Genomic DNA, 113,837 nt, shown 5'->3' with positions numbered 1-113,837 from the left:
ATCCCTGCAGGCGCCAGACATTTTTTGCACGTCTGGGAGAGTACTTCCAGCAACGGTTGGGCCAGAGATTTTATGGCGCAGACTATGCGCTGGCGGCGAAATTTCAACGCGACGGCCACGCGCGGCTGGTCGACTGCAACACCCGGCTCTGGAGGCGCTCCATGAACGAAGAAGCGATACGTGCAGCCTTGAACGCACACTGGCGAGCGTCGGCGGACGGCGATCTCGACGCCGAACACGCTATCTACGCCGACGATGCGCTCTGCGACTATCCCCAATCGGGCGAGCGAATTCATGGACGAACCAATTTGCAGGCGCTGCGCGGCCATCATCCCGGCAAGCCATCGGGATTCGCAATCAGGCGCATTCAAGGCGAGGGCAATCTGTGGATCACCGAGTACACGATCAACTATCGGGGGCGCATCGCTTACACGGTCAGCGTGATGGAGTTCCGCGAAGGCAAGGTCGTCCACGAGACGCAGTATTTTGCTGATCCGTTCGAGGCACCGGATTGGCGGAGTCAATGGGTTGAGCGGAGCGCGTGAAAAAACGCGCCGCGGCCGTGTAAGACCAAGGTCCGATTGATGACAAACGCGCGCATGCGACTATGCCCCGAGGGGGCTGAAGCCCGAACTTGACGAGGTTCGCTATGCGGCAGGCCAAGATCGTTATCGTCGGCGCGGGGCTGGTCGGGGGATCGGCAGCGCTGTTCGTGGCGTTGGCCATTCCGAGCGCGAAAGTCGTCATCATCGATGTCGCGCGGGTGCGCGCTGAGGGACAGGTTCTCGATCTCGCCCACGCCGCGGCATTCTGGGGGCACAGCCGTTTTCGCGCAGGGGACTACGAAGACGCGCGTGACGCCGACATCGTCGTGATCACGGCCGGCGCCGGCGTCAAACCCGGCGAGACTCGCCTGCACCTTGCCAGAACCAATGCGGACATCGCGACCGAAATCGTCGGGCGGATCGCGCCGCTCGCGCCCGACGCCATCTATCTGATCGCGACCAACCCATGCGACGTGCTGACCGGCGCCGTTTACGACCAACTGCGTTGCGAGCGCGAGCGCGTCATCAGCACGGGAACCTCGCTCGATACCGGGCGGCTGCGCTCCCTGCTGTCCGAGCGGCTCGGCGTGGTGGCCTCCGCGATTCACGCCTATGTGCTCGGCGAGCACGGCGAATCGGCCGTGATCCAGTGGTCCGCCGCAACGGTCTGCGGCATGCCCCTCGAAACCTTCCTGACGCGGAACGGTAAGGAGCTGGGCCCCGCCAGCAGGGATCTGATCCTGCGCTCCGTCCACGAGGCGGCGAAGCTCATCAAGGAAGGCAAAGGCGCCACCCATTACGGCATCGCCAGCGCGATAGGAAGGATCTGCGAGGCCATCGTGCACGACACCGATCTGATTCTCACGGTTGGCATCGTCCAGCCCGAAGTGGAAGGCGTACCGGACGTGTGCGTGTCGCTGCCAATGGTCGTCAATGGCGCGGGCGCGCGGTTGATCGCCTATCCGGAACTCGACCCTATCGAGCGCGAGACCTTGCTAGGTAGCGCGCGCATCGTCAAGGACGCGACGGAAAGCGTGCTCCACGAGCGGTGACGCCTTCCCGCGCACTCCGAAAATACCCAACCACGCCGGCACGAGGTCATTCATGGCTCCTACACCTGCCAAGGTTTCACGGCCCACCAGTTCGCCTCCCGCCACGCCGAAGCCGTCGGTCGGACTGCCGGCCGGCGTCTGGAAATATCTGGTACCGATCGCGGTCGGCGTCGTGCTGTGGTTTCTGCCCGCGCCCGCCGGGCTCGAGCCGAAGGCGTGGCATATGTTCGCCGTGTTCGTCGCGACCATTGCCGGCATCATGACCGCCCCGCTCCCGATGTCGGTGGTTGCCATCATCGGCTCGACCATTGGCGTGCTCGTCGGCGTTCTGTCGTTTGCCGACGTCACCAAATCCACCGGCACCGACCTCGTATGGCTCGTCATGCTCGCGTTTTTCATTTCACGCGGCGTGATCAAGACCGGCCTTGGCCGCCGGATCGCGCTTCTGTTCATGCGATTGCTGGGAAAGCGAACGACCGGGCTCGGCTACGGGCTCGTGTTGACCGAACTCGTGATCTCCCCCGCGATGCCGAGCATCACCGCGCGCGCGGGCGGCGTGATGTTGCCGATCACGCGAGCCATTTCCGAAGTGCTGGGCAGTCACGCCGATCCGGAATCACGCGCGAAGGTGGGACGCTACCTGATTCTCTGCGCCTTCCACGCGAACATCATCACGGCGGGCATGTTCATCACGGCAATGGCGGGCAATCCGCTGGCGGTCAGGCTGGCCGCGGACCAGGGCGTGTCGATCAGCTGGCTCGACTGGGCGGTGGCGGCGTCGATCCCCGGTCTGCTCTGCCTCGCAGTCATTCCGATCGCCATGCTGTGGATCGCCCCGCCGCAGGTCAGACGCACCCCCGATGCCACCGACCTCGCGCAACGAGAGCTCACAACGATGGGGCCCGTCTCGGTCAAAGAAATCATCATGGCGTGCATCTTCGTCGGCTTGCTGGTGCTGTGGGTGTTCGGCGACGATCTCGGCGTCGGCGCGACGCTCGCGGCGGCGATCGGCGTTTCGTTGCTGTTCATCAGCGGCGTGCTGACCTGGCAGGACGCGCTGAACGAGAAGTCCGCCTGGGACACGATGATCTGGATCGGCCTGCTCATCATGCTGGCCTCCAAGCTCAACGAATATGGCATGGTGAGCTGGTTCGGCAAGGAATTCGGCGCGCATCTCGCGGGCTTTCCGATGCTGGCGGTCTATATGATGGTGGCGGCGATCTACGTTTACATTCACTACTTTTTCGCCAGCGCCACCGCGCATATCAGCGCGCTGTTTCCGCTCTCCATGGCACTGATGGTCGCCGCCGGCGTCCCGCCCTTCGTCGCCGCAGTCTCGCTCGGGATTCTGAGCAATGTGAATGGCTGCCTGACGCAATATGGCATCGGCTCCGGTCCCGTCATGTTCGGCGCGGGCTACGTGACCCAGGGCGAATGGTGGAAGGCGGGATTTTTGATGAGCCTGTTTTACATGGTGGCCTGGCTGGTCGTTGGGCCGCTTTGGTGGAAGGTGCTGGGGCACGTATGAGACAACGCGACTTTCGCCGCGCGGCTCGTACGGCCCGCGCACACGTGACCCTGCTCCGCTTCCCGCTTCGTCAATCGCGAGCGGTCATGAACCGCGCAACTTCCCCGGTGGTCATCGATCGCCGCCGATCACCGCGACGCCGTCCGCAGCCCTGACGCCCGCGCCGGCCCTTCAACGCAACGCTTCAGTTGCCCGTGCCGCCAGTCTCGAAGGTTCCCCGATCATAAGCTTCGCAATAAGCCTTCCAGTCAGCCGCGACCTGCGCCTCACACTGCGTCGCAAGATCGATCAACGGCAGTTGCCAATCGCGCCGACTGCCAAACGCGATCAAATCGTCTGCGATCGCCGACTTCTGCCGCCCTCCGCTGCGCAGATGCGCCCACGCGCTCAACTCGGCCATGCTGTTGATCACTGCCTCGAGTCGCGGCAGCTTGCCGTCCCAGCCGGCAAGCACGACGCGATCTTCCGATGGCTGCAAACTCCGCAGCACATAGGAGCGCTGGTTGAATTCCACCGCGTGCAAAAAGGCCTGCGAGACCGCCTGATTGCGCCGCTGCACTTCGACGACACGCTGCGCCTCGGTCTGCCACTTCGGCTGCGTCGCCGTCACGTGCGCACTCACTGATGACGGCAGCGCCTCTTTCAAATCGATCAGGTAGTTGCCATCGGGCGAGCCCTTGCCCTCGACCAGAATCACATAGCGATCGACACCGAGGCTGCCCGTCCCCGCAATGCGGCGCGCGACATCGAGCGTGCGGTAGAACTCGGGATTCGGCTCCGTCACCGCGAACTGCTGCATGAACTGCGCGACCGCGGCACGCCGTTCATCGCTGACGGGCAGCGCTTTCTTGCCGTCGACCTTCAGCATGCGCGTTTTGCCCTTGAGCACCGTGCGCCGGTCCAGATGCACGGCACGCGTGCGGCTTGCGAGCGCGACGAACAGATCGCGCACCATGCCGGTCGCGGTCTCCGCTTCGATCCAGCGCGACTTGCCGTACGCGAGCGCGGCGCCGTAGGCATCGAGCGCGGTGTGGCACAGCGCGAGCGCTTCAGCGCGGCTCAGCTTCAGGTTGGCCGCGCCGACCAGCACGCTCGTCAACAGACGCACGAGCTCGTAGGGAACCGGCGCGAGACAGGCTTCGTCGAAGTCGTTGTTGTCGAAGTAGACGAGGCGATTGTCGCCCTTGTAGCTGCCGAAATTTTCGAGGTGCATGTCGCCGCAGATCCACACGTGCGGCGCGTCGTCGAGTACGTTCGCGCGCGGCAGACGCGCATAGAACAAATGGCAGGTGCCGCGCAGAAACACGAACGGCGAGCCGCGCATGGCTTTGTATTTCATCGCGAGTCGTTCGGGGTCCCGCCCGGCGTTGAAGTTGGCGATGATCTTTGCGATATCGGACATAGCGGGTTCCGTTGAATGGGCAAGCTCGACGTGAGCTCCATGCCTGCTGCTGTGACCTCGGAGCGTGCCGCGAATTCAATGCGCGTTCAACCCGGATGCAGTGACGTGACCAGCGCCTGCAGATTGAACGGGCGCACATGGATCATGCCGCCACGCGGGCTGTCGATGTCGGCGATCAGCGCAAACGCCAGCGCCAGCACGCTCGACGAACGGCTCGACCTGGCATTCGGGCTGTCGTTGCTTGTCGCGGCAGTGGCGATCGGTGGGCTGCTTGCCTACGGGTATCGCCAGTGGGCGCGCTCGACCGGCGTTCAACGCGACCGCGCTCCTGTTGCTGACGAACGCCCATGGTGGTTCGAATACATGTCCAATGTCATCAATGCGTCGCATCCGCTCTGGACGTGGCTCAAAGCAACCTGCGGCGTCGATTGTGCTTACGATCTGCTGGACTGGGCTTTTTCCAGCGACCTCCGTCGCCATACTCGCCTTCGTGATGAGCGGGACGCGCTACGCGATAGCCAGCCATCGGCGCTCGCTCGCCTAGTCAGGTCGCCGCCGCGGTGAGCAAGGTGATTGCATCGCCCGGCCCCACTCACCCCTCCCCACCGAACCTGCGCCGATACGCCGCCGGACTCGTCAACGCGATCCGGCGAAAATGCCGCCGCAACGACTCCTCCGACCCGAATCCCGCCAGCTCGGCGACGCGCGCCATCGGCAGCGGCGTCGCGGCTTCGAGCAACTCACGCGCAAGCGCGACGCGCTCCCTGACGAGCCATTCATAAGGCGCCATGCCGGTCGCGTCGCGGAACTGCCGTTGCAGCGTGCGCGGGCTCATCGCCGCGCGCCCGGCGAGCGAGCGCAGCGTATGCGGCTCGGCCGCATGGCTGCGCATCCAGTCCATCAGCTTCGCGATACGTCCGCTTTCGTCGGGCGGCATCGGGCGCGGCACGAACTGCGCCTGGCCGCCCTCGCGATGCGGCGGCACCACGAGCCGTTGCGCGACGCGATTCGCGACCGCGCCGCCATGATCGCGCCGCACCAGATGCAGCAGCATGTCGAGCCCGGCCGCCGATCCCGCCGACGTGATCACCTGCCCTTCATCGACATACAGCGCGTCGGGCTGCACACGCAGTTGCGGATAGCGCTGCTGCAACTTGTCCGCGTAGCGCCAATGGGTCGTCACGGTCTTGCCGTCGAGCACGCCGGCCGCCGCGAGCACGAACACGCCCGAGCAGATCGAGCAGAGCCGCGCGCCGCGCTCGTAAGCCGCGCGAAGCTTGCACAGCAGCGCGGCCGGCGGCACCTCGTCGGCATCGCGCCAACCCGGAATCACGATCGTGTCGGCGCTCGCAAGCAGCTTCAGCGTGTAGGGCGCGGCCAGCGTGATGCCGCCCGCCGCGCGGATCGGACCGGGCTCGCTCGCGCAGACCGCGAAGCGATACCACGGCACGCCGAGCTCGGGACGCTCGAGCGCGAACAGTTCGGTCACGCAGCCGAATTCGAAGGTGCAGAGCCGGTCGTAGGCCAGCGCGACGACGAGATGATTGTGCATGGCGCAATGTTACCGAAGATTGACGATCACGCCACTTACCGGGCGACCCGCCGCTCGTCACAATCGACCGGGCCTGAAAAGCGCGCGCCCCACCACCCGATCAACTCACCCCTGCTGCCATGACTCACGACAACCTCACCACCGTCCCGAACGCCGTCACCGCGATCCCCGCCGCCGACAGCGCCGCCGCGCTCGCGCACTTCCAGGCATCGCTGGGCTTCGAAACCGATTGCGCCGACGTCCACGCCGCGCTCGCGAGCGGCGCGCCCGGCTTCGTGCTGCTCGACGTGCGCAGTCCCGCGCTGTTCGCGCAGGGCCACGTGCCGGGCGCGCTGAATCTGCCGCACGGCAAGATCGTCGCGTCGAAGCTCGCGGCTTATGCGCCGGACACGCTGTTCGTCACCTACTGCGCGGGCCCGCACTGCAACGGCGCGGCGCGCGGCGCACTGCGGCTCGCCCAGCTGGGGCGGCCCGTCAAGCTGATGGCGGGCGGCGTCACCGGCTGGCTGGACGAAGGCTTTCCGCTGAGCCGCGAGGACGCCGATCCGCCGTCCGATCCACGCTCGGATGCATAGCGTGACTCGCAATCCGATACGCGTTCCAGCGCGGCATCCGCCGCCGTCCGCGCGGCCGTTTTGCCCCCTGTTCGCAAATCGCAAATAAGTTGAACAAAAGTTGGAAAAGTGCCGATAAGATGTCCAGCCGGACTCCTCCCGGCGGACCCAATATGCAGAGTTCATATAATTTCTGGCTCGTCGCGATTTCGTTCGCGGTCGCGACCCTCGCGTCGTACACCGCGCTCGATCTGACGGGCCGCATCTTCCTGCTAGGCTCGACGCGCCGGCGGCATGTATGGCGGCTCGGCGGCGCGTTCGCGCTCGGTGTGGGCATCTGGTCGATGCACTTCGTCGCGATGCTCGCGTTCTCGCTGCCTATCCCGCTCGGGTATGACCTGGCGACGACCGCCTGCTCGCTGGCCCTCGCGATCGGCGCTTCGTATCTGGCGCTCTCGCTGACGACCCAGCAGCGCCTGACGCCGGTCCGGCTGCTGATGGGCGGCGTGGCGATGGGGATCGCTATCGCCGGCATGCATTACACCGGGATGGCGGCGCTGCGCATGGCGCCCGCGATCCACTACCAGCCGGCATGGTTCGCGGCCTCGATCGCGATCGCGATCGGTGCGTCGAGCGCCGCGCTGTGGATGGCGCGCGCGCTCAGCAACGAACACGAGCGCCATATCGCGCGCAAACGCCTCGCCGCGGCGCTGGTGATGGGCGTCGCGATCAGCGGCATGCACTACACCGGCATGGCCGCCGCCGACATCGCGCCGGGCGCGATCTGCGGCGCGGCCAACGACATGAATGCGCAATGGCTCGCCACCTCGGTGGTCCTGCTCACGTTCGCGGTGCTGATCGTCACGCTGATGCTGTCGCGCTTCGACGTGCGCACCACCTTCCTGCTCGGCGCGGTGTCGCGGCTGAACGGCCAGATCGTGCGGCTCGCGACGCTCGACGCGCTGACGGGGCTGCCGAACCGCGCGACGCTGACCGAGCGGATCGAACGCGCGATCAGCGGCGCGCGGCGCCAGCGTACGTTGTTCGCGGTGCTGTTCATGGATCTCGACGGCTTCAAGACGATCAACGATTCGCTCGGTCACTCGGCCGGCGACGCGGTGCTGTCCGCATTCGCGCAACGCCTGCAGCAATGCGTGCGTTCGAGCGACACCGTCGCGCGGCTCGGCGGCGACGAGTTCGTCGTGCTCACGGAACACCTTACGTGCGGCGACGACGCGGCCGCGCTCGCCGACGGCGTGCTTCACCGGATGCGCCAGGGCACGTGGAGCGACGAACAACCGCTGCAGGTGATGCCGAGCATCGGCATTGCGCTCTATCCGCGCGATGGCGACAGCGTCGAGACGCTGCTCCAGCACGCGGACGCCGCGATGTACGAAGCGAAACGCGCCGGCCGCGGCACCTACCGCTTCTTCGAGCGCAGCATGAACGAGGCCGCCACGCGCACGCTGCGGATCCAGCAAGTGCTGCACGACGCCTTCGCGAATGATCGTTTCTCGCTGCTGTTCCAGCCGAAGTTTCAGCGCGGCGGCGACGCGCTCGCGGGCGCCGAGGCGCTGATCCGCCTGCACGATCCGGAAATGGGCGCGCTGACGCCGGCCGAATTCATCCCGGTCGCCGAGCGCTCCGGGCAGATCGTGCAGATCGGCTACTGGGTCGTGCGTGAAACCTGCCGGCGCATTCGCGGCTGGATCGAACAGGGCCTGCCGGCGATGAAGGTGGCGATCAACCTGTCGCCGCGTCAGCTGTTGCAACCGGACCTCGTCGAGACGATCCTCGACATCGTCAGGAGCGAGGGCGTCGCGTGCGAGCAGATCATGTTCGAGATCACCGAGACCGTAGCGATGCAGGATGCCGCGCGCACCGTCGAAGTAATCCGCGCGTTTCAGGCGAGCGGCTTCGACATCTCGATCGACGACTTCGGCACCGGCTATTCGAGCCTCGCGTATCTGCAGCGCTTCCAGGTGAAGCAGCTGAAGATCGATCGCTTCTTCATCAACGGTCTCGACGCGAACGGCGCCGCGGGCAGCGCAATCGTGTCGGCGATCATCGCGCTCGCGCACTCGCTCGAAATGGACGTGGTCGCCGAGGGCGTCGAAACCCAATCGCAGCTCGACAAGCTGTGCTCGATGATGTGCGACGAAGTGCAGGGCTACCTGCTCGGCAAGCCGATCAACGCCGACGACTTCGGCGCAATGCTCCGCGGCAGAACGATGGCCGCAAGCGGAGTCTCTATCTGAGCAGCGTCTCCCCCAACGCCGCTAGCCGTTCGGTCAACGCCTCGCTCGCACGCGTCATCGGCAAACGCAATTCGTTGCGCACCCATCCCCTCGCCGCGAGCAGCGCCTTCACCGGCGCGGGATTCGGTTCCGCGAACGCGAGCTGGATCTGCGGCACGAGCGCGTGAAAAATGCGTCGTCCTTCGTCGAACTTCCCCTGCGTCAACGCGCGATAAAGCGCGACGAAACGCTCGGGCCGCCAATGCGCCGACGCCGCGATCGCCCCACTTCTACCCACGCACACCGTCGAGAAGAGCTCGAGGTCATTGCCCGCGAGCACTTGCAGACGGCCGTCGCGAATCAACGCGAGCGTCGTGTCGAGCGAACCGGCGCAATCCTTGATCGCCTGAATTCGCGGATGCACGGCGAGCGTCAGCAGCGTGTCGAGATCGAGCCGCACGCCGGTGCGTTGCGGAATATCGTAGAGCACGACTGGATGCGCGCTCGCGTCCGCGAGCGCGCTGAAATGCGCGACGATGCCGTCCTGCGAGGGCCGACGAACCAGCTCGCGGAGGAAAACGCTTGACTTCTACGCGCCGGAAACTAATATACGCACCGCGTACATCAACGCGCTTTGCTGCCTTACTCCCGCCGACCCACTTTTGCGACAGGTGCCCTCATGAGCGTTCCGCAACAAGCCTTCCTACGCGATGCGATGCGTCGCCTGAACATGACGCGCGATACGTTCGCTAACCGCATCGGCGTGTCACGCCGGGCGCTGGATACGTGGCTGCTGCCGGACGACTCGCAGGAATCGCGGGCGATGCCGGAAATCGTCGAGCGTTTCGTGTCGGAGATCGTCGCGAACACGGAGCCGGGCGAAGGATATACGCAAAGCGTAGACTCGCAATCGCTCGCAAGCCAGATTCTGTTCGAGGGCAAGCCGCAGCTGCTGTCGGTCGATCAGTTTTCGCGCGACTCGGTCGAGGCACTCTTTCGCGTCGCCGACATCATGCAGCCGATCGCCCGGCGCCGCAAAATCTCGCGCGTGCTCGAAGGCGCGGTGCTCGGCAATCTGTTCTTCGAGGCGAGCACGCGTACTCGTGTGAGCTTCGGCGCGGCGTTCTGCCGGCTCGGTGGCTCGGTGTGCGACACGACCGGCTTCACGTTTTCGTCGATGGCGAAGGGAGAATCGATCTACGACACGAGCCGGGTGATGAGCGGCTATGTCGACGCGCTGGTGATCCGCCACCCGGAGCAAGGCTCGGTGGCCGAATTCGCGCGCGCGACCAACGTGCCGGTGATCAACGGCGGCGACGGTCCCGGCGAGCATCCGAGCCAGGCGCTGCTCGATCTCTACACGATCCAGCGTGAGTTCTCGCGGCTCGGCAAGATCGTCGACGGCGCGCACATCGCGCTGGTCGGCGACCTCAAGTACGGACGTACCGTGCATTCGCTCGTGAAGCTGCTGGCGCTGTATCGCGGCATCAAGTTCACGCTGATTTCGCCGCCGATGCTCGAATTGCCGGGCTATATCATCGAGCAGATTTCGCGCAACGCTCACGTGATCGAACAGACGCACGACCTGCACACTGGCTTGCGCGGCGCCGACGTCGTATACGCGACGCGCATCCAGAAGGAGCGCTTCACCGACGAATCGTTCGAAGGCTACACGCCCGACTTCCAGATCAACCAGGCGCTCGTCGATAGCGTGTGCGGCGCCGAAACGCTGATCATGCACCCGCTGCCGCGCGACAGCCGGCCCGGCGCGAACGATTTGAGCACCGACCTCAATCACGATTCGCGGCTCGCGATTTTCCGGCAGACCGACAACGGCATTCCGGTGCGGATGGCGATTTTCGCGGTGCTGCTCGGCGTCGACAAACAGGTCCAGCATTCGATGCGCGATGCCGCGTGGCGCCCGCCGGTCTACCTGGGACCGGACGACGCGGTGTTTCACGGAATCGATTGACGCGGATAGCCGTCCGCCGTCAGGCCGCGGCCGCGGCCCGCGCGTCACGCATTTCGCGCGCCGCCTGCCTGAACGTGCCGGCAAAGAACAGCACCTGATATTTGACCGCGTTCGACCAGTACTTCCACGTATGGCCGCCGGGCCGCTCGGCGTAATCGTGCGGCACGCCGAGTTCGACGAGCCGCTCGTGCAGCAGCCGGTTCGACTGCACGAGCGAGTCGTTCACGCCGCAATCGATCGTCAGCGCGATATGGTCACGGCCGAAATCCTCCGCACTCGCGACGATCGCTTTGCTGTTCCAGAAGTCCGCATCTTGCATCGGGTCGCCGAACACCCGCTCGATGCCGGGCTCGTCCTCGCTGCCGCGCGGGTCCACCGCACCGCTGATGCTGCCCGCCGCGCCGAAAGCGTCGGGCCGGTCGAGCGCGATGCGTAGCGCGCCGAAGCCGCCCATGCTCAAGCCCGTGATAGCGCGCGCCTGCTTCGTCGCGATCGTGCGGAAATGGCTGTCGATATAGGCCACCACTTCCGTACCCACGTAGGTTTCGTAGCGACTGCGCGGATCGACGGGGCTATCGATGTACCAGCTGTCGCGGCCGCCGTCGGGCATCACGAGGATCACGTGATAGCGGTCGGCGAGCTTGCCGATATGCGAATTCGCGGTCCAGTCCGTGTAATCGCCGCCCGAGCCATGTAGCACGTAGACGACCGGAAAGCGCGCGGCCTGGTTGCCACGCGCGTATCGATCGGGCAGCACGATGGTTGCGTCGAACGTACGATGCATCGCCGCGCTCGGAATCGTGACGACGCGCGACTGGAACGCCCACGCCGGCGATGCGATCAGCATCAGAATGAGCCAGAACGTATGGACTGGATTCATGGTGAGTCGCCCCTTGCGCTTGCTTCTTGCTGCTTACGTTCGTCAGGCATCCGAAGAAGAGCGCCCCGGCATGCCTCGGCCTATGTCCGCGAACGACTGTAGCAATGGCGACTTACAACCAAATTTCAGCGAAACATACGAACCAGTCAGGCTTCGGTCGCTTCATCGGCTTCAGTTGCCGTCTCTGCGCCCGCATCTTCAACGTGCGCGGCAAACCCCACCCGCCCCGGCGCCAGATCGTCCCGCAATGTGAGCGCCGGAATCTCATACGCGCCACCGTTCTGCGGCAGGAACGCGATCGGCGCGGCCGTCCACAGCGTGTCGAGCCGTCGCCCAAGCGCCTCGCTGACCTCGGCATACTTCGCCTCGTCGACGCGGCTCGTGCGATAGACGACGAACGGCGGCAATACCTCGAAGCCGGGGTAATACAGCACACCGTGCTGGATCGGGAACAGCACGTCGTCGATCGGACCGTTGATGCCGCGTGCGCTGTAGTGCGACTCCCAGCCGCCCGTCGTGACGATCAGCATCGCGCGCTTGCCCGCGAAACGGCCCTCGCCATAACGCTCGCCCCAGCGCGCATCGGAATGCTCGCCGACGCCATACGCGAGACCGTACGCATAGACACGCTCCACCCAGCCCTTCATGATCGCCGGCATCGAGAACCACCACAGCGGAAACTGCAGGATCACCGCATCGGCCCACTTCAGCTTGTCCTGCTCACGCGCGATGTCCTCGCTCTGCAAGCCGTTCTCGAACGCATGCTTCGATTCGAGCGACGCGAAGAAGCGCTCGCCGCTGTGACGCTCGCTGGTGTCGTGTGCGTCTAGCGACGCTTTCCAGTTCATCGCGTACAGATCGGACACCTGCACCGTATGGCCGGCGCGTTCGAGATGGCGGACAGTGAAGTCCTTCAGCGAACCGTTCAACGATTTCGGTTCGGGATGCGCATAGATGATGAGAACGTTCATGATGGGACCTTCGTGGCTGAAAACAGTCACGATAGGCATCGCCAAGGTATATTGGAAATGAATTCCCAATATGTCAGGTATTGCCGTGGTTAATCTCAGAAGACTCGACCTGAACCTGCTGGTCACGCTCGACGTGCTGCTCGAAGAGCACAACGTGACCCGCGCCGCCGAACGGCTGAACTTCTCTCAGCCGTCGGTCAGCGTGCATCTGGCGAAACTGCGCGATGTATTCGGCGATCCGCTGCTGTTGCCGGGACCGCGCGGCATGCGGCCCACCGCGAAAGCGCAGGCACTGCGCGAGCCATTGCGCGAAGCGCTCGACGCACTGCAGCGCGCGGTCGCGCCAACCAGTCCATTCGATCCGGCCGCGGCGACGCAAACCTGGCGCATCGCCGCAACGGACTACGCGGAGTCCACGATCATCCTGCCGATGCTCGCGGGCTTGCGCGCGGTGGCGCCCGGCACGCGTCTCGCGATCGTCGAGGCGGTGCCGCCGCGGCTCGCTCGCCAGGCCGAACAGGGCGATATCGATATCGGCTTTCATACGAGCGAAGGCGCGCCCGAAGGCTTGCGCCGTCGCGTGCTGTTTGCCGAGCGCTACGTGCTGGTCGGCCGCGCGGGTCATCCGAAGCTGAAGCGCCGGCCCACCCTCGCGCAGTTCTGCAAGCTCGAACACGTGATCGTGTCGCCCGATGGCGGCGGCTTTTTCGGCGTCACCGACGAGACGCTCGCGAAGGTGGGACTCGCGCGCAAGGTCGTGCTGTCGGTGCCGCACTTTCTGTTCATGCAGTCGGTGCTCGCGAGCACGGATCTCGTGGGGATGCTGCCCGCGCGTCTCGTGCGCGGCACGGACGCGCTGCGGATGGTCGAGCCGCCCGTCGAGGTGCCGGGCTACGAGATGGCGATGCTATGGCACGAGCGGGTGCATCGCGATCCCGCGCATCAATGGTTGCGGGAGTTCATCGCGGCATCGGTGTAATCAGCCCTTTTCAGCGCCGATCGCACCTAGTTGATCGAGCACCTCGTCGCTGAGCTTCAACTGCGCCGACTGCAGGTTTTCACGCAGATGAGTCACCGAAGACGTGCCCGGAATCAGCAGAATGTTAGGTGCCCGATGCAATAGCCAGGCAAGCGCGAGCTGCATCGGCGTCGCCTCGAGCTTGCGCGCAAGCTCCGACAGCTCGGACGATTGAATCGGCGTGAAGCCACCCAGCGGGAAAAACGGCACGTAGGCGATGCCCTGTTCCGCGAGCGCATCGATCAACGCATCGTCGTCGCGATGCACGAGGTTGTAGTGATTCTGCACGCACACGACCTTCGTGATGCGCTGAGCCTCGGCAATCTGCGCGGCCGTCACGTTGCTCAGGCCGACATGACGCACGAGCCCGCGCTGCTGCAGCTCGGCAAGCGCCGTGACCTGCTTTTCGATCGAGCCCTCGCTCGGCTCGTGCACGTTGCCCATCACGCGCAGGTTGACCACGTCGAGCGCGTCGAGCCCGAGGTTGCGCAGATTGTCATGCACCGCGCGCTCGAGGTCGGCGGGCTCCTGCGCCGGCAGCCAGGCGCCGGCGCCATCGCGCACCGCGCCCACCTTCGTCACGATCGTCAGATCGCGTGGATACGGGTGGAGCGCCTCGCGGATCAACTGATTGGTCACGTGCGGCCCGTAAAAATCGCTGGTATCGATGTGGTCGACGCCCGACGCGACCGCCTCACGCAGCACCTCGAGCGCCGCGTCGCGGTCTTTCGGCGGCCCGAACACGCCGGGGCCGGCCAGCTGCATCGCGCCATAGCCCATGCGCCGCACCGGGCGGCCGGCTAGTGCGAAAGTGTCGATGAAGCTGAAGTTCGGCATGACGATCTCCTTGTGAAGTGATGAGCGGCAGTATCGCCGGAATTGCGCTGTTGAATAAAGCGGTCTAACGTGCACGGGTTGTTCAAAATTCTGCACAATCAATCGTCATGGAACTGAATGATCTGGCCGCCTTCGTTTCCGTCGCCCGCGCCGGCGGCTTTCGCGACGCGGCGCGCGTGAGCGGCGTGTCGGCGTCGAGTCTGAGCGTCGCGGTGCGGCGCCTCGAAACGAAACTCGGGCTGCGGCTCCTGAACCGCACCACGCGCAGCGTCGCGCCGACTGAAGCCGGGCTGCGTCTGATCGAGAAGCTGACGCCGCTGTTCGGCGAAATGGAAGCGGCGCTCGACGTGCTGAACGGCTTTCGCGACAAGCCGACCGGTACATTGAAGCTCAACGTGCCGTCGAGCGTTGCGCGCATCGTGCTGCCCGACGTGCTTGCGCGCTTTCTGAAGCAGTACCCGGATATTCGCGTCGAAGTGGTGGTCGAGGATGGTTTCGTCGACGTGCTGTCGATCGGTTGCGATGCGGGCATTCGCTACGATGAACGCCTCGAGCAGGACATGATCGCGGTGCCGATCGGCGCGCGCGTGCAGCGCTTCGCGACCGCCGCGTCGCCCGCGTATCTCGACGCGCACGGCCGTCCGCAACATCCCGGCGAATTGCTCGCGCATGCCTGCCTGCGCGGGCAATTCGCCAGCGGCGCGATGCCGACCTGGTACTTCGAGCGCGACGGCGAGCTGCTGCAATTGAATCCGACAGGGCCGCTGCTGGTGCGGCCCGGCGCCGCGATCGACCTCGCGGTCAGCGGCGCGGTCGCGAGCCTCGGGATCATTCACCTGTTCGAAGACATGCTGCGCCCGCATCTGGACAGCGGCGCGCTCGAAGCGATTCTCGAACCGTGGTGGCAGCGCTTTTCAGGGCCTTTTCTTTACTATCCGGGCCATCGTCATGTGCCCGCGCCGCTGCGCGCGTTCGTCGATTTCCTGAAGGCCGACTCAGCAGACGTTCCGGACGATGACGTGGCACGGCGTTGACGTCATCACACGACGGTGAACGCGGCGACGCGTGCCATATCAGCATCGTGGCGCGCAGAGCTGCGCGATCGTGGTCAGAAAGAGATCCGCGCCGATCGGCTTCAGCAGACATGCGCTGCAGTAATGCGCATCGCTGTCCGAAGGCGGCACCGCGGTATGGACCAGAATCGGTACGTTGACGGATAGCGGCATCGATTTCAAACGGCGGCATAACTCCGCGCCGTCCATGACCGGCATCATCCAGTCCGTAACAATCAGGTCGGGAACGTGAGCGACGACACAAGCGAGTGCTTCGGCGCCGTTGCTCGCGCAACTCACCTCATACCCTTCGCTCTCCAGAATCAACCGCCATGCGGCTAGAATTTCCGGTTCGTCGTCGACCAGCAAGATCGAATACATCATGTTTTGCGGACGAAATTTGCCTTCTTGTCTGATCAGAGTCTCGCAAGAGATGTTCCACGAACGGCAATTACGCGGATAATGACGCGGGTTCCCGGCGCGCATCGGGTCGCCTAGCCGATCGGCAGCGAAACAGGTTTGCGGTGCCCGCGCAAATCGAGGCGTTCGAACCGTTCGCGCGTTGTATGTTGTAGAAACTCCATTCCGGTATCCATCATGACCGACAGACGCGTGAGCCCGCTGCGCAACTTCGCCAACTTCATCCGTGCGGAACGGGGCGGCCTGACGCGGCAATGGATGCATGCGGTCTCCGCCGACGCCGATCTCGTCGAAGCGGACAAGCTCACTTATCGGCAACTGGCCGACCATCTGCCGGATATTCTCGACGAGCTGTACCGGGTGCTCGATGCAGAAGATCTCGAGCGCGTCGAAACGTCGATCGAGCGCGACGCGAAGAAGCACGGCAAGGTCCGTTGGCAGCAGGGCTACCGGATCGAAGAGCTGGTGCGCGAACTGGACCTCTTTCAGCAGGTGGTCTTCGAAGCGCTCGAAGAGTTCGTCGAACGCGACCGGACGTGCACGCGCCGTCACGAGAGCCGCGCGCGCCGCCTGATCGCCGAAGCATTCAGCGTGGTCAGGTATGAGTCGATCAAGGAAGTGGTCGCCGAGCGCGATCGCAAGATCGACGAATACACGGGACGGCTCGAACGCGCGAATCACGAATTGACGCTCGAGCAACGGCTGGTCGGCGATCTATATGAATCGCGGATGCAGATCACGCGCAGCGTCGTGCACGATCTGCGCAATTTCCTCAACGCGTTTTCGGTCGCGCTGCAACTGATCGAGCGAGCGCCGTCGAAAGCCGATACCGCATTGACGCTCGCGAACCGTCAGGCTGCCGACATGAAGCAACTGGTCGATCAGATGGTCGAGTACTCGGTCGTGCTCGGAGACTCCGCCCCGCTCGTGCTCGAAGACGTCGATTTGCGCGGACTCTTCGACGAACTCGTCGCGTCGACGCGACCGTCGATCGAGGCGAAAGGGCTTGCGTTGCGCAGCGCGTTCGACGCGGCGCTGCCGGTCGTCACGTCGAATCGGCTGAAGCTCAAGCAGATCGCGGTCAATCTGTTGACCAACGCGATCAAGTACACGAAGTCGGGGCAAGTCGAAATCCGGTTCGCGATGCATGGCGCCGAACACTGGGCGATTCGCGTCTCCGACACCGGCGTCGGCATTGCGCCCGCCGACGCGGCGCGCGTATTCGATGAGTTCGAGCGCGCGGCCTGCGACGAGATTCCGGGCACGGGGCTCGGGCTCGCGATCGTCAGGGAGCTATGCCGCGTGCTCGATGGGCAGATCGAGTTTGCGTCGCGCGAGGGCGTGGGGACCACGTTCGAGATCCGGTTTCCGCTGCGCGTTCAATGACCCGACCCATCGCATGATCCATCTGCACACTGCCCGCTTCCCCGAGCAGATCGAGGCTGTACGGACCATCTTCCGCGAGCCCGCGGAGAGTTTCGGCGTCGATCTCGGCTTCCAGCAATTCGACGCTGAACTCGCCGGCCGGCCAGGCAAATTCGCGGCGCCGCGCGGCCGCGTGCTGCTCGCGAGCAACGGCGCGAGCGCCGATCCTGGCGGTATCGTCGGCTGCGTCGCGATGCGTCCGATCATGCGCACGATGTCGTTCCAGCGGCCGCTTCGCACTAAAACGCGACGGATGTCACGTTCAAGAGACTCGCGCAACCGCTCGTGCCGGTGAGCTGTTCCATACGGTCGAGAGTCGGCTTGCTACCGAATGGTCGCGGTGGAGTTCATGAAGTTGTCCTGATAACTGATACGCCTTTTTCAGAAACAGGGACTCGTCGAACCTTGGCCGCAACGTGATGCGTGGACGAGCGCTTCAACCAAGGCCGAATGTTTTCCTCAAGCTTGAATCGACGGGACCAGCAGGCATAAAGCGGCGTAACTTGCTGAGCAACGACGCCTGTCCGGCAGGCGTGCGACGCATCCGCCAGGCGCCAAGCGCCGCTTCGACAATCGTGTTTGCCACGCCCTCGGGCTCGGGGGCACCTTTGACACTGTTCACGACTGCGCTCATTGCAAGGGCACGCTCGCGGTCATAGTCGGCGATTTTCGAACCCGCCTGGGGCGCATTGATGTCGAGATTGGTCCTGGTAAAAGTCGGTTCGACCAGCGTTGCGCGTATGCCGAACTGGCGCACCTCATGATCCAGGGTTTCGGTCAGCCCTTCCACAGCGTGCTTGGACGCCGAATAGAGTCCCATGTAGGGCGCCGGGAGAAACCCGAGCACCGAACTGACATTGACGATCCTTCCACCGCGTTGTACCCGCATGTGGGGGAGTACAGCCTGTGTCGCGCGCAGAATGCTGAATACATTGGTATCGAACAGAGACGAGGCCTCGGCAGTCGACGTTTCCTCGACCGCGCCAATCATGCTCGTTCCTGCATTGTTGACGAGCACGTCGATTCGCCTGGCGCGATCGATGACGGACTGGATTCCAGCCTGGACCGAAGCATCGTTGCGAACATCCATCTCGACAAGCTCGACTCCCGAGATAGGCGCCGCTTTTGCCATGCTGCGCACGGTGCCAAATACGCGGCACCCCCGCCGGGCAAACTTCTCGGCAGCGGCGCGTCCGATACCCGATGAGACGCCGGTAACAACCACAACAGTGGAATTCGACATGAACAGCTCCCTTCAGGTGAATTGATGGTGTTTTTTTAACTGCCCGCGTCGAGCGCGTCCTGCAGCGTTTGCTCGGAAGGCTGCACCTGCTCATGCCGATCTTTGCGCAAGCCGGCGATACGCTCGGGTCGAATCTTGAACCAGATCGAATACATCGCCGGCAGGAAGACCAGGGTCAGAATCGTCCCGGCGAACGTACCGCCGATCAGCGTGTACGCGAGGGTTCCCCAGAACACCGAATGGGTCAGCGGGATGAAAGCGAGGATCGCCGCCATGGCCGTCAGGATCACCGGTCTGGCACGCTGCACGGTGGCTTCGACGACCGCATGGAACGGATTCAGCCCCGCCTGCTCGTTCTGGTGAATCTGTCCGATCAGGATCAGCGTGTTGCGCATCAGGATGCCCGATAGCGCGATGAGACCGACCAGCGCATTGATGCCGAACGGCTGCCGGAACAGAATCAACGTCGGCACCACCCCGATCAAGCCCAGCGGGCTGGTCAGGAACACCATCACCATTGCGGAGATCGAGCGCACCTGGAAGATGATGATGATGAGCGTAACCGCCAGCATGATCGGGAAGAGCGGCAACATGGCTTTCGTCGCTTTAGCCGATTCCTCGATTGAGCCCGCCTCTTCGATACGGTAGCCGGTCGGAAGCCTGGCGATGATGGGTTGAAGCTGCCTGGTGATCGCCGTCGATACGTCCGGCGGCTGAAGGTTGTCGGCAATGTCGCCCCGTACCGTGATCGTCGGCACGCGGTCCCGCCAGCGCATGATTGATTCCTCCATGCGCACGTCGACCTTGCCCACCTGCGACAGCGGAATGCGTTGCCCGTTCGCGCCAGCCAGCGTGAAGTCGCCGAGCCGCGCCGGGTCGAGACGAACATCGCCGGCCGAACGCGCGATGACCTGCACGGTTCGAATATCCTCACGCACGGCGGTGACGGGCACGCCGGTTAGCAGGAATTGCAGTTGTTGCGCCACGGCGCTGGATGTCAGCCCCACCGCCTGCAGACGGTCCTGCTGCAACGTGAAGTGCAGCGTGGGCGTGCGCGCACCCCAGTCAGCGTTGACCGTACGCATCATCGGACTGGCCTCCATCCCCTGCTCAACTTCTCCCGCAATACCGCGCAGCTTGTCCGGGTCCGGGCCAGAGATACGGTAGGCGACCGGGAACGGCGAATATGGACCGAATACGAGTTGCGTAACCCGCACGCGCGCCTCGGGGGCGAGACCGTTGGAGACTGCCTGACGCAGTCGCTGCTTCAATGCGTCGCGCTCATCCTGGCTGTCCGTGCGCACCACGATCTTGGCAAACGACGGATCGGGCAGTTCCGGCCCCATCGCCAGGTAAAAGCGTGGCGCGCCTTGCCCGACGTACGCGGTGACGATCCTGGCTTCCTTCTGCTTCGCGAGCCACGCTTCGACCTTCGTCGTGGCGGCGCTGGTTTGCGAGATCGACGTGCCATAGGGCATCTGCACCTCGACCAGCACTTCGGGACGGTCGGAGATCGGGAAAAACTGTTTTTTGACCACGCCCATGCCGAGGATGGCCAGCACGAAGAGGCCCACGACCGAACCGGCGACCAGCCATTTGCGCGCGATGACGCGCGTGAGCAGCTGACGGAAGCGGTTGTAGCGCGGCGTGTCGTAGATCGCGTCGTGACCGCCTTCGACCTTTTTGAAGTCGGGCAGCATCTTCACACCCAGGTAGGGCGTGAAGACCACGGCGACGACCCACGATGCGATCAGTGCGATGCCGACGATCCAGAACATGTTGCTGGTGTATTCGCCGGCCGTGGAGCGCGCGAAGCCATTGGGCATGAAGCCGACGGCGGTCACCAGCGTGCCCGCCAGCATCGGCGCGGCCGTATGGCTCCACGCGTAGGCGGAGGCGGCGATGCGGCTGTAGCCTTCCTCCATCTTTACCACCATCATTTCGATCGCGATGATCGCGTCGTCCACGAGCAGGCCGAGCGCGAGGATCAGCGATCCGAGCGTGATGCGATCGAAGTTCTTGCCGGTCGCGGCCATCACGACGAACACCACCGCGAGTGTCAGCGGTACGGCCGCGGCAACGACGAGGCCCACCCGCCAGCCCATGCTGACGAAACTCACCAGCATGACCACCAGCAGCGCGACGAAAAACTTGAGCATGAACTCGTCGACCGCCGAATGAATGTTGACGGCTTGATCGGTGACTTTGGTGAGGCTCATGCCCAGCGGCAGCCCGGCGTTGACCGCACTGACCTCGCTGTCCAGCGCCTTGCCGAGGTCGAGCCCGTTCCAGCCGTCGCGCATGACGATGCCCAGCAGCAGTGCAGGTTCGCCGTTGTTGCGGATCATGAACGTCGCCGGATCTTCATAGCCACGCGTAACGGTGGCAATGTCCGACAGCTTCAGCGTGCGGCCCTGCGCTACGACCGGCGTGTCGCGGATCTTCTGCAGGTTGTCAAAGGCACCGTCCAGGCGAATGAACAGCTCCGGACCTTTGGTCTCCACGGAGCCGGCCGGCGTCAGGGCGTTCTGACCGTTGAGCGCCGCGAACACGTCCTGGGGGCTCACGCCCAGCGTTGCCAGCCGGTCATGTGAGAGCTCGATATAGATTCTCTCCGACTGCTCGCCGATGATGTCGACCTTCTTCACGCCCGGCACGTGGAGCAACCGTTGGCGCAGCGTCTCCGCATCGCGCACTAGCAGGCGCTGCGGTTCGCCCCTGGCCTTCAGGGCGAAGAGGGCAAACGTGACGTCCGCATATTCGTCATTGACCATCGGCCCGATCACGCCAGCCGGAAGGTTATTTGCCTCGTCGCTGATTTTTTTCCGGGCCTGGTAGAACTGCTCCTGCACTTCCGACGGCGGCGTGCTGTCGAGCAAGGTCAAGGTCGTGAAGGCCAGCCCAGGCCGTGTGTAGGTCTCGGTCCGGTCGTACCAGCGCAGCTCCTGCATGCGCTTTTCGATCTTCTCGGCGACCTGATCGTGCATTTCCTGCGCCGTGGCTCCCGGCCAGGCGGTGATGATGGTCATCACCTTGACCGTGAACGCGGGGTCTTCCGCCCGGCCCAGCTTGAAGAACGAAACGAGCCCGGCCAGTGAAATCAGGCAGATCAGGAACAGGGTGATGGAGCGCTCGCGCACGGCGAGCGCCGACAGGTTGAAACGGCCTTCCCTCACGGACGGGCTCCCTCGGCCGTCATGGCGACCGCTTGACTTGTCATCCGGACCTGCTCGCCTTCGCGCAGCAGCTGCGCGCCGAGCGCGACGATCCGGTCGCCTTGCCTGATCTCACCGGCGACGCGAGCACTATCGTCGTCCAGATGTTCGACAGTAACCGGCCGCCAGGCAACCTTTGCCGGCTCGCCGTTGATGACCCACACCCCCGGTCCCTTGCCCGCGTCAAACAGCGCGCCGATCGGCACCTGCAAACCGCCTTGCACCGCGGAATGCGCATCCGGAATCTGGACCGTCACCGTGGCGCCCAGTGGGGCGTCGGCCAGCTCTCCCTGCAGCACATACCGCGCTTCAAAGGTCCGGGTACGAGGATCCGCCGTATCCGAAAGCTGGCGCAGCGTCGCCGGAACGCTAACACCGCCGTTGCCGAACAGCGTGGCCTGGGCGACCGAACCGATCGCGGGGCGCAGGGTTTCGGGTAGCTGGATGACAGCCTCGCGGCGCCCGGCGTGGGCCAGGCGTACCACGGGCTGGCCGGCGCTGACGACCTGGCCCGGCTCGGCCAGCGTTTCCATCACGACGCCGTCGCCGTCTGCCATCAGCTCGGCATAGCCGGTCGCGTTGCGTGCAACGTCGGCGTCAGCCTCGGCCGCGCTGAGCTGCGCTTTGGCGGCATCGGCCGCCGCCTTGATCTGGTCGTAGGCCGATGCCGATATCGCGCCGGTGCCGCGCAGGTCGCGGTAGCGCTCTTCGTCCTGCGCGGTCTGCTGCGCCCGTGCTCGCGCGGCGGTGACCGCGTCCTGCCGGGCCTGCGCGGCAAGCCTCAGATCGATGGGGTCGAGGCGCATCAGCAGCTGGCCGCGTTTGACGGTTTGCCCGGCATCCACCAGCCGCTCGAGCACCTTGCCGGAGACGCGAAATCCCAGCTCGCTCTGCACGCGCGCGGCGACGGTTCCGGTAAACGAACGGGAGGCGGGGATCGCCGCCTGAGCGATGGCGGTGCGCACCAGGGGCGCTTCGGTGCGCGGATCGGACGGTGCTTTTGCGCCGCAGGCGGCTAGCGCAAGTGCCAGTGCACAGACGACTGTAGAGGTAGCAAGGCGACGCCGGAGCATGAAAGACCCATTGACGGAGTGATCGGGGCTTTCATTATGGTTCTAGTGACCAACTTAGTCAATGGTCACAATCGAAATTTCCGTCAAGGCGACAGACTGCGGAGCACGAGACTGGACAGTTGTGCAGGCGCGACCTTGGTGTAATCGAAGCTGTACTGCAGGAGCATTGGGTTGAGGTAGGGGCGCAACACCAGATAGATCGCCATCGCAGTCTCATCGAGGGGGGTTTTGCGCTCGAAGTCCCCGCTTTGCCGACCCTCCTGGAGGACGTCCCGAAGCAACTTCTGGACGCGCTCTTCATACGCAAGCACCGCCTGCCAGTTCTCCGTGGCCGCCGATGCGGCAATCTCGTAGAGCTTGCGGTCCTGGAAAAACAGACGGAGGCTCGCTTCCGTGAAGACGTTGAACATCCGCCGCAGCTTCTCCGGTGGCAGATCGGTCTGTGCGACGGCCAACCTGACCTCGGTTTCGATCTCGTGCAGGCAGTTCGCGCAAATCATCTCGCCAATGGCCTGCTTGGACTCGAAGAACTTGTAGATGTAGGCCTTGGAAAACCCGATCGCCTTGGCGAGGTCGGACACCGTCGTTTTCTCGTAGCCATACCGGCTGAAGTGCTCGGTGGCGGCGACAACGATCTGATCCCGTACCTCGTGGTCAGCGGGGCCGCGCGCCGGGATGGGCGAAGTGGTGGCTTTTTTCATGGGTATAGCATACAGGAATGGACAACCAGTGACTATTTGGTATTATAGTCACCACCGGAATCTTGCGAAGACGCTCATGCTACCCAAACACATCCTTGCCGCGGTTATTGTCGCCAGTCTCTCGGCTGGCTGCGCTGTAGGCCCCGATTATGTCCGGCCCAACGTGGCCATGCCCGAGCAGTTCCAGGGCCAGGTCGCGGTGGATCACCGGCACGCGGCGGCCAGGGCCGACCTTGTCACGTGGTGGACGGGTTTCGATGATCCGCAACTGACACGATTCGTCACGCTCGCGCTGGAACAGAACCTGGACCTCGCGCAGGCCGCCGCTCGCGTCTCGCAGGCGCGCGCGGGACTTGGCGCGGCGAATGCCGCGCTGCTGCCGTCCGGCACTGTCAGCGGGCAGGCGGCGCGAGTCTACCAGTCGGTTGAAACCCCCTTGGGGCGAGTCCTGAATTCGACGCCCGGTTTCGATCGCTACGGCAATGATTACGAGGCCAATTTCAACGCGAGCTGGGAACTGGACGTGTTCGGAGGCCTGCGCCGCGGGCGGGAAGCGGCACTTGCCGAATACCAGGCTTCGGAAGCCGGTGCGGTGGCCACGCGCCTGGCAGTGGCGGCGCAGACTGCCGATATTTACATCACGATTCGTGGGATTGCAGGCCCGTCTGAAGGTTGCACGGCGGCAGGTGCAGACGCAGCAGGATCTGCTCTCGACCATCAACCTCCTGTATAGCAAAGGATTGGCGGCCGACCTTCAGGTGAGCCAGGCTGAAGGTGCGCTGGCTCAGGTTCGGGCATCCGTGCCAGTGCTCGAGACGGGTCTCGACGCGGCCATGAACGCGCTGGATGTGATGCTGGGCTCACAGCCCGGCACGCATCGGGCCGAGCTGGTCGAAGCTGGCGACATCCCGGCCGCCCCGCAGATCGCGGCCACGGGAACACCGGGAGAGCTGCTCAGGCGCCGGCCCGACCTGATCGTGGCCGAGCGTCGCCTCGCCGCATCGAACGCGCGCATCGGCGTGGCCATCGCCGAGTATTACCCGAAACTCTCTCTGAGCGGACTGATCGGCAGCGCAACATCAATGGCCGCTGGCAATCTGTTCACCGGCGGCGCCAGTCAGGCTGCCGGGGTGCTGGGCCTGCGCTGGCGTCTGTTCGATTTCGGCCGCATCAATGCGCAGATCGGGCAGGCCAAGGGGCAGGAGGCGGAACAGTTGGCTGCCTATCGGCTCGCTGCACTACGTGCAACTGAGGATGTAGAAAATGCCTTTTCAGCACTCGTCAAGCGCGAGGAGCAGGCTGCCGTTCTCGCCCAGGGAGTGAACTCGCTCGGCCGGGCGCGAGCCGCCTCGTTTGCGGCCTATCAAAAAGGTGTCGTCAGCCTGATTGAAGTCCTGCAAGCCGACGACAACCTGCTGCGCGCCTCGGATGAGCGGGTGCAGGCGCAAACGGAATCCGCACGCGCAGCGGTTGCTGCCTTCAAGGCGCTCGGTGGCGGATGGCAACCTCGCGAATCCGAAGCGGTCGCCATCAAATAGCAAGCCTACGCACCCAACGATTTGCCAGGAGCGTGGATTTTGGCCATCGTTCTTTGCCATATGAGCGCTTTGCCGCATGCCACACAAACGAATGACGCGAGAAGAAAGTCGCGAGCGAACCCGGCGCCGCTTGCTCGACGCAGCAGCGTCGAGCATCGCCGAAAAAGGGTTTGCTGCGACTAGCGTGGAGGATATCGCAGCCCAGGCCGGCTATACCCGCGGCGCGTTTTACTCGAACTTCAGCAGCAAGAGCGATCTATTCGTCGAACTGCTCCGTCTCGATCACCAGAACATGCAAGAAAACTTGCAGAAGCTGCGAGACGCCGCACCGTCCAGCGAAAACCTGCAAGTGCAGCTCACCTTGTTGTACGCGCAGTGCTATCGCGACGACAACAACTACATCATCTGGGCTGAGGCACGTTTGCATGCCATGCGTGACGCGAAATTCCGACAACATGTGAATGCCTTATGCCTGCAAAAGCGCGACATGATCGCGTACTTCACTGAGCAGTTATGCAAGCGCCTCAACATACAGTTGCCGGGCCCTTTCGCCGACCACGCGCTCGCCGTTATCGCATTGGTCGACGGCATCCTCTACTTCAACATGACGATGCCCAATGATCTGTCGATCGCTTCGGCCGAAGCGATTTTGAGCAACGTTTTGACAAAGATGTTCTGCAATGCACCAGTCCTGACTGAAACATAGTTTGATCTTGCGCCTCCTCCACAAATACCCGGTCAAGCGATTCAATCCATCAGTTGGTATCAGCCGAGTCTCCTGGTTGTCGCGCGCGCGGAGGCGGCCAGAGAGTCAACGGAGAATGGCTGATAGAGTGTCCGTTCGGATTTCTTACCGGCCGTTGACCTGCGGAAGCGTCAAATGACCGGAGAGGGTCGAGCAGCGACGCTCAGTACGCACGCCGTGAGCGCTGGGTGTACGAAACCTGTAATCTGCAGGACGCCCCCCCTGCCGAAGGAAACACGATCATTAATCGCGACCGCGGAAACGAGCGCATCAAAGGAACAGAACAGCGAAAAGCAGATGCCCAGGAACACGGCTCCCGTCCGTGCAGTCGCTTGGTGTTACACGCTATCGGCTTGGCTGATCGCCCTTATCAAAGTTCATGAGAGTCCGGGCCACGCGAGCGCGGGAAAAAGCGCAGCACTCGCGACGTAGAAAGTGCGGAGCCCGTTACCGGTGATCTGGACACTACTCACAGCCAGTTGGAGCGGTACGGGCGGATGACGAAGATTGCGGCTTTTCACCAGTCGGCGCGGCGGACTGGCCGCCACTGCCACCGCTGCACGATGTTGAAATTAGCTGGACGGGGCCTAACGGCTTCGTGCTCACCGGCATCGAGTTCATCGGCGATGTCGCCTATGCCCAGTCGTGGTGGTGCCGCTTGCCCGCATGACCTGCCTTTAAATGGCCCCGTCGAAACGGGTCGTTCAACCCGTTTTATTGGATAGAGGTCGACACAAATTCATTGCGTCACTCTCGCAATCCTTTCTACTGACTTCCTCGAAGTAATTTATTGATCGCAGCACATTTTGGAATTTTTGATGTTTCCATATCTCCAGGACAAGCCAGCCACTTATAGAATTCCATTTCCTGCGACGCGATCTTCAACCGGCATTCCGCAACCTGAAAACCAGTATCAGGAGCATAGCGATCACTCCATTCATTAAAGGAATAAGCAATTAAAGTACAGTCCGATGATATTTTTTCATTCCATACTTCAAAATTCTTGTCTAGAGCAATTTGTTTATCTCCCGTCGTGATCTTCCTGATGCCTTGATACAGATTCTCTGCGCCAGCGAGAATTTTTTCTGTGTCGGCGTTAGTGCAGGCAAGAAAATCGTTTCGAGTTTTTGCCTTTTCTTCACATGACGTATCCGCAAACACGGAAATAGATGCCAATACGATTAATACGGCCACGATGGCTTTAATGGCTGTGGTCATAATTTCCGTCCTTGAAAAGACTACCTTCTGAGCGACGTCGCTTGATCAGTCCGCGCGGATGCACACCACCGGCCATCGTGTACTCTAAAAATTTGGCCGGCACGCGGTCATAATGACCCGAGTTAACAAGATTCAGCAAGCCAGCATTACCACTTGGAAGATTATATACAAAGCAAACGAGTGCGTCGTACTCGAACTGATATAATGGCACGTGAATTTTTTTATTTACAATGCGCTCCGGGTATTCAAGATCAAGCAGCAATAATTCTCGCGCCTGCGCAATTGTTATGCCATTACGAAACGGCGCTTCAGACGCCGCACCAGATATTGGCCCCATATGAACCAGATGCCCATATCCAACAGTTGCATTACCTCCTTTACCAGCCCCGTCATTGTCATATATATGCGGCATGAAAGCTTCCCAGCCTGCAATGAAAGTTATCCCTTGTTGCGATATCTTCCAGGGTTTGCCTGGTCGTCTGGATTGGACCACCATATTCGAATCCGGATTTGTATTCGTTACCGCTGTTCCAAGTGCGTCAGGCATTACGCCCCCTCTCTGTGACCAAGATAAATATGTATGGATTGAGCGCCGTTTGTTTTGTAGCGTTTAGTGCGCCCCAGACCATCCGTTACGCCGTGGACGAGCGAACCGGACGGCAGGCGAACCGTGTAATACGTGTCGGGCATAACGCGGCCGTCACCATCTTTGAGTGTGTATTGTTCGTCGTGAGTGCGATCCTTCGACGTTAGCGCTGGCGCTGCCTTCCGCCCGCGACAGTCGCACGCCCATGCGTAACCCAGGGCTTCGGCCATGTCGTAACCGTTTGAATACGACTTCAGCCTATCGAACGGAAACCATTCGCCGGTTTCGGCGTTCAGCGCCATGGCGGACGACATTGGCGGAAAGTTTGAGTAGATTGAATAGGTGATACGGCAAAGCTGGCACTCTTCCTTGCCGCCGGTTTCATCCTGTTTCTGCTGTCCCATTTGACCTCTGCTGATTTTCCAGAAAAACACGCAGAGAATTAACCATCTAACACACGACACGGTCAACGACTTTAATTTGAGATAAAACCATTTTGACAAATATTTGCGATTCTGATGATTCCGGGTATCTCATTCAGTGCATTTTTCCGATATCACGGCCCAACAAAAATGGCGGCATTGAGCCCTAATGCCGTTCAGTTAAGCGACTGAACGGCATTTTTGTTTCCTGCGCAAAGTAGTTGTAAACGGGGCGTGGCGATGTTAACTTGCATCGCCATGCTGGTTGATGATCTGCGCCTTCTTGTCAAATCACAGCCGCCCTTCGAATGGGGACGGCTGGGCCAGCATCTGCCGTACGAATGGATCGAGTCTGCAGTGCAGGCCAGTGGCAGTGCCAGCGTGCGTCGGCGTCGACTTCCCGCGCAACAGGTCGTATGACTGGTGATCGCGATCGCGCTGTACCGACACCAGTCAATCAGCGAGGTCGTCGATGAACTGGACCTTGCGTTACCTGTGGCCGATGCGTCGTTTGTCAGCAGGCGTGCCATCACCCAGGCGCGGTAGCGCGTCGGCGTGACGCCACTGGCGTGGCTGTTTCACGAATCAGCTAGAAACCGGGTTGCGCAGGATCAGGACCGATACCTCTTCAAGGGATTCTCGCTGTTCGCGATGGATGGCACCACGCTGCGCCCCGCCGACAGTGCCGCCAACCGCAGACATTTCGGCGCCTCTGCCGCCGCTCATGGCCGCAGTGGTAGCTACCCCCAACTGCGCGCGGTTACGCTCACCGCGCTTGCCACGCATCTGGTGCCGGGCTATCGCCGCATGCGTCTCGACACACTGCCGACGACGATGCAAGCGGCGCTCGGCCTCTACGCATCGCTGGGATTCGAGCCCATCGACGCCTACGTGTTCAATCCGATCCCCGGCGCGATTTTTCTGGAATGCGATCTGACGCGGCCGCGTTCAATGTCATGGCGGTGCAGGCCTGACGCGGCCTGCAGGTATGCACTCGCTCATTGCCCCGTTCTGCTGGCTCAAGCCACGCACGACCACCTCGGACGATTTGCCGTCACGCCGCGCGAGTTCGGCCAGATCGAGCAACGCGGCGTAGCGCGCGGAACAGTCGCTCGCCGCCCCGGCGGCGGGGTTCGCGCGAAGGTCGTCGTTGGCGTCGCTGGCGTCGATGACTGCGTTGATCGCCAGCAACGTCGCCACGACGATCGTCGCGAGCGCGACCGCTTTGCGGAGCGCGCCCCGCGCAGCCCTTTGCGCTCGCGAGTGACGCTCCGCCTCAGCAGATGGTGGACACGAGCCCGCCATTTCGCACATCGCGTCGCACCGCGCGGCGCGACGTGAGCGCCACGATTCTACGCAGGTTCTGATTCTCATCGCCGCGCTCATCGTCAGGCCCAATGCGCCGGCACCCACACGCGCCCGACCCAATGGCCCGGCACCCAGACCGCAGCCCGCGGCGCGACATACACGGGACGCGGCGCGACGTAGACGGCCTGCGGCGGGGGCAGCGCCACGACCATCATCGGCGGCGGAACATAGGCCGGCGGAGGCGTCACCACGACGGGCTTCGGTGGCACGTACACGACCGGCGGCGGCACGACGACCGGCGGGGGCGGCGCCACGACCACCACCGGCTTCGGCGCAACGACCACGGTCGTACCGGTCGCCGTCGTGGTCCCGCCCGCGACCACCACGCCGCCTGTTACCACCGTACCGCTCGACCTCACCGTGTGGCCTTGCGTGCCGGTCACGCTCGTCGAAGTCGTCACGACGCCGGGCGCGACCCGCGTCGCGGTGCCTGAGTGATAGACGTTGTTGTTGTCCGGACCCGTCACCGTGCCCGAGCGCGCGCAGGTCGAACCCGCGCAATTCGTCGACGCAGAATGATTGACCGTATTGCCGTTCGATCCGGTGATCGAGCCTGACGACGAATACTGGCCCGGCGCGGTGCGCGTCACGTCGCCGGACGTTGTCGCCGTTTTGCCGTCGGGACCGGTCAGCGTGCCGCTATGCGAGCAGGAGCCGCCCGCGCAGCTGGTGTCGCCCGAGTGCTGCACCGAGTTGCCGTAGCGGCCCGTCGCGGTACCCGAGTTCGAGAACTGGCCGGGCGCCGTGCGCGTGACTGTGCCAGTGTTGCTCGCGAAGCCGCCATAGGGGCCGGCCACGCTGCCCGCATGCGAGCAGCTACCACCGCCGCCGCACGAGCCGTAGTGCGCACCGTTATAGACGCCGCGCGACGTGTACGCGGTGCCGTGACCCGACCACGCGAACGCCGATGCGCTGCCGAGCGCGAGCACGGCGGCGGCCGCGCCGAGCACGACCTTGCGCAGCGCGCCTCGCGCCATGCTGGCGCAGACCCTCTCGGAACCTGCGAATGAACGATTTTTCACGGTATGTCCTTGCTGGATTCGGGCCACTTGCGTCACTGCCGCGTGGCGACGAACGGACTATAGAAGGACACACCGCGGAAATCATCACGGAACATATGTCGCGCTGTTTCGCCGCGACGCGGGCCCGCCAGGCACGGCTTTGCAAGCATTCGGCGGGAGCCCGCGACATATTTCGACATGGTTTGCGAAACAGATGCGGCCGCCGGAATGGACTGCGGCCCCAGCCGCTCACTGCCCGACCGGCGTCACCTGCACCGCGGCGGCCGACACGAACGCCGCATGCACGGTGTCGCCGACCTTCACGTCGCTCAGATCGACATCGGGCGCCGCTTCGAAGGTCTGGGTCTGAGACGCGCCGCGCAGCGTCACGAGGCGCTGCTTGCGATCGATCTTCAGCACGGTCGCGAGCACCTCGGTCTGCCGCGCCGTCTCGTACCCGCCCGACGCCGGCGCATAGCTCCGCCGGTCGACCCGCTCGCGAATCCCCTTGCCCGCGCTGCTTGCCTTCTCGACCTTGGTGAGCAACGCATTCTTGTACAGCACGTCGACGCGATCGCCGATCTTCATCTGATCGAAACCGGCGACCTGCTGGCTGACGAGCACGATCGCGACGTCGCCATGCGGACCCTTCAATGTCAGCGAACGGTTGCCCGCATCGATGGCGACGATCTCCGCCGTCATATGCACCGGCTGCGCCGCGCTGAGCATCGCTTGCGCGGTGCTCGCCATGTCGTCCTGCGCTCGCGCCGGCGGGGCCGCGGCCACCACCGCGATGACCAATACTGCAGCTATCGTCGCTGTTTTCATCCGCGTTCTCCTCCTGCAAGGTATCAATACGGCTTGACGGTCGGTCATGCGCGTCGAGCGCAATCGCTTCGTGCTACGCAGCATTCGTGCCCGGCGTCATGAACTCTGCGCCTACAGGACAACCACGGCCAACAGTATGACGCGAACGATTTGCCGACGTATGCATCGGCATGGCCGCCGACAGCCATCAGAAACGCCATCTCAGTACCGTGCTATCCTATATACCTATAGGGGGTATATGTATGGCACATCTGAGCATACACAAAGACGGCTTATTGAAGCGCGTTCGTCGCATCGCGGGCCAGGTTCAGGCTATCGAGCGTTCACTGGAGTCCGACGCCGATTGCGAAAAAGTCCTGCACCTGGTGGCCGCGACCCGCGGCGCAATGAACGGCCTGCTCGACGAGATCGTCGAGGCGCACGCGCGCGAGCATGTCGCGCATCCGGACCTGACGGCCAGCCAGCGCAAGAAGGGAGTTGATGCATTGATCGGCGCAATCCGCCGCTATTCGAAGTAAGTTTGTATGACTGACCATCTGATCCACAAACACGAGCACTCGTTTCTCGGCAGCTCGCACGACGAAAACGCGCGCCGGACCCACTTCGTCGTCGCGCTCACCGTTGTCATGATGATCGGCGAAATCGCGGCCGGTTACGTGACCGGCTCGATGGCGCTGCTCGCCGATGGCTTCCACATGGCGACGCATGCCGGCGCGCTCGGGATTGCCGCGCTCGCGTATGCGTTCGCGAGACGCAACTCGGCAAACCGCGCGTTCAGTTTCGGAACGGGAAAAGTGGGCGAGCTTGCCGGCTTCGCTTCGGCGCTGATTCTCGCGCTGGTGTCGCTTGGCATCGGCATCGAATCGGCGGTCCGGCTCGTTCATCCCACCGGTGTCGCGTTCGGACAGGCCGCGGTGGTTGCGGCGATCGGGCTGGTCGTGAACATCGTCAGCGCGCTGCTGTTGTCGGGCGGCCATGCGCACAATGGGCATCACGATCATCACCATCATCACGACCATGCGCATGGGTCCGACAACAACCTGCGCTCCGCCTACGTGCACGTGCTCGCCGATGCGCTGACCTCGGTGCTGGCGATCGTGGCCATGCTGGCCGGCCGCTATCTCGGGTGGGTCTGGCTGGACCCGCTGATGGGCATCGTCGGATCGATCGTCATCGCGCGCTGGGCATGGACGCTGATGCGCGACACGGCCGGCGTGCTGCTCGACAGAACCGACGAGCACGTGGCCGGCGAAATCCGCGAAATCCTGGATTCGCACGGCGACGCCGAGATCGCCGACCTGCACGTCTGGCAGATCGGCCCGGAGGCGCGAGCCGCGATCGTCAGTGTGCGCACGCATGGTGGCGTTACGGCCGCGACGATCCGCGCGCGGCTCGCGCCGGTGCATGAGGTCATGCATCTGACCGTCGAAGCGGCGTCATAACGCCTGCGCCCGGCGCAACAAGGCGCGATCAAAACAAAGGGCCGGCGTGTCTCGACGCCGGCCCTTCTGCTTTTCACTATTCAGCTTGCGCGGAGACCCGCATAGCGCGGGGACCGAAGCTCGCGCTAAACCAACTCACGCATCACACGCGCTCGATCGCGATCGCGATGCCTTGGCCGACGCCGATACACATCGTGCACAGCGCGAAGCGGCCCTGCGTGCGTTGCAGCTGATACGTCGCGGTCGTCACCAGACGCGCGCCGCTCATGCCGAGCGGGTGGCCGAGCGCAATCGCGCCGCCGTTCGGGTTCACGCGGGGATCGTCGTCGGCAACGCCGAGGGCGCGCAGCACCGCGATACCTTGCGAGGCGAACGCTTCGTTCAGTTCGATCACGTCGAACTGGTCGATCTTCATGCCCAGACGCGCGAGCAGCTTCTGCGTGGCGGGTGCTGGGCCGATGCCCATCACGCGCGGATCGACGCCGGCGGTGGCCACACCGAGCACGCGGGCGCGCGGCGTGATGCCGAAGCGCTTCGCGGTCTCTTCATTGGCAAGCAGCAACGCCGCCGCGCCGTCGTTCACGCCCGATGCGTTACCGGCCGTAACCGTGCCGTCCGGACGCACGACGCCCTTCAGCTTCGCGAGCGTTTCGAGGCTCGTTTCGCGCGGATGCTCGTCCTGCATGACCGTGATGGGATCGCCCTTCTTCTGCGCGATCGTCACGCCGACGATCTCCTGCGCGAGCGTGCCGTCGCGTTGCGCGCGCGCCGCCTTCTGCTGGCTGCGCAGCGCGAATGCGTCCTGGTCGGCGCGGCTGATGTTGTAGTCGGTCGCGACGTTTTCGCCGGTTTCCGGCATCGAGTCGACGCCGTACAGCTTCTTCATCAGCGGATTCACGAAACGCCAGCCGATCGTCGTGTCGTAGACCTCGTTCTGACGCGAGAACGCGCTGGTCGCCTTGGGCATCACGAACGGCGCGCGGCTCATACTTTCGACGCCACCGGCAATCATCAGCGCGGCCTCGCCCGACTTGATCGCGCGCGCGGCGATGCCGACCGCATCCATGCCCGAGCCGCACAGACGGTTGACCGTCGAGCCCGGCACGTCCTTCGGCAGACCCGCGAGCAGCAGCGACATGCGCGCGACGTTGCGGTTGTCGTCACCGGCCTGGTTGGCGCAGCCGTAGATGACGTCGTCGATCGCGGTCCAGTCGACGTTCTTGTTGCGCTCCATCAGCGCCTTGAGCGGCACCGCGCCCAGATCGTCGGCGCGCACCGACGACAGCGAACCCGCATAACGGCCAATGGGGGTGCGAATCGCGTCGCACAGGAATGCTTCGGTCATGGGATGTCTCCAGTTGAGATGCTGCGTGCGCTGCGCCTCGGCCGGCCTTGCACCGATGACGCCGGTTCGATGCGCCGAGGCATCGGCCCGGGGGCCAACGGCCGCGGGCGGGAGGCTGCAAAACGGCGGCGTCGCGGCGGCCGTCACGTCGGAGCAGCTTAGCGCAAGATCGTGAACGATGGGCTTGGGATTGACGACCGATACGGCTGCCGCCCCTTCTTCGCCCTGCCTCATGTTCTATATACGAACACAAGGTCATATATCGAACAAAACAGCCTCGATAATAGGCGGGGGCGCGAAAGCATGTCAAGCACGGCCGCAGCCGTGCCAGGCGACACCAGGGAATACGCGGAGGGGGTGATCTTCAGCGAACTTCGATTCCTTCATCGGCGATGTAGCCGCGAATCACGTCCGCGAAACTGCGCTCGGTCGCGAGCCCGAGCCGTTCGGCGCGCGACGTATCCCACGCGCCCGGCCAGCTCCCGACGATCTTCTCGATGCGCTCGTCGGGCTGCCGCACAATGCGGTTCGCGACCGCCTCGCCCGCGACCTCGCGCAGTGCCGCGATCATCTCGTCGACGCTGACCGACAAGCCCGGCAGGTTCAGCACGCGTTGCTTGCCAAGCGCGGCGCCATCGAGTTCGAGGCCGGCGATAAGACTCTCGATCGCCTTGCGCGGCGACAGCAACCACAGCCGCGTCGAACCGGCGACCGGACACACGGCCTCCTCGCCATTGAGCGGCTCGCGCACGATGCCGCTCGCGAACGACGACGCCGCCGCATTCGGCCGCCCCGGCCGCACGCTGATGGTCGGCAGCCGCAGCACGCGGCCGTCGACGAAACCGCGCCGCGAATATTCGTTGAGCAGCAGCTCCGCGATAGCCTTCTGCGCGCCGTACGACGACTGCGGATTGAGCGCGGTGTCGTCCTGCACGACTGCAGGCAGATCGCCACCGTAGACCGCGACCGAACTGGTGAACACGACGCGCGGTTGGTGCCCGCGCTGCTGGCAGATTTCGAGCAGCAGCCGCGACGCATCGAGATTGATGCGCATGCCGAGATCGAAGTCCGCCTCGGCCTGGCCGCTGACGATCGCAGCGAGATGAAAGATCACCGAGGTTTGATCATCGATCACGCGTTCGAGCACACTGCGCTCCGCGATATCGCCGACTTCGATGCGCACGCGCGCATCGCCGAAATCGTGTGCGCGCACGACGTCGAGCAACACGAGCCCGGTAATCGCTTGCGGTGCGCCGTGCGCATCTTTCAGTGCGCCGCGCGCGAGCAGCTCGCGCGCGAGACGCTGGCCGAGAAAACCGGCACCGCCTGTGATCAGTACTCTCATGGTTACGTGTGCGTCAGTGGTTGTCGGAAAGAGTCAACGCCCCGCATCGAGATAAGGCTTCAGCCAGCCAAGCCCCGCCGAGGTCCCCGCGCGCGGCCGGTATTCGCAGCCGATGTAGCCGTCGTAGCCGAGCGCATCGATCAGATTGAACAGGTACGGGTAGTTCAGCTCACCGATGTCGGGCTCGTGCCGCTCGGGCACACCCGCAACCTGGATGTGACCGATGCCGGCCATATCGCGTTTGAGCTTCATCGCGAGATCGCCCTCGACGATCTGGCAGTGATAGCAATCGAACTGCACCTTCAGATTCGGCGCGCCGACTTCGGCGCAGATCGCTTGCGCGTCGTCCTGTCGATTGAGGAAATAGCCGGGCATGTCGCGCGTATTGATCGGCTCGATGACGATCGTGATCTGTTCGGCTTGCGTGGTCCGCGCGGCATAGGCGAGGTTGTTCAGGTACACGTCGCGTTGTGTTTTGCGCTGCGTTTCGCCCGCTTGATCGCCGGCGATCAACCCCGCCATCACATGCAGCTTGCGATTGCCGAGCACGCGCGCGTACTCGAGTGCCGTGTCGATGCCGCGGCGGAACTCGTCCTCACGGCCCGGCAACGACGCAAGGCCGCGCTCGCCGCCACTCCAGTCGCCGGGTGGCGCATTGAACAGCGCCTGCGTGAGGCCATGCGCGTCGAGCCGCGCCTTCAGCTCGCCCGTGCGGAACTCGTAGGGAAACAGGAATTCGACCGCGTTGAAGCCGTCGCGCGCGGCGGCGGCGAAGCGATCGAGGAACGCGTGCTCGTTGTACATCATCGACAGATTGGCGGCGAAGCGAGGCATGGCGGCAGCTCCTTCAAGACAGTGCGATACGGTGCGCGGCGTTCATCGGTCAAGCGCGCTGCTACCAGCGCGCGCCGAACGCGGCACGGAGTTCTTCGATCGCGGCGGCGTCGAGTGGCGCGGGCCGCGGATTCGTCATCAGCCACAGGCGCGCGGTCTCCTCGAGTTCTTCAAGCGCATACGACGCGTGCGCGACCGAGCGCTCCCACACTACCGGCCCCAGACGTTCGAGCAACACCGCGCGCACTCGGTCGGCCAGCGCAGCGATCTGCGCGGCCACTCGGGGATCACCCGGGCGTTGGTAGCGAATCAGCGGTACATGGCCCACTTTCATCACGTAGTACGGTGTGATCGGCGGCAGCACGTCCGCTTCGCTCCATACGCCCGCGAGCGTCAATGCGACCAGATGCGTCGAATGGGTATGGACGATGCCGCGCGCCTCGCCGTTGCGCGCATAGATACCGCGATGCAGCGCCAGCGTTTTCGACGGCTTGCCGCCCGACACCGCGCGGCCGTTTGCGTCGACCTTCGCGATGTCGGCGGGATCGAGGCGGCCGAGGCACGCGTCGGTCGGGGTGATCAGCCAGCCGTCGTCGAGCCGCGCGCTGATGTTGCCGGCGCTGCCGACCGTATAGCCGCGTTGATACAGGCTCGCGCCGACCGCGCAGATTTCCTCGCGAACGCGCGCTTCGGCGCAGGTGTGAAGTGCCGGTGCGTCGCTCATTGCGCGGCTCCGTCGAGATGGCGCAGCGCCTTGTCGAAGAAGTCCGTGGCGCCGAAATTGCCGGATTTCAGCGCGAGTGCGAGCGGTTCCGCTTCGGTCGTCGCCGTGGCCGGCACGCCCGGATCGATCTGCGCGCCGATGCGCAGCATGCGCACGTCGAGCGCCTGCACGACGGCGCCCGAGGTCTCGCCGCCCGCGACGACGAACTTGCGCACACCCCGTTCGCGCAGACCGCGCGCAATCGCCGCCAACGTCTTCTCGACCAGATGCCCGGCCTCGTTGACGCCGAGTTCGCGCTGCACGGCCTGCACTTCGTCCGGCGATGCAGTCGCATAGACCAGCACCGCTTCCGCGTGCACGAAGCGCTGTTGTGCGAACGCGAGCGCCTCGCCGACGACGTCCTCGCCGCGCGCCGCCGCGAGCGGATCGATGCGGAACGCGGGCCGTGTCGCGCACCAGGCGGCGACCTGCGCGTTGGTCGCCGTCGACGCACTGCCCGCGAGCACCGCCGACAAACCTTCTATACGCGGCAATTGCGCGGCATGGGTTTGCTCGCCGAGCAGACCCGCGCGCCGGAAGTTGGCGGGCAGACCAAGCGCGACGCCGGAGCCGCCGGTGATCAGCGCGAGATCCGCGCAGGCCGCGCCGAGCGTGTGCAAATCGGCGTCGGACACCGCATCGGCAATCGCGATGCGCACGCCGTCGGCGCGCAACGCGGCGAATGCGGCACGCACGGCCGCATCGCCTTGCGCGAGCTGGTCGTAACGCACGAGCCCGACCTTCGATTGCGTTTGCCGCCGCAGCACGCGCACGAGGTTCGCGTCGCGCATCGGCGTCAGCGGATGGTTTTCCATGCCCGACTCGTTCAGCAGCGCATCGCCGACGAACAGATGACCGCGAAAAATCGCGCGGCCGTTCTCGGGAAACGCGGGACACGCGATCGTGAACGACGCGCGCTCAGCGAACTCGGTGGACAGCGCATTCAGCAACGCATCGGTCACCGGGCCGATGTTGCCCGCATCGGTCGAATCGAAGGTCGAGCAGTACTTGAAGAAGAATTGCCGGCACCCTTGCGCGCGCAGCCAGGCGAGCGCGGCCAGCGATTGCGCGACCGCGTCGGCGGCCGGGATCGTGCGCGACTTCAGCGCGACGACGAGCGCGTCGGCGCCGAGCGCTTCGTTGGAGGTGGGCACGCCGATCGTCTGCACCGTGCGCATGCCACCGCGCACGAGCATGTTGGCGAGATCGGTGGCGCCGGTGAAGTCGTCGGCGATGCAGCCGAGCAGCGCGGGTTTCGTTTGAGCCGTCATGACCTCTCCCTCGCCTATTGCTTCGTCGGCAATTCGATGCCTGGGAAAATCTTCACGACCGCCGAGTCGTCTTCGCCACCGTGGCCCGCCGTCGACGCCATCATGAACATCTGATGCGCGGCCGCCGAGAGCGGCAGCGGAAACTTCGTGCGACGCGCGGTATCGAGCACGAGGCCGAGGTCCTTGACGAAAATATCGACCGCCGACAGCGGCGCGTAGTCGCCCGCGAGAATATGCGGCACGCGGTTCTCGAACATCCACGAATTGCCCGCGCTGTGCGTGATCACGTCGTACAGCGCGTCCGGGTCGACACCTTCGCGCAGGCCGAGCGCCATTGCCTCGGCGGCCACCGCGATATGCACGCCGGCCAGCAGCTGGTTGATGATCTTCACCTTCGAGCCCGCGCCATGCGTGGCGCCAAGCCGATACACGTTGCCGGCGATCGCGGCGAGCACGTCTTCGCACGCGGCATAAGCGGCCGCGGGACCGGACGTCATCATCGTCATCTCGCCCGACGCCGCGCGCGCCGCGCCGCCCGACACCGGCGCATCGAGCATCTGCAGACCGGCCGCCTCGACGCGCTTGCCGAGATCGCTCGCGAACTCCGGCGCGACCGTGGCACTCGCGATCACGACGCCGCCCGGCTTCATGGCCGCGAGCGCGCCGTGCTCACCGAACAGCACGGCCTCGGTTTGCGCCGCATTCACGACCAGCGTAATCACGACCTCGCATTGCGCGCCGAGCTCCGCGGGCGTCGCACAGCCGATGCCCCCTTCATCGACGAACGCCTGCAGCGCGTCGCGCCGCAAGTCGCACGCGTGGACCCTGAAGCCCGCACGCAACAGCGAGCGCGCAACGCCGAGCCCCATGGCCCCCAAACCAATGACACCGACATTTCTCGACATGCATGACCTCTATGGATGGGTGCCGCATTCGTGGGTTCGCGCGCGTCGGAATCACCGCGCGCCTTCAGCGCGTCAGACGATGCCTGCCTCGGCAAGCCGCCGCGCCGCGTTGTACAGATGCGTCTGGGCGGCATTGCGCGCCGCCATCGGATCGCCGGCGCGAATCGCCGCGGCGATCGCCGCGTGCTCCTCGCGCACCTGCCGCGAGAAGTCCTCGCGCAGCGCCTCGTTGCGGCGCGTGACGACCGTGCCCGCTTCGAGGTACTGATTGAGGAACGTCAGCGTCTTCAGGAAATACGGATTGCCCGTAGCCGCCGCGATCGCGCGATGAAACGCGACGTCTTCGGCGACGCCGTCTTCGCCAGTGCCGACCGCGCGCTCGATGCGCGCGAGCGCGGCGTCGATCGCGGCCATGTCGGCATCGCTGCGGCGCATCGCGGCTTCCGACGCAACCTCCGCCTCGATCGCGCGACGCAGCGCGAGGATCTGCACGACCGAGCCCGGCTCCACGGCTTCCGCGTAGTCGATTCGCAGCGGGCGGATCGCGCCGTGCCCGGCGACGAACACGCCACTGCCCTGGCGCGGCTCGACCACCCCCTCGTTCTTCAGTCGCGACAGCGCCTCGCGAATCACCGTGCGGCTTACGCCGAACTGCTGCGCGAGCACGGCTTCGGTCGGCAGCCTGGCGCCGCGCGCAAAGGTGCCCTTGTCGATCTGCTTCAGCAGTTGCTGCGCGACTGTGTCGCTCAAAGCGCGCGCGGGAATCTTGTCGAACATGGCGGATCGGTTGGACAGGGTGTCGCGAACTAGTCAGGTTATCGGGTCATCATACAAATTTGGAGTAGACATCGTATCCGCGCAAACCCTGGGTTTTTGCACGAATCGGCGTTATTTGGCGAAATAGAAGGCTTAAGCTATCGTCTCGCCTTTGCGCCGCAACGCAAAACGCGGCGCCGCATCGAAACGAACGCGCGTCGCGCGTCCTTCGCGCGCACTCTTCCGAACCCACGATCAAGGTCCATGAGCAAAGCCCTGCCGCCGTCTTCCGTCGCGCCCGCCAACGCCGAACCGGCCCCGGAGAAACCGGGCGACTCGTACGTGCAGTCGTTCGCGCGTGGCCTCGCGGTCATCCGCGCGTTCGACGCGACGCGGCCTGAACAGACGCTCACCGACGTCGCCGCGGCGACTGGCCTCACGCGCGCCGGCGCGCGCCGGATCCTGCTGACGCTGCAAACACTCGGCTATGTGGAAGCCGAGGGACGCCTGTTCCGTCTGACGCCGAAGATTCTCGACCTCGGCTTCGCGTATCTGACCTCGATGCCGTTCTGGAATCTCGCCGAACCGGTGATGGAAAGCCTGTCGGCGCAGGTGCACGAAAGCTGCTCCGCGGCCGTGCTCGATCGCACCGAGATCGTCTACGTGCTGCGGGTGCCGACTCACAAGATCATGACGATCAACCTGTCGATCGGCAGCCGCCTGCCCGCGTACTGCACGTCGATGGGCCGCGTGCTGCTTGCCTCGCTCGACGACGAGACGCTCGACGCGACGCTGAACTCGACGCCGCTCTACGCGCACACGCCGCGCACCGTCACCGACAAGCAAGAGTTGAAGAAGCTGATCGAGCAGGTGCGTCGCCAGGGGTGGGCGATCGTCGATCAGGAGCTCGAAGGCGGCTTGATTTCGCTGTCCGCGCCGATTCGCAATCGCCAGGGCCGCGTGATCGCCGCGATGAACATCAGCGGCAACGCACAGCGCAATTCGGCCAAACAGATGGTGAAGGCGTTCCTGGAACCGCTGCAGCGAGCCGCGCAGACAGTCTCGGAGATGGTCGCGCGGCGCGGCTAATGAACGCTTCGTGGCTCTGGCCGCGCGGTGATGAGCAGCCGGGCGCGCACGCTTCGTGCGCGCCGCGGCGTGTGCATCAAGCGCTCACTGCGCGAGATAGCGCTCCACCAACCGCGCCCAGAACGCCGCGCCGATCGGCAGACTGCGGTCGTTGAAGTCGTAGTGCGGGTTGTGCACCATGCAGCCGTCCTCGCCGACGCCATTGCCAATGCGCAGGAACGTGCCCGGCCGCTTCTGCAGCATGAATGCGAAGTCCTCGCTGCCCATCAGGATGTCGGTCTGCTCGACCACCTTGTCGTCGCCCACCAGTTCGCGCGCGACCTGCACCGCGAAATCCGTTTCTGCATCCGTATTGATGACGACCGGATAGCCTTCGATGTACTCGACGTGCGCTTTGCCGCCATAGCTCGCGGCCTGCGACTCGGCCAGTTCGGTGATGCGCTTCTTCAGCAACGCGCGTACCTCGGGGCTGAACGAGCGCACGCTGAGTTCGAGCCGCGCGCTGCTGGAAATCACGTTGTTCGCGGTGCCCGCGTGCATCGAGCCGACCGTCACCACGGCGGGCTGCGACGGATCGACGTTGCGCGCGACGATCGTTTGCAGCGCCATCACGATGCTCGCGGCGACCACGACCGGATCGACGGTCAGATGCGGACGCGCCGCATGGCCGCCGACGCCTTCGATCGTGATGATCGCCTTGTCGCCCGCCGACATGAACGGTCCCTTGCGGAACAGCAACACGCCCGGCTCGGCTCCCGGATGGTTGTGCAGGCCGAACACGGCGTCGCACGGGAAGCGCTCGAACAGGCCGTCGTTGATCATCTTCAGAGCACCGCTGTCGATGCCGCTTTCCTCGGCCGGCTGGAAATACAAATGCACGGTGCCCGAGAAATTGCGCGTGGCCGCGAGACGTTGCGCGGCGCCGAGCAGGATCGTGGTGTGACCGTCGTGGCCGCACGCGTGCATCTTGCCGTGGGTGCCGCTCGCGTACGGCAGGCCGGTCTGTTCGATGATCGGCAACGCGTCCATGTCCGCGCGAATGCCGATGCTGCGCTTGCCGTCACCCTCTTTCAGCGTGCCGACCACGCCGGTCTTGCCGACCCCACGCGTGACCTGCCAGCCCCACTGTTCGAGTTTTTCCGCGACGAGCGCCGCGGTCTGCACTTCCTCGTACGCGAGTTCCGGATGGTGGTGAATGTGATGGCGAATCTCGCGCAGGCTCGCGGCGGCGGGTTCCAGATCGGACACTTCGGTCAAACGCGGGGTCTCGTTCATAGTTTGTATGGCTCCAGTGAGTAGCCTCGCACTATAGCCACGCTGTTTTGTTCGAATAAGATGCTATTTTTTTCACCCTGATTAACAGGGCTTATATACAGGGTTACCCTTATGAAGCTGCAGCAGTTGCAGGCCTTCGTCGCCGCCGCGCATCACCGCAGTCTGCGCGCCGCCGCGCGTGAGCTTGGCGTCACGCAGCCGGCCGTCACGCATACGATTCGCGAGCTGGAAAGCGCGCTCAACGCCGAGCTGATGGTGCGCAGCGTGCGCGGCATCGAGCTGACCGCGTGCGGGCTCGCGCTGTTGCCGCGCGCCGAGCAGTTGCTCGGCGACATGCGCCGCACGGTCGAGGCCGTCGAGCAGGTGAAGGGTGAACTGGCCGGGAAGGTCAGCGTCGGCACGATGCCGTCGCTCGCGCTGACGGTACTGCCGCATGCGGTGTCGAGCTTTCGCGAGCGGATGCCGCTCGTGAGTCTGCATCTGGAGGAAGTGACGGTGCCCGACGCGCTCGCGCGTCTGCGCAACGGCGCGCTCGATCTCGCGGCGATCCATCACGTTCTGGCATTGGATAACGATCTGGTGCAGGTGCCGCTGTACTCGACGCAGTTCGTCGTCACGATGCGCGCCGGCCATCCGCTCGCGAACGTCACGCGTCTGTCCGAGCTGCTCGATGCCGAGTGGATCGTCACGGTCGGCGCCGATCACTTCCCGCACAGCGTAATGATGGCGATGTTCAGCGCGCACGGCTTGCCGGTACCGAAGCGCTTGCTGCGCGCGCCGTCGTCGTTTGCAGTCACGCTCGGGCTCGTGTCGCAGACCGACGTGATCAGTTGCTTCACGCGGCCGCTTGCGCAGAGGGTCGCGCCGCTCGGCATTCGCGTCGCACAGATCGAAGACGCGCTGCCGAACTACGATCTGAGCATCATCTCGCGACGCGATCTGCTGCCGACGCCAGCCGTGCAGCAGTTCGTCGCATGTTTGCGGCAGGTGACGCGGGAGCGGATGGCAGCGGTGCAGTAAGGCCGCGTGCTTGCGCTACGCGCTCATCTGCTCCTTGAGCACCGTGATCAATGCGTGCCCCGCTTCTTCGAGCGCGCCGGAGTTGTCGATCGTCGTGCAACGCACGCCGGCCGGCAACGCAAACGGCGCGCGCCGCGCGAGCCGCGCCGCGACCTGCTCCGACGATTCGCGCGCCCGCGCGCCGAGCCGGGCTTCGAGAATATGCGGCGCGGCGCTCACGTGCACCACTTCCGCGCGTGGATAGCGCGCGAGCGCATGCTGCAGGTACTGCCGCGAGCCGTTGACGACCACCGTGCAGCCGCGCGCGAGCCACGCATCGAGTTCGATGCCGATGCCATAGCGCAGCGAATGGCTCGACCATTCGAGCGCGAACAGGCCAAGCACCGAGCGCGCGGCGAACTCCTCGACGCTTAGTGCAACATGCACCTCGCCATTGCCGCTCGGCCGCGTGATGTAACGATGCGCGAATACGAGCGGCTCCCCGGCGAGCCGCATGCGCGCGAACTGCAGCAGCGAATCCTTGCCCGCGCCCGACGGCCCCATCACATAGATCAAACGCCCAGTCATTGGCTGCTCACCTCGTCTTGCTGCTCGTCAGTGCGATCGCCAGGTTGCGCGCCGTGGCTGAACGGCAGCGGCTGCCAAAGCACGAACGGCTCGCCCGGCGCCGGCTCGACGAACAGCGCGGCCTGATCGACAGCGAGCGGCCCGAGCGCGGGCGTGCGCTCCCGCCACCATGCGATCAGCGTCGCGCGCTCGTCGGCATCGGCGAGCGAACTGGACAACGTCATATGAAAACGGAACTCGTCGAACACGTACGGATAGCCCCATTGCAACAGCAACGCACGTTGGCGTTCGCTGAGCGGCGCGGCGAGCCGTCGCTCGAGATCGGCCGCCGACGGCCGCGCGCGCAGCCTGTCGAGCGACTGCAGCGCGTTCGACGCGAGCTCGCCAATGCGCGTCTCGCCATCTGCATCGGCCGGTCGCAACGCGACGAAGTCGCCCAGCGTGGCCGCTTCTACCGGCAACGTGAACGGCCGCTGCGCGAGCGCCCAGGCTCGCGCGGCCGCGAGCACGTCGGGCTGCGTGACGCCGGCGCCGAGCCGGAACGGGGCGACCAGCGTGCCATGCCAGCCATAGCGGCGCGGCGCGTCGGTCAACGCGGCGAGCGGGCGCGTCAGGCCTGGCGGCTGCGGCTGCGCGCGGCGCTCGCCGTTGTGCGCATCGCGGCCGAGCCATGTCGAGCCGGCCTGCCACCACGCCGATTCAACCGACGGCGCATAGTACAGCGCAAAGCGCGCTTCGGCACTCCATGCGGGGCCGCTCACAGGTCATGCTCCACGAGCAGTTGCACGCGATCGGCCGCGAAATGCGTGAAGCCGTATTTGACCGGCGTGCCCTGCAGATCGACGTCGACGTTCTCGACCCACAGCACCGGCTGCTGACGGTTGATATTGAGCCGCCGCGCGACTTCCGGCTCGGGCAGCACGCTGCCGATGCGGCTCCACTTGCGCAGATAATCGTCCACGCCGAATTCGGCCAGCGCTTTCGTCGTGCCGCCGAGGCGTTGCACGACTTCCGGCAAATCCGGAAAACGCGCGGCCGGATACCAGCTGCGCGCGAACGTGAGCGGCACGCCGTCCGACGCGTTCAGCGATTCGATGCGATAGACCGCCGCGCCCGCGCGCAGACCCAACGCCTTCGCGACACTGGGCTCGGCCTTCACGCGCGCGGCCGACAGCATCGTGCCCGCGGGCGAGTGGTGTTGTTGACGCAGGTTTTCGGTGAAACGCGTACGGCGGCCGATCGAATAGTCGATCGCGCCGGGCTGCACGAACGTGCCACGCCCCTGCTCGACGCTGACGAGGCCGAGCGCGGCGAGGCCGAGCATCGCGCGGCGCACCGTGTGACGGTTGACGTCGAAGCGCTTCGCCAGCTCACCCTCGCTCGGCAGCCGCCCTTCTTCGCCGAACCCGCTTGCCGTGATCTCTGCGGCGAGAATCTGTTCGATCTGTCTCCAGACGGCCACGCCCGCGCCGCGTTCGAGCGTCGTGGCCGGCGCCGCGCTGTCGTTCGATGTCATGGTGCTGTCATTCCCTTCGGTTCAAATGATCGCCATGACGTGCATTGTAGTGCGCGAGCCGTGATGAAAATATGAATGTCCGCCGCGCACGACAGTCCAGACAACTATGCTTATAAACGTCTAGACGTTTAGATGAATAGATGCTTCAATGCCCACTCGCTGGATCGACAGGAAATCCGATGAGCCCGAGTTCCGTTCCGCCCCATCCACCCTCTCCGCCGTTGCCGGCCGTGTCTTCGGCGGCGCGGCGCGCCTGGATGGCCGTGCTGGCGCGCACGCCGCGCGCCGACCTCGAAGCCGCGCTGCAGCGCGCGCTGCAAGGCCGCGCCACCCCCGCCTACGACTGGCTGCGCCCCCCTGAAATCGGCCTCGCGATGGTGCGCGGGCGCATCGGCGGCAGCGGCGATCCGTTCAATCTCGGCGAAGCCACGGTTACGCGCGCCACGCTGCGTCTGCATGCCAGCGGCGACGCCGAAGCCACCGTCGGCGTGGCCTGCCATCTGGGACGCGACCGCCGTCGCGCCGAACTTGCCGCGCTCGCCGATGCCTTGCTGCAGATGCCCGAGCATCACGACAGCCTGCATCGTCAATTGATCGAACCGTTCGCCGCGCAACAGCAGGCCCGGGGCGCGCAACAGCAACAGGACGTCGCGGCGACGCGCGTCGAATTCTTCACGATGGTGCGAGGCGACTGATGGAACGTTCACCGATTGCGTTGTCCACGCTGACGCCGGGTTTCGCGGACCCGGTCCACGACACCCAGGCCGTGTTTCGCACGCTGCTCGACGCATTGTCGCGGCCCGGCACGATCGGCGTGCTCCGCGACGTGCTGCCCGAGTTGCGCAACACGCCGGTCGAACCCGCCGCGTTTGCCGCACTGCTGACGCTCTGCGACTACGCGACGCCGGTGTGGCTCGCGCAGCCTGATCCCGCGCTCGCGTCGGCGTTGCGTTTTCATACCGGCGCGCCGCTCGTCGATGCGCCCGGCAACGCCGCGTTCGTGTATGTGCACGATGCCGACGCGTTGCCCTCGCTCGAAAGCTTCGCGCCCGGCAGCGCCGAGTCACCGGAACAATCGGCCACGTTGCTGATCCGCGTCGACGCGCTGACGGGCGGCGCAGCGGTCACGCTGAGCGGCCCCGGCATTCTGGATGCCGAAACGATTTCGCCGGCCGGTCTTCCCGCGCGGTTCTGGCAAGAACGCGCAATGCTCGCGCCGCTGTTTCCGTGCGGCATCGACTGTTATCTGGTTTGCGGCCCGCGCGTGATCGGCCTGCCGCGCACAACCGAAGCGAAGGTGAACTGATGTACGTTGCCGTCAAAGGTGGAGAACGCGCGATCGAAGCGTCGTGGCGCCTGCTCGACAAAGCGCGCCGCGGCGATACGCGGATCGCCGAACTGAGCGTCGCGCAGATTCGCGAGCAGTTGCGGCTCGCGGTCGCACGCGTGATGACCGAAGGCTCGGTCTACGACGAGGAGCTTGCGGCGCTCGCAATCAAGCAGGCGGCCGGCGATCTGGTCGAGGCGATTTTCCTGCTGCGCGCGTATCGCACCACGTTGCCGCGCTTCGGCTATACGCGCGCCATCGATACCGAAACGATGCAGGTCGAGCGGCGTATCTCGGCGACGTTCAAGGACCTGCCCGGCGGCCAGTTGCTCGGCGCGACCTATGACTACACGCAGCGTCTGCTCGATTTCGCGTTGCTCGCCGATGGTGATGACGCGCGGCAGGACGTGACGCACGGCAACGCGCCCGTTCCGCAAGAACCGCCAGCGCCAGAATCGATGCCGCGCGTCGTGTCGCTGCTCGACAAGGAAGGCCTGATCGAACAGGAGCGCCCGACACCGGACGGAGCGGAACCCGGCGACCTGTCGCGTGAACCGCTCGCGTTTCCGGCGAGCCGCGCGACGCGTCTGCAAAATCTCGCGCGTGGCGACGAAGGCTTTCTGCTCGCGATGGGCTATGCGACGCAACGCGGCTATGCGCACTCGCATCCGTTCGCGGGCGAGATCCGCTTCGGCACGATCGCGGTCGAGATGGACCTCGACGAACTCGGCGAAGCGGTCGACATCGGCGATATCGACATCACCGAATGCCAGATGATCAACCAGTTCGCGGGCAGCGGCACGGTGCCGCCGACCTTCACGCAGGGCTACGGCCTCGCGTTCGGCCACTCGGAGCGCAAGGCGATGGCGATGGCGCTCGTCGATCGCGCGTTGCGCGCCGAAGAACTCGGCGAGACGCTCGCGTCACCGACGCAGGACATCGAGTTCATGCTGTCGCATAGCGACAACGTCGAGGCGTCGGGCTTCGTGCAGCACCTGAAGCTGCCGCATTACGTCGACTTCCAGGCGGAGCTGGAACTGGTGCGGCGTTTGCGCGCGCAGCATCGCAGCAACGATGAAACAAGCCGCGCCACCGACAAGGAGCAGGCAGCATGAACGCGCCCGACACCGCTGTTGCCAACACCTCATACGACACCGCCGCGCACGGCTACAACTTCGCGTATCTCGACGAGCAGACCAAGCGCATGCTGCGCCGCGCGCTGCTGAAGGCAGTCGCCGTGCCGGGCTACCAGGTGCCGTTCGCGTCGCGCGAAATGCCGCTGCCGTATGGCTGGGGCACCGGCGGCATCCAGGTGACGGCCGCGATCATCGGCAAGACGGACACGCTGAAGGTCATCGATCAGGGCTCCGACGAAACCACCAACGCCGTCAACATCCGCCGCTTCTTCGCGCGCACCACGAGTGTGGCGACCACGCGGCACACGAGCGAAGCGACAATCATCCAGACGCGGCACCGGATTCCCGAAACGCCGCTGACCGAGCGGCAGATCCTCGTCTATCAGGTGCCGATGCCCGAGCCGTTGTACCGGCTCGAGCCGCGCGTCGCCGAATGCAAGAAGCTGCATGGGCTCGCCGATTACGGGCTGATCAGCGTGAAACTGTACGAGGACATCGTGCATCACGGCAGCATCGCGACCACGTACGACTACCCGGTGATCGTCAATCATCGCTATCTGAGCTCGCCGTCGCCGATCCCGAAGTTCGACAATCCGAAGATGCATATGAACGCCGCGCTGCAACTGTTCGGCGCGGGCCGCGAGCGCCGCATTCACGCGATTCCGCCTTATACGCCGGTGCGCAGCCTCGACTTCGACGATCATCCGTTCGAAGTTCAGAAGTGGCAGCACGCGTGTGCGCTGTGCGGATCGAAGGAAAGCTTTCTCGACGAGATGATCGTCGACGATGCGGGCACGCGCATGTTCGTGTGCTCGGACAGCGACTACTGTCACGGGCGGCGCGGCGACGCCGACGGCGCTATCGAAGCGCAAGCGCCGCTGCCCCACGCCACGCGCGAAGGAGAATCCGCATGACGCCGCTTCTGAGCGCACGCGCGCTCACCAAACAATATGGCGGCCGCAACGGTTGCCGCAACGTGAGTTTCGATCTGTATCCGGGCGAAGTGCTGTGCATCGTCGGTGAATCGGGTTCGGGCAAGACCACGCTGCTCAACACGCTGGCGCTGAAGACCGAGGCCGATAGCGGCTCGCTGCACTACACCGCGTCGCATGGCGACTCGCTCGATCTGCGCGCGCTGTCCGAGCCGCGCCGCCGTCTGTTGACGCGCACCGAGTGGGGCTTCGTGCAGCAGAATCCGCGCGATGGCCTGCGCGGCGGCGTATCGGCCGGCGCCAACATCGGCGAGCCGTTGATGGCGGTCGGCGCGCGCCACTACGGCGAGATTCGCCGCACAGCCACACAATGGATGGAGCGCGTCGAGCTCGACCCCACTCGCATCGACGAATTCCCCGCCGCGTTTTCGGGCGGTATGCAGCAACGTCTGCAGATCGCGCGCAATCTCGTCACCGGTCCGCGTCTGGTGTTCATGGACGAACCGACCGCCGGTCTCGACGTGTCCGTGCAGGCGCGTCTGCTCGATTTGCTGCGCACGCTGAGTTCGACGCTGCATCTGTCGGTGCTGATCGTCACGCACGATATCGGCGTCGCGCGTCTGCTCGCGCATCGGCTGATGGTGATGCAGGCGGGCGAAGTCGTCGAGGCGGGTCTGACCGATCAGGTGCTCGACGATCCGCAGCACCCGTATACGCAAACGCTGGTTTCCTCGGTTCTGCCGGTTTGAGGCTCACGATGCAATCCACTGAGGTAGTCATTGACGCAGGCAGCGATGCACGCCACGGCGAGCGCGCTTTCGCCGACAACGCGGCGCTGATGCTGCGCGCCATCGGCATCGGCAAGACTTTCACGCTGCACGGCCAGGGCGGTGTGCGGATCGACGCGCTCGCGAACGTGTCGCTCGAGGTCGAGCGCGGCGAATGCGTGGTGCTGGTCGGGCCGTCGGGTGCGGGCAAGAGCACGCTGCTGCGCTGTCTGTACGGCAACTATCTGGCGAGCAGCGGCTCGATTGCGATTCGCGACACCAGCGATCAGGGTCGGCCCATTGCAATCACCCGTGCCGAACCGCGTGACGTGCTGCGGCTGCGCCGTCGCGTGGTCGGCTATGTGAGCCAGTTTTTGCGCGTGATCCCGCGCGTGCCGACGCTTGCGCTCGTCGCCGAGCCGCTGGTCTTGCACGGCGTCGCCGAACCTGAAGCCAGCGCGCGCGCCGCTGAATTGCTCGCGCGGCTGAACGTGCCGGAACGTCTGTGGTCCCTCGCGCCCGCGACGTTTTCGGGCGGCGAGCAGCAACGCGTGAACATCGCGCGAGGTTTGATCGCCGAACATCCGCTGCTGCTGCTCGACGAACCGACCGCTTCGCTCGATGCGGAAAATCGCGACGTTGTGGCCGATCTGATCGTCGAGGCGCGCGAGCGCGGCGCGGCGATCGTTGGTATCTTTCACGACGAAGAGACCCGCAACAAGGTCGCGACGCGCCGCCTGGAACTGCGGCCGCCGCTGCGGCACTAAATTGACACCAGTCCCGACTGACTACGGAGCAAGTCGATGTTGATCAGCAACGCTCGCATCGTGACGCGAGACGAAGAATTCATTGGCACCGTGCGCGTGGAAGACGGCGTGATTCGCGACGTCGAACGCGGCGCGGGTTTGGCGCGCGACGCCGAAGACTGGGACGGCGATTATCTGCTGCCCGGTCTGATCGAACTGCATACGGACAACCTCGAGAAGCACCTCGTGCCGCGTCCCGGCGTCGAATGGAATACCGATGCGGCCTTCGTGATCCACGACGCGCAGGTCGCCGCAGCCGGCATCACGACGGTATTCGACGCGCTCGCCATCGGCTCGCGCTCGAGCGTTGGGCTGCGTAACCGCGATGTGCAAACGCAATGCGCCGATTCGCTGCTGCGGCTGTCCACGCGTCGACTGCTGCGCGCCGAGCACTTTCTGCATCTGCGCTGCGAGATCGCGACCGCCGACGTGCTCGAGGTATTCGATTCGCTGTGCGCGCATCCGCTGCTGCGGCTCGCGTCGGTGATGGACCATACGCCGGGCCAGCGCCAATGGCACGACCGCGAGCAATGGCGCCGCTTCCAGGAGCGCAACGGCAAGATGAGCGACGAGCGTGTCGCGAGCACGCTCGCCGAACTCGCGGTCGAACAGGAGCGTTACGCGGATGAGCACCGCCGAGAGATCGTCGCGCGTTGCCGGCGGCTCGGCATTCCGGTCGCGAGCCACGACGACACGCTGATCGAGCACGTCGAACAGGCGAAGGCCGAGGGCATCGTGCTCGCCGAATTCCCGACCACGCGGATCGCCGCGCAAGCCGCGCGCGAGCATGGCATCGCGACGATCATGGGCGCGCCGAACATCGTGCGGGGCGGCTCGCATTCGGGCAACGTGTCGGCGCTCGAACTCGCGCGCGCGGACCTGCTCGACATCCTGTCGTCGGATTACGTGCCGTCGAGCTTGCTGACCGCGGTGTTCGATCTCGTCGAAAAAGCGGGCTGGTCGCTGCCGCGCGCGATGGCAACGGTCTCGGCCGAGCCGGCGCGCACCGCCGGTCTCACGGACCGCGGCGCGATCGAGCCCGGCCTGCGCGCCGATCTCGTGCGCGTGACGATGCTCGACAAGCTGCCGGTGCCGCGCGCGACTTATCGCGCAGGGGTGCGGATCGTTTGAGTGGGCTGGTGGAGCGCGCCTGCGTCTCAGGTCGACAACGGCATACGCTCCGGCTCGTCGGCCCCGAACCACGCGGGATTGCGCTCGGCGATGGGGCCGAGCGACACGAAGATTTCGCGCAGATGGCGGCGCATCGCTTCTTCTGCGGCGCTCGGGTAGTGCGCGCGCAGTCCCGCCAGAATTTTCGCGTGCTGACGAATCAGCAGATCGAGCGGCGACACCTCGGGCAGGCTCAGATAGCGCACGCGGTCCAGCTCAGAACGACGCTCGATCACGCGTTGCTACTGTTGCAGCAAGAAGGCGCTCGCGGCGCGATCGCGGCGTGGCAATAGAAAACGCTCAGCGGCGCGGGTAAGACCGCGTCACGCGGTGGGCTCCGCCTCGCGGCCCTCGGTCGCATCGCGCGCGGCGTGCGCCTGGGCGAGCTGGGCCTGGGCAGCCCTCGCCTGCTCAGCCTGTTCGTCGAGCCGCATGGCGAGCAGATCCTGATAGCGCAGATACGCGCAACGGCCACCCGATTTCGCCGCATACATGGCGGCATCGGCGTTCAGCAGCAGTTCCTCGGCATTGCCGCTGTCGTGCGGGAACTCGCTGATACCGATGCTCGCGCCGACCGTCATGCTATTGCCGTCGACGGTCAGCGTTTCGTTCAGCGCGTCCATGATGTGCTCGGCGATTTCTGGCGTGACCTCGGCCGCGCGCTGCCCTTCGATCAGCACGATGAATTCGTCGCCGCCGAGCCGCGCGACCACGTCCCCGGCATACAGCACGTCCTTCAGACGGCGTGCGACCGCGACCAGCACCTTGTCCCCAACAGAGTGACCGAACTGATCGTTGATCTGCTTGAAGCGGTCGAGGTCGACGAACAGCACGGCGAGGCCTTCGCGGCGGAAGCTTGCCTCCTCGATCGCGTTCTCGAGCTTCTGCATGAACAGCATGCGGTTCGGCAAGCCGGTCAGCACGTCGTGCGAGGCCAGATGCGCGAGCTCGCTCTGCTTGCTGTGCAGCGTATCCATCTGCGCGCGGATTTCGCAACGCAAACGCTCGAAGCAGCGCGCGAGCACGCCGATTTCGTCGGTGCGTTTGAGCGGCAAGGTGTGCATCGCGTGGTCGGCGAACAGGTGCGTCGCCGCATACGCGAGCAGATGCAGCGGCTTGGTCAGCGCTCGCGCGAACAGGATCGCCAGCAGTACGGACAATGCGCTGAACACCAGCACCATGCGAATGATCCGCGTGCCGAGCTGATTGGCACCGGTCAGCACGTCCTCGAGCGGCTTCGTGAGACCGAGCACGATGAAGCGGTTGCCCTCGGAGCCGCCGAACGGCCGCCGCACGAACGCGAGCACACGGCCGGCCGCCTCGGCGGGTCTCGCGAGACCGTTGATGAGCACCTCGCTTTGGCGTTGCTCGAACAGCTGCTTCGTGGCCGGGAAGCTGTCCTGCATCAGCACGCGACGGCCGCGGTCGAAACCGAAGGTTTTCGACGCGTCGGGATGGATCAGGAAGTCGCCCCACTCGTTCGCCAGATAGACCTGATAGTCGCTCGGCAGATCGCTCTGCAAACGCCGCAGCATGCCGGCCAGATCGACATCGATTACGACGACGCCGACCACCGTGCCGCGCGCATCCGCGATCGGCGTGCCGAGACGCAGCGTCGGCTTGCCTTCTGCCGCATGCGTGCCGGATTCGTGATTGACCGAAATCGGCGACGTGTAGATGCGGCCCGGCGAAAACGCGAGCGTTTCGAATACGTAGGGAAACTGGGCTTTTTCCTGCAAATCGTCACCCTCTACGCGCACGAGGCCGTCGCTGTCGCGATCGAAACGGATCAGTTCGAGACCGTGATGCTGCCGCGTGATCAGCCGCACCTGCAGATACTCCGGGTGGTGCAGCATGAAGCTCGAATACACCTGCGCGAGCCGCTCGCGGCCGAGGTTCGGGCCGATACCGTCGTCGGTCTGCGCGACGCTCACCGACGACGGCATCGTCGCGAGCACGAGCGCGTCCGCCGCGACGTCGTCGATCGATACCGCGATGCGCTGGCCGAGCAACTCCGTCGAAGTCTGCAGGCTGTGCTCCGCTTCGTTGACCAGCATCGTGCGATTCGCGCGATACGCGTAATAGCCGGTCGCGCCCGACGCCAGCACGCCGATGCACGCGAGCAGCACGGATAGCTTGAAGGTCAGGCCGCGATGCAGCATCAGAAGCGCTCCGAACGGTCGCCCGACACGATGCGCGTCCACAGTTGCCCGCGGCGCTCGATATCTTCCACCGGACTGATCCAGACGATGTGCGCGTTGGCGCTGCCTTCGGCCGGCTCGGTCAGCGTATTCGCGAGCCCCTGGCGCTGTGTCAGCAACGCGCTCACGCTCGGCTCGAGCATGTAGTTGATCCACGCGAGCGCGAGCGGCTGGTCGCTCGCCGCGCGCGTCATCGACCAGCAATCGAGCCATGCGAGCGCGCCTTCGTCCGGAATCACGTAGCCGACGTCGGCGCCCGCGCGCCGCAGCAACTGCACCTGCTGCGTGCCGTAGTTGCCGAACATCAACGCGACCTTGTGCTGGATGAAGAACGCGGTCGCCTCCTCGGGCAGCGTGTAGTAGGTCAGCAGGTTGCGACGCAGATCGACGAGCTTGTGCGCGATCGTGCGCATCTGCGCGGGGTCGAGTTGAAACGGATGCGGATAGCCGAGCGCAAGCGCGGTGAACGAGAAGTTGTGCTGCGCGCTATTGAAGTCGAGCACCTTGCCACGATAGCGCGGGTTCCACAGTTCGAGCATCGAATGCGGCGCAACCGGAATCTGCTTGCGATCGTAGATGAGTCCCATTGACGAATACGTGAACGGAATCGCGTATACCTTGCCCGCCGAGGTCAGGCCGTCGATCGAGCCGAGCGCCTGGAAACGCGGCAACTGCTTCTTCGTATTCGGCAGACTCGCGAGATCGAGCGACGCGAGCAGATTCGCCTGCGTATAGCGGCGGATTTCGGCGGTGTTGGCGGCGAGTACGTCGAACGACGGCGCGCCCTTGCTGTGCATCTGCGCCCACAGCGCCTCATCGGAATCGACGAGCGTGACCTCGACCTTCGCGCCGTAGCGCGCTTCGAACGCCTTCACGACGTCCGGGTCCGCGTAGCCGGGCCATGCGAGAACGTGCAGCACTTTGTCGGCGGCCGCTGCGGGCGTCGCCGCGCCGAAACCCGCGCACAGCAATGCGCCTATCAGAACGCGCGACACGCGGGGTAAAACCCCGGAAAAAACGTTGCACGAAAATCCGGATGCGCCAATCGATGAAAATCCCGATGTAGCGCTCGACAAAAAACCGTCAAAAAACCGGCGCTGCAATAATGCCGCGCGAGCCCGCACGCCGGCGCTCGCGATTCGTCGCTTAAAAGTCTGTTTACAACAGCATGTTCGATCCGCCGTGAACAACATCGTGTGCATGCATAACACCGTTGAGCAGAAAGGCCATTTGAGCGAGCGCAAACGCGCGGCATTTGAATCTTGACGGCTGTCCAACGACCTGCGCCCGAGCGATCCCCGCCTCCGCGGGCGGCCGGCGTCCAACGCAGGGAGCATCGATGATAGCGCCAAAGCCTTTGTTTTTGCACCGGTTCGAAACGGCGGGGCAAAAATATCGGTGCTGGTAATAACGAGTAGGGCAATAGCTCGAGGCTGTTCTTAATTAACGGCAAATTCAGCCGCGAGCTTTAACGATCCGTCCACGTTTCAAACTCGCGTTTCAAACCGGTTTTCGGTGAACTCGCGAGAAAACCGGCGTAAATCCCGGTCGATTACGCTCGCCGGCCCTTCGTATTACCGCTCGTGCATTGCATCCGCGTTACGCAAACCCCACCCAACGGTGTACGATCCGGTCACACCGGCTGGGGCGCAAGCGTTGCTCTAGAGGGCCTCCTCCCGCGCCATCCGGTGTTTTACTAGCTTCCCAATATTTTTGAACTGATAAGCTTGGCGCGCGTTGCAGGCCACCCCGGCTTGCATCCTGACCAGAAGCCCGTTTGCGAGACGCGCCGGGCGTCCCAAGGCGGCACAACCGCCGAGGGCGTAATTGATCTACACGAGGAGTTAAAACAGTGAAAAAACTGCTAGCGGCTTTGACGGTTGCTCTGCTTGCCACCGTTTCGATTGGCGCACACGCTAAAGATTGGTCGACGATCCGTTTTGGCGTTGATGCCAGCTATCCCCCGTTCGAGTCGAAAAGGCGCGGACGGCAAGCTCGTTGGCTTCGATATCGACCTCGGCAACGAAATCTGCAAGCGCGTCGGTGCGAAGTGCGTGTGGGTGGAAAACGACTTCGACGGCATGATCCCGGCACTGAAGGCGAAGAAGTTCGACGGCGTGCTGTCGTCGATGTCGATGACGCCGCAACGCGCCGAACAGATCGCTTTCTCGTCGAAGCTGTTCAACACGCCGACGCGCCTCGTCGCGAAGCAGGGCTCGGGCATCCTGCCGACCCCTGAATCGCTGAAGGGCAAGACGGTGGGCGTCGAACAGGGCACCATCCAGGAAACCTACGCGAAGACCTACTGGGAACCGGCGGGCGCGAAAGTCGTGCCGTATCAGAACCAGGACCAGGTCTACGCCGACCTGATCTCGGGCCGTCTGGACGCAGCGCTGCAAGACGCGGTGCAGGCTGACCAGGGCTTCCTGAAGACGCCGCGCGGCAAGGGCTTCGCGTTCGTCGGCAAGGACCTCGACGATCCGAAGATCCTCGGCAATGGCGCCGGCATCGGCATGCGCAAGGAAGACACCGATCTGAAGGCGAAGGTCGACAAGGCGATCGCCGACATGATCAAGGACGGCACCTACAAGAAGATCGAGAAGAAGTACTTCGACTTCGACGTGTACGGCGGCTAAATCGCCCACGCGCGCCGCACGGCGCGCCGGCAGCTTGCCCGAAACGGGCTCCGCGACGCGGAGCCCGTTTTCTTTTTGCGGCTCCACATCTAGCCACATCAAGCCATATCGTGTGGCATATCGGCTAAGATCGTGCGAGACGCGGCTCCCCTGAGACAGGTTGCCGCAGTCCGCGTATGCGGACCACGCGCGCTGCCGGCGCGCATCTTTCCCCTTGCAATCAACCACCTAGCGCGGCTGCTCCGAACGGGCCGCGAAGCCAAAATCATGCAAACCCAGACCCATCCGCTGATTGCCCCGTCGCTTGGCACCGCCCGTGAACTGACGAGTTTCCACTACGGTCCCGGCGGCGGCCAGAAAATCTATATCCAGTCGTCGCTGCATGCGGACGAACTGCCCGGGATGCTGGTGTCGTGGTCGCTGCGCCGCAAGCTGGCCGCGCTCGAAGCCGCGGGCAAGCTGCGTGGCGAAGTCGTGGTCGTGCCGGTGCCGAATCCGATCGGCCTTAATCAGCATCTGCTCGGCCAGATGCTCGGCCGCTTTGAAACTGGCAGCGCGCAGAACTTCAACCGCAACTTCTACGACCTCGCGGAACTCGTGCAGCCGTTCATCGAATCGCGTCTGACCAGCGACATCGACGCGAACCGCGCCGCCATCCGCACGGCGATGCGCGAAGCGCTCGACGCGCAGCAGCCGACCACCGAACTCGGCTCGCAACGCCTCGCGCTGCAAAAGCTCTCGTACGACGCCGACGTCGTGCTCGATCTGCATTGCGACTGGGAAGCCGCGATGCACCTGTACACCAATCCGGACCTGTGGCCCGAAGTCGAGCCGCTCGCGCGCTACCTGTACGCGAAGGCGTCGCTGCTCGCGCTGAACTCGGTCGGCAATCCGTTCGACGAGATCCACAGCTTCTGCTGGTCGGATCTACGCGGCCGTTTCGGCGAGCGTTTCCCAATCCCGAACGGCGGCATCTCGGTCACGATCGAGCTGCGCGGCCAGCGCGATGTGTCGCACGAACTCGCGGAAAAAGACGCGCAGGCGATCATCGAGTATCTGACCTCGCGCGGCGTGGTCGACGGCGAGCCGGCGCCGATGCCGCCGCTCGAATTCGCGGCGACGCCGCTCGCGGGCGCCGAGCCGCTCGTCGCGCCGATCAGCGGCGTGCTCGTCTATCGCTGCGAGGTCGGCACGTGGGTGGACGCGGGCCAGGAAATCGCGGACATCGTCGATCCGTTGACGGACCGCGTCGTCACGATCAAAAACACCGTGGCCGGCGTGCTGTACGCGCGGCATCTGGCGCGTTTCGCGACGGCCGGCCTCGAATTCGCGCGCATCGCCGGCCAGACGCCGTTCCGCAGCGGCTCGTTGCTGAGCAACTGAGGCCAGAGCCGCTGTGACCGTCGCTGCTGTCGCGGCCGGCCATGTAACTGAATTTTCACGCACCAGCTGAAATAACCGATCGCCCGCCGCCAGGCGGGTGATTCGCTGCCACGCGTCCAGCCTCACTCCAGGGTCGACCGACCCGCCCCGCCACCGATACACCTGCCTCCGGTGCACACGCAAAGTGTCGCGCCGACACGACACCGTGAAAAGAATTTTTCAGTGTCACATACCTTACTCTGCGTTCCCTTAAATTGCCGGCCATCGCGCGACGTTGCCGCAGAGCAGCGCGTCGCGATCGCCAAAATTTGCTAACTCGGAGAAGTATTTTGAACAAGAAAATCCTGACCACCGCTACGTTTGCCGTCTTCGCCTCCGCCGCTCACGCACAAAGCAGCGTCACGCTGTACGGCCTGATCGATGCCGGTATCAGCTACGTGAACAACTCGAAAACGGCCACCGGCCACAGCAGCCTGACCAAGTACGACGACGGCGTCGCGAACGGCAGCCGTTGGGGCCTGCGTGGCACGGAAGACCTCGGTAACGGCCTGAAAGCGCTGTTCGTGTTGGAAAACGGCTTCAACAGCGGGAACGGCACCGCCGGCCAGGGCGGTGCGATGTTCGGGCGCCAGGCGTACGTCGGCGTGTCGCAGAACAACGTCGGCTCGCTGACGTTCGGTCGCCAGTACTCGTTCTCGACCGACTACCTCGGCTCCAACTACGCGACCGGCGGCCAGACCGTCGCGGGCAACTACGCTTACCACATCAACGACGTCGACCAGCTCACGTCGAGCCGTATCAACAACTCGGTCAAGTTCAGCAGCGCGAACTTCTCCGGCCTGACCTTCGGCGCGATGTACGGCTTCTCGAACACGGCAGGCGGCTTTGCCGGCACGCCGGGTACGGGCACGTCCACTGCCCCGGTGGCAGGTTCGTCGCGCGCTTACAGCTTCGGCGCGAACTACGCGAACGGCCCGTTCGGTATCGGCGCGGCGTACACGGACATCCGTTATCCGGGCCAGGCATCGCCGGCCTTCTCGACTTCGCTGGCTAACGTCAGCTTCCCGACGATCGGCAACGGCCAGATCCAGGATCTGCGCACGTTCGGCGTTGGCGGCCGCTACGCATTCGGCCCGGCGACGCTGTGGGCCCTGTACACGAACACGCGCCTCGCACCGATCTCGGGTGGGTCGACCACGTTCGCCGCCTACGAAGCAGGCGCGAAGTACGCGGTCACGCCGGCTATCACGGCAGGCGCGGGCTACACGTACATGCACCTGAGCGGCGCGAACGTCGGTCACTGGAACCAGGTGAACCTGAGCGGCGACTACGCGCTGTCGAAGCGCACGGACGTGTACGTGCTGGGCATCTATCAGATCGCGTCGGGCCGCAACGGCACGCAGGATCTGCAGGCACAGATCGGTTCGAGCACGAGCTACTTCAGCACGTCGGGCGTCGGCGCCGACAACCAGCTGGCGTTCCGTGTCGGTCTGCGTCACAAGTTCTAAGCAGACGGTTCGGGGTGGGGAACACCTGTGTTCCCTGCCTGATTGAATCGATGGAAAGCGCCCTACGGGGCGCTTTTTCTTTTGCGGCGCGAAATCAGTCGAGCAACGCCGGCTTTTCGATCGCGCCCGTCAGCAATTCGACGAACGCCGGATCGAACGCGAGGCCTTCGAGACTGCATGCGATATCGAATAGCTGGGTCATCTCGATTCCGCTTTGCCGTTTCGGCAACGACATCTGCCAAATATTGCAATTGTCTATAAATATCGTCCACCCCAACATCGGGTCACACGCTTCGATCCCGCGCCCGCGCCGCTCACGCGACACTGCCGGCGCGCCTCCCAATGCCGCCAGAGGACTTCGTCATGAGCATGGACTCCGTCACCACCGCCGACGCGCTCGCGCGGCACACTTCGCGCTCGAGCGTATCGCGGCTGATTCTCGCGACCTCGATCGGCAACGCACTGGAGTTCTACGATCTGGTCGTGTACGGCTACTTCGCGGCCGTGCTGTCGCGCACGTTTTTTCCGGTGCACGACCGCACCGTGTCGCTGCTGCTCACGCTCGGCACCTTCGCGCTGTCGTATCTCGCGCGACCGATCGGCGCGCTCGCGCTCGGCTCGTTCAGCGACCGCAAAGGCCGCAAGGCATCGTTGACGCTATCGATTGCGATGATGACGCTCGGCACCGGCATGATCGCGTTGATGCCGTCGTATGCGGCGATCGGCGTGCTCGCGCCGATCGGCGTATTCGCGTCGCGGCTGTTGCAGGGATTCTCGGCGGGCGGCGAGTTCGGCAGTTCGACCGCGTTTCTGATCGAACATGCGCCGGAGCGCAAAGGCTTCATGGCGAGCTGGCAGTTCTCGAGCCAGGGCGCGAGCACGGTGCTGGCGTCGCTGTTCGGCGCGGTGTTGACGAGCACGCTGACGACCGCGCAACTCGAAGGCTGGGGATGGCGCATTCCGTTCCTGTTCGGCATGCTGATCGGCCCGGTCGGGCTCTACATTCGCCGCCGCATCGACGAAACGCCGGAGTTCGAGCGCGCGGAAAAATCCGCCGCACCGGTGCGAGAACTGCTCGCGACGCAAAAGGAACGGGTGCTCGTGTCGATCGGCGTGCTCGTGCTGACCACCACGGCCAACTACATGCTGCTCTACATGCCGACCTACGCGGCGCGGCAGCTCGGACTCTCACCGTCGTCGGGCTTCATCGCGACGCTCGCGGCCGGTCTGATCATGATGGTGCTCACGCCGGTCGTCGGTCATCTGTCGGACAAGGTGGGCCGCGTGCGCATCATGCTCGGCGCCGGCGTGCTGTTCTTCGCGACCGTGTATCCCGCCTTCGTGCTGATGAACGCGCGCCCGTCGCTCGGCTCGTTGCTTGCCGCGGTCACGTGGGTCGCGTTGCTGAAGGCGACCTACTTCGCGCCGATTCCGGCCTTGATGTCCGAGCTGTTCCCGACCCGCACGCGCACGACCGGCATGGCGTTCGGCTACAACATCGGCACCACCGTGTTCGGGGGCTTCACGCCGCTCGCCGTTGCCGCGCTGATCGCGGCGACCGGCAATAATCTCGCGCCCGGACTCTATCTGATGCTCGCGGCCGTGCTCAGCCTTTTCACCGTGATGTGGGCACGCGTGCGACTGCGCGCACGCTGAGTCTCTGCCTCGCGGGCTTCGTTGAACCGACAGGAACTTATCCATGCAAGACCGTTTGCAGCAAGCCGTGCAGTTCGCGGTGGATCATGAATCGCTTTGGGACCGCCATGTGGGTGGCGCATGGGGTGTGCACGTGAACGACCCGCCGCCGTGGAACAGGCTGCTCGGTCCCGTGCATGATCGCGGGCCGGTGTCGGGCGCGATCGCCGTCGACGGCCGCGTGCTGACGAGCTGGGGCGAACCGGATCGCGCCGACCTGACCTTCAGTGTCGCGAAGATGTACCTCGCGCTGCTGGCCGGCGTCGCTCACGATCGCGGCCTGTTGCCCGAGGTCGACGAACCGGTGCGCGTGCGCGTACCCGACATCGGCTTCGACGATGAACACAACGCGCCGATCAGCTGGGCGCATCTACTGCAGCAAACGAGCGAATGGCGCGGCACGTACTTCGGTTTGTTGGATCAGGCGGATCACTACCGTGCGGTCAATTTCGCCGCGCCGCCCGATGGCAAAAAAGGCGATCTGCGTCCGCCGCAACGGCCAGGCACGTACTGGGAATACAACGACGTCCGCATCAACCAGTTCTCGCTCGCGCTGCTGCATCTGTTCCGTCAGCCGCTGCCCGAGGTGTTTCGCGAAGCGATCATGCGGCCTTCGGGCGCGAGCGAAAACTGGCAATGGGTTGGCTACGACAATGCGTGGGTCGAAATCGACGGGCGACGCATGCAGTCGGTGCCGGGCGGCACGCACTGGGGCGGCGGCATATCGGTCAGCGCGAACGATCAGTTGAAGGTCGCGCAGATGCTGCTCAAGGACGGCGTCGCGAACGGCCAGCGCGTGCTGTCCTCCGAATGGATCGCGCGCATGCGCACGCCGTGCGCGATCGCGCCGTTCTATGGCTACCTCGTGTGGCTCAACACCGGGCGCAAGGTGTTCCCGAACGTGCCGGAGTCGAGCTATTTCGGTGTCGGCGCAGGCAGTTCATTCACGTGGGTCGAACCGGAGCGGCGCATGACGGTGGTCGTGCGCTGGCTGAATCCGGCCGCGGCGAACGAGTTCTTCGGACTCGTGCTCGACGCGGTCGACCACCTCGGCCAATAGCCATTAGCGGCGCACCATCCAAGGCAACTGCGCCGCGAACGCCAACGACAGGTCATAAAAAAATGCGGGCGATGCACGAATGCATCGCCCGCACGGTCATGGGCCGAGCCGTTGCCGTTGCAACGGCGCGTCAGTGCGAATGCCGCGGCACCGCGGAACCTCGACACCCCACGAGGAAGTCGAGGTCACAACCCTCGTCGGCCTGCAGCACGTGATCGATATACAGGCGCCGGTAGCCGCCACCTTCCGGCGGCTGGGGCGGCACATGCTGCGCGAGACGGCGCTCGAGTTCCGCGTCGCTGACATCGAGGTGCAGCGTGCCCGCGTCGCAATCGAGCTCGATCCAGTCGCCGTCCTGCACCGCGGCGAGCGGGCCGCCGGCCGCCGCTTCCGGCGTCACGTGCAGCACCACGGTGCCGTAGGCGGTGCCGCTCATGCGCGCATCGGAGATGCGCACCATGTCCTTCACGCCCTGCCTCAGCAGCTTCGGCGGCAGGCCCATGTTGCCAACTTCGGCCATGCCCGGATAACCCTTCGGCCCGCAGTTCTTCATCACCAGCACCGAATTCGCGTCGACGTCGAGCGTCTCGTCGACGATGCGCGCCTTGTAGTGCTCCAGGTTCTCGAACACGACCGCGCGTCCGCGATGCTTGAGCAACCCGGGTGTCGCCGCCGACGGCTTCAGCACCGCGCCGCGCGGCGCGAGATTGCCGCGCAGCACACGGATGCCGCCATCGGCGACGAGCGGCTTGTCGAGCGGACGGATCACTTCGTCGTTGGTGTTGGGTGCATCCTTCACGTTGTCCCACAGCGACTTGCCGTTGACCGTCAACGCATCCGGATGCGGCAGCAGGTTCGCTTCGCCGAGCCGGCGCAGCACGGCCGGCAGGCCGCCCGCGTAATAAAACTCTTCCATCAGGAAACGGCCCGACGGCATCAGGTCGACGATCGTCGGCGTGTCGCGGCCGATGCGCACCCAGTCGTCGAGTTCGAGATCGATACCGATGCGCCCCGCGATGGCCTTCAGATGAATCACCGCGTTGGTCGAGCCGCCGATCGCCGCATTGACGCGAATGGCGTTGACGAACGCCTCGCGCGTGAGGATCTTCGACAGCTTCAGGTCTTCGAGCGCCATTTCGACGATCCGGATTCCCGACATATGCGCAAGCACGTAGCGGCGCGAGTCGACCGCGGGAATCGCCGCGTTGTGCGGCAGCGACGTGCCGAGCGCCTCAGCCATGCAGGCCATCGTCGACGCGGTGCCCATCGTGTTGCAGGTGCCCGCCGAGCGCGACATGCCCGCCTCGGCCGACAGGAACTGATGCAGATCGATCTCGCCGGCCTTCAGCGATTCGTGCAGCTGCCACACCGCGGTGCCAGAGCCGATGTTCTTGCCGTCGAGCTTGCCGTTCAGCATCGGGCCGCCGGTCACGACGATCGCCGGCACGTCGCAGCTCGCCGCGCCCATCAGCAGCGCGGGGGTCGTCTTGTCGCAGCCGGTCAGCAGCACGACCGCGTCGATCGGATTGCCGCGGATCGCCTCCTCGACATCCATCGCCGCGAGATTGCGCGTGAGCATCGCGGTCGGACGCAGATTCGATTCGCCGTTGGAAAACACCGGGAACTCGACCGGGAAGCCGCCCGCTTCATAGACGCCGCGCTTCACGTGCTCGGCGAGCTTGCGAAAGTGCGCGTTGCACGGCGTCAGCTCGGACCACGTGTTGCAGATACCGATCACGGGACGCCCGTCGAACTCATGATCGGGAATGCCCTGATTCTTCATCCAGCTTCGATACATGAAGCCGTTCTTGTCAGCCGTGCCGAACCACTCGGCCGAGCGCAATTTCCGCTTTTTTTCCGACATGCTAGGTCCTTGATGCATGTGCCGGGACCCTCACCGGCCAATTTGACTGAAGCGGCCCGCCCGGCGCTACGCCGCAAGGTTGCCGCTCAGCGTCCAGGGATGGTGAAGTGTACGGAGCGAGTTGATATCTTTCCAATTATATTTCGGGTGATATCGATATCAATTCTGGTATCTACCCACCGGGGCTGGCGGCGCGGCGGAGCTGGCGAGCAGACTGTGCCGGCCTCAGGCGTCGCCGGACGCCCGCTTACGGCCGGCTTTCGGTAGTGCGCCGCGCAGGTTCTTCTTCAGATGATTCTGGTTATAGTCGATTGCGGCGTGCACCAGCGCTTTCAGTGCGCGCTCGTCGACCCCGTCGCTCTCGAAGAAGTCGATAACGCGCCGCGCGTTGCCTTCGAGGCCTGCGTTGAACAAGCCGTCCGGGTCGGCCAGGCCCGCCCCATGCGCGAAGGTCAGCTTGACCTTACCCTTGTGCGCGTTGGCGACCGCGATCATGCCGTCGCGCGACCAGACCGGACTACCCATCCACTTGAATTCCTCGACGATCGCCGGGTCCGCCGCGAGCACGCATTGACGGATGCGAGCGAAGATCGCGCCGCGCCAGTCGGTGAGTCCCGTGATCAGTTCGTCGATACGTTCGGATGCGTTCATCGGAGTGTGGCCCTCGTAAGCGGGGAAACGAAGCGGTTGAACCGATAGGATGCCGTAACGATCCAGTCATTGTAATCTCCGCCTGGATTCGTGGCTGGCGCACGGCCGATCCACGGGCGCGCTCAATACGACGACGCGATTTCAAACATCGAACGTACCGCGATACTGCTCATTCGCATCCGGGCATCGCTTCACAGTTTGCCCGCAGACTGCAGCATCGGACAGAGAAACGACAGCGATCGATGACTCGTCAGGCGCTACTCGTCGCGTTTCCGAAACGCAGCCTCTCCGGCATCTGACACCTCGACCCACTTCGGATCGGGAGCCGCGCCGGGGACGTAAGTGTCGTTCCAGTTCCACCACTTGTACGGTCGGCTCTGCGGGTAGCCCTCCGGCGAATCCTCCCACGTCTCCTGCCGCCCGAGTGCCGTCATGTCAAGGTAGCTCCAGATCGTGCCCATCGCCTCGTCCCCACGGCCGTTAATGAAGTACGTTCGGAACACCCGCTCGCCGTCCCGGATGAACGCGTTGTGGCCGTGCCATTCGTCCACGCCGAAGTCGGCGTCGAAACTGTCGGTGATGGTGTACCAGGGGATCATCTCCCAGCCCATCCGGGTCTTCAGCCGCGCGATATCCGCTTGCGGCGCGCGGGACGCGTACACAAGCGTAGTGTCGCGAGCGTGCAAATGGGCAAGGTGGGAGACCTGATCGGCCCCCAGGGAACAGCCAATGCACGCATGCTCTGGCCACCCGTGCACGCCGGGCTCGAAAAAGGCGCGATAGACGACCAGCTGGCGGCGGCCGCCGAACAGGTCGAGCAGGCTTACTCTGCCTTCCGGCCCGTCGAACGCATACGTTTTTTCCACGGCAAGCCATGGCATCCGCCGTCGCTCAGCGGCCAGCGCGTCGCGTGCACGTGTCAAGGCTTTCTCCTTGACGAGCAGCTGCTCGCGCGCGGCCTCCCACTCTTGCCGCGACACAATCGGTGGTGTCTTCATGGCAGGCTGTCCATCTTTCCCACGCTTCTCAGGTGACTTGATCGTCGTCATCGTGACCTCCGGGTTAGAGCGATGTCCTGTGCGTTCGGGTCGGAAGGCGATTCGCTCACCGGGCATCGCTCGCTGCTGATGATGGGGTAGTTTAGGCCGCCGGACATCGAATGGTGGGAGTGACAAATGTGACGCGATTCAGGTGCGGCTTGATTCAGAAGGAGCAGCGCTAGCGACCTCGATTCATCGTTGGTCAAAAGGCGATGGAATCCCGTGGGTAGCCAAGCGACCGCCTGGCGGATCGGGGCAGACTATTATGTCCGGCAACCCATATTCGCCAACCACCCGGAGGTGATGATGAACGCGATCCACGAGGTCTACTCCTATCTGCGCGTGCGCAACGCCGCACGGGCTATCGAGTTCTACGCGCAGGCATTCGGCGGCGTCGAGCAGTTTCGCCTGACCGAGCCAGGCGGCCGCATCGGTCATGCCGAAGTGAAGATCGGTCCCGCGACCGTGATGCTGTCCGATGAATATCCCGAGCACGACATGCTCGGACCGACCGGCGACAGCCGGCCGAGTGTGATGCTGCATATCCACTGCGACGACGTCGACGAGCTGTTCGCACGAGCGGTTGCAGCGGGCGCAACCGTGGTCCGCCCGCTAACCGATCATTTTTATGGCGAGCGCTCGGCGACCGTGCGCGATCCATTCGGCCACGAATGGATGCTCGGCGCGCAGATCGAAGCGCTCACGCCTGAAGAGATGCAGCGCCGTTACACGGCGCTGTTCCACAGCTAGTGGATTGTTATATTGGGCTCCTCGCGCTTGATCCCCCGATGCGTGAGCTCTTTTTACATCCCGCCGAACGGCTTTTGCACCGTGAGCTTGTTGGTCACCGAAGTCACCCCCGGAACACCCTTCGCGATCTCCGCGACCTGATTGATCTGGGAAACGTCGGTGACCGTGCCGCTCAGCGTCACCGCGCCGCCTTTTACGATGACGCTTATATTGCCGGCGCTGATCTCCTTGTGCTTGCCGATCGCGGCATACACCTGCCGACGCAGCGCGCGATTGGCTTGCCTCGAGCTGACGGGGGCGGCTGCGCTAGCTGACATCGCGGGTGCCCCCGAAGCTGCACTAGCCGTCTGGCCCGACTGCGACCATGCGTTGCTCGACGCGGCCAGAATCAATATGGCAATCGCCAACGCGCGTGCCTGAATGCTTTTCATCGAATACTCCAGTTGTTATAGGTGACGCAATCAGAAGTTATGGCGGATGCCGACCATGGCCGCCGTGGTGGACACGCCAGGCGCAACCGGGGCGCCATAGACGATGGTCTGATTCATGGTCCCCCTGTTGTTGACATAACCCACCTGCGCGTAAGCCTTGGTGCGCTGGGACAGGTTGTATTCCGCGCCCACGGCGAACTCGCCCGAATGGTTCGCCGAGTTGTTCTTGTCTTTCAGGTAGTAGTACCCGGACGTGATCTTGAAACGCGGATTGAACTGGTAGCCGAGGCCCCCCGAGATCATTTCGAAGTCCGCGGTGTTGGTATGGGCCGGGTTCTTGCCGGCGCCGTACGAGGCCGACACCGAAAATCCGGCGATTGTGTACATCGCACCGAAATAGTAGAAACGGTTGTTCGCAAGCCCGGTCGCGGGGATAGCGGGCGCCGCCGGGTAGGTGATCGGGTACGGGTTGGTATCGTGGCCGTTGTAATACAACGCGGACAGATTCAGACCGTAGTTCGAATACTTGAGCACGGCCGACTCGCGCGTACCGCCCTGGAACTGACCGGCGACGCCGCCCGGCGCGTACTCGAGCGCGAGCGACGCGCCATGGAATTTCGGCGAGTTGTAGACGAGCGCGTTGCTGTCGTACAGCGCGCCGATCGGCGCGTTCGTGCTCGTGCCTGGCCAGCCGGCCGCCTGATTGATGCCCAGCCACGCGGTCAGAATACTGCCGAAATACTGCGCGCCGCGGACGTCGGTTTCCGCCATCGCGTAGATCATCGGAATGATCTGCCGGCCGGCGTCGAAGGTACCGAACGGCCCTGATGCGCCGACCGTCGCGAACTGGTTGAAGATCGCCGTGACGCCCGGCGTGTCGGACAGACCGAACTTGCCGTTCGCGGTGTTGAACGAACCCTGCAGCTTGAAGTTGATCTTGTAGCCGCCGCCGATGTCTTCGCTTCCCTTCACACCCCAGAAGCTCGCATAGATACCGCCGTCCTTCAGCTGATAAATTTTGCCCGTGTTCGGCGCGTGCGGCAGAAAGGTAGCCGCCGATGTGCTCTGATACAGCAGCCCCGTATCGACTACGCCATAAAGCGTCACTGACGACTGCGCATGAGCCGCGGTGGCGAAAATGGCCAACACGACAGCGCTGCTTGACTTCAACTTCATTGTGTCTCCTTCGCGTACCGGCGGTGGCGCAAAAGCCGATGCTGCGGTCGCTTCAAATGATTGGTGGTTTTTGTGTGCGCCGGGGGTACCCGGTCGCGTTGTTGCGTGAATCGAACTGCGTTGCTGCAAGAGCCGCGCGTCAGGGCAGGTAGTAGTTGCCGAACTGATCGCGTAACTGATTCTTCAGGACCTTGCCTGTTGCGCCGATAGGCACCGTGTCGACGAACACCACCGCATCAGGAGTCCACCAGCGCGCGACCCGGCCGTTGAAGAAGGACAGCAGTTCGTCGCTGGTCAGCTCGCTGCCCGGCTTTTTCACGACCAGCAGCAGCGGCCGTTCGTCCCACTTCGGATGCCGTGCGGCGATACACACTGCAGTCGAGACTTCCGGATGCAGATAAGCGACGTTTTCGATCGCCGCCGAACTGATCCATTCGCCGCCCGACTTGATCACGTCCTTGCTGCGATCGGTGATCTGCATGAAGCCGTGCCGGTCGATCGTCGCGATGTCGCCGGTCGGAAACCAGCCGTCGCACAATGGCGACTCGACGTCGGCGCCGAAGTACTGCTGCGTGACCCAGTGACCGCACACCTGCAGATCGCCAGCGCTCTCGCCGTCCCACGGCAATTCATTACCGTGGGAGTCGACGATCCGCATGTCGATGCCGAACAGCGCGCGTCCCTGCTTCGCCTGAATCTTGTACTGATCCTCCATCGGCAGCGACTGCTGATGCGCCTTGAAGCTGCAGACCGTGCCGATCGGGCTCAATTCGGTCATGCCCCACGCGTGCAGCACCTCCACCCGGTGGCGCTTCTGGAACGCCTCGGTCATCGCGGTCGGACACGGCGCGCCGCCGATCACCGTGCGTCGCATCGACGAGAAGGTCCCGCCCATCGCATCGACATGCGTGAGCAGTCCCTGCCACACCGTCGGCACGCCGGCCGACAGCGTCACGTGTTCCGTTTCGATCAGTTCATAGAGCGACTTGCCGTCGAGCGCCGGCCCCGGAAACACCAGCTTCGCGCCGACCATGCAGGCGATATAGGGCAGTCCCCACGCGTTCACATGGAACATCGGCACGACCGGCAGGATCACGTCGCGCGCGGAACAGTTCAGCGAATCGGGCAGCGCCGCCGCGTAGGTGTGCAGCACGGTCGAACGATGGCTATACAGCACGCCCTTCGGATTACCGGTGGTGCCCGACGTGTAGCACAGCGACGACGCGCTGTTTTCATCGAGCAGCGGCCATTCGAAAACGTCGTCGTCCAGCTCGAGCAGATCCTCGTAGCACATCAGCATGCCGGTCAGGTCGTTCGCTTGCGGCATGTGCGCGCGATCGGTCATCGCCACGAATACTTTCGGGCTCTTCACCCGGGGCGCGACGCTCTCGATCAACGGCAGAAAGGTCAGATCGAAGAACACGACACGATCTTCCGCATGCTCGATGATGTACGCGAGCTGGTCGACGTGCAGTCGTGGGTTCAGCGTATGCAGCACGGACCCGGAGCCCGACACCGCGAAATAGAGTTCCATGTGGCGATAGCCGTTCCATGCGAGCGTCGCGACGCGCTCGCCCTGGCCGACGCCGAGCGTCGCCAGCGCGTTGGCCATTCGGCGCGCGCGCTGCGCGAGGTGCCGATACGAATAACGATGGATGTCTCCTTCCACGCGTCGCGACACGATTTCCTGTTCGCCGTGATGGCGCTCCGCGTGCGTGAGCAGCGCGGAAACCAGCAGCGACTGCTGCATCATCAAGCCTTGCATCTTTCCGTCTCCTGATTGGTTGTGGCTTCTCGTAGCCGGCCTGGCCGTCCTACGTTGTCGCGCTGCCGGCTCGCGCCTAAGAGGGCGTCGCGTTCGGCTCGTCGAGACTCACCACCACCTTTGAATCCACCATTCCGACCGGGAAGGTCGTCACACTCAATCCGCCTGTTCCCGGCATACAGCCCGTGCGCACGTCGAACCGCAAACCGTGCGCCGGGCAGCGCAACATGCAGCCTTCCAGCTTCCCGCTCGCGAGCGAGGCCCCGTTGTGCGGACATGTGTTGTCGATGGCGTGAAGCGTGCCTGCGATGTTGAACAGCACGATGCTGCGGCCATCGATGAAGGCCAGCTTGCGCTGGCCCGGCGCGAGTTCGCCGGCAACCCCCACCACGATCCGACGCGACATCCCAGACTCCTTCTGATCCGACGCGGGCCGCGTCACATCAGTACCAGGCGGCTAATCAACGTCTCCGCCATCGGCCATTCGCCAAAGCCCGCAGCAGGGTTGAGGTGACCCACTTCGCCGAGATCGACGAGGCGGCTGCCCCAGTCCTGCGCCATGTCCTGCACCCGCTCGAACCGCGCGAGCGGATCGTTGCGGCTCGCGCCGATGATGCTCGGAAACGGCAGCGGCTTGCGCGGAATCGGCAGCCAGCCGTTCTGCTCGAGCGTATCTAGCTCCGGATAGCCCGCCGGCATCGGCGTCTCGAGGTCCGCGGGCGCCGCGAGCAGCGCAGCGTGAATCTCGCGCTTGTGCTGCGCCGCCCAATGCACCGTGATCATCACGCCAGCGCTATGCGCGACCAGAATGACCGGGCCGTCGATCCGCGCGAGCGCGACATCGAGCGCCGCGACACGTGCCGCGCAACTGAGCTTGTCGTGCTCGAGCGGCGGCACCGACAGCGCTTTCGGCAGCCGTTGCTGCAACAGGGTTTGCCAATGCTCCGCGACGTGGTCGCGCAGACCCGGAACCATCAGAATGGTCGGTTTCAATTCGTAATTCATGGGAAGCTACCTGCTAGTTCAGTATGGCTTGTCGCCGATGATGCCGGCGCGCTCCATCTTGCGGTGGCACGGCGGGTAATCCATCACCGCATAGTGCTGCGTGCTGCGGTTGTCCCAGATCGCGACGCTGTTCTTCTGCCAGCGCCAGCGCACCTGGTACTCGGGGATGTACGCCTGGCTGATCAGATAGCGCAGCAGATCGCCCGCGCCCGGATTCGCGTCCTGCCCGAAGCGCACTCGCTCCGGCGTGTGAAAGTTCGTGAAATGGCTCGTGAAAGCGCTCACGAACAGCACCTTCTCCTCCGTTTCCGGATGCGTGCGCACGACCGGATGCTCCGCGTCCGGAAATTGCGCCTTCAGCGCGAGACGCTTTTCGATCGGCATCGCGGCACCGAAGCTCGCCTCGATGCTGTGGCGCGCGCGCAGGTCCGCGATCTGAGCCTTCACGTGCGCCGGCAGATTCTCGTAGGCGAGGACCATGTTCGCCCACATCGTGTCGCCGCCGACGGGCGGACACTCGACGCAGCGCAGCACGGCACCGAACTGCGGCGCTTCGCGCCAGGTGGCGTCGGCATGCCACGCGTTTTCGTAGCGGTCGTTGGGCTGATCCGGGGTCTTGTAGATACGCACGAGGCCCGGATTCTCCGGATCGCTGCCCGCGACCGGATGGTCTTCCAGTTCGCCGAAGCGGCGCGCGAACGCCACGTGTTCGGCACGCGTGATGTCCTGGTCGCGCAGGAACAGCACCCGGTGCTTCAGCAGCGCCGAGCGGATCTGGGCAAACAGGCCATCGTCGTAGATGGCGTGGGCGAGATTCACCCCCATCAGTTCGGCGCCGATCGAGCACGTCAGTTGTTCGACTCGCATGGCTAGCTCCTTAGATCACGAAGACCGACGAACCCGTCGTCTTGCGCGATTCCAGATCACGATGGGCTTGCGCCGCATCTTCGAGCGCATAGCGCTGATTCAACTCGATCTTGATGCGTCCCGAGGCGATGAGCCCGAAGATTTCGCCGGCAAGCTCGTCCTTCTCGGCCGGGTCGGCGATGTAGTCAGCCAGAGCCGGGCGGGTCAGATAGAGCGAGCCTTTCATAGCCAGCAGTTGCGGATTGAACGGCGGGATCGGGCCGGAGGCCGTGCCGACGCAAACCAGCAGACCGCGGCGCTTCAGCGAATCGAGCGAGGCCTCGAAGGTGTCTTTGCCGACGCTGTCGAACACGACGTTCACGCCGACGCCATCGGTCAGTTCGCGCACGCGCCTGGCGACGTCTTCGTGGCTGTAGTTGATGATGTGGTCACAGCCGTGCGCGCGGGCCACCTCGCCCTTGGCCTCGGTCGAAACCGTGCCGATCACGGTCAGACCCAGCAGCTTCGCCCATTGCGAAACGATCAGGCCGACACCGCCGGCGGCGGCGTGCAGAAGGATCGTGTCGCCCGCCTTGAAGTCGTGAATGCGGCGCATCAGATACGCGGAGGTCAACCCGCGCATGGTCATGCCGGCAGCCGTTTCGCAGTCGATCGCATCGGGCAGCCGGATCAGCGGCGCGGCCGGAATCAGGCGTTCGGTGCTGTACGCGCCGAGCGTATTGATGAAGCCCGTGTAGGTCACACGATCACCCACCGCGACGTTCGTGACGTCCGGGCCAACGGCCTCGACCACGCCCGCGGCCTCCACGCCCATCCCCGCGGGCAGCGGGACCGGATACAGGCCGCTGCGAAAGTAGGTGTCGGCGAAATTGAGGCCCACTGCCTGATGGCGCAGGCGAACCTGACCGGGACCGGGGTTGCCCACTTCGACGTCCTCGTAGCGCAGCACGTCGGGACCACCGGTTTCATGAAAGCGAACTGCCTTTGCCATGTTGACTCTCCAATTCTTTACTTGATCTGCACTTTGCAGAATTCGTTGCGCCAGCGGCGCAGTTACAGGTTCCGTGCGCCGCGCCGTCCGCGCGGCACCACGCGATGTCAGCGTGCGGCCTGCTCGCGCAGCGTGTTCAGCCGATCCAGATCGCCCGAGTAGTTCCGTTTGCCGATCATGAATGCGGCGGCCGCGACGAGCGGTGCGAACGGCACCAGTTGCAACGCGCCCAGCAGTCCGATCCGATCGGCGATGATTCCCGTGAGAACAGCCGCCGGCGCGAGACCCAGCAGGTTGTTCGCGAGCGTCAGGGTCGCAAACGCCGAGGCGTGAATCGTCGGCGGCGTGAGGTTCGCCACCATCGCACCCGACGGGCCGCTCGCACCGGCGCAGAAGAACATGCCGGCGCCGATCACGACCAGCTGCCACGGCCCCGCGGGCATCCGCAAGCCAATCGCGAGCAGAACGAAACAGGCGAGGCAGAAGACGATCGCGGCGCTCCACTTGCGTTCCCGCATGTTCTTGCTGAGCCGGTCGGCGAGGTTTCCGCACACCACCATGCCCACCCCGGTCACCAGCACGAACACCGCCGCGCACATCGCAGCCTTGCCGGTGGTCATGCCGTAGTAGCGATTCAGGAAGCTCGGCATCCATGCCCACACAGCGGCGGGAACCAGCAGATGGAGGCCGCTGCCCACATAGGCGCACACCACGGACTTCGTCGAAAACAACCCCTTCATCAGCGCGCGCAGGCTCATGCACATGCCGCGCGATTGCGCCTGCCTCGTCACGCTCGCCGGCTGCAGCGGCACAAGACGCTTTTCGGTGACGACGAGGCGGTAGATCACGACCAGCACGATCCCCATCGCCGCCATGGCGCCGAATGCCGAACGCCAGCCGAGGTGAGCCGCCACCGCGCCGCCGAGCGCCATGCCCAGCACCGAGCCGAACGCGCCACCCGCCATGAAGGTGCCGGTCAGGGTAGAGCGCAGCCGAACCGGAAAGATGCTCAGAACAACTGCGATACCGACACTGCCATAGGCCGCTTCGCCGATCCCGACAAAGGCACGCGCCAGCAGCAACTGCCCATAGTTCGCCGAGATCGCGCAGCCCACCGTCGCGAGACTCCACATCGCCGCCATCAGCACGATGCTCTTCACGCGGCCCCAGCGGTCGGCCAGAACCGACAGCGGGAACGTGAGCACACCGACCATCAGCGCGACCACGCTGCTGAGCGAACCCAGCTGCGCGTCGGACAGATGCCATGCCGCCTTGAGCGGCGGAAACACGACATTCAACACTTGCCGCGACATATAGTCGGAAAGCAGCAATCCGACCGTCAACGCAAACACCACCCACGCATAAGCGCGCACGTCCGTCTGAGCTGCCGAAACTTCGCCCGTCGTGGGCGCTGCATTCTGAACGAGCATATTTAGTCTCCCTCCACGCTGATTCCCTGGCGACCGCCTTGCCCGCGTGGGCCGACGACCTGTTATGGATTCAGCTATCTGCTCCCCGCTATGCACCGGGAGCGTTAGCCATGAAGCCCGGCCTCGGCCAATGCGCCGGCCCGGGCTCCTGGCGATCACGCCGCGCGAAGCGGCACGTTCCTGACACCGGCCTGGCGGTTCGGCGCCATACCGTTGGCGACCAGCGTCTCTTCGACCGTCTCGTACTGCACACCAATACGATAGATCTCGCGCGCTTCTTTGCCAGTGGCAATTTCGCGCCCCAGTTCGCGCGCGACGCGCACGCACTGCTCGATCTGCTGCACCGACGTGAAGCGCTTGCCGTGCTGATCGATGATCGTGTCCTCGATGCCGCAGCGCGGATGCAGGCCCATCGACATCGCCATCATGTTGAACGGCAGCACGTTCTTCAGCAGCGACTCAGCGGTGAGCGTGCAGCCATCCGGCGCGCGATGCACGAAGTTGAAGAAGTTGAATGGATTGGGGCCGTCGAAGCCGCCACCGATACCGATCCACGTCAGGTTCAGCGGGCCCTTGTAGATGCCCTTGCGCACAAGGCGATCGAGCGTTTCGAGCGCGTGAATGCCGGTGAGCTGGAAGTGCGGCTGGATGCCCGAAGCCTGCAGGCGGCGCAGGTGTTCCTCGACCCAGGCGGGACCGGCCGGAACCGTCATTTCACTATAGGCGGCCATGAACCCGGGGTTGGAAAGCGAGGTGCCTGCCAGATACTCCGGATAGAGCAGCTCCATGATGTTCATTTGCGTGGTGTTGATTGCGACCGTCACCTGATCGGGCTTCGGATCGAGATCGGCCAGCATATGACGCGTGTCGTCGGACAGCCACTTCGCGGCTTGTCCGTCGTCTTCCGGTGCAAACGAGATCGAGCCACCGACCTGAATGATCATGTCGGGCACTGCCGCACGCACACCCGCGATCAGTTCATTGAACTTCGACAGGCGCTTCGAGCCCTTGCCGTCCAGTTCGCGCACGTGCAGGTGCAATACCGTGGCGCCGGCGTTGTAGCAATCGACGGCCTTCTGGATCTGCTCGTCCATCGTCACGGGGATGTCTTCCGGGAAGTCTTCCGGCATCCATTCCGGGCCGTAAGGGGCGGTGGTGATGACTACCTTGTCCTGATTCTCAGGGTGCAACGAATCGTCGAGAAATTGCATTTGTTTGCCTCCATCCAGTTTTGAAGTGACGGTGTTCCGCTATCGCGAGGTCGCATGAAAATTTGCTGGAACACTTCGAACGACATGTGCCCACGATACGGCAATCACGCGCTACACTTTTGTGATTGGACGCCATCCTTTTAGCGATTCGTGCCACTGCGCGTTAACACCAATAGTTGCGCGAAGCAAGTGTTTAATGACTAGAAAAATACTCAGCGTATGAATCGTCCGGAGAAACTACGATGGAAACGATGGTGACGTCGGTAGCCATGAGCGGTTATTTCGAAGTGACGCGACGGCTTGGACTGAATCCGGTCGAACTCGCGAAACAGGCCGGCATCGATGCCGGCGCGCTCGCGAATCCGGACGATCGCGTATCGGTCACCGCCTGTTGCCGGCTGCTGGAAATGACGGCCGAAAAGGCGTCGTGCCCGACCCTCGCGCTGCAAATGGCGGAAACGCGGCAGACCTTCGGCAGCGGCGTGATCAATGTCCTGCTCGCACACAAACGCACGCTGCGCGAAGTGTTGCTGGCCGCGGCCGAATACCGCCATCTGCTCAACGAAGCGCTGGCGGTGTACGTCGAGGACGCGGACAATACGGTCACCATTCGGGAGGAACTCGTCGTCGAACGGGGTACCCCGACAAGGCAGGCGATCGAACTCGCGCTCGGTGTGCTCGCGCGCCACTCCAGTGCTCTGCTCGGCAAGTTCTGGAAACCGCGCGAGGTCCACTTCACGCATCCGGCGCCCACAGACCTGACGTTTCATCGACGCTTCTTCGGCTGTCCGCTGGTGTTCGGCAGCGACTTCAACGGGTTCGTCTGTGCGAGCGCCGATCTCGACTACCCGAATCCACTGGCCGATCCTGAACTCGTGCGCTATGCGGAAAGCCTCGCCTCTCCGCCGAACGCGAGCGCCGCGGAATCGGCCGCGCTGGAAGTGCGCAAGGCGATCTACCTGCTGCTACCGCTCGAGCGGGCGAACGCCGAGCTGGTTGCACGTTATTTGCATCTGAGCGTGCGCACCATGCAACGGCAGTTGAATTCGGCCGGCACCAGCTTTTCGGATCAGGTCGAGGAAGTCCGCGGCGAACTCGCCGTGCGCTACATGAGCAACCCCACCTATCCCATCGGGCGGGTCTCGGCGCTTCTCGGCTACGCGCAACAGGGATCGTTCACGAACTGGTTCGTGTCGCGCTTCCACATGACGCCGCGCGACTGGCGCGCGAGTCATGCGAAGTGACGGCCGGTGGCAGTGAAGACAAAAAAAACGGAGGGTGATGCACTGAGCATCACCCCCCGTTGTTGCCGCACCCGCTATCGCCATCCGGTCACTCGGCGCGAAGCTTCACATAGCGGCCCGGTGCGCTCTCGATTGCCTTGTACTTCCTGTTGCCTAGCTTCGTGCGCGCCTCGACCTGCTCGCCGGAATGCTGCTTGACCCAGTCGATCCAGTGATTCCACCAGCTGCCGCGCTGCTGAACCGACGTTGCGAGCCACTCGTCGGCGTTCTCGTCGCAGGTATCGTTGGTTCGGTAGCTGCGCTTGTTCTTCGACGCCGGATTGATCACACCCGCGATATGGCCGCTTGCCCCCAGCACGAACTCGGTTTGACCGCCCAGTAGTTGCGTCGACTGATAGGCGGATCGCCACGGCACGATGTGATCTTCCTCGGCCGCCATCAGATAGCCTGGAATATCGATGTTGCCGAGATCCACCGGCGTGTCGCAGAACTTCAGTTTGTTCGGCACGCGCAGACTGTTTTCGAGGTACATGTTGCGCAGATAGAAGCTGTACATCGGGCCGGGCAGATTGGTCGTGTCCGCGTTCCAGTACAGCAGATCGAACGCGGCCGGGGTTTTGCCTTTCAGGTAATTGTTCACGACATTCGGCCAGATCAGATCGTTGGCACGCAGCGACTGGAATACGAAGCCGAGTTCGCGTCCGGGATAGAGCCCCCCGCCACCGATCGTATGCTCGCGCATCGCCACGCCCTGCTCGTCGATGAACACGCCGAGATCGCCCGGGTCGGTGAAGTCGAGCAACGCCGTCAGCAGCGTCAGGCTGGCCACGGAGTCGTCGCCGTTCGCACGCATGACCGCCAGCGCCGACGACAGCATCGTGCCGCCCACGCACCAGCCCAATGCATTGACCTGGTCGGCCCGGCCAATCGCACGCGCGACGCTGATGGCCTGCATCACGCCGTCCTCGAGGTAGGCGTCCCACGTGGTCTGCGCCATGTCCTGCTGCGGGTTGCGCCAGGACACGACGAACACCGTCAGGCCCTGCTCGCAGGCGAAGCGCACGAAGGAATTCTCGGGCTGCAGATCCAGGATGTAGAACTTGTTGATGCACGGAGGAACGATCACGAGCGGCCGCGCGGCGACCTTCGGTGTCAGCGGCTCGTACTGGATCAGCTGAAACAGATCGTTCTCATAGACCACCGCGCCACTGGACGTGGCGACGCTGCGGCCCACTTCGAACGCGCTTTGATCGGTGATCGAAATCGAGCCGCTGCCCAGATCGTCGAGCAGATGCGTGACGCCCGCGAGCAGGCTCGATCCGCCCGATTCCACCGCCGCCCGGATGACTTCGGGATTCGTCGCGACGAAATTCGCGGGGCTGGCGAAGTCGATGAACTGGCGCATGAAAAAGCGCAGCTTGTGCTTGCCCTTTTCGTCGAGCGCGCTCGCCTCGACGAACTCCGCGAGTGCCCGGGCATTGATCAGATAGCTCTGTTTAAGAAGGCTGTACCAGCCGTTGCTGGACCAGTCGTCGGCGTGAAAGCGCCGGTCTCCCTGCTCGGGCTCGGCGACCGCCTTCAACTCCGTGCGCCCGCCGACCAATCCGGCGACGGCGTCGCTCCACAGTTGCGCCTGCTGTTGCAGGTAGTGGGCGCTCGTGTGGGTCACGGAGCCTCGCGCAAACGGCCCGTTGAAATCGAAGTCCGTGCCGTCGGTATCGGGCACCGTCGTAGCGTATTCATCCTTGACCGGCGAAAAACGCCAGAAATCGAAGCCGGCATTGACCCAGCCCGTGGAAAACTCGTGTGGCATGCTGAATGGCATTCTCATGGCGGGGCTCGCTATCATGCTTTGCTGACGGCGCAAGCCGCGTCCTCGACGACACGGTCGCGACAGGTTGTCGGCATGACCACGGCGTCGCCTTCGATCACCACCTTGCCGCCGACCGTGCAAACGGTCGACAGCACCACGCGGCGCTTGTCGTGAATCAGTTCCTTGACGGTCACTTCGGCCTGCACGGTGTCGCCGGGTCGAACCGGCGCCTTGAAGCGCAGGTTCTGGCCGAGGTAGATCGTGCCCGGGCCGGGCAGCCGCCCCGCGATCGCCGCGGAGATGATGCTGGCGGTCAACATGCCGTGAGCGATGCGCCCCTTGAAGGGTGTGGTTTGCGCAAACTGCTCGTTGATGTGAACCGCGTTGATGTCTCCCGACGCGCCCGCGAAAAGCAGAATGTCCGCCTCCGTGATGGTCTTGGCGAACCGGGCACTCATGCCCGGTCGCAGGTCTTCGAAATCGTATCCGTTAAGCTCATTCATGATTATTCCGCTTGCTGGGCGCGCATTTGCCCTCTTCTGACGCGTACTGCGCGTTGTGCCGGACGCTAACCGCTGGATGCGGTTAGCCGAGCGCCTGCTCGAGTTCCGGCACGATGGTGAACAGATCGCCAACGAGGCCGTAATCGGCCACGCTGAAAATCGGCGCTTCTTCATCCTTGTTGATCGCGACGATGACCTTCGAGTCCTTCATGCCGGCGAGGTGCTGGATCGCCCCCGAGATGCCGACCGCGACGTACAGTTGCGGCGCGACGATCTTGCCGGTCTGGCCGACCTGATAGTCGTTCGGCACGAAGCCCGCGTCGACCGCCGCACGCGATGCGCCCAGTGCCGCGCCGAGCTTGTCGGCCAGTGGCTCGAGCACCTTCATGTAGTTCTCGCCATTGCCCAGACCACGGCCACCCGACACGATGATCTTCGCGCTCGTCAGTTCCGGACGATCGAGCTTCGTCACTTCGCGGCTCACGAACTGCGAGAGGCCGACGTCGGCTGCCGCTTCGATCTTCTCGACCGCTGCGCTGCCGCCTTCGGCCGCAACGGCATCAAAACCGGTCGAGCGCACGGTGATGACCTTGATCGGGTCGGCCGATTGCACGATCGCGATTGCGTTGCCCGCGTAAATCGGACGCTCGAACGTGTCGGCGCTATCCACTGCGGTGATGTCGCTGATCTGCGCGACGTCGAGCTTCGCGGCGATACGTGGCGCGATGTTCTTGCCGTAAGCAGTGGCCGGCGCGAGGATGTGCGAATAGTGCTTCGCGATGTTCAGCACCGTTGCTTCGACGTTTTCCGCGAGGCCTGCGGCCAGTTGCGGCGCGTCGGCGAGCAGCACCTTCGCGACGCCGGCGATCTTCGCTGCCGCATCGGCCGCGCCCTGCGCGCTGTGACCCGCGACCAGCACGTGAATGTCACCGCCGATTTTCTGTGCCGCTGCGATCGTGTTCAGCGTCGCGGCCTTGATCGACGCATTGTCGTGTTCTGCAATTACCAGGTTCGTCATTTCTTGGGTCTCCTCACAGCACCTTCGCTTCGGTCTTCAGCTTCTCGACCAGCGTCTTCACGTCCGGCACCTTCACACCGGCGGAGCGCCTGGGCGGCTCGGCGACTTTCAGCGTCTTCAGACGCGGCGTGACATCGACGCCGAGGTCTTCGGGCTTGACCGTTTCCAGCGGCTTTTTCTTCGCCTTCATGATGTTCGGCAGCGTTACGTAGCGCGGCTCGTTCAGGCGCAGATCGGTCGTGACCACGGCCGGCAGCGTCAGCGACAGCGTTTCCGCGCCGCCGTCCACTTCACGCGACACCGTCGCCTTGCCGTCCGCCACGACAAGCTTCGACGCGAACGTCGCCTGCGGCAGATTCGCGAGCGCGGCGAGCATCTGGCCGGTCTGATTGGAGTCGTCGTCGATGGCCTGTTTGCCGAGGATCACCAGTTGCGGCTGCTCCCTGTCGACGAGCGCCTTGAGCAACTTCGCGACGGCGAGCGGCTGCAGGTCTTCGTTCGATTCGATCAGGATCGCGCGATCCGCGCCGATGGCGAGCGCGGTGCGCAGCGTTTCCTGCGCCTGCGCAACACCGGCCGACACGGCGATCACTTCGGTCGCGACGCCCGCTTCCTTCAGACGCACGGCTTCTTCAACCGCGATTTCGTCGAACGGGTTCATCGACATTTTCACGTTCGCGATATCGACGCCCGTACCGTCCGATTTCACGCGGACCTTCACGTTGTAGTCGACCACTCGCTTGACTGCTACAAGAACTCTCACAACACTCTCCTTCCCACACCGATAGGGCCGAGCCCTACCGTTTTGAATGACACATTACGTCCGTTGATCGATCAGAACTGGTCTTCGCGCAGCGCCAGCGCGCCTTCGCCATCGCGAGCACCGCGAACCGCCGCTTCGAGCGCGATTGCACGAGGCAGCACCTGCGTCGCGTAGCTATGCGCGGTCGCGATCTTCGCGTCATGGAAGGACGGATCGTCGTCGCGCTTGTCGGCCGCCAGCACGAGCGACCGTGCGACTTGCCAACCCGCGAGCACGATACCCGCGAGCATCAGATAGGACACACTGCCGGCGAACACCGCATTCGGATCGCTTTTGACGTTCTCGACCACGTAGCGCACCGCGCTGTACAACGCCTCGCGGCCGGCGGACAGATGACGATGCATCGCCTGAAAAGCTGCGCTCGAACCATACGAGGGGTGCGCTTGCACCGCGGCCAGGGCCGCGTCGATCTGCGCGAGCAGCATCCCGGCCACCTCGCCGTTGTCGCGCATGGTCTTGCGGCCGACGAGGTCGTTGGCCTGGATTGCCGTCGTGCCTTCGTAGATCGGCAGAATGCGCGCATCGCGGTAGTACTGCGCGGCGCCGGTTTCCTCGATGAAGCCCATGCCGCCGTGCACCTGCACGCCGAGACTCGTCACCTCCAGCGACATCTCCGTGCTCCAGCCCTTCACGATCGGCACCAGGTATTCGTAGATCGCCTGATGATTCGCACGCGTCGCGCCGTCCGGATGACGATGCGCGAGATCGCAATGCGACGCCGACACATAGGCCAGAGCGCGTGCGCCTTCGGTCAGCGCGCGCATCGTCGAGAGCATGCGCCGCACGTCGGGATGCTGGATGATGGCGACCGACTGCTTCGCGGAGCCATCCACGGGACGGCTCTGCACGCGCTCCTTCGCATACGCGACGGCCTGCTGGTACGCGCGATCCGAGATCGCCACGCCCTGTACCCCCACGGCGAAGCGCGCGGCGTTCATCATGATGAACATGTACTCCAGACCGCGGTTCTCCTCGCCGACGAGCTGCCCGATCGCGCCGCCGTGATCGCCGAACTGCAGCACCGCGGTCGGGCTCGCCTTGATGCCGAGCTTGTGTTCGATCGATACGCAGTGCGCGTCGTTGCGCTCGCCGAGCGAACCGTCTTCGTTGACGAGGAACTTCGGCACGACGAACAGCGAAATGCCTTTCACGCCTTCAGGCGCGCCCGGCGTGCGTGCTAGCACCAGATGCACGATGTTTTCCGTCATGTCGTGCTCGCCCCAGGTGATGAAAATCTTCGTGCCGAAGATCCGGTACGAGCCGTCACCCTGCGGCTCGGCGCGGGTGCGCACGAGCGAGAGGTCGGAGCCGGCTTGCGGCTCGGTCAGATTCATCGTGCCGGTCCATTCACCGGATATCATCTTCGGCACGTAGCGCTGCTTCAGCTCCTCGCTACCCGCCGTCAGCAGCGCTTCGATCGCGCCGTCGGTCAGGAGCGGGCACAGCCCCAGCGACAGGTTGGCGGCGTTGAGCATTTCGATGCAGGGCGTCGACAGCAGCTTGGGCAGATCCTGACCGCCGTATTCAGACGGATGTTGCAAACCCTGCCAGCCGCCTTCGCTGAACTGGCGAAACGCGTCCTTGAAACCGGCCGTGGCGGTCACCACGCCGTCCTTCCAGGTGCTCGGGCTGCGGTCGCCGTCGACGTTCAGCGGCGCGAGCACGCCTTCGTGCAGCCGCGCGGCCTCTTCGAGCACCGCGCGAGCGGTGTCGGCGGTTGCGTCCTCGCAGCCGGGCAAGCCCGCCAGTTGGTCGATTCCGGCCAGTTCCGTGAGTGCAAACAACATTTCTTTGAGAGGCGCGACGTAGCTCATTACCATTCTTCCGATCAGATAGTCCGTAGGGAAAGTCACCCGTCTGGCACCGATGCGGCCGGGGTAACGTATGGCTGAATCGTAGCGTCGGACAGGCCCTGCCCGGTTGTCCAAACCGGACGATCTATTGACATCTCTGGCCACGTCTGAGGGAGTAAGCGCCCCGTGGGAACTGCGTCGGCGGGTGTTGCCGACGCATCGATATGACGCGATCAGCCACCCCGGCGATAGGCCGCCGGGGTGCTGCCGGTCCAGTGACGGAACGCTCTGTGGAATGCGGTGGGGTCGCCGAAGCCGACGTCGCCCGCGATGATGGCGATGGGCTCGTGCGTGCCCGTCAGGCGCTGGATCGCGATGTCGCGGCGCAATTCGTCCTTGAGCACCTGGAACGCCGTGCCCTCGGCGGCAAGATGACGGCACAGCGTTCTGACCGAGCAGTGCAGGCCTTCCGCCGCCTCTTCGATGGACGGGACGTCGGGCAGCCGGGACGCAAGATGTTCCCGCACGCGATGACTGAACAGCTGCTCGTTGAACGAAACGAAGATCCAGTCTTCCGGCGCGCGAGCGAGAAACCTGCGCAGGTTCGCCTTGCGCTGACGCACGGGCAGGTCGAAATAGCTACTGCTGAACTGCATCGAGGTCTGATTGCAGTCGAACTTCGCCGGTCCGGGAAACAGATAAAGATACTCGAGCGCGTGAGCGGGACGGGGAAAGGCGAACTGCACCTGCAACAATGCAATCCGTTGACCGATCAGCCAGGACGCGATCCCATGCGCGAGCTTCAGCATCAGTTCCTGGCCCAGCATGCCGGGTAGCGCTCCCGTGCTTCCCGGACGCAGCGCCAGGCTCGCGACGAGGTCGCCGCGGCGCGACTCGAAGCGGAAGTCGTCCAGCACGAGATGGAAGAACTGGCCGAACCGGTGCATCGCGGATTCGAGATTCGGCGCATCCAGCAGGCTCAGGCAGAGAAACTTGAGCGCGCCGCTGCGCAGCGGGCGCGAGAAAACGCCGGGCATCTCATCGTCGAGTTCGATCGCGAGCGAGCGGTAGAGCGTGGAGAACTGTTCCTCGGTGACGCGCGCTCCAGGCTGGTCCAGAAGCGCGCGCGGAATGTTCGCGCCCGACAGATGCCGGTCGACGATATCCGGCCGCGTCCCGACGCTGCCGAGGAACCCGTTGACGAGCGAGATCGGTACGGTTGCGCCAGGAGCTTGCATGAGAAGGTTCCGCGAGGCGAAGACGCATCAGCATAGCGCCTCCCGCCGCATCGTGGCGAGGGTTCAGCGAATCGCTACGCGAGTGCCGCGTTCGGAGCCCCGTGGTTCCGGTAGCTTGCCACCTATTGCGCCGATGCGTGCGAGCGCAGATATGGCACGTAGCCGTTCTGAATCTTCAGGATCTTCTCGGCGCACGCGTCATAGTCGTCGCCCTTCGCGCTGTCGGGCCCATACATGCCGCGGCACTGCGCGAACAGCGACAGCGTCGCGCCGCCCGTGCTCTTGTTCGCGCGGGTCGCTGAGAAAGCGGCTTTGCCCGAATCGTCGGGCACGTCGGTATCGATCGCGACCGCGTCCGCGCGGATCACGCGCGTGTCGGAATGCTGCTCGATATAGCGTTTCGTCGCCGCCCACGCGGCATCGCAATTCGCCGGTGAGCAGTCGATCACCGCGTCGCGTTGCGCGGCGCGGAGGTTCGGCTCGCTATGAAGGATCTCCTGCTGGGCGCGCTGCGCCTGCTTTTCCGGGGACGAGCAGGCGGCGAGTGCACATGCGACGAGTGCGAAGGCAGCGATCTTTTTCATGAGTAGACTTCGGAGGCCATGGTCGAGCGCGATTATAGCGGTGCGGGGAAAGCGATTGCGTATTCACCACTCACATGCTGGGCTGGTAACTTCGGTTGGCGTCGTCGCCGCAAAACACAGTTCAGAGGCGCCTAGGTGTTCGCCACCAGCAATTCCTCCGCCTTGCCCGGCGGTCGCAGCCCATCCGTCCGAGCCGCGAAGTAGCGCTGCGTCAGATCGGCCGCGGACACGTGCCGCGCGTCGTCAAAACCCGCTTCGTGCGCCATGGCGATCATCTGCTGCGGCATGAAGAAGCTGATGAACGGTGTACCGCTCGTACGCGCGCCCTTCTCTGCCATTTCGAGTCCGGGGCGCACGTCCGGGTCCGCCATCTCCAGCGGCAACAGAAACGTCATCGCGAACGTCGAGCCGCGCGCCAGCCCGGCCACTTCGCGCAGCGTCGCCGCATTCGCCTCTTTCGTCAGATACATGCTGACGCCGGTCGACACGACGACGGCCGGCCTGCTTTCGTCGAAGCCTTCGGCGACGAGACGCTGCCGCCAGCTATCGCCCGCTTCGAAGTCGACCGGCACGAATCGCAGCCAGTCCGGCAGGCCGAAACCAAGCTCGCCGAGCCGCTGACGCTTCCACGTTTGCGGTCCCGGCGGGTCGACCTCGAACACGGTGAGCCGCGACGCAATGTCGGGCCGGCGTTGCGCGAAGCTGTCGAGACCGGCGCCCAGAATCACGTATTGGTCCACACCGCGCCCGGCCTGCTCGACGACCAGATCCTCGATAAAGCGTGCGCGCGCGACGATCGACGCGCGAAACGGCCGCGTGAACCGCGGATCCATGTCGCCACGGCTGCGCCAGTCTTCGGCGGGTGCCAGCAACTGCAAGCCGACTTCGTCTTCGAGCACGTGCGGCGGCGCGTCGGCCTGCACGTGCAGCGCACGCCATAACGCGACGCGCGCGGCGGTACTGTCGGGTGCGATGTGTCGTCGATCGCTCATGGTATTTGCCCGCTTGGGTTGATGTGCCAATGCCACCGCTGCTCAATGGAGAAACGGCAGCGCGAGAAACAGTTTGATGATGATCGCGTTGACGATGTCCATGAAAAACGCGCCCGTCAAGGGCACGATCAGGAACGCGATATGAGAATGGCCGAAGCGGTTCGTGATCGCCTGCATGTTCGCGATCGCGGTCGGCGTGGCGCCAAGTCCGAGGCCGCATTGCGCCGCGCACAAGACGACCGCGTCGTAGTTGCGGCCCATCGCGGGGAACGTGATGAATACCGCGTAGAGCGCCATCAGCAGCGTCTGTGCCGCGAGGATCGAGATGATCGGCACCGCGAGCGCGGCAAGCCCCCATAGGTCGAGCCGCATCAGCGCCATCGCGAGAAAGAGCGCGAGCGCGACGTTGCCGACAAGCGCGACCGCGTGCTGGTCGATCCGCACACGCACGAGCGCGAGCACGTTGTTCAGGATCACGCCGATGAACAGCGTGCAGACGAACGTCGGCAATTCGAACGCGGTGTCCGCGATCCAGTCGGCAAACATTTCTCCGCCCGCGAGGCAGATCGAGATCAGCGCGAGCGTCGTGATGATCGCGGCGGGCGTGGTGGCCTGCTGCGCCTTCGGTTCTTCGAAGACCAGCGTTTTGTCATCTAGCTGTTTGACGCGCAGCAACTCGTCGGCGCTGATCCGCCGCATCAGCAGCCGTGCGATCGGACCGCCGAGCACGCCGCCCATCACGAGTCCAAACGTCGCGCAGCCGATCGCGATCTCGGTCGCCGACTCCAGTCCGTGACGCTCGGTAAAGATCTGGCTCCACGCGGCGCCAGTACCGTGGCCGCCCGACAACGTGACCGAGCCGCCGAGAATCCCAAGCAGCGGATCGACGCCGAGGGCGAACGCGAGCAGCAAGCCGACCACGTTCTGCAGGATCAGCAGCCCGCAGACCAGCGCGAGAAAGCGGATCAACACCGGGCCGCCCGCCTTCAAACTTGATAGATGCGCATTCAGACCGATCGTCGAGAAGAACGCGAGCATCAGCGGCGCCTGCATCGTCGAATCGAACCTGACCTGCACGTGGGTGGTGACGCGCGTGATCAGCACGCAGATCGCGACGATGAGCCCGCCTGCCACCGGCGCTGGAATCGAATAGGTCCTTAGCACGCCGATCCACTGCACGAGCTTTTCGCCGAGCAGCAGCACGAGCGACGTCGCGACCAGCGTGGCATATACGCCAATAGTCATGAATGGCCTCCGAGCGGGAGCGTGACAACGTTTTCTGTTTTCCCGGCGCGACGCGGCGGCGCATCGGGATGCGGCAAGGCTTTGTCGTCATCCGGAGCGCGCGCGAACCTGCGACATCTTAGCCAATCCGTCCAGGCAAAGCATGATTTTCCTTGACGCAATGCAATCGGCCCATAACGTCGCGCCGCGGCCTGGCGACGAAGTCGTCGGTTTCATAAAAATTTTGGGTTTTTTGCCAAATCTCTGGATTTTTTCGTCATGGGGACCTACTCTCGAACGATTATGGAGTTGGACCGCGACGCAGACCTCTATCCACCGTATCTGCGTTCGCGACTCCGGCGCGGGTTGGGCGTGGGGTCGCCCACTGCTTACAGACCTTGGCGTAACATTCAAAACGCCGGCACACGAGGCACCGCCGGTTGCGTGCACGGCATACGCATAGACCGGCGCTACGAGATTCTCGACGAACGAGCCCGGACTTACTTTTTCCTTTTGGAACGGGTGCCCACGATCATTAACATCAGAGAATCCTGGCCGATCGTCGACATTAATAGCACCCTGCGACTGTCCTATAAATTCGGCGTCAACCATCCGAAACACGACATTTTTCCGGAGCCGATCACTGTCGATTTTCTTATCACAGAGATGGGCCCGGAAGGGCCGGAATATCGAGCTGCAGCCTTGGCGGCAGACACTCAGCGACTGAGCATAAAGAATCAACGGCTGAAGGAAGTGGCCCGGCAGTGGTGTAACGATCACGGAATCGGCTGGACTTTGGTTGACACTTCCCAACTCGACAGAACCGTGCTCGATTCACTACGCTTCATACGTGGTTGGTACCGCCACAGGTATGTACCCGATCCCGTGACCGCCGAAAGATTTGCTAAATTTTTCATGAACCATTACCCGAGCAGCCTCGTTCTGAACGAGTTGGTCGAATTGGCCCGCAAGAATATGCGCCTTCGGCCAGATACTGCGCTGGACGTATTTCGGTATTGCGCGTGGTCCCGTCTGATTCCTATCTCTTTGACAGGCCATATCGCCGTTATCCGCAGGTCATCGAACACACTGCGTACGGCAATCATCCGCTGGTAGTGCGGCAGATTGTCTACATTGTCCTGAGCGTGCCGCACGATGCTACGCTAAAGGGCCTTGGCATTCAGTTCTTTGAGGCGATAGATCGCATCCTTGGCAATACCGAGTACAGTAAGGAGGCCAGGTCAGTGCGCACGATCGCACTGATGGTCCAACTCATGCACAAAGTTGCGACAACCGTCTCGCTTGGGATAATCGTCATCGACGACGTGCAGAACCTTCGCGCTGCTCAAGGCCCGACTGCGGAGTTTTTGCTGAATCTCTTCAGCGAAATAGTCGAGCGCCTTGGAATATCGCTATTCCTATTGTCGACACCCGCCATCGACAAGGCACTGATCAACATAGTCAGGAATACCCGGAAGTCGGCCTGATCCGGATGTGAGTCCATCCTCCCAAGGGCTAGAGACGGCGACCTCTGGAAAGACCTCACCGCGGCCTACTGGGACTATACCTTTGTAAAAGGCAAGAAAAGACTAACCGACAGTATAAGGAACGCATGGTGGGACGCCTCGGCGGGCGATACTGCGTTCGCGGTGCTGGGCCTTCATGCTGACCCAACGAAATGCCATCGGTGGGACTGTTGAGGAGGTGAATGAACAGGGGTTCCAGCGCACCATGGCCACCAGCATGGCGATTTTGCAACCCACTATCGCGGCATCGCGCAGCAGGAAACCAGCGGCACTCGGCGGTTCGACGATCTGCTTTTCGGCAAGGATTATTGGGACCTGATGCGCCTGATCAAAACGGAACCTGCTGCGGAGCCGTCCGTCAAGGAAGAATTCGACGAAGTCACTGAATGGAGCGGCCCCCTGTATATCGCTCATGTCATACCTCTGGCCTGAGAGCCCCGCTTCCAATACAACCCCTGCATTTCGGCCGTCGCCGCGTGCTGAACTTTGTCGCGCTCGTTTGCTGGTTTCTCGTCGGCAATCGTGCCACACAAGGCCTTCGCTGCCACGGCCATCACGTGGCAATCCTCAAGTCGATAGGATTGGCTTCCGATGCACTATGCAATGCGATAGGGTCAAATTCGGCCGTAGCAGTCGTCCAGGCGCACAATATCGTCCTCGCCAAGATAACTGCCCGATTGAACCTCGATGATTTCGAGTTGCACTTTGCCCGGATTCTCCAACCGATGCTGCACGCCGAGCGGAATGAAGGTCGATTGGTTTTCTGAAAGAAGAAACTGCTCCTCGCCCCGTGTCACGAGCGCGGTGCCGCGCACGACGACCCAGTGCTCGGCGCGATGGTGGTGCATCTGCAATGACAGGCGAGCGCCTGGCGCAACCACGATGCGCTTCACCTGAAACCGCTCGCCGCGCTCGATCGCATCGTAGAAGCCCCACGGACGGCGCACCTTCCGGTGCGTCTCGACTTCAGGCGCGCGCTGCTCGCGAAAGCGCGCCACCAGCGTCTTGATGTCCTGCGCGTGTGAGCGGTCGGCGACGAGCACGGCGTCGTCCGTGTCGACGACGACTACGTTGGAGGTGCCAACGCATGCAACCAGCCGCCCGCCCTCGGCGCGCACATAGCTCGAGGTCGCGCCTTCGAAAACGACACGCCCGCTCGCGACGTTGCCGAGCCCGTCCTTCTCCATCGCTTCCCACACGGCATCCCAGGATCCGAGGTCCGACCATCCCGCCGCCAATGGCACGACCACGCCTTTGCAAGGCGAGCCGGCCGCGCCGATGTGCTCCATTACCGCATAGTCGATGGAATCCGCCGGCACACGGCCGAACTGAAACGGGCAAGGACGAATGAAGTTGTCGTCCGCCTTGCCTTCCACAAACGCCGCAGTGCAGGCCGCATGCATGTCGCCGTTGAGCTTGGCTAGCGCTTCGAGCCACACGCCCGCTCGCACGATGAAGATGCCGCTGTTCCACCAGTAGGTGCCTGCAGCGACGTACTGCGCGGCGAGTTCGGTCGTGGGCTTTTCGACGAAGCGGTCGATCAGGTGTGCGCCGTTTTCGAGGGCGTCGCCGATCCGGATGTAGCCAAAGCCGGTATCCGGCCGTGTGGGCGCAACGCCGAGCGTCACGATCATGGAGCGTTCGGCATATTCAGCGGCAATTGCGATCGCACGATGCAGCGCCGGAATGTCTGAGATGGAATGGTCAGACGGCATCACCACCATGATCGCGTCGTCATCCTGATTAACGGCTGCGAGCGCCGCGAGCGTGAGCGCCGGCGCCGTATCGCGCCGCGCAGGCTCGACGATAATCTTCGCGGAGACGCCGCACGCCCGCACCTGCTCTTCTGTCTGGAACCGGTGTTCCTCCCCACACACGATAATCGGCTGAGTGTCGACGTCGAAGCCGCCGACGAAACCCTCCATCCGTGTGACGGTTGCCTGCAGCAATGAATCCCGTCCGACCACATCGATCAACTGCTTTGGAAACTGCTCACGCGACATCGGCCAGAGGCGCGTGCCCGATCCGCCTGCGAGAATGACCGGGACGATGCGCCGACAGGAGTGCCCGAGCGACGCTTCTGCGATCGCCGCTGCCATTGCGTCTTCAGAACTCACCGCGTCTTCCATCATCCACCCCTCTGGTCTTGCGTCGAACACGTACTTCCCGGCATCGCCAATTCGATTCATCGGTTATGGGTTCGCCGTGAAGCGCACTTTCTCCTGCTCTCCCACATAGGGGCCCTGCTTGACTTCGATGAAAGATACGTCGTCGATGATCTCGAACCCGTGCCCACCTGACGCCAGCAAGATGACATCACCCGCGCACAGCACACGGCTCGTCAGGAATTTTCGATCGGCCGTATAGAGCTTGACCATCATGCGGCCCCGCTTGATGAAGAGAGAACGACCTCACGCGTCTGCAAGCATAGGAGCAGTTCCAGGGTCACTAGACGGGTTGACCGAATATGCCATGACGTTGGCTGAAGCGAGTCTCGCGGTACAAGGTGGTCTCACACGCATTCATTTCGCCGATGTCATCGGTGAGAGGAAGCGCGGGCCGCGACAGGATCCCGGCACCGGCCGCCACAGGTTGAGACCTCTCTACACCCGTCACTAACCTGAGAATCGCACGTCGGGCCTTTCAGGTTCCACGCTCCGCTTGAAATCACCTTCGGCTCAATGCGCCTCAATGGACGATTGGGCACCAACATGAATAAAGATTTCCCGGATCTATGTCGCTGGACACAAGGGTATGGTTGGTTCGGCCTTCTCCGGCGCGTTGCCAGTCACGGCTATCACCACCTGATCTGCTCTTCTTTGGTTCATCATGCACTTATCCAAAGTGCTGCCCGCAGCCCATAAAGGAAGAGTACCTGCACACGAGCAGCTTCGAGCATACCAACGAAGCCTAAGCTATCGCGAAGGTCGCCGGGCTCAAGCTTTGCGAGGGGTATAACCGACAGCACGGAACGCGGTACATATCGGTGATGTCCGAACGACGACGATGTTTTGCAGAACGGGCATGTGCTGGCTGCTCATCCGTACGGCACACGAGGCAAAGCTCAACGGGGTTCAGTCGATTTCCGTCTGGGGCTCCGGCTCTCCGAACCGGGAGTTCCTGCACGTCGACGACGCCGGGTCCGCCGCACTGGCCTTGCTCGACGCCGACGGGGCCGAAGGCGTGTTCAATATCGGATACGGACGGGGACACTGCAATCGCGGATCCCGCCCGTCTCGTCTGTGACCTCACCGTACTCTAATTCATCCAGACTTCCTCTCCCCAACACACCGCACGGGTGCGATATCGTTCGAGCACCCGCTGTAGCGTCGACAAGCGGGCTGCGTCATCGTTGCTCGCAAGACGCCGCGTGCCGCGCTCGATCATCAACTGGCGCAATGCAGGCTGGTCGATCAGACTGAAAAGCGCGTCCGCCATGCTGTCGGGCCGAGCCAGATCGACCAGCAGTCCCGCGTCGCCGACCTGCTCGCGCAGCGCCTCGAGGTCCGGGTAAAGGACCGGTACGCCCAGACTGAACGCCTCGAGTGGCGGCAGATTGGTCGGGCCGAAATATGTGGGCATCACTAACGCGACCGACTCGCGATACAAGTAAGGCACGTCGCCGTCCGGAACGAAACCGAGAAAGAACACACGGTCGCCCAGACCGAGATCGGCGGCGACCGAACGCACGTATTTCATGTTGCCGAAATCGCTTCCTGTGAAGACCGCACCTACACGGATGCCATAGCGGGACTCCAGCGCGTGCAGTCCCTTCAACAGAAACACATGGTTCTTGTGCGCCCAGAACTGCGCGGGATAGTAGACGTATTTCAGATCGCGCGGAATTTTATACTTCGTCTTGACATCGACGAAGTGCTCCACGTACGCCTCCTCGGAAAGCACTGTCGCGCGGGCGGGCGAGAATGGCATCAAATGCACGCGTTCGCTGTCTACTCCATATCGCCTGACAACCTTCTCGCGGCCGGCCTGCGAATCGACGAAGATGCCGCAGGCCTTCTTCAAGGCAGATCCGTACAGAAATTCGCGACGCTCGAATTCGTGCTTGATCCGGACTTCGGGAAACTCGACGTCGTCGCGGTGGGCCAGATCCCAAACGGTGAACAGATAGTTGAATCGATCAATCGCCAGTGCGAGGTGGGACGGCGTTGTGAAGTACGCAATGTCCGCGCGCATCACCGAAAGCAAGCGGTCCACCGAAGCCATCTTGCCCGGTTTCCGCAGAAACGCGCGCGGGCCTCCACGGCTATATATTGAACCGAGTCTCGCCGCCAGTCCGCGCAAGCGGGGCACCGGGAAAAAGATAGGCTCAATGCCGCTGCGTCGCAGATCATCGATGGTGGATCGCCGCGTCGTCACAAACTCAACCGCGCAAAGTTCCGGCGGAAGACTCTTTAGCAGCAAGGCAGCATTCTTCGCTTGCTGATACCCCCCCCCAGAGGTATGTTCATAGTCTATAAACGCGACCATGCGAATAGGCCGTTCCAAGGAACCGTTTGAATTCGTCACTCCTCGCTCCACGTTTCTTGGCCATCTATATGACGATCGCAGCGCTCGACAACGGTTCTCGCGCTCTGTTTGAATTTAGATTGCACGAGCTTGCTGGTGCCGTTCGTGACTGATTAAGGCAGGTATTTGGCCGGTCCGACGGCTTCCTGAAAAAAGCCCTTGTGCAAGGCTCATATGACGCTCATGCGGCCCTCGGACATCGAGCTTCCGAGGCGAACAGATGCGTGAAAATCTGTTTCTCCTCGAAAATATTTTAATCTGAATGCCGACCAACTGATTCGAAGGCCTCCTTGTCTCGCGGCGAAACTTTCCCTGGCCAACTCCTAAGCGGACCTCTCCACAGGATCGGCCCTGGCGCCGCTTTTCTTTCGACAGCGGTATTCCGTCGCCGACATCGAGAATTGCCTCCTGAACACCTTCGAAAGCCGCTCGCCATTCGTCAGTCCAACCCTGCGAGCGATCTTGTCTATCGGCAAGTCGCTTCTGACCAACAGTTCACAACTGAGATCGAGGCGCGCTCGCAAAAGATATTGCGACGGTGTCACTCCCATCTCGCGCTTGAACAGACGCAGGAAGTTCCGCTCGCTCATCGCCACAGTACGAGCCGCATCGCCTATTGAAACCGGGCGTCCGCAATTTCGCTCGAGCCAGCGCGCGGATTCCTGTGCCTTTTCCGCCTGCGTGTTCGTTCCCATGGTGCTCAGCACGGTCGTCAAATTCTGATCTTTGGAGACGGTGAAGTGATCGGCAACCGCTGTCGCGATGTCGTATCCGAGGTCCCGCTTCACGAGCGCGAGCGAGTTGATCAGCGCATCGCCGCCTTCGGTCGACCCCGCGACGTTAGACGTCTTCGGACTCCAGATGCCCGGATCGACCGAAGCCCAATCGCGGCGAGAAATGCCCGCTGCCGCCAGAAGCAAGTCGCCGTTGCCGAGAGGGTTGACGACGCCGGTCTGCGAACATGCTATGGTCAATAACCCAATCAGCACTTCGTCGGCGGCTGCACGCTTTGCGCCGGGTCCGCCAGCAATATACAGTGCGTCGAAGCCTTGGAACCGCTGGCCGCCCAGGCGCTCGGTCCAAACGCAAACGGACGACGAACAGGCTATCATCCCACCGCAGGCAGAGACTAGACGGACGCTGTAAGTTGCGTTTCTTCTCAGACTGCGTGACTGAATCTCGTTGGCGATATGAAGCACCTCGGCAAGGGTGCCCGCTTCAAGCAGCGAAAAACCGTCGAACAACAAAATTCCTATGAGCTTGACCGCGCGTTCTTTAAATCCGTGGAAAATACCGTGATTTCCTGCATTGCCTAAGCTAGTAGCGTGGGACATGCCGTTACCTCCTTTTTGCTTCGGTTCCAGATCGCTGCTCTGGCTTGCGTTGGAACGCTGTGGAAAGCGTATGACCTCGTGAGCTTAGTGCCATATTCGATCTACAATTGCCGCGGTGTCCGCCAAAAGCATGTTTCTGGCCGAGAACGTCGCTCCCAGTATCAACAAGACCAAAACATCGTCTGATTTCTTCAGCGCTGAAAGTGAAAACCATAAAGCCGCTCATCAGGGTTTCCCGACCCACTGGACTTGCTGAGCGATAAACCGATCAGACGGCGAAGGCTTCAGCAAGGAAACGATCCGCCAACACCTTGCTGAAAACGGTCATGCATGCAGTCTGAAAATCCCCGCTAGATACCCTTTCTCATGCGCACCCTGAGCTTTGGCTTTGGCTTTGGTTGCCTTCGAATAAACAAGAGCGCGTTCGCGTCACGCGTGACTTCGCCACCGCCATACGACCAGACATGGAGTCGCTTCATGAGCTTCAGCACGAGATATTCGCAATACTATGATCTTTTCTATCATGAGAAGAACTACAAGGCGGAAGCGTCGTTTGTCACCGGATTGCTCGGGCGGTACGGAATAGTTGGAGGTCAAGTGATGGATCTAGGTTGCGGCACCGGACGCCACGCGGCGGAATTCGCAGCCGCGGGATTTTGTGTTTCTGGCGTTGACATGAGCGCCGATATGCTTGCCCGAGCCGCTGCCAGGTGTACCACTCTGCCAGGCGCAGTAGCGAAGCGACTGACGTTTCAGCAAGGCGACGCGCGGATCGTCCGCACGAATGAACTCTACGACGCAGTCGTCTCGCTCTTCCATGTTGCCAGCTATCAAACGACCAACTCCGATTTCATCGCGATGTGTCGCACCGCTGAGACGCACCTGCGGCCATCAGGACTGTTCGTGTTCGATTGCTGGTACGGTCCCGCGGTCCTCGCCGCTCCGCCCGACGTACGCATCAAACGCGCCTCCAGCGAAGAAACCGCGGTGATACGAATCGCCGAGCCCACGATGCGTCCTCATGACAATACTGTCGCGATCAACTACACCATCCTGCTAACGGATTTGAAAACGCAGTCGGTCGAGACCGTCCTCGAGACGCATGTGATGCGCTACATGTTCAAGCCCGAGATCGAACTGATGCTGGACCTCAGCGGATTCGAGGTCCTGGACAGTTTGAAGTGCATGGGCGGCGAGTTGAGTGCTACCGATCTCTCAGCGACATTCGTAGCGAGAAAACGGTGATGCTCGGAAACAGCCCGAGCGAGAAAACGTCGGAAAATAGAACGAATGGCATGTCATAGCCAGCCTCGTCGATGAGTCGAGCCTGAACCGCCAGGCAGTCCTGCGCTGGCTAAGCGCATCGCATCAAAGCGGCTCGCCGAAAGCCGCGTGCGACCACCTGCCACCCGGATTAAGTGTTTGTTCCGTTGCGTGACGGGCCATATTTGCTGCGGCGAGCAGTCGGTCAGCACCGCGCTGAACTTGACCTGCTGTTGCAGAAACTTCGCGAAAAGGCGGTGGCTAGCATGTCGCGCACCACGCCCACCGTGTAGTCCTGCTGTGCTTCGGTAAGCGCGAGACCACTCGGCAGATACAATCCCCTGCGACTCATGCGTTCGGCAATCGGGAAATTCTCTCCCTTGAACATCCCTTGCTTGAGAAAAACCGGCTGTTCGTGCATCGGCCAGAAGAACGGCCGCGCGCTGACACCTGCCTCCGCCAGCATGGACCGGAGCTCGTCGGCACCAAAGGGCAAGCTGTCGTCCAATACCACACCGAAGACCCAATAGATATTCTCGGCATATGGCAATGCCACCGGCGCCAGCCCGATTCCCGGCACTCCCCGCAAAAGGCTTTCGTAGCGGCGGCCCAACTCGCGCTTTCGCGCGATGTGCGCATCTAGCTTCTCGAATTGCGCTAACCCGACAGCCGCCTGGAGGTTGCTCATCCGATAATTCCAGCCAAGCTCTTCGTGGACGAATCGCCTCTCAGGCTTGAAACACAGGTTTCGCAAACTTCTGGCGCGCGTAGCCAGCTCGTCGTCGTCGCAGACGATCATGCCCCCTTCCCCCGTCGTGATGTGCTTGTTGGCGTAGAAGCTGAAGCACGATATATCGCCGAAACTGCCGCACTTCGCTTCGTTATAGGTTTGTCCGATTGCCTGCGCAGCATCTTCGATCACAACGAGGCCGTATTTCCTTGCGATATCCAGCAACGGAGCCATGTCCACCGGCAGACCGAAAGTGTGCACGGCCATGATCGCCCGCGTCCGGCTCGTGATAGCGCTTTCGATCTTCGTCACGTCCATGTTCCACGTATCCGGACTTGAGTCGACCAGTCTCAAGCGGGCACCGGTGCGAACAATGGCCGATGCGCACGATATGATCGTGTGCGTGGGGATGATAACTTCGTCGTCGGGACCGAGCCGCAGAGCCACCGCCGCCACGTCCAACGCAGCGCTGCCGTTCGCGACGGCAATCGCGTGTCTGCGGCCGACGTAACCCGCCATCGCACGTTCGAAACGCTCGACGAACGCCCCGTCCGAAGAAATCCACCCGCTTTCAATGCATTCGTTCAGATAGACGCGCTCCTTTCCGTCGAGCAGGGGTTCGTTCACCGGAATCATCGCGCGCCGTCCTTAACTTCAAGCTCGACGCCTGGGCCGTCGCTCGCTTCACTGCGTCGGCTCAGGTGTGCGGACGCGAAGCGCAATTTTTCCTGCTCTCCCATATAGGGCCCTTGTTTGACTTCGAAGAAAGACGCGTCCTCAAGCATCTCGAAGCCGTGACCGCCCGACGCCAGCAAGATGACATCGCCCGCGTACAGTACACGGCTCGACAGGTAGTCCTTATCGGGCGTATAGAACTTCACCAGGACACGGCCACGCTTGACGAAGAGCACCTCTTGCGTCCATTCGATCTGCCGCACCAACTTGCAGTGAAGATGCGCGTCGATCACTTTTCCGGCGGGATGTTCCATGTACGCGAGTTGCTGAGGAAACTCCTTCGGAGTAAAGAAACTCACACCACTTCTCGAGAACGAATCCCGGATGATCATGGCGAGCGTTTCACCTTCGAACGAGACTACTTCGAAATTCGAGTCATGAACGACCTCTGCGTTGCCCGTTATCGATAGAGCTTCCATTTTTGTTCCTCGAAGAGAGCCGGTAGTATCCCGACACACCGAACCTTCCGGGAGCAAGGCCGCTTTCGACATAAATTGGCCCGCGGACGTCCTTCATGCGTCCCTGAAGCATAGGATCGGTTCGGCGGTCACACGGTCAGATGGCCGAATACGGAATGAAGTTGGCTGACCGGGATATTACGTTGCAGCGTCACCTCGCGCATCTTTATATCCTCGGCAACGACCGCGGAGAGGTCCACACGGACCGCGCCAATATATTGGCACCGTCCGCCATGACCTTGAATGGTCCATATGCATTGCTAAGCTGATGAAATCGCACGTCGTAGCCCTTTGAATCAGGTGGCGGGGCAACTCACGTTCCGACCGACGTGTCTCTCTCGACTATTGGCCATTCACATGAACAGAAACTCTCGCATCTATGTCGCCGGACATAAGGGAATGGTCGGCTCGGCTCTCCTACGGCGCCTTGTCAGTTCCGGATATGATCACGTGATCACGGCCTCGAGACAGTCGCTCGACTTGCTGGATCAGCGCGCCGTGATAGATTTTTTCGCCCGAGAGCATATAGACGTCGTCCTCCTGGCCGCAGCCAAAGTCGGCGGAATTCATGCCAATTCGACTCAGCCGGCTTCGTTTCTCTACGAGAACCTCGTCATCGAAACTAATGTGATTCATGCAGCATTCAAGAGTCACACGCAGAAGCTCGTCTTCTTCGGTTCATCGTGCATCTATCCAAAGCTTTGCCCTCAGCCCATAAAAGAGGATTACCTGCTCACGAGCGCTCTCGAACAAACCAACGAAGCCTATGCCATCTCAAAGATCGCGGGTCACAAGCTTTGTGAAGCGTATAACAAGCAATACGGAACGCGCTTCATATCGGTGATGCCCACGAATCTCTATGGCCCCAACGACAACTATGATCTTCAAGGCAGCCATGTGCTGGCCGCGCTCATCCGCAAGGCGCACGAGGCAAAGCTGAACGGCCTCGAAACGCTCTCGGTATGGGGCTCCGGATTGCCGAGACGGGAATTCCTTCATGTAGACGATCTGGCGTCCGCGGTTCTCGTCCTGCTGAGCAACGACCTGGTCGAGGGCATGTTTAATGTCGGATATGGAAAGGACATAGCGATTGCCGACCTCGCACGACTGATCTGCGATGTCGTCGGTTTTTCTGGATCGCTGAGATTCGACTCGTCGAAGCCCGATGGGACGCCGCGAAAGTTGCTCGACGTATCGAAGCTCGCCGCTCTGGGTTGGGCGCCCACGATTACGCTCAGAGAGGGCATCGCCTCATCCTACGCCGACTTCGAGAATAACGTGCACCGTACCGGGCTCGCCAGCGCCTGACGAATTCACGCGGCCTCCGCGATCCTGCGCCACGGATTGAAGTTCCGCCCCTGGTATCGAGGGTACCCGTCTGCCGACTGCGGTTCCTGTCCCTCAATGCCAGCAAATCATGCGACTTTCAAGGCCACGACAGGTCATTCCGGTTACAGCGGCTTGATCAAAGCGTCGGCCTCGTCCGTTGAACCGGATGAATTGCACCGGATTCGCCGCGATGGATCGGAGTACTTCCATTTCAATGGGCGCGCCTGCTTGTTGTATTGACGGATATAACGCATGAGCTTTTTGTTGAGATCCTTGGTGCTGGTGAATACGCCACGCGCAATGACGTCGCGCTGGATGCGTGCAAACCAGTTCTCGACCTGATTCAGCCATGACGAATACGTGGGGGTGTAATGTATCCACACTTTCGGATGGTCAGCCAGAAATGTTTGAACGGCGTTGGTTTTGTGGCTGCTCACGTTGTCGCAGATCACGTGAATCTCCTTTCCGCGCGGCTGTGCCCATACCACCTCGGTGAGGAACGCAACAAACTGGGCACTGGTATGGCGTGGCGCGGTTTTGCCCAGCACTTCACCGGTGGCAACATTCAATGCGGCGAACAGGCTCAGGGTGCCGTTGCGTTTGTATTCAAAGCCATGACTCTCGGCGCGTCCGGGCGAGAGCGGCAACATCCGGTCCTTGTGATCCAGCGCCTGGATGGCTGTCTTCTCGTCCACGCAGAACACCACCGCATGCAACGGCGGATTGAGGTACAGCCCGATCACGTCGGCTGCCTTCGCCTCAAAGTCGGGATCGTTGGACACCATGTGGGCATCGAGACGATGTGGCCGAATGTCGTGCTTGCGCCAAATACGCTGCACCGTCATGAAGGCCATGCCCAACTGTGCCGCCAGTTTGCGGCTGCTCCAGTGTGTCGAGCCGTCGGCCGGCTTACGTCGCAGTGTGTAGTCGAGCACTCTTGCTTCGAGGCCCGCCAGGTCAGGTCGCGGTGCCCGGCCTGGATGTCTGCCGTACAACCCAGCCAAACGCTCACTGGTGAAACGCATTTGCCACGTTGTAATGAAACGCGAATCGCAACGCAATTCCGCCATGATCGCCGCACGCGAGGCTCCTTCGTCGAGCAGCAAGATCAAACGCGCACGCCTCACCTGGCCAACGGCCATCGTGCGGCTGCGCTGCATCGACATCAACTCTTCGCGCTCGGTTTCACTCAGATTCATTTTGCCCATGCACGATTAGCTCAGTGCAATTTCATTGGTTCAATGGACTAGTCCTTGATTCGACTGCTCAAAGCCCTGGATATCGACCTTTCTAGCGCGTCTCGCGTCAGAAGTTGGGCGGCTGCTTTCATTGCCCGTTCGATGCTCATGCGGTTGCGGCGATACGTCTGCTCTGCGTTTGCCAACGCATCGGCGATGGACCTTGCATCCGCGGAAACAAAGCATATGGCGTCGTGAATCTCCTTCATGCTCATCGGGGGAAGTTCGGTGGAAATGACCAATCTTCCCGACGCGACATATTCGACAACCTTGAAAGGAAAGACCCCGTTACCCATTTTCTCTATCGAAACATGCGGGTTCACCAGCACGTCACAGTCGGAAATCAATTTGAACAAGACTCTTTCGTCCACCCGACCGTGGAAGTGCACCGGGTAATCTTCGGCGGACAGCCTTGCGAACTCGCATGCCAGCGGACCCGTTCCGCAAACGTGAAACATGAGGCGTCCGCCGGACTTCCGGATCAGGTCGAGAACCACGTCAGCACCCTTCTCGACGCTCAGCCCACCGAAATAGCCAACCATCGTTCTAGCATCTGCCGTTCGCGAGAATGGACGCCGCTGTCCACAAGCTTCAATGAGACCGTCCGACACCACGCCCGGACACAGCACCACGGGACAACCGCTGCGTTGTTGTTCGCGTGTCGATAAGTGATCGTTAACCGCAAGACATAACGATGGAGCGGGTAACACATATCGCCATGCGATGAAGTCGAGCAACGGCTTCGGATGCCAGCGGCGACGAGAAAGCAGCCAATCTTCGAACTGGAGGATCAGACGCGCACCGAACCGGTGCGTCAGCACGCGAGCGAGCATCGACTCGAACGCGTACGCGTTATAGATCCATACGGCTTCGGGCTTGCCGACCTTCGCTATCTCATCGCTCAGCGCCAAGACTTCGAAGAGGTTCAGCAGCTTGCCGATGGGCCTTACAGGGTAGCAGCGAAGCGAAATCTCCCGAATGCGTTGCGTGCCGATGACGGAATCCCGAAATTTTCTACGTGACCATCCTGCCTCTATGTGGCCCGTATTGATCAAAAGAACATCCTTGGAAAGTTGCGATGCCAACGCCAGAAAAAACTCCACCTTGCGTGCGGCGCCCAGATTCACATTCGCCCCACGATTAGAGGCGCTGTAAGGGGCTATGAAAACAAGCATTTCTGCTGCTCCACGTCGGCGACTCCTGCTTCAGTGCCACGCAAGTCAACGCCACGTGATCGACGCGTGGACAAATACGCGCCGAGAGAGCACCCGTAGATGTCCCCAAAGCAGACCATCAGAGTCGTCACCAGTGGATACTGCTCGAATAGGTTGATGTCCATGCAGGCTGCAATCGTGATCCCAACGAACACCACATAGCGAACTGCCTGACGCCTCGAATGACGCGGACGGATGCGCCAGAAAAACGCCGTCGCACCCGTCGCGAAAATTAGCATACCCACAATTCCGATTTGAAACTGCATCGTCACGAAGGCGTTATCGATGATCTGATTGAACCGGTATTGCTCAGGGTCGACGCCCGCACGCTCGAGGAGCATGACGGCTGTGTTCGTGCCTACGCCGAGGCCCCGCCCCAAAAAGAGTTCTCCCGGAGTTGCCTCTGACAACTGCTCCGCTATCTTCCCGAGGTTGGATAAACGACCGCCTTCGTCGAGTTGATCAGTCAGCACATCACCGCGGCCGACCGCTTCCACCATATGAGAATAGCCAACGATTGCGAGCCAAATAGCAATCGGTAGCGCAGTCACCACCAGCAGCATCCGATCATTACGGCTCACCCGTCCCCCAAGCGTTTCCCAAACTACTACGCCGACGATGGACGCGATACTGAGCATAGCGAATCGCGTTCCCGAAGAGACGGCAATCGCGACTGCGAGGGAGAGCAATATAAGCCGATAAAACAGCCGGGCGCGGTCCAGAACGAGCACCATGCTTGCAAGCGAAATCGCATACATGCCTGCTAGCGCCGCGTTACTGAACAAGCCCGTGTACCGATCCTGCGCAAATAGAACTTGCTGTATTTGTCCGAGTTGTATCCATTGTCGCAGGACAACGTAAAAGTCCAATGCGGCAAGCGCGAGCAACGCGAGGACGAGGGCCGTTTGTCCCTGCTTCTCGGCCGGCAGCAAACTCGCGAACACAAACAGGCCGAATGACGCATGAACCAGCAGAACCCAGCGCAATCCCGCAGGTAGGAAGAACAATGGCGTCCAACCTGCGATGAACGGCACGATTCCCACCGATACGATGCAAAGAATCCACGTGAAGAACAACAGAATAAACGTACGCATTCCCCCCCGAAAGCGATTCAAACCGAGCGCAAGAGGCCACCCGACTCCGATCAAGGCGATGCTCGCGTCCTTCACGTACTTGACAGCACCTGCTTCATCCATGGCGGCCGAATTTAAGTTCCAGACGTTGATTGCTCCGGTGCCGAGCGCGCCAAGCGCCTGATCCGCGTATTGTGCCAAGGCTGCCGCGAAGAGCGTAAAGACAGCGAGTGAAAATACGAAACGCGGCGACATTCCACACGCTCCTGAGTTACATGCCGACTCGGCCAAACTTCGTCCTTACTCGTGATGCTCCAACGCCCTGTAGCCAGCCAGCGTGATCAGCGCATCCCGCTTGGCGATCTGATAATCGGACAACACCATTTCCCTGACAAGAGCGCCGAACGTCACGGTCGGTGCCCATCCCAGCTTCGCGTGGGCTTTCGACGGATCGCCGAGCAAAGTCTCGACCTCTGTCGGTCGAAAATAGCGAGGATCCACTCGCACGATGACCGTCCCGGGCGCTACCCGGCATTCCCGGCTGCTCACACTTTCGACGATCCCGACTTCATCGACTCCGCTTCCGTCAAACCGAAGCTTGATGCCGAGTTCGCACGCCGCCTGGTGAACGAATTCGCGCACGCTGTATTGCACGCCAGATGCAATGACAAAGTCTTCCGGCTCGTCCTGTTGCAACATGAGCCATTGCATTTGGACGTAATCGCGCGCGTGTCCCCAGTCGCGTTTCGCCGACAAATTGCCAAGGTAAAGGCAATTCTGCGAACCGATTGCAATACGCGCGATGGCGCGCGTAATTTTGCGCGTGACGAACGTCTCGCCCCGAACGGGTGATTCATGATTGAACAGAATGCCGTTGCAAGCGTATATGCCATACGCCTCGCGATAGTTGACCGTGATCCAGTACGCGTACATCTTCGCTACCGCATACGGACTGCGCGGATAAAAGGGCGTGCCCTCCCGTTGCGGCACTTCCTGCACGAGTCCGAACAACTCCGATGTCGACGCCTGATAGAACCGGGCCGTCTTCTCGAAGCCCAGAATTCGCACGGCTTCCAGTATGCGCAACGCACCCAGGCCGTCCGCGTTCGCCGTGTACTCAGGCTCTTCAAACGAAACCGCAACATGGCTTTGCGCGGCGAGGTTATAGATCTCATCCGGTTGCACCCGCTGAATAATTCGCAAGATGCTCGACGAGTCGGTCAGGTCACCATGGTGAAGATGAAAGCGGCGCTGCGATGCATGGTCGTCCTCGTATAAATGGTCGATGCGATCCGTGTTGAAGAGCGAGGTGCGCCGCTTGACGCCATGCACTTCATATCCTTTGTCGAGCAGGAATTGAGCAAGATAAGAGCCATCCTGGCCTGTGATACCGGTGACCAGTGCAACCTTGTTCGACATGGTTCCTTCTCCTTGTTTTGATACTTCGCTGTGCGTGATACTTCTTGCGATTCGTTCAGGCTGTCCTGACATTGGACTCGCCGCCGCTTTTGCCGTACCCGTCCGACCTGCCGTAGCCTGAACCGTATCGCGTCTTGTCGAGCGGAACATCGGTAAAGAGAGTTCCTGCCACGTTCACGCCACTACTCCGCAACCGGTTGAGCGCCTCATACAGTTCGTCCACCGGATGCCGACCGTGCCGAACGACCAGCAGCGTTGTACCGGCCTGCCGGCCGATCAGCGTTGCATCGGTGACAGCAAGCACAGGCGGCGTATCGACGACGACAGCGTCATACCGCCGCGATGCAACATCGAGTATCTCGCTCAGTCTCCGAGTTGTGAGCAAGTCCGCGGCGTTTGGCGTCCCGCCCCCGCGCGGGATCAGGTCGACGCCATTCATGACATCGCGGACGACCACGTCGTCAAACGCCGCACCTTTTAGCAACTCGGTCAAGCCGGGGCCGCCAGCCGGGTTGAAGGATCTGTGTATGTCGCCCATGCGCATGTCGGCATCGATCAGGAGCACCTTTTTCCCGCCCGTCGCCAACACGATTGCAAGATTGGTCGCGACAAACGACTTTCCTACCCCGGCACGGGAACTTGTGATCATCACGACATTGTTCCTGACTTCCGATCCGATCGATTGCAATGCTGTTCGCAAGCTTCGCACGCCTTCGACCGCGACATCCCCTGGCCATACCGCAGCAAGCACATGTATGCCCGGAGCCTTGCGGCGCATTGCCTCCTGCAAACGAATTTGCCGTTCGCTGTGCGGCACGACAGCGCAAACGGGTATTCCAAGGGCTGCCTCGATCTCGGCGCTTCGCTCGATTCCACCAGACAACGCCTTGCGAAGGAACGCGGTGACGATTCCCAGTACAAGCCCAAGCACGGCAGACAACGACAATAGTACCTGCCAGTTAGGCTTGCTCGACTTCTCGGGGGGCACCGCGAGATCGACAATGCGCACGTTGCCTACGTTGCCCGCCTTGACGACACGAAGCTGTTGCGCACTGTTCAGGAGATTCGTATAGAGGTCTGTGTCGACCTGAACGTTGCGCATCAGACGCACTGCGTTTTGCTCCTTATCCGGCAAACTGGCAACACGCTGGCTCAGCGCTTCGCGGTCTTGTTGCAATCGGGCGATCTTCGAGTCCACCGCCGTAAGTAGCGGGTGACCCTCCTTGTAATGCTGCGAGATGTCGTCGCGCTGCTGCAAGAGTCCGCGCAAGGCGGTATCGAGATCGACCACCTGTTGCAGCAACAACCGGCTTTCCACACTCAGATCGACGGTTCCATTGCTATTACGAAAAGCGTTGTACTTATCCTCGGCTTGCTGCAATTCGTCCCGCAGCTTCGGCAATTGACCCTCGAGGAAGAGAAGCGAGTGTTCGGCCTCGGACGAACGCCTTGCAAGATCCTGAGCGAGATACTGCTGAGCAATCGCATTGACGATGTCCGCAGTGCGCACCGGGTCGGGTCCCTCCATGGCAACACCGATCATGCCGGTTTGCGACTTTCTTTCTGAAATGACCAAAGCATCTTTCAGCGCGAGGATCGTGGCCTCCATCGAACTTGACTTCAGTGTAAATTCACCGCCGGGAGAAGCGGATAACTTATTGACGAGAAGATACACCTTGCCGTCGCCGAAAGGCACCACCAGCTCGTGGCCGACTTCCCCTTTTCCGAGCGCTTTGCCGTCAGGTGCAATCAACTTGAAGTACGGGGCCTGTCCCGCCTTTACGATGAATTTGTGGCTGATTGCAGCATGAGGAACATCGAATTTCGATACTTCGATCGACTCGTCGCTCCAGGCGAACTGCCGCAGTCCAAACAGGGGTTTCATGCTGGCGGATCCGCTGCGGAGTCGCGCAATCCAATGGCCAATAAGTGGGAAGTACCGAGGTTGCGCCGTAGTTTGGAGATTCAGTTGCTGCACCGCCTCGCCGACCACGAGGCGTGAGCGAATGAGTTCCATCTCGGCGTCTGCACTGGCTTTCACCCTCGAATCGAATATCGAGGCAAGCCGGCCCAACGCTTCGGCTTCGGGAGAGCTGGACGCGGGTGTGCCAATCTGTATGAGCGCATCGGCCCGGTACAAGGTCGGATGCATCAGGCCGTACAACGATCCCAGCGCGAGAACGCCGAGCGCAATCATGCCGATTAGACGCCAGCTCTCGCCGATTGTGCGAAGGTAATCCGAGATGGAGATCTCATCGCCCTGCAGCGGATCATCGCGCGTGATCTGTTTCCTTGAGGCCATGGTTTCTCGGGTGGAGTGCTTTGCGCCCGCCAGCGGGATAACGCCAGGGGCGACCAGTTACGGGAGCGACGACGCATTGACCGTGCGTCCATTTAGACAGGTACTCTGCTACTACTTCAATGACTGAAATTCGAGAATGCGGAACATTATTTGCCGCCGTAGTCTATTTTAGATAAGCCTGCTGCTCGCGCCGTGTCGAGACCGAAATCGCCAAGATGTTGTCGGGCACGACAGGACGGTCGTTTAGAATGAAACGATCTACTGGCCAGTAGCGTGCCCCCTGGTGTCGTGAGTTAGAAATTCGTTGATGGCCTCAAATCTGAAGCGCAACACCTGTTTCGTATAAGGTGTTGTGATGCACGAAAGAACTCCGTATCAACAGCTTCAACCCGAAGAGCGCCTGACCATTGCAAGCCTGCATCTGCAGGGTTCGAGTGTCCGGGCCATGGCCCGGACACTCGGGCGCTCGCCAGCCACCGTTAGCCGTGAACTGGCGCGAAACAGCTTGCCTGCTGGCTACGCGTCCGTGTCGGCTGAAGCGCTCAGTGCCGCACGCCGCAGCGCGGGTCGCCGCCCCCCAAAGCTTTGCCTGCAAAGCGTCTGCTGGCGCATCGTTCTCACTCTGCTCGAGTGGAAATGGTCACCTCAGCAGATATCGGGCACACTGAAGCGTATGTATCCGACCGACCCAACCCAGCAGGTTTCGCACGAAACCATCTACACGGCTATCTACGCCCAGCCGCGCGGCGAACTGCGCCGTCAGCTCATTGCGTGCTTGCGCCATGGCCACAGCACGCGCATGCCGCGTACACGGGGCACAGACCGGCGCGGACAGATTCCCGACATGGTCAGTATTCATGTGCGGCCGCCCGAAATCGAAGACCGACTGCTGCCTGGGCACTGGGAAGGCGACTTCATCAAGGGTGCCGGCAACCAGTCCTCGGTAGGCGTGCTGGTCGAACGGACCAGCCGTCTGGTGCTGCTTGCCAGGATGGAAGATGCCACCGCCGCTTCAGCGCTGGCCGGCTTCTCCGCCAAACTCAATTCGATTGTCGCGCCATTACGGCAGAGCTTCACCTACGACCAGGGCAAAGAAATGTCGCGGCATAAGGAACTCACCGCCGCAACCGGCGTGAAGGTGTACTTCTGCGACCCGCACAGTCCCTGGCAACGCGGCACTTGCGAAAACACCAACGGGCTGCTGCGCCAGTATCTGCCCAAAGGGACGGACCTTTCGGTCTACAGTCAGGACGAAATTGACGCTATCGCCGACAGTCTGAACAGCCGACCTCGTGCCACTCATGCCTTCCATTCGCCGTTCGAGGTCTTCGCCGCGACCCTTGCTTCAGCAGCTCAACCTCAAGGCTCCAAACATTAAACCCGCCGTTGCGCTTCGACCTTGAAACCGCCCCTGGATGCGGGGTCGGTCCTAAGTCTCGAACGGCCGGTTGCCGATCATCACGACGTGGTGTGCGCCGTGGACAGTAGCTCGTAGTTCCAGCATGTTCCGCGGACTTACAGCAAAACGCAGGACATCGCTTCCCGACACGAGCGTTCCAACCGGAGCGCTCGTACTATTACGCGAAAGCTGCAGCAGATAGAGACCGGACGACGCGCTCTCTACGCGGTTCGCATCGCGTGACACCAGCACCATGACTGCATGCCCTTCTTCGTCCTTCGGGCAGGAAATCTCAGTGTCGAAACTGCCGCCATCGAAATGCACGGTGTAGAGGCCCAATCCACCGATCCGATGCCTGACATCCTCCAATGCACGAAGCGCTCCACTGCGTATCGTCACATCGTCGGTGAAAGTGGTGGCAGGCAGGGTGTAGCGAGGCTGCGGTTCTTTGAAAACACAGTCCGATGACTGGACGGATCCGACAGGGCCGTCAGATCGAACGACCGAAACGCCGAAGGACTGCTGGATGTTGACACCGGAAACGCAGGAGGAGACGTCGAGTTCTCCTATGAACGCCGGGACGAGGACGCCATGACCAAGGTAAGGATCGTCCCATCCGGCGCCAACGGCACCGGTTCGCTTGCGATGGTCGCGATAGCCGACGCGTTCCATATAAACGCCGTTGAAGACAGCCGATTGGCATGCATCAACCAGCACCGCTGGACGCGGCGAGTAAGCGTGCGTTATTTGCATGAAGACATTGCTATTCGAAGGGCGCGCATAGCGCGCCATGACGCGTATGCAGAATCCGCAAATGCCCCGATAGGGATACGCCCTCGCCGGTGACGCGGCATTAGTCCGCGCGCTGAGTCTGCGCTCGCTGTTGATTGACTTGAAGAACGTGGCATCGAACCATTGATCGATCTTGCGCTCATCGTCGCCATAGACGCGGTCATAGATGTTACGTACGTTGATGATGGTGCACTTGTCCGCGAAGCCGCCTCGTTCGTTGTAGTCATCGTTGCGATCGACCCATTGCCCTCCGACAAGAACAGGGACGCCCGTGCGCAGCGCCTCGATATTGCTGAACGTGCATTGTTCCAGCACAGCCGCATAGATACCCACCCCGCAGCCGACAAAGTGAAGTCTGTCAAAGATGCAGCCCGCGAGCGTCGCGGACAGGGCGCCAAAAGCCATGAAGCAATCCACGCATGTCAGATTCTCGAGCCCTGCATCCGTCGCCGTGTCGAATTGATCGAGCAAGCCGAAAGTGACTGGCTGCGACGCGTCCGCCATGCCGTAGCGATAGTTGCCCTTCACCACGGCGTTATGTCCATATAGTTTGACCCCCGGCCATACGCCTACGCAATAGGGCTGTCGCATGGGAGGCTCAGACGGGAGTCTCCTGCCTTTTCCCTGCTTAACCGTGCCATCGTCGTGACAAGGGATGGCCAGTGTTCCGCGCGCGGCTGCAAGGTAGAACGTGCCGTTATCAAGCACAACGCACTGAGTCCGGCCCGTCGATGCATAGAGCGATCCTGCGAATGCGACGGCGCGATTGATCGCGTCACCGTCATCCGTCGTGCCGTCACCGCGTGCACCGAACCATCGGGCATGGATGTCGCCCTCGAATACACGCTTCCAACGCTTTCCGCTCTTCGAAACCAGCACTGTGCCACCATTGTCCCGGCTCAAGACGTCGGTAGGATCGAGCCAATAATATGCAACATCCGAATCGCGTTCGCCCGCAGCGTGCTGAAAAACGAGCAGTCTCGTAAGCGGTCCGCCGTAGTCACGCAAGCTGGCGTAGCCCTGAATCGGACCTTGAGCAAGCACAAATTCAGCGAGGTGTCGGATTTCGGTGTATGCGAGCGAAGACCTGGCGACTATCAGCCTGTCGTCGGGCGACAAATCGCTCACGGGCTGCATCGAGTTCGAACCGCTCTGCGTGTGCGACGGCTGCAGTCCCGATGCCTGCCGCTGCGCCGCTTGTGCAGATGCCCCAGACAGGCCGAAGCAGGCGGCCATGATTCTCCTCAAGGCTCCACGTCTGTTTTTGAGCGCGTTCCCCGCCAACCGCAACTTTTCCTGGAAGTCGGCCATACGTTCAGAAGGTGGGCGCGAGAGTCACGAAAGCGGACCCAGCGACGCGTGCGCAAGAATCTGCTTCCTGCAGAGGCCGATATAGACGCCATATTCGGCGATGATGCTCGCAATGATGGACGACCAGACCACACCCATTCCACTGTGCCGAACTTCAAAAGCAGACATACCTTGAGCGGAATGGATACCGTGCTAAAGATCAGCACGGCAAGCAACTGGGGGCGCAATTCGCTCATTCCATTCAGAAAGATGGTGAAAGCGTTTCCCATTGCTTCAACCACCGCCAGCATCCCCGCCGCGCACAGCAATGAGAAAGGTACAACCAGGTGATTGCCCGTCCAAACCTTCAGAAGCCAGGGGGAAGCTGCCAGAATCAGCGCGCTTGTCAGCACCGCGATGCCGCCCGTGACGCCCATGGACACCTTCAGCGTGTGCCTGATGAACACCTTCTCACCGCGCGCGTGTGCGTCGGCATAGAGACCCCAGAGCGGCCCCGACAGCATGGCCATCCCGACGGTGATCGCCTGGAACAACCGCTGCGCAACGGCCAGTCTCGCCACCTCCTTCGCGCCGAGAATGTTTGAAACGATCAGGGGATCGCATGCGCTGCCGCATATCATGCCAAGTTGAAGAATCAGGAACATGCCGCTCATCCGCAGTAGCAGCCTCGAGTCTTGCCACCCCGTTCCCGCCCATATGCCGCGATGAACTCGAAAAATCCGCTCACGTCGAAGACGCCAAACCAGAATCAACGTCATGGCGACCTGCATGCCATAGGTAGAAAGCACGAGATACGGCAACGATGCGCGATAGCGGTTGCAGAGATAAAGAAGCGGTAGCGAGAAAAAGTATCCGATCGCAGCAGTGATATGTGGCTCCCATGCTCGCTGAAGACCATGAAAAACCTTTCTCACGCCGCTTAGTGGGATGTTCACGCAAAACAGCGTGATGAAAACCACGGTTGACTCCACCGCTTCTCTTGCGACGTCGGCCGATTCGATCTTGAGCAGCCTTTGGAAGTCCAGCAACCTCACGGCACCAACGAGCACAGCCCCAGCGGCTGCGCCGATCACCACGAGCAGCAGTACGCCGCGAGTCACAATCGACTGCAGTTTCTCTTGATCGTCGCTCGTTTTCGCGTCCGCAACCAGGTTGACGAGGCCATTCGCCACGCCAAAGTCAAGCACCGACAACATCACTGCGAGGCTTGATATTGTCATCCAGATGCCAAAGCGCTCTTGCCCGAGATACGGAAGCGTTAAAGAGACCGAGAGCAGCACTACCGCAAAGCCCATCGCGGCACTCACCGCATTGCATGCAGCGGAACGCGCGGCGCGCACATAGCGATCCCTGTCGCGCCCTTCCGAGGCACCGATACCAAACGGCAAGCGACGAAAACAGAGCCGCAGGATGGAAACCGGTGCGCGCACGAAAAAATTATCTGCAAGCGGCATTGGAGCGTGTGATCCTCTGACGCTGCTCTTCCGCGAATGAGATGTCCTGGAAGGGGCAGCAACGGTTGAGCGTAAAATCGCGCTGACGAACTCAACTTCCTGCGACAGCCATCCTGCACGCGTGTGTTAAAGCAGAAATGCTTACGCTACCTGCTTGCTCATCAACGCGATATAGTTCTGCGCGACTCCGGAGATATGAAACCGATTGTTGAAACACTGCTTTGCCGAACATCGCATCGCAACCTTCTCGTCGTCCGGCAGCATTGCCCATTGCGTCAGAAGGCGGGTGATACCCTCTCGCGTGTCGTCGTCCACGAACCCGGCTCCATCGGCAACGACCTCTTGCCAGATTCCGACCTTGTCGGTCAAGAGAACCGGCACGCCGCACGCTAGTGCTTCGGCCACCACCACGCCGAAGTTTTCCTGATGCGAGGGCAAAACCATGACGTCGGCAGCGCGCAGCAGGGACCACTTGTGCGCCCCCGTTACCATGCCAGGCCAGCTAACACGATCCGCGATGCCGAGCCGCACGGCCTCGCGACGCAATCTCGCCCCGAGTCCATGATCATCGGGGCCTGCGACGACGAGGCGATAGTCGGTGCTCAAGTTCTGGATATCGTGAAACGACTGGATTAGCAAGTCGCAGCCCTTCTTCTCGTGAATTCGCCCGAGAAAGAGGATGATCTTGCCCGGCGTCGCTAGCGAATGCCGCTGCGCAACGTCCAACGTTTCCGTCGAAGGTGGCGGTGCCGTGCCAATCATCATCATCAGCTCCTTCGCCCTGTACAGCGGAAACGCCAAGCGCGCCAGTTCGCGCTCACTGTCGGTGGTGAAGAGAACCCCCTTCGCATTGCTGATGACATGACGCTCCACAAAAATCCAATAGACTAGCTTCTTGGCATGTTTCAACGGGCGGCCGATGTTGAACCATGGATCGAGCATGCCGTGCGGCATCACGAAATATGGGATCTTTTTCGGAAGAAGCGAGAGAACGGCCGCCGCGCTGTGGAACTGCCATATGCCGTCTACGATAATTGCATCGTACTGGTTCGCATGCTGTGTCAGCCACCCAACAAGCCTGAAGTTGAGCGCGTATTTGCCGGCGTGGTGGCCTAGCCTGACAACCAGATCGAAAGCATTGTCGTCCGATTTGTCAGCATCAATAGATGAGTCAAGACAGACAATGTCGATAGTGTGTCCGGAAAGCCTGAGCTCCGTCGCGAGCCGTTTGAGCGCCTCAGCAGGGCCACCATATCTTCGCTCGATTGACGAGATAATGTGAAGGGTTCTCAAGGCGGGATCTCCGGCTGACACTGACATTCATCGTAACGCGTAGGCGCGGTTCAACTCTTCAATTCTTCGCTTAACGTAGGCCGATCGACTTGCGTTCTCGCCGCCCTCATCTTCTCCCTGACTTTCAGAACGATGAAGTACTCATAGACCGACTGCAGCGTCGCATACACCAAGCCCGGGTGCCCGTCGAGGAAGCCTCGACGAACGAAGTAAAGTAGAACGAACTTGATCACCGGGCGGCATGGAAGTTGGTAGAACAGGCGCTTTTTATGATAGCGGCGAGTCTGGAAATCGGCCGCAAACAGCGCCTGGGAAAGGCTGAACTTGTTGCCGTTCGCCTTATTGCGAAGGAACTGATCTGCCTCCAGCGAACTGTAGGCGTTATGCCGTGAAAGCCAGTGCGATAGCCCCTTGCTGAAAGGGAAGTGATCGAGATAGCCGTCGAGCCGGCCAGTCTTGCCATCCACCACGGTGACGGGATTGACGAGCCGTTCATAGTGGATATGCTGGGGTCTGAAAAGCCGAACGAAGTACGGTGAACCCTGCACGTGCCTGAGCCACCTGTCATTGAAGAAGTCGCGGCGTCTAATCTGAAACGCCACCGCATCGCCGGCGTTCGAGACCGCCGTTTCAATCTCCGGTACGAGCAATGGGGGAACGCGCTCGTCGGCATCCAGATACAGCACCCATTCGTGCTTGAATGGGATGTTTTTCAATCCCCAGTTCTGGTGAGTGGACCAGTCGTCGAATGGTCTGGAGATCACGTTCGCGCATACCGAGCGAGCGTACGCGACGGTCCCGTCTGTGCTGAGCGAATCAAATACGTGGATGTCGTCGGACCACCCGATGACGGTCTCAAGACAACCAGGCAAATCCTGTTCTTCATTCTTCGTCAGCACTAGTACGGACACTTTGCTCATTGGGCTCTCCGTGCTTGACTCTAAGAGAAATCTTCCTTGCTGGCATGCCGGCATACACAGTCCACTCATCCAGCAGACTCCGCGTTACCACTGATCGCGCGCCTACAACCGCTCCCGGCGCGATATGAATGCCAGGGCAAACGAATACTTCAGAGCACACCCACGCGTCCGATCCCACAATAATCGGCTTTGCCGTTAGCTGAAACGTCGGATGGTTGTAGTCGTGACTTCCTGTACAGAGCTGCGCGCCCTGCGATATCGTGCAACGCTCACCTAACGTGATGCGTTCGATGGAATACAAGTTCACTCCATTGGCAACGCCTGTAAAGTCGCCGATCGAAAGATTCCATGGCGCCCAGATGCGCACACGCGGATAGACGTGAACACCTGCGCCTATAGTGGCCCCGAATAGTCGCAGAATCCAGCGACGCCACGCATGAAAGACACGCGGCGTCGGCACGAAGAAAACGATGTAGATGACGCCCCAAAGAACCCTCCGAAATCTGTTCGACAACGAAAATGAAGGTCCCTGTCTCGAATTCACGCCTTTCAGGATTATGCTCGGACGAACGCCTTCCCGGTTGATTGCATCTTTAGGCATAGACTCCTCTCTCAACGGACCATCGTAGCGTCCACACGGCTCAATACCTGCGGTTGGCGGAAAGCATCAAGCTTTTGGCGGGGTGCTGCCGGCAGCGTGCTGATTGACACATCGCATCCCCAGCAGCAGGAGCATCATAGTCGGATTCGCCCCACCTCCCGTCGGCAAGACTGACGTGGCAAGCAGCTGGACATTCGCGACACCGAAGAGGTTGAGGTTTTTGTCCACCACGCCATCGGCGGGGCAAGCACCCATGCGAGTCGAACCTGTTGGATGGAAGATACCTTCTGCGTTATCGATGTTGGCCCAGATTTGCTGTGGCTCGATCGATTTCCATACGCCAAGCGAGGCGAATTTGCTCGTTCTCCAAGTTC

102 protein-coding genes and 6 pseudogenes (1 of these 108 only partly in view) are annotated in these 113,837 nt (G+C 62.6%); 39 read left to right on the top strand and 69 right to left on the bottom strand.

From position 1 onward, the window contains the following. Positions 1-161: 161 nt before the first annotated feature. The 3 genes from OKW28_RS13820 (at position 162) to OKW28_RS13810 (ending at position 3,125) form a co-directional block, all read left to right on the top strand. Complete coding sequence (locus OKW28_RS13820; RefSeq protein WP_429446340.1) at positions 162-545, top strand: nuclear transport factor 2 family protein; 384 nt, start codon at positions 162-164, stop codon at positions 543-545. Positions 546-649: 104 nt separating this feature from the next. Further along, a complete protein-coding gene (locus OKW28_RS13815; RefSeq protein WP_187613962.1) occupies positions 650-1,597 on the top strand; it encodes a lactate/malate family dehydrogenase in 948 nt (315 codons plus the stop codon). A gap of 52 nt (positions 1,598-1,649) precedes the next feature. After that, the gene (locus OKW28_RS13810) at positions 1,650-3,125 is read left to right on the top strand and encodes a DASS family sodium-coupled anion symporter (protein ID WP_429446338.1); all 1,476 of its coding nucleotides are present in this window, start codon (positions 1,650-1,652) and stop codon (positions 3,123-3,125) included. Positions 3,126-3,309: 184 nt separating this feature from the next. On the opposite strand, the gene OKW28_RS13805 is transcribed toward OKW28_RS13810, so the two are convergent. Next, positions 3,310-4,527 carry a DUF2252 domain-containing protein gene (locus tag OKW28_RS13805; RefSeq protein ID WP_429446336.1) on the bottom strand — a complete coding sequence of 406 codons (1,218 nt, stop codon included), beginning with the start codon at positions 4,525-4,527 and terminating at the stop codon, positions 3,310-3,312. 15 nt (positions 4,528-4,542) lie between these two features. Here OKW28_RS13805 and OKW28_RS13800 point away from each other — a divergent pair, with 15 nt between their 5' ends. Next, positions 4,543-5,091, top strand: a complete 549-nt coding sequence (locus tag OKW28_RS13800; protein WP_429446333.1) for a hypothetical protein — start codon at positions 4,543-4,545, stop codon at positions 5,089-5,091. Positions 5,092-5,119: 28 nt separating this feature from the next. Here OKW28_RS13800 and ftrA read toward each other — a convergent pair whose 3' ends face one another. Next, positions 5,120-6,079 (bottom strand): transcriptional regulator FtrA, encoded by a 960-nt coding sequence (gene ftrA, locus OKW28_RS13795; protein ID WP_429446330.1) that lies wholly within the window; start codon positions 6,077-6,079, stop codon positions 5,120-5,122. A gap of 119 nt (positions 6,080-6,198) precedes the next feature. On the opposite strand from ftrA, the gene OKW28_RS13790 reads away from it, so the two are divergent. Both OKW28_RS13790 and OKW28_RS13785 read left to right on the top strand, forming a co-directional pair. Then, positions 6,199-6,654, top strand: a complete 456-nt coding sequence (locus OKW28_RS13790; RefSeq protein ID WP_429446327.1) for a rhodanese-like domain-containing protein — start codon at positions 6,199-6,201, stop codon at positions 6,652-6,654. A gap of 152 nt (positions 6,655-6,806) precedes the next feature. Beyond that, the gene (locus OKW28_RS13785) at positions 6,807-8,891 is read left to right on the top strand and encodes a putative bifunctional diguanylate cyclase/phosphodiesterase (protein WP_429446325.1); all 2,085 of its coding nucleotides are present in this window, start codon (positions 6,807-6,809) and stop codon (positions 8,889-8,891) included. Here OKW28_RS13785 and OKW28_RS13780 read toward each other — a convergent pair. Beyond that, positions 8,884-9,426 (bottom strand): annotated as a pseudogene (locus OKW28_RS13780) (dihydrodipicolinate synthase family protein); the annotation flags it as partial. The gene OKW28_RS13785 and the pseudogene OKW28_RS13780 overlap by 8 nt on opposite strands. A gap of 123 nt (positions 9,427-9,549) precedes the next feature. On the opposite strand from OKW28_RS13780, the gene OKW28_RS13775 reads away from it, so the two are divergent. After that, positions 9,550-10,842, top strand: a complete 1,293-nt coding sequence (locus OKW28_RS13775) for an aspartate carbamoyltransferase (protein ID WP_429446322.1) — start codon at positions 9,550-9,552, stop codon at positions 10,840-10,842. A gap of 19 nt (positions 10,843-10,861) precedes the next feature. On the opposite strand, the gene OKW28_RS13770 is transcribed toward OKW28_RS13775, so the two are convergent. Both OKW28_RS13770 and OKW28_RS13765 read right to left on the bottom strand, forming a co-directional pair. Continuing rightward, positions 10,862-11,722 carry an alpha/beta hydrolase gene (locus tag OKW28_RS13770; protein ID WP_429446321.1) on the bottom strand — a complete coding sequence of 287 codons (861 nt, stop codon included), beginning with the start codon at positions 11,720-11,722 and terminating at the stop codon, positions 10,862-10,864. A 146-nt stretch (positions 11,723-11,868) separates the two neighbouring features. After that, the gene (locus OKW28_RS13765; protein ID WP_184073980.1) at positions 11,869-12,693 is read right to left on the bottom strand and encodes an NAD(P)H-dependent oxidoreductase; all 825 of its coding nucleotides are present in this window, start codon (positions 12,691-12,693) and stop codon (positions 11,869-11,871) included. A gap of 70 nt (positions 12,694-12,763) precedes the next feature. Here OKW28_RS13765 and OKW28_RS13760 point away from each other — a divergent pair, with 70 nt between their 5' ends. Then, positions 12,764-13,672 (top strand): LysR family transcriptional regulator, encoded by a 909-nt coding sequence (locus tag OKW28_RS13760; RefSeq protein WP_429446319.1) that lies wholly within the window; start codon positions 12,764-12,766, stop codon positions 13,670-13,672. On the opposite strand, the gene OKW28_RS13755 is transcribed toward OKW28_RS13760, so the two are convergent. Beyond that, on the bottom strand, positions 13,673-14,548 hold the full coding sequence (locus OKW28_RS13755; protein WP_429446317.1) for an aldo/keto reductase family oxidoreductase: 876 nt from the start codon (positions 14,546-14,548) through the stop codon (positions 13,673-13,675). Between the two features lie 107 nt (positions 14,549-14,655). Here OKW28_RS13755 and OKW28_RS13750 point away from each other — a divergent pair, with 107 nt between their 5' ends. Beyond that, a complete protein-coding gene (locus OKW28_RS13750; protein ID WP_429446314.1) occupies positions 14,656-15,582 on the top strand; it encodes a LysR family transcriptional regulator in 927 nt (308 codons plus the stop codon). Positions 15,583-15,621: 39 nt separating this feature from the next. On the opposite strand, the gene OKW28_RS13745 is transcribed toward OKW28_RS13750, so the two are convergent. Then, positions 15,622-15,984: a response regulator gene (locus OKW28_RS13745; RefSeq protein ID WP_184049762.1), complete on the bottom strand. Its 363-nt coding sequence runs from the start codon at positions 15,982-15,984 to the stop codon at positions 15,622-15,624. A gap of 213 nt (positions 15,985-16,197) precedes the next feature. Here OKW28_RS13745 and OKW28_RS13740 point away from each other — a divergent pair, with 213 nt between their 5' ends. Then, the gene (locus tag OKW28_RS13740) at positions 16,198-17,406 is read left to right on the top strand and encodes a sensor histidine kinase (RefSeq protein WP_429446313.1); all 1,209 of its coding nucleotides are present in this window, start codon (positions 16,198-16,200) and stop codon (positions 17,404-17,406) included. A 13-nt stretch (positions 17,407-17,419) separates the two neighbouring features. Continuing rightward, positions 17,420-17,740 carry a hypothetical protein gene (locus OKW28_RS13735; protein ID WP_429446311.1) on the top strand — a complete coding sequence of 107 codons (321 nt, stop codon included), beginning with the start codon at positions 17,420-17,422 and terminating at the stop codon, positions 17,738-17,740. A gap of 141 nt (positions 17,741-17,881) precedes the next feature. On the opposite strand, the gene OKW28_RS13730 is transcribed toward OKW28_RS13735, so the two are convergent. The 4 genes from OKW28_RS13730 to OKW28_RS13715 all read right to left on the bottom strand — a co-directional run bounded on the left by OKW28_RS13730 (position 17,882) and on the right by OKW28_RS13715 (position 23,677). Further along, positions 17,882-18,688, bottom strand: a complete 807-nt coding sequence (locus OKW28_RS13730) for an oxidoreductase (protein ID WP_429446309.1) — start codon at positions 18,686-18,688, stop codon at positions 17,882-17,884. 35 nt (positions 18,689-18,723) lie between these two features. Continuing rightward, positions 18,724-21,864, bottom strand: coding sequence for an efflux RND transporter permease subunit (locus tag OKW28_RS13725; protein ID WP_429446307.1), 3,141 nt, complete (start codon positions 21,862-21,864; stop codon positions 18,724-18,726). Then, positions 21,861-22,976: an efflux RND transporter periplasmic adaptor subunit gene (locus OKW28_RS13720; RefSeq protein ID WP_429446304.1), complete on the bottom strand. Its 1,116-nt coding sequence runs from the start codon at positions 22,974-22,976 to the stop codon at positions 21,861-21,863. Before OKW28_RS13720 ends, OKW28_RS13725 begins: the two co-directional genes overlap by 4 nt. Positions 22,977-23,059: 83 nt before the next feature. After that, positions 23,060-23,677, bottom strand: coding sequence for a TetR/AcrR family transcriptional regulator (locus OKW28_RS13715; RefSeq protein WP_429446301.1), 618 nt, complete (start codon positions 23,675-23,677; stop codon positions 23,060-23,062). A 76-nt stretch (positions 23,678-23,753) separates the two neighbouring features. On the opposite strand from OKW28_RS13715, the pseudogene OKW28_RS13710 reads away from it, so the two are divergent. Together OKW28_RS13710 and OKW28_RS13705 are read left to right on the top strand one after the other, a co-directional pair. After that, positions 23,754-25,215 (top strand): annotated as a pseudogene (locus OKW28_RS13710) (efflux transporter outer membrane subunit). Positions 25,216-25,291: 76 nt separating this feature from the next. Then, positions 25,292-25,921 carry a TetR/AcrR family transcriptional regulator gene (locus OKW28_RS13705; RefSeq protein ID WP_429446298.1) on the top strand — a complete coding sequence of 210 codons (630 nt, stop codon included), beginning with the start codon at positions 25,292-25,294 and terminating at the stop codon, positions 25,919-25,921. An 804-nt stretch (positions 25,922-26,725) separates the two neighbouring features. Here OKW28_RS13705 and OKW28_RS13700 read toward each other — a convergent pair. The 3 genes from OKW28_RS13700 to OKW28_RS13690 are packed head-to-tail and all read right to left on the bottom strand — an operon-like array spanning position 26,726 to position 28,168. Beyond that, positions 26,726-27,178, bottom strand: a complete 453-nt coding sequence (locus OKW28_RS13700) for a hypothetical protein (RefSeq protein ID WP_429446296.1) — start codon at positions 27,176-27,178, stop codon at positions 26,726-26,728. Beyond that, on the bottom strand, positions 27,162-27,725 hold the full coding sequence (locus OKW28_RS13695; protein ID WP_429446294.1) for a lysozyme: 564 nt from the start codon (positions 27,723-27,725) through the stop codon (positions 27,162-27,164). Before OKW28_RS13695 ends, OKW28_RS13700 begins: the two co-directional genes overlap by 17 nt. Further along, positions 27,725-28,168 carry a hypothetical protein gene (locus tag OKW28_RS13690; protein ID WP_429446292.1) on the bottom strand — a complete coding sequence of 148 codons (444 nt, stop codon included), beginning with the start codon at positions 28,166-28,168 and terminating at the stop codon, positions 27,725-27,727. The genes OKW28_RS13695 and OKW28_RS13690 overlap by 1 nt, the downstream gene beginning before the upstream one ends. A 276-nt stretch (positions 28,169-28,444) precedes the next feature. Between OKW28_RS13690 and OKW28_RS13685 the strand changes: the two are divergent. After that, positions 28,445-29,008, top strand: a pseudogene (locus OKW28_RS13685) (transposase domain-containing protein); the annotation flags it as partial. 566 nt (positions 29,009-29,574) lie between these two features. On the opposite strand, the gene OKW28_RS13680 reads toward OKW28_RS13685, so the two are convergent. Together OKW28_RS13680 and OKW28_RS13675 are read right to left on the bottom strand one after the other, a co-directional pair. Then, positions 29,575-30,576, bottom strand: coding sequence for a hypothetical protein (locus OKW28_RS13680; protein WP_429446290.1), 1,002 nt, complete (start codon positions 30,574-30,576; stop codon positions 29,575-29,577). 228 nt (positions 30,577-30,804) lie between these two features. Next, on the bottom strand, positions 30,805-31,383 hold the full coding sequence (locus OKW28_RS13675) for a copper-binding protein (RefSeq protein ID WP_429446289.1): 579 nt from the start codon (positions 31,381-31,383) through the stop codon (positions 30,805-30,807). A 170-nt stretch (positions 31,384-31,553) separates the two neighbouring features. Here OKW28_RS13675 and OKW28_RS13670 point away from each other — a divergent pair, with 170 nt between their 5' ends. Then, positions 31,554-31,901 (top strand): metal/formaldehyde-sensitive transcriptional repressor, encoded by a 348-nt coding sequence (locus OKW28_RS13670; RefSeq protein WP_429446287.1) that lies wholly within the window; start codon positions 31,554-31,556, stop codon positions 31,899-31,901. Between the two features lie 6 nt (positions 31,902-31,907). Then, positions 31,908-32,825 (top strand): CDF family Co(II)/Ni(II) efflux transporter DmeF, encoded by a 918-nt coding sequence (gene dmeF, locus OKW28_RS13665; RefSeq protein ID WP_429446285.1) that lies wholly within the window; start codon positions 31,908-31,910, stop codon positions 32,823-32,825. 142 nt (positions 32,826-32,967) lie between these two features. Here the strand turns inward: dmeF and pcaF are convergent, their stop codons facing one another. The 7 genes from pcaF to OKW28_RS13630 form a co-directional block, all read right to left on the bottom strand. Next, positions 32,968-34,170: a 3-oxoadipyl-CoA thiolase gene (pcaF, locus tag OKW28_RS13660; protein WP_429446284.1), complete on the bottom strand. Its 1,203-nt coding sequence runs from the start codon at positions 34,168-34,170 to the stop codon at positions 32,968-32,970. Between the two features lie 364 nt (positions 34,171-34,534). Beyond that, positions 34,535-35,515: a D-erythronate dehydrogenase gene (denD, locus tag OKW28_RS13655; RefSeq protein ID WP_429446282.1), complete on the bottom strand. Its 981-nt coding sequence runs from the start codon at positions 35,513-35,515 to the stop codon at positions 34,535-34,537. A 33-nt stretch (positions 35,516-35,548) separates the two neighbouring features. Next, positions 35,549-36,349 (bottom strand): 2-oxo-tetronate isomerase, encoded by an 801-nt coding sequence (gene otnI, locus OKW28_RS13650; RefSeq protein WP_429446280.1) that lies wholly within the window; start codon positions 36,347-36,349, stop codon positions 35,549-35,551. 61 nt (positions 36,350-36,410) lie between these two features. Next, the gene (locus OKW28_RS13645) at positions 36,411-37,073 is read right to left on the bottom strand and encodes an aldolase (RefSeq protein WP_429446278.1); all 663 of its coding nucleotides are present in this window, start codon (positions 37,071-37,073) and stop codon (positions 36,411-36,413) included. Then, on the bottom strand, positions 37,070-38,383 hold the full coding sequence (gene otnK / locus OKW28_RS13640) for a 3-oxo-tetronate kinase (protein WP_429446276.1): 1,314 nt from the start codon (positions 38,381-38,383) through the stop codon (positions 37,070-37,072). The genes OKW28_RS13645 and otnK overlap by 4 nt, the downstream gene beginning before the upstream one ends. A 14-nt stretch (positions 38,384-38,397) precedes the next feature. Next, a complete protein-coding gene (gene ltnD, locus OKW28_RS13635; RefSeq protein ID WP_429446274.1) occupies positions 38,398-39,288 on the bottom strand; it encodes an L-threonate dehydrogenase in 891 nt (296 codons plus the stop codon). A gap of 72 nt (positions 39,289-39,360) precedes the next feature. After that, complete coding sequence (locus tag OKW28_RS13630; RefSeq protein ID WP_018424812.1) at positions 39,361-40,065, bottom strand: FadR/GntR family transcriptional regulator; 705 nt, start codon at positions 40,063-40,065, stop codon at positions 39,361-39,363. Between the two features lie 243 nt (positions 40,066-40,308). Between OKW28_RS13630 and OKW28_RS13625 the strand changes: the two genes are divergently transcribed. Next, positions 40,309-41,133, top strand: coding sequence for an IclR family transcriptional regulator (locus OKW28_RS13625; RefSeq protein WP_018424811.1), 825 nt, complete (start codon positions 40,309-40,311; stop codon positions 41,131-41,133). 84 nt (positions 41,134-41,217) lie between these two features. Here OKW28_RS13625 and OKW28_RS13620 read toward each other — a convergent pair whose 3' ends face one another. Then, positions 41,218-42,408: a M20 aminoacylase family protein gene (locus OKW28_RS13620; protein ID WP_429446272.1), complete on the bottom strand. Its 1,191-nt coding sequence runs from the start codon at positions 42,406-42,408 to the stop codon at positions 41,218-41,220. A 111-nt stretch (positions 42,409-42,519) separates the two neighbouring features. Here OKW28_RS13620 and OKW28_RS13615 point away from each other — a divergent pair, with 111 nt between their 5' ends. Beyond that, positions 42,520-43,428, top strand: a complete 909-nt coding sequence (locus OKW28_RS13615) for a LysR family transcriptional regulator (RefSeq protein ID WP_429446271.1) — start codon at positions 42,520-42,522, stop codon at positions 43,426-43,428. Positions 43,429-43,443: 15 nt separating this feature from the next. Here the strand turns inward: OKW28_RS13615 and phnN are convergent, their stop codons facing one another. From phnN to phnF, 3 genes are read right to left on the bottom strand one after another with little or no spacing between them, the layout of a single operon-like run. After that, the gene (phnN, locus tag OKW28_RS13610; RefSeq protein ID WP_429446269.1) at positions 43,444-43,995 is read right to left on the bottom strand and encodes a phosphonate metabolism protein/1,5-bisphosphokinase (PRPP-forming) PhnN; all 552 of its coding nucleotides are present in this window, start codon (positions 43,993-43,995) and stop codon (positions 43,444-43,446) included. After that, entirely contained in the window at positions 43,992-44,756 is a 765-nt protein-coding gene (locus OKW28_RS13605) for a DUF1045 domain-containing protein (RefSeq protein ID WP_429446268.1), read from the bottom strand. Before OKW28_RS13605 ends, phnN begins: the two co-directional genes overlap by 4 nt. Beyond that, positions 44,753-45,511: a phosphonate metabolism transcriptional regulator PhnF gene (gene phnF / locus OKW28_RS13600; RefSeq protein ID WP_018424806.1), complete on the bottom strand. Its 759-nt coding sequence runs from the start codon at positions 45,509-45,511 to the stop codon at positions 44,753-44,755. The genes OKW28_RS13605 and phnF overlap by 4 nt, the downstream gene beginning before the upstream one ends. 179 nt (positions 45,512-45,690) lie before the next feature. Here phnF and phnG point away from each other — a divergent pair, with 179 nt between their 5' ends. Genes phnG through OKW28_RS13565 form a run of 7 tightly spaced genes read left to right on the top strand, consistent with a single transcriptional unit; the run spans position 45,691 to position 51,610 of the window. Next, on the top strand, positions 45,691-46,206 hold the full coding sequence (gene phnG, locus OKW28_RS13595; RefSeq protein WP_429446267.1) for a phosphonate C-P lyase system protein PhnG: 516 nt from the start codon (positions 45,691-45,693) through the stop codon (positions 46,204-46,206). Beyond that, entirely contained in the window at positions 46,206-46,817 is a 612-nt protein-coding gene (phnH, locus tag OKW28_RS13590) for a phosphonate C-P lyase system protein PhnH (RefSeq protein ID WP_429446266.1), read from the top strand. Before phnG ends, phnH begins: the two co-directional genes overlap by 1 nt. Beyond that, positions 46,817-47,953 carry a carbon-phosphorus lyase complex subunit PhnI gene (locus tag OKW28_RS13585; protein ID WP_429446264.1) on the top strand — a complete coding sequence of 379 codons (1,137 nt, stop codon included), beginning with the start codon at positions 46,817-46,819 and terminating at the stop codon, positions 47,951-47,953. The genes phnH and OKW28_RS13585 overlap by 1 nt, the downstream gene beginning before the upstream one ends. After that, positions 47,950-48,888 (top strand): alpha-D-ribose 1-methylphosphonate 5-phosphate C-P-lyase PhnJ, encoded by a 939-nt coding sequence (locus OKW28_RS13580; RefSeq protein WP_429446262.1) that lies wholly within the window; start codon positions 47,950-47,952, stop codon positions 48,886-48,888. Before OKW28_RS13585 ends, OKW28_RS13580 begins: the two co-directional genes overlap by 4 nt. Further along, complete coding sequence (gene phnK / locus OKW28_RS13575; protein ID WP_429446261.1) at positions 48,885-49,655, top strand: phosphonate C-P lyase system protein PhnK; 771 nt, start codon at positions 48,885-48,887, stop codon at positions 49,653-49,655. The genes OKW28_RS13580 and phnK overlap by 4 nt, the downstream gene beginning before the upstream one ends. Positions 49,656-49,663: 8 nt before the next feature. Further along, the gene (phnL, locus tag OKW28_RS13570; protein WP_429446259.1) at positions 49,664-50,440 is read left to right on the top strand and encodes a phosphonate C-P lyase system protein PhnL; all 777 of its coding nucleotides are present in this window, start codon (positions 49,664-49,666) and stop codon (positions 50,438-50,440) included. Positions 50,441-50,476: 36 nt separating this feature from the next. Beyond that, positions 50,477-51,610 carry an alpha-D-ribose 1-methylphosphonate 5-triphosphate diphosphatase gene (locus OKW28_RS13565; protein WP_429354154.1) on the top strand — a complete coding sequence of 378 codons (1,134 nt, stop codon included), beginning with the start codon at positions 50,477-50,479 and terminating at the stop codon, positions 51,608-51,610. 26 nt (positions 51,611-51,636) lie between these two features. Here the strand turns inward: OKW28_RS13565 and OKW28_RS13560 are convergent. The 3 genes and pseudogenes from OKW28_RS13560 to OKW28_RS13550 all read right to left on the bottom strand — a co-directional run. Next, positions 51,637-51,873: pseudogene (locus OKW28_RS13560) on the bottom strand (FCD domain-containing protein); the annotation flags it as partial. A gap of 99 nt (positions 51,874-51,972) precedes the next feature. Further along, complete coding sequence (locus OKW28_RS13555; protein WP_429446257.1) at positions 51,973-53,811, bottom strand: diguanylate cyclase domain-containing protein; 1,839 nt, start codon at positions 53,809-53,811, stop codon at positions 51,973-51,975. Further along, complete coding sequence (locus OKW28_RS13550) at positions 53,811-54,821, bottom strand: extracellular solute-binding protein (protein ID WP_429446959.1); 1,011 nt, start codon at positions 54,819-54,821, stop codon at positions 53,811-53,813. The genes OKW28_RS13555 and OKW28_RS13550 overlap by 1 nt, the downstream gene beginning before the upstream one ends. Before the next feature lie 49 nt (positions 54,822-54,870). Between OKW28_RS13550 and OKW28_RS13545 the strand changes: the two genes are divergently transcribed. The 6 genes and pseudogenes from OKW28_RS13545 to OKW28_RS13520 all read left to right on the top strand — a co-directional run bounded on the left by OKW28_RS13545 (position 54,871) and on the right by OKW28_RS13520 (position 62,132). Next, entirely contained in the window at positions 54,871-55,116 is a 246-nt protein-coding gene (locus OKW28_RS13545) for a hypothetical protein (protein ID WP_429446256.1), read from the top strand. 586 nt (positions 55,117-55,702) lie between these two features. After that, a pseudogene (locus OKW28_RS13540) lies at positions 55,703-56,486 on the top strand (ABC transporter substrate-binding protein). A gap of 267 nt (positions 56,487-56,753) precedes the next feature. Beyond that, positions 56,754-57,869 (top strand): succinylglutamate desuccinylase/aspartoacylase family protein, encoded by a 1,116-nt coding sequence (locus tag OKW28_RS13535; protein ID WP_429446254.1) that lies wholly within the window; start codon positions 56,754-56,756, stop codon positions 57,867-57,869. A gap of 329 nt (positions 57,870-58,198) precedes the next feature. Continuing rightward, on the top strand, positions 58,199-59,377 hold the full coding sequence (locus OKW28_RS13530; protein WP_429446253.1) for a porin: 1,179 nt from the start codon (positions 58,199-58,201) through the stop codon (positions 59,375-59,377). 363 nt (positions 59,378-59,740) lie between these two features. Beyond that, positions 59,741-61,033 (top strand): MFS transporter, encoded by a 1,293-nt coding sequence (locus OKW28_RS13525; RefSeq protein ID WP_429446252.1) that lies wholly within the window; start codon positions 59,741-59,743, stop codon positions 61,031-61,033. Positions 61,034-61,076: 43 nt separating this feature from the next. Next, a complete protein-coding gene (locus tag OKW28_RS13520; protein WP_429446250.1) occupies positions 61,077-62,132 on the top strand; it encodes a serine hydrolase domain-containing protein in 1,056 nt (351 codons plus the stop codon). Between the two features lie 130 nt (positions 62,133-62,262). Here OKW28_RS13520 and OKW28_RS13515 read toward each other — a convergent pair whose 3' ends face one another. The 3 genes from OKW28_RS13515 to OKW28_RS13505 form a co-directional block, all read right to left on the bottom strand. After that, positions 62,263-63,996: an IlvD/Edd family dehydratase gene (locus OKW28_RS13515; RefSeq protein WP_429446248.1), complete on the bottom strand. Its 1,734-nt coding sequence runs from the start codon at positions 63,994-63,996 to the stop codon at positions 62,263-62,265. Between the two features lie 225 nt (positions 63,997-64,221). Beyond that, complete coding sequence (locus OKW28_RS13510; protein WP_429446245.1) at positions 64,222-64,647, bottom strand: DUF1801 domain-containing protein; 426 nt, start codon at positions 64,645-64,647, stop codon at positions 64,222-64,224. A gap of 257 nt (positions 64,648-64,904) precedes the next feature. Continuing rightward, a complete protein-coding gene (locus tag OKW28_RS13505) occupies positions 64,905-65,696 on the bottom strand; it encodes a DUF899 domain-containing protein (protein WP_429446243.1) in 792 nt (263 codons plus the stop codon). Positions 65,697-65,993: 297 nt separating this feature from the next. Here OKW28_RS13505 and OKW28_RS13500 point away from each other — a divergent pair, with 297 nt between their 5' ends. Beyond that, entirely contained in the window at positions 65,994-66,437 is a 444-nt protein-coding gene (locus tag OKW28_RS13500; protein ID WP_429446241.1) for a VOC family protein, read from the top strand. Between the two features lie 53 nt (positions 66,438-66,490). Here the strand turns inward: OKW28_RS13500 and OKW28_RS13495 are convergent, their stop codons facing one another. The 9 genes from OKW28_RS13495 to OKW28_RS13455 form a co-directional block, all read right to left on the bottom strand. Beyond that, positions 66,491-66,868 carry a BON domain-containing protein gene (locus OKW28_RS13495; RefSeq protein WP_429446239.1) on the bottom strand — a complete coding sequence of 126 codons (378 nt, stop codon included), beginning with the start codon at positions 66,866-66,868 and terminating at the stop codon, positions 66,491-66,493. A 30-nt stretch (positions 66,869-66,898) separates the two neighbouring features. Next, positions 66,899-68,044: a porin gene (locus OKW28_RS13490; protein ID WP_429446237.1), complete on the bottom strand. Its 1,146-nt coding sequence runs from the start codon at positions 68,042-68,044 to the stop codon at positions 66,899-66,901. 139 nt (positions 68,045-68,183) lie between these two features. Next, complete coding sequence (locus OKW28_RS13485; protein WP_429446235.1) at positions 68,184-69,809, bottom strand: 3-(methylthio)propionyl-CoA ligase; 1,626 nt, start codon at positions 69,807-69,809, stop codon at positions 68,184-68,186. A 76-nt stretch (positions 69,810-69,885) separates the two neighbouring features. Next, positions 69,886-70,215 carry a Rieske (2Fe-2S) protein gene (locus OKW28_RS13480; RefSeq protein WP_429446233.1) on the bottom strand — a complete coding sequence of 110 codons (330 nt, stop codon included), beginning with the start codon at positions 70,213-70,215 and terminating at the stop codon, positions 69,886-69,888. Positions 70,216-70,247: 32 nt separating this feature from the next. Further along, positions 70,248-70,814 carry an RBBP9/YdeN family alpha/beta hydrolase gene (locus OKW28_RS13475; RefSeq protein WP_429446231.1) on the bottom strand — a complete coding sequence of 189 codons (567 nt, stop codon included), beginning with the start codon at positions 70,812-70,814 and terminating at the stop codon, positions 70,248-70,250. A gap of 18 nt (positions 70,815-70,832) precedes the next feature. Further along, entirely contained in the window at positions 70,833-71,681 is an 849-nt protein-coding gene (locus OKW28_RS13470) for a TauD/TfdA dioxygenase family protein (protein WP_429446229.1), read from the bottom strand. A 10-nt stretch (positions 71,682-71,691) separates the two neighbouring features. After that, positions 71,692-72,672 carry a quinone oxidoreductase family protein gene (locus OKW28_RS13465; RefSeq protein WP_429446227.1) on the bottom strand — a complete coding sequence of 327 codons (981 nt, stop codon included), beginning with the start codon at positions 72,670-72,672 and terminating at the stop codon, positions 71,692-71,694. Between the two features lie 107 nt (positions 72,673-72,779). Further along, entirely contained in the window at positions 72,780-74,102 is a 1,323-nt protein-coding gene (locus OKW28_RS13460) for an MFS transporter (RefSeq protein WP_429446225.1), read from the bottom strand. 155 nt (positions 74,103-74,257) lie between these two features. Beyond that, on the bottom strand, positions 74,258-75,313 hold the full coding sequence (locus OKW28_RS13455) for a 3-keto-5-aminohexanoate cleavage protein (protein ID WP_429446223.1): 1,056 nt from the start codon (positions 75,311-75,313) through the stop codon (positions 74,258-74,260). A gap of 242 nt (positions 75,314-75,555) precedes the next feature. Here OKW28_RS13455 and OKW28_RS13450 point away from each other — a divergent pair, with 242 nt between their 5' ends. After that, on the top strand, positions 75,556-76,557 hold the full coding sequence (locus tag OKW28_RS13450; RefSeq protein WP_429446220.1) for an AraC family transcriptional regulator: 1,002 nt from the start codon (positions 75,556-75,558) through the stop codon (positions 76,555-76,557). An 88-nt stretch (positions 76,558-76,645) separates the two neighbouring features. Here OKW28_RS13450 and phaC read toward each other — a convergent pair whose 3' ends face one another. The 9 genes from phaC to gltS all read right to left on the bottom strand — a co-directional run bounded on the left by phaC (position 76,646) and on the right by gltS (position 86,566). Next, positions 76,646-78,388 (bottom strand): class I poly(R)-hydroxyalkanoic acid synthase, encoded by a 1,743-nt coding sequence (gene phaC / locus OKW28_RS13445; protein WP_429446217.1) that lies wholly within the window; start codon positions 78,386-78,388, stop codon positions 76,646-76,648. A 14-nt stretch (positions 78,389-78,402) separates the two neighbouring features. Continuing rightward, entirely contained in the window at positions 78,403-78,873 is a 471-nt protein-coding gene (locus tag OKW28_RS13440; protein ID WP_184074472.1) for a MaoC family dehydratase, read from the bottom strand. Between the two features lie 82 nt (positions 78,874-78,955). Further along, complete coding sequence (locus OKW28_RS13435) at positions 78,956-79,891, bottom strand: electron transfer flavoprotein subunit alpha/FixB family protein (protein WP_429446215.1); 936 nt, start codon at positions 79,889-79,891, stop codon at positions 78,956-78,958. A gap of 13 nt (positions 79,892-79,904) precedes the next feature. Then, the gene (locus tag OKW28_RS13430) at positions 79,905-80,654 is read right to left on the bottom strand and encodes an electron transfer flavoprotein subunit beta/FixA family protein (RefSeq protein WP_429446211.1); all 750 of its coding nucleotides are present in this window, start codon (positions 80,652-80,654) and stop codon (positions 79,905-79,907) included. A gap of 71 nt (positions 80,655-80,725) precedes the next feature. Then, positions 80,726-82,528, bottom strand: coding sequence for an acyl-CoA dehydrogenase (locus tag OKW28_RS13425; protein ID WP_429446208.1), 1,803 nt, complete (start codon positions 82,526-82,528; stop codon positions 80,726-80,728). Positions 82,529-82,740: 212 nt separating this feature from the next. Continuing rightward, entirely contained in the window at positions 82,741-83,745 is a 1,005-nt protein-coding gene (locus OKW28_RS13420) for an AraC family transcriptional regulator (protein WP_429446206.1), read from the bottom strand. Between the two features lie 122 nt (positions 83,746-83,867). Further along, entirely contained in the window at positions 83,868-84,329 is a 462-nt protein-coding gene (locus tag OKW28_RS13415; RefSeq protein ID WP_429446203.1) for a hypothetical protein, read from the bottom strand. Between the two features lie 131 nt (positions 84,330-84,460). Then, complete coding sequence (locus OKW28_RS13410) at positions 84,461-85,321, bottom strand: class I SAM-dependent methyltransferase (RefSeq protein WP_429446201.1); 861 nt, start codon at positions 85,319-85,321, stop codon at positions 84,461-84,463. A gap of 42 nt (positions 85,322-85,363) precedes the next feature. Continuing rightward, the gene (gene gltS / locus OKW28_RS13405) at positions 85,364-86,566 is read right to left on the bottom strand and encodes a sodium/glutamate symporter (RefSeq protein ID WP_429446198.1); all 1,203 of its coding nucleotides are present in this window, start codon (positions 86,564-86,566) and stop codon (positions 85,364-85,366) included. A gap of 288 nt (positions 86,567-86,854) precedes the next feature. On the opposite strand from gltS, the gene OKW28_RS13400 reads away from it, so the two are divergent. Together OKW28_RS13400 and OKW28_RS13395 are read left to right on the top strand one after the other, a co-directional pair. Next, the gene (locus OKW28_RS13400; RefSeq protein ID WP_429446197.1) at positions 86,855-87,661 is read left to right on the top strand and encodes a hypothetical protein; all 807 of its coding nucleotides are present in this window, start codon (positions 86,855-86,857) and stop codon (positions 87,659-87,661) included. Positions 87,662-87,789: 128 nt separating this feature from the next. Further along, positions 87,790-88,032 carry a hypothetical protein gene (locus tag OKW28_RS13395; protein WP_429446194.1) on the top strand — a complete coding sequence of 81 codons (243 nt, stop codon included), beginning with the start codon at positions 87,790-87,792 and terminating at the stop codon, positions 88,030-88,032. Between the two features lie 102 nt (positions 88,033-88,134). Here the strand turns inward: OKW28_RS13395 and OKW28_RS13390 are convergent, their stop codons facing one another. The 3 genes from OKW28_RS13390 to OKW28_RS13380 all read right to left on the bottom strand — a co-directional run bounded on the left by OKW28_RS13390 (position 88,135) and on the right by OKW28_RS13380 (position 90,452). Next, on the bottom strand, positions 88,135-88,485 hold the full coding sequence (locus tag OKW28_RS13390; protein ID WP_429446191.1) for a hypothetical protein: 351 nt from the start codon (positions 88,483-88,485) through the stop codon (positions 88,135-88,137). Between the two features lie 200 nt (positions 88,486-88,685). Beyond that, complete coding sequence (locus tag OKW28_RS13385; RefSeq protein WP_429446957.1) at positions 88,686-90,170, bottom strand: mannose-1-phosphate guanylyltransferase/mannose-6-phosphate isomerase; 1,485 nt, start codon at positions 90,168-90,170, stop codon at positions 88,686-88,688. Positions 90,171-90,263: 93 nt separating this feature from the next. After that, positions 90,264-90,452 carry a hypothetical protein gene (locus OKW28_RS13380; protein WP_429446188.1) on the bottom strand — a complete coding sequence of 63 codons (189 nt, stop codon included), beginning with the start codon at positions 90,450-90,452 and terminating at the stop codon, positions 90,264-90,266. A gap of 428 nt (positions 90,453-90,880) precedes the next feature. Here OKW28_RS13380 and OKW28_RS13375 point away from each other — a divergent pair. Next, positions 90,881-91,278 (top strand): annotated as a pseudogene (locus OKW28_RS13375) (NAD-dependent epimerase/dehydratase family protein); the annotation flags it as partial. 51 nt (positions 91,279-91,329) lie between these two features. On the opposite strand, the gene OKW28_RS13370 reads toward OKW28_RS13375, so the two are convergent. Next, positions 91,330-92,598: a glycosyltransferase family 4 protein gene (locus OKW28_RS13370; RefSeq protein WP_429446185.1), complete on the bottom strand. Its 1,269-nt coding sequence runs from the start codon at positions 92,596-92,598 to the stop codon at positions 91,330-91,332. 323 nt (positions 92,599-92,921) lie between these two features. After that, positions 92,922-93,932, bottom strand: coding sequence for a GlxA family transcriptional regulator (locus tag OKW28_RS13365; RefSeq protein ID WP_429446182.1), 1,011 nt, complete (start codon positions 93,930-93,932; stop codon positions 92,922-92,924). Between the two features lie 477 nt (positions 93,933-94,409). Between OKW28_RS13365 and OKW28_RS13360 the strand changes: the two genes are divergently transcribed. Continuing rightward, a complete protein-coding gene (locus OKW28_RS13360; RefSeq protein WP_429446179.1) occupies positions 94,410-95,177 on the top strand; it encodes a class I SAM-dependent DNA methyltransferase in 768 nt (255 codons plus the stop codon). A 223-nt stretch (positions 95,178-95,400) separates the two neighbouring features. Here the strand turns inward: OKW28_RS13360 and OKW28_RS13355 are convergent, their stop codons facing one another. Then, the gene (locus tag OKW28_RS13355) at positions 95,401-96,561 is read right to left on the bottom strand and encodes a DegT/DnrJ/EryC1/StrS family aminotransferase (protein WP_429446177.1); all 1,161 of its coding nucleotides are present in this window, start codon (positions 96,559-96,561) and stop codon (positions 95,401-95,403) included. Continuing rightward, complete coding sequence (locus OKW28_RS13350; RefSeq protein WP_429446175.1) at positions 96,558-97,079, bottom strand: hypothetical protein; 522 nt, start codon at positions 97,077-97,079, stop codon at positions 96,558-96,560. Before OKW28_RS13350 ends, OKW28_RS13355 begins: the two co-directional genes overlap by 4 nt. A gap of 396 nt (positions 97,080-97,475) precedes the next feature. On the opposite strand from OKW28_RS13350, the gene OKW28_RS13345 reads away from it, so the two are divergent. Further along, positions 97,476-98,426, top strand: a complete 951-nt coding sequence (locus OKW28_RS13345) for a GDP-L-fucose synthase family protein (RefSeq protein WP_429446172.1) — start codon at positions 97,476-97,478, stop codon at positions 98,424-98,426. Positions 98,427-98,569: 143 nt separating this feature from the next. Here the strand turns inward: OKW28_RS13345 and OKW28_RS13340 are convergent, their stop codons facing one another. The 5 genes from OKW28_RS13340 to OKW28_RS13320 are packed head-to-tail and all read right to left on the bottom strand — an operon-like array spanning position 98,570 to position 105,693. Further along, positions 98,570-99,655, bottom strand: coding sequence for an IS630 family transposase (locus OKW28_RS13340; RefSeq protein ID WP_429446169.1), 1,086 nt, complete (start codon positions 99,653-99,655; stop codon positions 98,570-98,572). Between the two features lie 38 nt (positions 99,656-99,693). Beyond that, positions 99,694-100,860 carry a glycosyltransferase gene (locus OKW28_RS13335; RefSeq protein WP_429446167.1) on the bottom strand — a complete coding sequence of 389 codons (1,167 nt, stop codon included), beginning with the start codon at positions 100,858-100,860 and terminating at the stop codon, positions 99,694-99,696. Beyond that, positions 100,845-102,227 (bottom strand): hypothetical protein, encoded by a 1,383-nt coding sequence (locus tag OKW28_RS13330; RefSeq protein ID WP_429446164.1) that lies wholly within the window; start codon positions 102,225-102,227, stop codon positions 100,845-100,847. The genes OKW28_RS13335 and OKW28_RS13330 overlap by 16 nt, the downstream gene beginning before the upstream one ends. A gap of 45 nt (positions 102,228-102,272) precedes the next feature. Then, entirely contained in the window at positions 102,273-103,391 is a 1,119-nt protein-coding gene (gmd, locus tag OKW28_RS13325) for a GDP-mannose 4,6-dehydratase (RefSeq protein WP_429446161.1), read from the bottom strand. 55 nt (positions 103,392-103,446) lie between these two features. Then, the gene (locus tag OKW28_RS13320) at positions 103,447-105,693 is read right to left on the bottom strand and encodes a polysaccharide biosynthesis tyrosine autokinase (protein ID WP_429446158.1); all 2,247 of its coding nucleotides are present in this window, start codon (positions 105,691-105,693) and stop codon (positions 103,447-103,449) included. Between the two features lie 355 nt (positions 105,694-106,048). Here OKW28_RS13320 and OKW28_RS13315 point away from each other — a divergent pair, with 355 nt between their 5' ends. Beyond that, the gene (locus tag OKW28_RS13315) at positions 106,049-107,071 is read left to right on the top strand and encodes an IS30 family transposase (protein ID WP_429446156.1); all 1,023 of its coding nucleotides are present in this window, start codon (positions 106,049-106,051) and stop codon (positions 107,069-107,071) included. 51 nt (positions 107,072-107,122) lie between these two features. On the opposite strand, the gene OKW28_RS13310 is transcribed toward OKW28_RS13315, so the two are convergent. From OKW28_RS13310 to OKW28_RS13285, 6 genes are all read right to left on the bottom strand, one after another. Further along, positions 107,123-109,120: a hypothetical protein gene (locus OKW28_RS13310; protein WP_429446153.1), complete on the bottom strand. Its 1,998-nt coding sequence runs from the start codon at positions 109,118-109,120 to the stop codon at positions 107,123-107,125. An 8-nt stretch (positions 109,121-109,128) separates the two neighbouring features. Beyond that, on the bottom strand, positions 109,129-110,649 hold the full coding sequence (locus OKW28_RS13305; protein ID WP_429446150.1) for a lipopolysaccharide biosynthesis protein: 1,521 nt from the start codon (positions 110,647-110,649) through the stop codon (positions 109,129-109,131). A gap of 141 nt (positions 110,650-110,790) precedes the next feature. Further along, positions 110,791-111,942, bottom strand: a complete 1,152-nt coding sequence (locus OKW28_RS13300; protein ID WP_429446149.1) for a glycosyltransferase — start codon at positions 111,940-111,942, stop codon at positions 110,791-110,793. A gap of 50 nt (positions 111,943-111,992) precedes the next feature. Further along, entirely contained in the window at positions 111,993-112,862 is an 870-nt protein-coding gene (locus OKW28_RS13295; protein WP_429446146.1) for a glycosyltransferase family 2 protein, read from the bottom strand. Further along, positions 112,825-113,463 carry a putative colanic acid biosynthesis acetyltransferase gene (locus OKW28_RS13290; protein ID WP_429446143.1) on the bottom strand — a complete coding sequence of 213 codons (639 nt, stop codon included), beginning with the start codon at positions 113,461-113,463 and terminating at the stop codon, positions 112,825-112,827. Before OKW28_RS13290 ends, OKW28_RS13295 begins: the two co-directional genes overlap by 38 nt. Before the next feature lie 66 nt (positions 113,464-113,529). Further along, a protein-coding gene (locus OKW28_RS13285) for a GMC oxidoreductase (RefSeq protein WP_429446141.1) crosses the window boundary here: on the bottom strand, positions 113,530-113,837 show its 3' end. Its footprint extends 1,243 nt past the window's final position; the window shows 308 of its 1,551 coding nt (coding positions 1,244-1,551); its start codon lies beyond the right edge, outside the window; its stop codon occupies positions 113,530-113,532.

Source organism: Paraburkholderia sp. 40 (genome assembly GCF_050434105.1).
GTDB lineage: Bacteria > Pseudomonadota > Gammaproteobacteria > Burkholderiales > Burkholderiaceae > Paraburkholderia > Paraburkholderia tuberum.
The sequence above is the reverse complement of the archived record's forward strand: the minus strand, read 5'-3'. Positions and strand labels throughout refer to the sequence as shown.

Excerpts from the sequence above, each read along its gene's own strand:
- OKW28_RS13740 (WP_429446313.1), top strand. The coding sequence starts at position 16,198 with ATGACCGACAGACGCGTGAGCCCGCTGCGCAACTTCGCCAACTTCATC.
- OKW28_RS13475 (WP_429446231.1), bottom strand. The coding sequence starts at position 70,814 with ATGAATTACGAATTGAAACCGACCATTCTGATGGTTCCGGGTCTGCGC.
- OKW28_RS13630 (WP_018424812.1), bottom strand. The coding sequence starts at position 40,065 with ATGTTCGACAAGATTCCCGCGCGCGCTTTGAGCGACACAGTCGCGCAG.
- OKW28_RS13345 (WP_429446172.1), top strand. The coding sequence starts at position 97,476 with ATGAACAGAAACTCTCGCATCTATGTCGCCGGACATAAGGGAATGGTC.
- OKW28_RS13775 (WP_429446322.1), top strand. The coding sequence starts at position 9,550 with ATGAGCGTTCCGCAACAAGCCTTCCTACGCGATGCGATGCGTCGCCTG.
- OKW28_RS13720 (WP_429446304.1), bottom strand. The coding sequence starts at position 22,976 with ATGCTCCGGCGTCGCCTTGCTACCTCTACAGTCGTCTGTGCACTGGCA.
- OKW28_RS13735 (WP_429446311.1), top strand. The coding sequence starts at position 17,420 with ATGATCCATCTGCACACTGCCCGCTTCCCCGAGCAGATCGAGGCTGTA.
- denD (WP_429446282.1), bottom strand. The coding sequence starts at position 35,515 with ATGAGAGTACTGATCACAGGCGGTGCCGGTTTTCTCGGCCAGCGTCTC.
- phnK (WP_429446261.1), top strand. The coding sequence starts at position 48,885 with ATGACGCCGCTTCTGAGCGCACGCGCGCTCACCAAACAATATGGCGGC.
- OKW28_RS13450 (WP_429446220.1), top strand. The coding sequence starts at position 75,556 with ATGGAAACGATGGTGACGTCGGTAGCCATGAGCGGTTATTTCGAAGTG.
- OKW28_RS13615 (WP_429446271.1), top strand. The coding sequence starts at position 42,520 with ATGAAGCTGCAGCAGTTGCAGGCCTTCGTCGCCGCCGCGCATCACCGC.
- OKW28_RS13390 (WP_429446191.1), bottom strand. The coding sequence starts at position 88,485 with ATGAGCGATATACAGGGGGCCGCTCCATTCAGTGACTTCGTCGAATTC.
- OKW28_RS13330 (WP_429446164.1), bottom strand. The coding sequence starts at position 102,227 with ATGTCGCCGCGTTTCGTATTTTCACTCGCTGTCTTTACGCTCTTCGCG.
- OKW28_RS13410 (WP_429446201.1), bottom strand. The coding sequence starts at position 85,321 with ATGAGCGATCGACGACACATCGCACCCGACAGTACCGCCGCGCGCGTC.
- OKW28_RS13295 (WP_429446146.1), bottom strand. The coding sequence starts at position 112,862 with ATGAGCAAAGTGTCCGTACTAGTGCTGACGAAGAATGAAGAACAGGAT.
- OKW28_RS13535 (WP_429446254.1), top strand. The coding sequence starts at position 56,754 with ATGCAAACCCAGACCCATCCGCTGATTGCCCCGTCGCTTGGCACCGCC.
- ltnD (WP_429446274.1), bottom strand. The coding sequence starts at position 39,288 with ATGTCGAGAAATGTCGGTGTCATTGGTTTGGGGGCCATGGGGCTCGGC.
- OKW28_RS13495 (WP_429446239.1), bottom strand. The coding sequence starts at position 66,868 with ATGAAAAGCATTCAGGCACGCGCGTTGGCGATTGCCATATTGATTCTG.
- gltS (WP_429446198.1), bottom strand. The coding sequence starts at position 86,566 with ATGACTATTGGCGTATATGCCACGCTGGTCGCGACGTCGCTCGTGCTG.
- OKW28_RS13350 (WP_429446175.1), bottom strand. The coding sequence starts at position 97,079 with ATGGAAGCTCTATCGATAACGGGCAACGCAGAGGTCGTTCATGACTCG.
- OKW28_RS13750 (WP_429446314.1), top strand. The coding sequence starts at position 14,656 with ATGGAACTGAATGATCTGGCCGCCTTCGTTTCCGTCGCCCGCGCCGGC.
- OKW28_RS13385 (WP_429446957.1), bottom strand. The coding sequence starts at position 90,170 with ATGGCAGCGGCGATCGCAGAAGCGTCGCTCGGGCACTCCTGTCGGCGC.
- OKW28_RS13700 (WP_429446296.1), bottom strand. The coding sequence starts at position 27,178 with ATGACCACAGCCATTAAAGCCATCGTGGCCGTATTAATCGTATTGGCA.
- OKW28_RS13420 (WP_429446206.1), bottom strand. The coding sequence starts at position 83,745 with ATGCAAGCTCCTGGCGCAACCGTACCGATCTCGCTCGTCAACGGGTTC.
- OKW28_RS13305 (WP_429446150.1), bottom strand. The coding sequence starts at position 110,649 with ATGCCGCTTGCAGATAATTTTTTCGTGCGCGCACCGGTTTCCATCCTG.
- OKW28_RS13335 (WP_429446167.1), bottom strand. The coding sequence starts at position 100,860 with ATGCTTGTTTTCATAGCCCCTTACAGCGCCTCTAATCGTGGGGCGAAT.
- otnI (WP_429446280.1), bottom strand. The coding sequence starts at position 36,349 with ATGCCTCGCTTCGCCGCCAATCTGTCGATGATGTACAACGAGCACGCG.
- OKW28_RS13730 (WP_429446309.1), bottom strand. The coding sequence starts at position 18,688 with ATGTCGAATTCCACTGTTGTGGTTGTTACCGGCGTCTCATCGGGTATC.
- OKW28_RS13755 (WP_429446317.1), bottom strand. The coding sequence starts at position 14,548 with ATGCCGAACTTCAGCTTCATCGACACTTTCGCACTAGCCGGCCGCCCG.
- OKW28_RS13460 (WP_429446225.1), bottom strand. The coding sequence starts at position 74,102 with ATGCTCGTTCAGAATGCAGCGCCCACGACGGGCGAAGTTTCGGCAGCT.
- OKW28_RS13800 (WP_429446333.1), top strand. The coding sequence starts at position 4,543 with ATGGGCAAGCTCGACGTGAGCTCCATGCCTGCTGCTGTGACCTCGGAG.
- OKW28_RS13645 (WP_429446278.1), bottom strand. The coding sequence starts at position 37,073 with ATGAGCGACGCACCGGCACTTCACACCTGCGCCGAAGCGCGCGTTCGC.
- pcaF (WP_429446284.1), bottom strand. The coding sequence starts at position 34,170 with ATGACCGAAGCATTCCTGTGCGACGCGATTCGCACCCCCATTGGCCGT.
- OKW28_RS13505 (WP_429446243.1), bottom strand. The coding sequence starts at position 65,696 with ATGACGACGATCAAGTCACCTGAGAAGCGTGGGAAAGATGGACAGCCT.
- OKW28_RS13515 (WP_429446248.1), bottom strand. The coding sequence starts at position 63,996 with ATGTCGGAAAAAAAGCGGAAATTGCGCTCGGCCGAGTGGTTCGGCACG.
- OKW28_RS13320 (WP_429446158.1), bottom strand. The coding sequence starts at position 105,693 with ATGGCCTCAAGGAAACAGATCACGCGCGATGATCCGCTGCAGGGCGAT.
- OKW28_RS13500 (WP_429446241.1), top strand. The coding sequence starts at position 65,994 with ATGAACGCGATCCACGAGGTCTACTCCTATCTGCGCGTGCGCAACGCC.
- OKW28_RS13315 (WP_429446156.1), top strand. The coding sequence starts at position 106,049 with ATGCACGAAAGAACTCCGTATCAACAGCTTCAACCCGAAGAGCGCCTG.
- OKW28_RS13425 (WP_429446208.1), bottom strand. The coding sequence starts at position 82,528 with ATGAGCTACGTCGCGCCTCTCAAAGAAATGTTGTTTGCACTCACGGAA.
- OKW28_RS13810 (WP_429446338.1), top strand. The coding sequence starts at position 1,650 with ATGGCTCCTACACCTGCCAAGGTTTCACGGCCCACCAGTTCGCCTCCC.
- OKW28_RS13355 (WP_429446177.1), bottom strand. The coding sequence starts at position 96,561 with ATGATTCCGGTGAACGAACCCCTGCTCGACGGAAAGGAGCGCGTCTAT.
- OKW28_RS13690 (WP_429446292.1), bottom strand. The coding sequence starts at position 28,168 with ATGGGACAGCAGAAACAGGATGAAACCGGCGGCAAGGAAGAGTGCCAG.
- OKW28_RS13765 (WP_184073980.1), bottom strand. The coding sequence starts at position 12,693 with ATGAACGTTCTCATCATCTATGCGCATCCCGAACCGAAATCGTTGAAC.
- OKW28_RS13620 (WP_429446272.1), bottom strand. The coding sequence starts at position 42,408 with ATGAACGAGACCCCGCGTTTGACCGAAGTGTCCGATCTGGAACCCGCC.
- OKW28_RS13360 (WP_429446179.1), top strand. The coding sequence starts at position 94,410 with ATGAGCTTCAGCACGAGATATTCGCAATACTATGATCTTTTCTATCAT.
- OKW28_RS13705 (WP_429446298.1), top strand. The coding sequence starts at position 25,292 with ATGCCACACAAACGAATGACGCGAGAAGAAAGTCGCGAGCGAACCCGG.
- OKW28_RS13790 (WP_429446327.1), top strand. The coding sequence starts at position 6,199 with ATGACTCACGACAACCTCACCACCGTCCCGAACGCCGTCACCGCGATC.
- OKW28_RS13745 (WP_184049762.1), bottom strand. The coding sequence starts at position 15,984 with ATGATGTATTCGATCTTGCTGGTCGACGACGAACCGGAAATTCTAGCC.
- OKW28_RS13625 (WP_018424811.1), top strand. The coding sequence starts at position 40,309 with ATGAGCAAAGCCCTGCCGCCGTCTTCCGTCGCGCCCGCCAACGCCGAA.
- OKW28_RS13675 (WP_429446289.1), bottom strand. The coding sequence starts at position 31,383 with ATGAAAACAGCGACGATAGCTGCAGTATTGGTCATCGCGGTGGTGGCC.
- OKW28_RS13490 (WP_429446237.1), bottom strand. The coding sequence starts at position 68,044 with ATGAAGTTGAAGTCAAGCAGCGCTGTCGTGTTGGCCATTTTCGCCACC.
- phnG (WP_429446267.1), top strand. The coding sequence starts at position 45,691 with ATGAGCCCGAGTTCCGTTCCGCCCCATCCACCCTCTCCGCCGTTGCCG.
- OKW28_RS13785 (WP_429446325.1), top strand. The coding sequence starts at position 6,807 with ATGCAGAGTTCATATAATTTCTGGCTCGTCGCGATTTCGTTCGCGGTC.
- OKW28_RS13365 (WP_429446182.1), bottom strand. The coding sequence starts at position 93,932 with ATGTCCCACGCTACTAGCTTAGGCAATGCAGGAAATCACGGTATTTTC.
- otnK (WP_429446276.1), bottom strand. The coding sequence starts at position 38,383 with ATGACGGCTCAAACGAAACCCGCGCTGCTCGGCTGCATCGCCGACGAC.
- OKW28_RS13820 (WP_429446340.1), top strand. The coding sequence starts at position 162 with ATGAACGAAGAAGCGATACGTGCAGCCTTGAACGCACACTGGCGAGCG.
- OKW28_RS13340 (WP_429446169.1), bottom strand. The coding sequence starts at position 99,655 with ATGGGCAAAATGAATCTGAGTGAAACCGAGCGCGAAGAGTTGATGTCG.
- gmd (WP_429446161.1), bottom strand. The coding sequence starts at position 103,391 with ATGTCGAACAAGGTTGCACTGGTCACCGGTATCACAGGCCAGGATGGC.
- OKW28_RS13670 (WP_429446287.1), top strand. The coding sequence starts at position 31,554 with ATGGCCGCCGACAGCCATCAGAAACGCCATCTCAGTACCGTGCTATCC.
- OKW28_RS13470 (WP_429446229.1), bottom strand. The coding sequence starts at position 71,681 with ATGCGAGTCGAACAACTGACGTGCTCGATCGGCGCCGAACTGATGGGG.
- OKW28_RS13715 (WP_429446301.1), bottom strand. The coding sequence starts at position 23,677 with ATGAAAAAAGCCACCACTTCGCCCATCCCGGCGCGCGGCCCCGCTGAC.
- OKW28_RS13555 (WP_429446257.1), bottom strand. The coding sequence starts at position 53,811 with ATGCTGCATCGCGGCCTGACCTTCAAGCTATCCGTGCTGCTCGCGTGC.
- OKW28_RS13415 (WP_429446203.1), bottom strand. The coding sequence starts at position 84,329 with ATGAAAAAGATCGCTGCCTTCGCACTCGTCGCATGTGCACTCGCCGCC.
- OKW28_RS13805 (WP_429446336.1), bottom strand. The coding sequence starts at position 4,527 with ATGTCCGATATCGCAAAGATCATCGCCAACTTCAACGCCGGGCGGGAC.
- phaC (WP_429446217.1), bottom strand. The coding sequence starts at position 78,388 with ATGAGAATGCCATTCAGCATGCCACACGAGTTTTCCACGGGCTGGGTC.
- OKW28_RS13580 (WP_429446262.1), top strand. The coding sequence starts at position 47,950 with ATGAACGCGCCCGACACCGCTGTTGCCAACACCTCATACGACACCGCC.
- OKW28_RS13520 (WP_429446250.1), top strand. The coding sequence starts at position 61,077 with ATGCAAGACCGTTTGCAGCAAGCCGTGCAGTTCGCGGTGGATCATGAA.
- OKW28_RS13290 (WP_429446143.1), bottom strand. The coding sequence starts at position 113,463 with ATGCCTAAAGATGCAATCAACCGGGAAGGCGTTCGTCCGAGCATAATC.
- OKW28_RS13380 (WP_429446188.1), bottom strand. The coding sequence starts at position 90,452 with ATGATGGTCAAGCTCTATACGGCCGATCGAAAATTCCTGACGAGCCGT.
- OKW28_RS13480 (WP_429446233.1), bottom strand. The coding sequence starts at position 70,215 with ATGTCGCGTCGGATCGTGGTGGGGGTTGCCGGCGAACTCGCGCCGGGC.
- phnH (WP_429446266.1), top strand. The coding sequence starts at position 46,206 with ATGGAACGTTCACCGATTGCGTTGTCCACGCTGACGCCGGGTTTCGCG.
- OKW28_RS13435 (WP_429446215.1), bottom strand. The coding sequence starts at position 79,891 with ATGACGAACCTGGTAATTGCAGAACACGACAATGCGTCGATCAAGGCC.
- phnN (WP_429446269.1), bottom strand. The coding sequence starts at position 43,995 with ATGACTGGGCGTTTGATCTATGTGATGGGGCCGTCGGGCGCGGGCAAG.
- OKW28_RS13510 (WP_429446245.1), bottom strand. The coding sequence starts at position 64,647 with ATGAACGCATCCGAACGTATCGACGAACTGATCACGGGACTCACCGAC.
- OKW28_RS13565 (WP_429354154.1), top strand. The coding sequence starts at position 50,477 with ATGTTGATCAGCAACGCTCGCATCGTGACGCGAGACGAAGAATTCATT.
- dmeF (WP_429446285.1), top strand. The coding sequence starts at position 31,908 with ATGACTGACCATCTGATCCACAAACACGAGCACTCGTTTCTCGGCAGC.
- OKW28_RS13760 (WP_429446319.1), top strand. The coding sequence starts at position 12,764 with ATGTCAGGTATTGCCGTGGTTAATCTCAGAAGACTCGACCTGAACCTG.
- phnF (WP_018424806.1), bottom strand. The coding sequence starts at position 45,511 with ATGACATCGAACGACAGCGCGGCGCCGGCCACGACGCTCGAACGCGGC.
- OKW28_RS13455 (WP_429446223.1), bottom strand. The coding sequence starts at position 75,313 with ATGCAATTTCTCGACGATTCGTTGCACCCTGAGAATCAGGACAAGGTA.
- OKW28_RS13465 (WP_429446227.1), bottom strand. The coding sequence starts at position 72,672 with ATGGCAAAGGCAGTTCGCTTTCATGAAACCGGTGGTCCCGACGTGCTG.
- OKW28_RS13695 (WP_429446294.1), bottom strand. The coding sequence starts at position 27,725 with ATGCCTGACGCACTTGGAACAGCGGTAACGAATACAAATCCGGATTCG.
- OKW28_RS13770 (WP_429446321.1), bottom strand. The coding sequence starts at position 11,722 with ATGAATCCAGTCCATACGTTCTGGCTCATTCTGATGCTGATCGCATCG.
- ftrA (WP_429446330.1), bottom strand. The coding sequence starts at position 6,079 with ATGCACAATCATCTCGTCGTCGCGCTGGCCTACGACCGGCTCTGCACC.
- OKW28_RS13815 (WP_187613962.1), top strand. The coding sequence starts at position 650 with ATGCGGCAGGCCAAGATCGTTATCGTCGGCGCGGGGCTGGTCGGGGGA.
- OKW28_RS13310 (WP_429446153.1), bottom strand. The coding sequence starts at position 109,120 with ATGGCCGCCTGCTTCGGCCTGTCTGGGGCATCTGCACAAGCGGCGCAG.
- OKW28_RS13440 (WP_184074472.1), bottom strand. The coding sequence starts at position 78,873 with ATGAATGAGCTTAACGGATACGATTTCGAAGACCTGCGACCGGGCATG.
- phnL (WP_429446259.1), top strand. The coding sequence starts at position 49,664 with ATGCAATCCACTGAGGTAGTCATTGACGCAGGCAGCGATGCACGCCAC.
- OKW28_RS13485 (WP_429446235.1), bottom strand. The coding sequence starts at position 69,809 with ATGCAAGGCTTGATGATGCAGCAGTCGCTGCTGGTTTCCGCGCTGCTC.
- OKW28_RS13585 (WP_429446264.1), top strand. The coding sequence starts at position 46,817 with ATGTACGTTGCCGTCAAAGGTGGAGAACGCGCGATCGAAGCGTCGTGG.
- OKW28_RS13525 (WP_429446252.1), top strand. The coding sequence starts at position 59,741 with ATGAGCATGGACTCCGTCACCACCGCCGACGCGCTCGCGCGGCACACT.